This window comes from Thalassobius sp. Cn5-15, from assembly GCF_022347685.1.
Lineage (GTDB): Bacteria > Pseudomonadota > Alphaproteobacteria > Rhodobacterales > Rhodobacteraceae > Thalassobius.
In genome coordinates, this window is the sequence record NZ_JAKRGF010000004.1 from 227,107 (window position 1) to 341,026 (window position 113,920).

General features: G+C 57.9%; 104 protein-coding genes, 2 tRNA genes and 1 riboswitch (2 of these 107 running past the window's edge). Of the genes, 48 read left to right on the forward strand and 58 right to left on the reverse strand.

From position 1 onward, the window contains the following. A protein-coding gene (locus tag MHM86_RS11050; protein WP_239199255.1) for an alkane 1-monooxygenase crosses the window boundary here: on the forward strand, positions 1 to 177 show its 3' portion. 990 nt of this gene lie to the left of the window's left edge; only the last 177 of its 1,167 coding nucleotides appear in the window; its start codon lies beyond the left edge, outside the window; the stop codon is at positions 175 to 177. A 177-nt stretch (positions 178 to 354) separates the two neighbouring features. On the opposite strand, the gene MHM86_RS11055 is transcribed toward MHM86_RS11050, so the two are convergent. The 3 genes from MHM86_RS11055 to MHM86_RS11065 all read right to left on the reverse strand — a co-directional run bounded on the left by MHM86_RS11055 (position 355) and on the right by MHM86_RS11065 (position 2,681). Continuing rightward, the gene (locus tag MHM86_RS11055; RefSeq protein WP_239199258.1) at positions 355 to 1,461 is read right to left on the reverse strand and encodes a site-specific DNA-methyltransferase; all 1,107 of its coding nucleotides are present in this window, start codon (positions 1,459 to 1,461) and stop codon (positions 355 to 357) included. A gap of 104 nt (positions 1,462 to 1,565) precedes the next feature. Then, positions 1,566 to 2,195 (reverse strand): ribonuclease HII, encoded by a 630-nt coding sequence (locus MHM86_RS11060; protein ID WP_239199261.1) that lies wholly within the window; start codon positions 2,193 to 2,195, stop codon positions 1,566 to 1,568. 54 nt (positions 2,196 to 2,249) lie between these two features. After that, positions 2,250 to 2,681, reverse strand: coding sequence for a hypothetical protein (locus MHM86_RS11065; RefSeq protein WP_239199264.1), 432 nt, complete (start codon positions 2,679 to 2,681; stop codon positions 2,250 to 2,252). 193 nt (positions 2,682 to 2,874) lie between these two features. On the opposite strand from MHM86_RS11065, the gene MHM86_RS11070 reads away from it, so the two are divergent. Then, on the forward strand, positions 2,875 to 3,165 hold the full coding sequence (locus tag MHM86_RS11070; protein ID WP_239199267.1) for a hypothetical protein: 291 nt from the start codon (positions 2,875 to 2,877) through the stop codon (positions 3,163 to 3,165). Continuing rightward, a complete protein-coding gene (locus MHM86_RS11075) occupies positions 3,110 to 3,841 on the forward strand; it encodes a hypothetical protein (RefSeq protein ID WP_255723154.1) in 732 nt (243 codons plus the stop codon). Before MHM86_RS11070 ends, MHM86_RS11075 begins: the two co-directional genes overlap by 56 nt. Before the next feature lie 49 nt (positions 3,842 to 3,890). Here the strand turns inward: MHM86_RS11075 and MHM86_RS11080 are convergent, their stop codons facing one another. Then, on the reverse strand, positions 3,891 to 4,916 hold the full coding sequence (locus MHM86_RS11080; RefSeq protein WP_239199273.1) for a LacI family DNA-binding transcriptional regulator: 1,026 nt from the start codon (positions 4,914 to 4,916) through the stop codon (positions 3,891 to 3,893). 93 nt (positions 4,917 to 5,009) lie between these two features. Here MHM86_RS11080 and MHM86_RS11085 point away from each other — a divergent pair. Continuing rightward, a tRNA-Arg gene (locus tag MHM86_RS11085) sits at positions 5,010 to 5,086 on the forward strand. Positions 5,087 to 5,094: 8 nt separating this feature from the next. Here the strand turns inward: MHM86_RS11085 and MHM86_RS11090 are convergent. Next, positions 5,095 to 6,111 (reverse strand): tyrosine-type recombinase/integrase, encoded by a 1,017-nt coding sequence (locus MHM86_RS11090; protein WP_239199276.1) that lies wholly within the window; start codon positions 6,109 to 6,111, stop codon positions 5,095 to 5,097. Between the two features lie 340 nt (positions 6,112 to 6,451). Continuing rightward, positions 6,452 to 6,673: a hypothetical protein gene (locus MHM86_RS11095; protein ID WP_239199279.1), complete on the reverse strand. Its 222-nt coding sequence runs from the start codon at positions 6,671 to 6,673 to the stop codon at positions 6,452 to 6,454. 119 nt (positions 6,674 to 6,792) lie between these two features. Between MHM86_RS11095 and MHM86_RS11100 the strand changes: the two genes are divergently transcribed. Next, positions 6,793 to 7,449 (forward strand): helix-turn-helix transcriptional regulator, encoded by a 657-nt coding sequence (locus tag MHM86_RS11100; RefSeq protein WP_239199282.1) that lies wholly within the window; start codon positions 6,793 to 6,795, stop codon positions 7,447 to 7,449. Between the two features lie 256 nt (positions 7,450 to 7,705). On the opposite strand, the gene MHM86_RS11105 is transcribed toward MHM86_RS11100, so the two are convergent. Further along, on the reverse strand, positions 7,706 to 7,915 hold the full coding sequence (locus MHM86_RS11105; protein ID WP_370644128.1) for a helix-turn-helix domain-containing protein: 210 nt from the start codon (positions 7,913 to 7,915) through the stop codon (positions 7,706 to 7,708). Positions 7,916 to 7,990: 75 nt separating this feature from the next. Between MHM86_RS11105 and MHM86_RS11110 the strand changes: the two genes are divergently transcribed. The 5 genes from MHM86_RS11110 (at position 7,991) to MHM86_RS11130 (ending at position 12,210) form a co-directional block, all read left to right on the forward strand. Next, a complete protein-coding gene (locus MHM86_RS11110) occupies positions 7,991 to 8,758 on the forward strand; it encodes a ParA family protein (protein WP_239199285.1) in 768 nt (255 codons plus the stop codon). Continuing rightward, positions 8,755 to 9,600: a hypothetical protein gene (locus MHM86_RS11115; protein ID WP_239199288.1), complete on the forward strand. Its 846-nt coding sequence runs from the start codon at positions 8,755 to 8,757 to the stop codon at positions 9,598 to 9,600. Before MHM86_RS11110 ends, MHM86_RS11115 begins: the two co-directional genes overlap by 4 nt. Positions 9,601 to 9,786: 186 nt before the next feature. Further along, positions 9,787 to 10,353 (forward strand): metallophosphoesterase, encoded by a 567-nt coding sequence (locus MHM86_RS11120; RefSeq protein WP_239199291.1) that lies wholly within the window; start codon positions 9,787 to 9,789, stop codon positions 10,351 to 10,353. Positions 10,354 to 10,494: 141 nt separating this feature from the next. Then, on the forward strand, positions 10,495 to 11,553 hold the full coding sequence (locus MHM86_RS11125) for a hypothetical protein (RefSeq protein ID WP_239199294.1): 1,059 nt from the start codon (positions 10,495 to 10,497) through the stop codon (positions 11,551 to 11,553). 36 nt (positions 11,554 to 11,589) lie between these two features. After that, positions 11,590 to 12,210, forward strand: a complete 621-nt coding sequence (locus MHM86_RS11130) for a hypothetical protein (protein WP_239199297.1) — start codon at positions 11,590 to 11,592, stop codon at positions 12,208 to 12,210. 181 nt (positions 12,211 to 12,391) lie between these two features. Here the strand turns inward: MHM86_RS11130 and MHM86_RS11135 are convergent, their stop codons facing one another. Continuing rightward, positions 12,392 to 13,072: a hypothetical protein gene (locus tag MHM86_RS11135; RefSeq protein ID WP_239199300.1), complete on the reverse strand. Its 681-nt coding sequence runs from the start codon at positions 13,070 to 13,072 to the stop codon at positions 12,392 to 12,394. A gap of 75 nt (positions 13,073 to 13,147) precedes the next feature. On the opposite strand from MHM86_RS11135, the gene MHM86_RS11140 reads away from it, so the two are divergent. Together MHM86_RS11140 and MHM86_RS11145 are read left to right on the forward strand one after the other, a co-directional pair. Then, positions 13,148 to 15,565, forward strand: a complete 2,418-nt coding sequence (locus tag MHM86_RS11140) for a hypothetical protein (protein WP_239199303.1) — start codon at positions 13,148 to 13,150, stop codon at positions 15,563 to 15,565. A gap of 34 nt (positions 15,566 to 15,599) precedes the next feature. Beyond that, positions 15,600 to 16,259 (forward strand): hypothetical protein, encoded by a 660-nt coding sequence (locus MHM86_RS11145; RefSeq protein WP_239199306.1) that lies wholly within the window; start codon positions 15,600 to 15,602, stop codon positions 16,257 to 16,259. 65 nt (positions 16,260 to 16,324) lie between these two features. Here the strand turns inward: MHM86_RS11145 and MHM86_RS11150 are convergent, their stop codons facing one another. The 7 genes from MHM86_RS11150 to pncA form a co-directional block, all read right to left on the reverse strand. After that, complete coding sequence (locus MHM86_RS11150) at positions 16,325 to 19,336, reverse strand: hypothetical protein (protein ID WP_239199309.1); 3,012 nt, start codon at positions 19,334 to 19,336, stop codon at positions 16,325 to 16,327. A gap of 121 nt (positions 19,337 to 19,457) precedes the next feature. Continuing rightward, the gene (locus MHM86_RS11155; protein ID WP_239199312.1) at positions 19,458 to 20,123 is read right to left on the reverse strand and encodes a hypothetical protein; all 666 of its coding nucleotides are present in this window, start codon (positions 20,121 to 20,123) and stop codon (positions 19,458 to 19,460) included. Beyond that, the gene (locus tag MHM86_RS11160; protein ID WP_239199315.1) at positions 20,120 to 21,454 is read right to left on the reverse strand and encodes a plasmid recombination protein; all 1,335 of its coding nucleotides are present in this window, start codon (positions 21,452 to 21,454) and stop codon (positions 20,120 to 20,122) included. Before MHM86_RS11160 ends, MHM86_RS11155 begins: the two co-directional genes overlap by 4 nt. Before the next feature lie 270 nt (positions 21,455 to 21,724). Next, a complete protein-coding gene (locus MHM86_RS11165) occupies positions 21,725 to 22,810 on the reverse strand; it encodes a helix-turn-helix domain-containing protein (RefSeq protein WP_239199318.1) in 1,086 nt (361 codons plus the stop codon). A gap of 252 nt (positions 22,811 to 23,062) precedes the next feature. Next, on the reverse strand, positions 23,063 to 23,746 hold the full coding sequence (locus MHM86_RS11170; RefSeq protein ID WP_239199321.1) for an NnrU family protein: 684 nt from the start codon (positions 23,744 to 23,746) through the stop codon (positions 23,063 to 23,065). Positions 23,747 to 23,748: 2 nt separating this feature from the next. Continuing rightward, complete coding sequence (gene pncB, locus MHM86_RS11175; protein ID WP_239199324.1) at positions 23,749 to 25,041, reverse strand: nicotinate phosphoribosyltransferase; 1,293 nt, start codon at positions 25,039 to 25,041, stop codon at positions 23,749 to 23,751. A 179-nt stretch (positions 25,042 to 25,220) separates the two neighbouring features. After that, complete coding sequence (pncA, locus tag MHM86_RS11180) at positions 25,221 to 25,817, reverse strand: bifunctional nicotinamidase/pyrazinamidase (protein WP_239199327.1); 597 nt, start codon at positions 25,815 to 25,817, stop codon at positions 25,221 to 25,223. Between the two features lie 117 nt (positions 25,818 to 25,934). Here pncA and MHM86_RS11185 point away from each other — a divergent pair, with 117 nt between their 5' ends. Continuing rightward, a complete protein-coding gene (locus MHM86_RS11185; protein WP_239199330.1) occupies positions 25,935 to 27,158 on the forward strand; it encodes an Hsp70 family protein in 1,224 nt (407 codons plus the stop codon). Positions 27,159 to 27,212: 54 nt separating this feature from the next. After that, on the forward strand, positions 27,213 to 28,127 hold the full coding sequence (locus MHM86_RS11190) for a rhodanese-related sulfurtransferase (RefSeq protein WP_239199333.1): 915 nt from the start codon (positions 27,213 to 27,215) through the stop codon (positions 28,125 to 28,127). Between the two features lie 249 nt (positions 28,128 to 28,376). Here MHM86_RS11190 and MHM86_RS11195 read toward each other — a convergent pair whose 3' ends face one another. The 4 genes from MHM86_RS11195 to MHM86_RS11210 form a co-directional block, all read right to left on the reverse strand. Continuing rightward, positions 28,377 to 29,555, reverse strand: a complete 1,179-nt coding sequence (locus MHM86_RS11195; RefSeq protein ID WP_239199336.1) for an acetyl-CoA C-acyltransferase family protein — start codon at positions 29,553 to 29,555, stop codon at positions 28,377 to 28,379. Positions 29,556 to 29,659: 104 nt separating this feature from the next. Then, a complete protein-coding gene (locus MHM86_RS11200) occupies positions 29,660 to 30,406 on the reverse strand; it encodes a metallophosphoesterase family protein (RefSeq protein ID WP_239199339.1) in 747 nt (248 codons plus the stop codon). 154 nt (positions 30,407 to 30,560) lie between these two features. After that, on the reverse strand, positions 30,561 to 32,156 hold the full coding sequence (gene serA / locus MHM86_RS11205; RefSeq protein WP_239199342.1) for a phosphoglycerate dehydrogenase: 1,596 nt from the start codon (positions 32,154 to 32,156) through the stop codon (positions 30,561 to 30,563). Between the two features lie 86 nt (positions 32,157 to 32,242). After that, positions 32,243 to 33,391 (reverse strand): phosphoserine transaminase, encoded by a 1,149-nt coding sequence (locus MHM86_RS11210; protein WP_239199345.1) that lies wholly within the window; start codon positions 33,389 to 33,391, stop codon positions 32,243 to 32,245. Positions 33,392 to 33,631: 240 nt separating this feature from the next. Here MHM86_RS11210 and serB point away from each other — a divergent pair, with 240 nt between their 5' ends. After that, positions 33,632 to 34,507 carry a phosphoserine phosphatase SerB gene (serB, locus tag MHM86_RS11215; RefSeq protein ID WP_239199348.1) on the forward strand — a complete coding sequence of 292 codons (876 nt, stop codon included), beginning with the start codon at positions 33,632 to 33,634 and terminating at the stop codon, positions 34,505 to 34,507. 17 nt (positions 34,508 to 34,524) lie between these two features. Then, positions 34,525 to 35,286 carry a TSUP family transporter gene (locus tag MHM86_RS11220; RefSeq protein WP_239199351.1) on the forward strand — a complete coding sequence of 254 codons (762 nt, stop codon included), beginning with the start codon at positions 34,525 to 34,527 and terminating at the stop codon, positions 35,284 to 35,286. A 20-nt stretch (positions 35,287 to 35,306) separates the two neighbouring features. Here MHM86_RS11220 and MHM86_RS11225 read toward each other — a convergent pair whose 3' ends face one another. From MHM86_RS11225 to MHM86_RS11240, 4 genes are all read right to left on the reverse strand, one after another. Beyond that, positions 35,307 to 36,527, reverse strand: coding sequence for an MFS transporter (locus tag MHM86_RS11225; protein WP_239199354.1), 1,221 nt, complete (start codon positions 36,525 to 36,527; stop codon positions 35,307 to 35,309). An 86-nt stretch (positions 36,528 to 36,613) separates the two neighbouring features. Further along, positions 36,614 to 37,048: a 6,7-dimethyl-8-ribityllumazine synthase gene (locus tag MHM86_RS11230; RefSeq protein ID WP_239199357.1), complete on the reverse strand. Its 435-nt coding sequence runs from the start codon at positions 37,046 to 37,048 to the stop codon at positions 36,614 to 36,616. A gap of 88 nt (positions 37,049 to 37,136) precedes the next feature. Then, positions 37,137 to 37,290: riboswitch (FMN riboswitch) on the reverse strand. Between the two features lie 34 nt (positions 37,291 to 37,324). Further along, positions 37,325 to 38,605, reverse strand: coding sequence for a lytic murein transglycosylase (locus MHM86_RS11235; RefSeq protein ID WP_239199360.1), 1,281 nt, complete (start codon positions 38,603 to 38,605; stop codon positions 37,325 to 37,327). Between the two features lie 137 nt (positions 38,606 to 38,742). After that, entirely contained in the window at positions 38,743 to 39,732 is a 990-nt protein-coding gene (locus tag MHM86_RS11240) for an NADPH:quinone reductase (protein ID WP_239199363.1), read from the reverse strand. Positions 39,733 to 39,820: 88 nt separating this feature from the next. Between MHM86_RS11240 and MHM86_RS11245 the strand changes: the two genes are divergently transcribed. After that, positions 39,821 to 40,687 carry a LysR family transcriptional regulator gene (locus tag MHM86_RS11245; protein ID WP_239199366.1) on the forward strand — a complete coding sequence of 289 codons (867 nt, stop codon included), beginning with the start codon at positions 39,821 to 39,823 and terminating at the stop codon, positions 40,685 to 40,687. A gap of 14 nt (positions 40,688 to 40,701) precedes the next feature. On the opposite strand, the gene rnr is transcribed toward MHM86_RS11245, so the two are convergent. The 4 genes from rnr to dapE all read right to left on the reverse strand — a co-directional run bounded on the left by rnr (position 40,702) and on the right by dapE (position 45,349). Then, entirely contained in the window at positions 40,702 to 42,975 is a 2,274-nt protein-coding gene (rnr, locus tag MHM86_RS11250) for a ribonuclease R (RefSeq protein ID WP_239199369.1), read from the reverse strand. Between the two features lie 195 nt (positions 42,976 to 43,170). After that, positions 43,171 to 43,767, reverse strand: coding sequence for a TIGR04282 family arsenosugar biosynthesis glycosyltransferase (locus tag MHM86_RS11255; protein ID WP_239199372.1), 597 nt, complete (start codon positions 43,765 to 43,767; stop codon positions 43,171 to 43,173). Continuing rightward, complete coding sequence (locus MHM86_RS11260; protein WP_239199375.1) at positions 43,764 to 44,192, reverse strand: GNAT family N-acetyltransferase; 429 nt, start codon at positions 44,190 to 44,192, stop codon at positions 43,764 to 43,766. The genes MHM86_RS11255 and MHM86_RS11260 overlap by 4 nt, the downstream gene beginning before the upstream one ends. Then, the gene (gene dapE, locus MHM86_RS11265; RefSeq protein WP_239199378.1) at positions 44,189 to 45,349 is read right to left on the reverse strand and encodes a succinyl-diaminopimelate desuccinylase; all 1,161 of its coding nucleotides are present in this window, start codon (positions 45,347 to 45,349) and stop codon (positions 44,189 to 44,191) included. Before dapE ends, MHM86_RS11260 begins: the two co-directional genes overlap by 4 nt. Before the next feature lie 311 nt (positions 45,350 to 45,660). Between dapE and MHM86_RS11270 the strand changes: the two genes are divergently transcribed. Then, entirely contained in the window at positions 45,661 to 47,247 is a 1,587-nt protein-coding gene (locus tag MHM86_RS11270) for a Hint domain-containing protein (RefSeq protein ID WP_239199381.1), read from the forward strand. Positions 47,248 to 47,249: 2 nt separating this feature from the next. Further along, entirely contained in the window at positions 47,250 to 48,341 is a 1,092-nt protein-coding gene (locus tag MHM86_RS11275) for a Hint domain-containing protein (RefSeq protein WP_239199384.1), read from the forward strand. Between the two features lie 21 nt (positions 48,342 to 48,362). Here the strand turns inward: MHM86_RS11275 and MHM86_RS11280 are convergent, their stop codons facing one another. Both MHM86_RS11280 and MHM86_RS11285 read right to left on the reverse strand, forming a co-directional pair. Next, positions 48,363 to 48,740, reverse strand: a complete 378-nt coding sequence (locus tag MHM86_RS11280; protein WP_239199387.1) for a hypothetical protein — start codon at positions 48,738 to 48,740, stop codon at positions 48,363 to 48,365. 66 nt (positions 48,741 to 48,806) lie between these two features. Beyond that, positions 48,807 to 49,634, reverse strand: coding sequence for a YHYH protein (locus tag MHM86_RS11285; protein ID WP_239199391.1), 828 nt, complete (start codon positions 49,632 to 49,634; stop codon positions 48,807 to 48,809). 292 nt (positions 49,635 to 49,926) lie between these two features. Between MHM86_RS11285 and MHM86_RS11290 the strand changes: the two genes are divergently transcribed. Then, entirely contained in the window at positions 49,927 to 51,495 is a 1,569-nt protein-coding gene (locus MHM86_RS11290) for a choice-of-anchor L domain-containing protein (RefSeq protein WP_239199394.1), read from the forward strand. Between the two features lie 67 nt (positions 51,496 to 51,562). Here the strand turns inward: MHM86_RS11290 and dapD are convergent, their stop codons facing one another. The 4 genes from dapD to MHM86_RS11310 form a co-directional block, all read right to left on the reverse strand. After that, the gene (dapD, locus tag MHM86_RS11295) at positions 51,563 to 52,390 is read right to left on the reverse strand and encodes a 2,3,4,5-tetrahydropyridine-2,6-dicarboxylate N-succinyltransferase (RefSeq protein WP_239199397.1); all 828 of its coding nucleotides are present in this window, start codon (positions 52,388 to 52,390) and stop codon (positions 51,563 to 51,565) included. A gap of 89 nt (positions 52,391 to 52,479) precedes the next feature. Next, positions 52,480 to 53,469, reverse strand: a complete 990-nt coding sequence (gene bioB / locus MHM86_RS11300) for a biotin synthase BioB (protein ID WP_239199400.1) — start codon at positions 53,467 to 53,469, stop codon at positions 52,480 to 52,482. After that, complete coding sequence (locus MHM86_RS11305; protein ID WP_239199403.1) at positions 53,462 to 54,040, reverse strand: biotin transporter BioY; 579 nt, start codon at positions 54,038 to 54,040, stop codon at positions 53,462 to 53,464. The genes bioB and MHM86_RS11305 overlap by 8 nt, the downstream gene beginning before the upstream one ends. A gap of 128 nt (positions 54,041 to 54,168) precedes the next feature. Next, complete coding sequence (locus MHM86_RS11310; RefSeq protein WP_239199406.1) at positions 54,169 to 54,786, reverse strand: GntR family transcriptional regulator; 618 nt, start codon at positions 54,784 to 54,786, stop codon at positions 54,169 to 54,171. A 129-nt stretch (positions 54,787 to 54,915) separates the two neighbouring features. Between MHM86_RS11310 and MHM86_RS11315 the strand changes: the two genes are divergently transcribed. Beyond that, a complete protein-coding gene (locus MHM86_RS11315; protein WP_239199409.1) occupies positions 54,916 to 55,761 on the forward strand; it encodes an LOG family protein in 846 nt (281 codons plus the stop codon). 18 nt (positions 55,762 to 55,779) lie between these two features. Here the strand turns inward: MHM86_RS11315 and MHM86_RS11320 are convergent, their stop codons facing one another. From MHM86_RS11320 to MHM86_RS11335, 4 genes are all read right to left on the reverse strand, one after another. Further along, complete coding sequence (locus MHM86_RS11320; RefSeq protein ID WP_239199412.1) at positions 55,780 to 56,013, reverse strand: hypothetical protein; 234 nt, start codon at positions 56,011 to 56,013, stop codon at positions 55,780 to 55,782. A 216-nt stretch (positions 56,014 to 56,229) separates the two neighbouring features. Next, positions 56,230 to 57,423 (reverse strand): 23S rRNA (adenine(2503)-C(2))-methyltransferase RlmN, encoded by a 1,194-nt coding sequence (rlmN, locus tag MHM86_RS11325; protein WP_239199415.1) that lies wholly within the window; start codon positions 57,421 to 57,423, stop codon positions 56,230 to 56,232. Positions 57,424 to 57,551: 128 nt separating this feature from the next. Further along, positions 57,552 to 58,610: a fatty acid desaturase gene (locus tag MHM86_RS11330; RefSeq protein WP_239199418.1), complete on the reverse strand. Its 1,059-nt coding sequence runs from the start codon at positions 58,608 to 58,610 to the stop codon at positions 57,552 to 57,554. 139 nt (positions 58,611 to 58,749) lie between these two features. After that, complete coding sequence (locus MHM86_RS11335; RefSeq protein WP_239199421.1) at positions 58,750 to 59,283, reverse strand: invasion associated locus B family protein; 534 nt, start codon at positions 59,281 to 59,283, stop codon at positions 58,750 to 58,752. Between the two features lie 181 nt (positions 59,284 to 59,464). On the opposite strand from MHM86_RS11335, the gene MHM86_RS11340 reads away from it, so the two are divergent. Next, positions 59,465 to 60,466 carry an asparaginase gene (locus MHM86_RS11340; protein WP_239199424.1) on the forward strand — a complete coding sequence of 334 codons (1,002 nt, stop codon included), beginning with the start codon at positions 59,465 to 59,467 and terminating at the stop codon, positions 60,464 to 60,466. Positions 60,467 to 60,545: 79 nt separating this feature from the next. On the opposite strand, the gene MHM86_RS11345 is transcribed toward MHM86_RS11340, so the two are convergent. The 7 genes from MHM86_RS11345 to MHM86_RS11375 all read right to left on the reverse strand — a co-directional run bounded on the left by MHM86_RS11345 (position 60,546) and on the right by MHM86_RS11375 (position 67,795). Then, complete coding sequence (locus MHM86_RS11345; protein ID WP_239199427.1) at positions 60,546 to 61,028, reverse strand: RNA pyrophosphohydrolase; 483 nt, start codon at positions 61,026 to 61,028, stop codon at positions 60,546 to 60,548. Between the two features lie 107 nt (positions 61,029 to 61,135). After that, positions 61,136 to 62,470, reverse strand: a complete 1,335-nt coding sequence (locus MHM86_RS11350) for a S41 family peptidase (RefSeq protein ID WP_239199430.1) — start codon at positions 62,468 to 62,470, stop codon at positions 61,136 to 61,138. 3 nt (positions 62,471 to 62,473) lie between these two features. Continuing rightward, on the reverse strand, positions 62,474 to 63,613 hold the full coding sequence (locus MHM86_RS11355) for a murein hydrolase activator EnvC (RefSeq protein WP_239199433.1): 1,140 nt from the start codon (positions 63,611 to 63,613) through the stop codon (positions 62,474 to 62,476). Next, positions 63,610 to 65,142 carry a 2,3-bisphosphoglycerate-independent phosphoglycerate mutase gene (gene gpmI / locus MHM86_RS11360; protein ID WP_239199436.1) on the reverse strand — a complete coding sequence of 511 codons (1,533 nt, stop codon included), beginning with the start codon at positions 65,140 to 65,142 and terminating at the stop codon, positions 63,610 to 63,612. Before gpmI ends, MHM86_RS11355 begins: the two co-directional genes overlap by 4 nt. A 131-nt stretch (positions 65,143 to 65,273) precedes the next feature. After that, complete coding sequence (rlmH, locus tag MHM86_RS11365) at positions 65,274 to 65,744, reverse strand: 23S rRNA (pseudouridine(1915)-N(3))-methyltransferase RlmH (RefSeq protein WP_239199439.1); 471 nt, start codon at positions 65,742 to 65,744, stop codon at positions 65,274 to 65,276. A gap of 4 nt (positions 65,745 to 65,748) precedes the next feature. Then, positions 65,749 to 66,198 carry a ribosome silencing factor gene (rsfS, locus tag MHM86_RS11370; RefSeq protein ID WP_370644131.1) on the reverse strand — a complete coding sequence of 150 codons (450 nt, stop codon included), beginning with the start codon at positions 66,196 to 66,198 and terminating at the stop codon, positions 65,749 to 65,751. 232 nt (positions 66,199 to 66,430) lie between these two features. Further along, a complete protein-coding gene (locus tag MHM86_RS11375; protein WP_239199442.1) occupies positions 66,431 to 67,795 on the reverse strand; it encodes a mechanosensitive ion channel family protein in 1,365 nt (454 codons plus the stop codon). Between the two features lie 76 nt (positions 67,796 to 67,871). On the opposite strand from MHM86_RS11375, the gene MHM86_RS11380 reads away from it, so the two are divergent. The 6 genes from MHM86_RS11380 to leuB all read left to right on the forward strand — a co-directional run bounded on the left by MHM86_RS11380 (position 67,872) and on the right by leuB (position 74,456). Then, on the forward strand, positions 67,872 to 68,615 hold the full coding sequence (locus MHM86_RS11380; RefSeq protein WP_239199445.1) for a sulfite exporter TauE/SafE family protein: 744 nt from the start codon (positions 67,872 to 67,874) through the stop codon (positions 68,613 to 68,615). 207 nt (positions 68,616 to 68,822) lie between these two features. Further along, positions 68,823 to 70,232, forward strand: a complete 1,410-nt coding sequence (gene leuC, locus MHM86_RS11385; protein ID WP_239199448.1) for a 3-isopropylmalate dehydratase large subunit — start codon at positions 68,823 to 68,825, stop codon at positions 70,230 to 70,232. A gap of 12 nt (positions 70,233 to 70,244) precedes the next feature. Continuing rightward, positions 70,245 to 70,850 (forward strand): 3-isopropylmalate dehydratase small subunit, encoded by a 606-nt coding sequence (gene leuD / locus MHM86_RS11390; RefSeq protein ID WP_239199451.1) that lies wholly within the window; start codon positions 70,245 to 70,247, stop codon positions 70,848 to 70,850. A gap of 572 nt (positions 70,851 to 71,422) precedes the next feature. Then, on the forward strand, positions 71,423 to 72,253 hold the full coding sequence (locus tag MHM86_RS11395; RefSeq protein WP_239199454.1) for a hypothetical protein: 831 nt from the start codon (positions 71,423 to 71,425) through the stop codon (positions 72,251 to 72,253). Between the two features lie 20 nt (positions 72,254 to 72,273). Continuing rightward, positions 72,274 to 73,254, forward strand: a complete 981-nt coding sequence (locus tag MHM86_RS11400; protein ID WP_239199457.1) for an endonuclease/exonuclease/phosphatase family protein — start codon at positions 72,274 to 72,276, stop codon at positions 73,252 to 73,254. 98 nt (positions 73,255 to 73,352) lie between these two features. Next, entirely contained in the window at positions 73,353 to 74,456 is a 1,104-nt protein-coding gene (leuB, locus tag MHM86_RS11405) for a 3-isopropylmalate dehydrogenase (RefSeq protein ID WP_239199460.1), read from the forward strand. 82 nt (positions 74,457 to 74,538) lie between these two features. Here the strand turns inward: leuB and MHM86_RS11410 are convergent, their stop codons facing one another. Then, complete coding sequence (locus MHM86_RS11410) at positions 74,539 to 76,683, reverse strand: ATP-binding protein (RefSeq protein ID WP_239199463.1); 2,145 nt, start codon at positions 76,681 to 76,683, stop codon at positions 74,539 to 74,541. After that, positions 76,683 to 78,926, reverse strand: coding sequence for an ATP-binding protein (locus tag MHM86_RS11415; RefSeq protein WP_239199466.1), 2,244 nt, complete (start codon positions 78,924 to 78,926; stop codon positions 76,683 to 76,685). The genes MHM86_RS11410 and MHM86_RS11415 overlap by 1 nt, the downstream gene beginning before the upstream one ends. A gap of 428 nt (positions 78,927 to 79,354) precedes the next feature. Here MHM86_RS11415 and MHM86_RS11420 point away from each other — a divergent pair. Continuing rightward, positions 79,355 to 79,431 (forward strand) — tRNA-Pro (locus MHM86_RS11420). Positions 79,432 to 79,493: 62 nt separating this feature from the next. Here MHM86_RS11420 and MHM86_RS11425 read toward each other — a convergent pair. From MHM86_RS11425 to katG, 3 genes are all read right to left on the reverse strand, one after another. Further along, the gene (locus MHM86_RS11425) at positions 79,494 to 79,841 is read right to left on the reverse strand and encodes a hypothetical protein (protein WP_239199469.1); all 348 of its coding nucleotides are present in this window, start codon (positions 79,839 to 79,841) and stop codon (positions 79,494 to 79,496) included. Beyond that, positions 79,838 to 80,353 (reverse strand): hypothetical protein, encoded by a 516-nt coding sequence (locus tag MHM86_RS11430; RefSeq protein WP_239199472.1) that lies wholly within the window; start codon positions 80,351 to 80,353, stop codon positions 79,838 to 79,840. Before MHM86_RS11430 ends, MHM86_RS11425 begins: the two co-directional genes overlap by 4 nt. A 197-nt stretch (positions 80,354 to 80,550) precedes the next feature. Then, positions 80,551 to 82,734: a catalase/peroxidase HPI gene (katG, locus tag MHM86_RS11435; RefSeq protein ID WP_239199475.1), complete on the reverse strand. Its 2,184-nt coding sequence runs from the start codon at positions 82,732 to 82,734 to the stop codon at positions 80,551 to 80,553. 154 nt (positions 82,735 to 82,888) lie between these two features. Here katG and MHM86_RS11440 point away from each other — a divergent pair, with 154 nt between their 5' ends. Further along, the gene (locus MHM86_RS11440) at positions 82,889 to 83,800 is read left to right on the forward strand and encodes a hydrogen peroxide-inducible genes activator (protein ID WP_239199477.1); all 912 of its coding nucleotides are present in this window, start codon (positions 82,889 to 82,891) and stop codon (positions 83,798 to 83,800) included. Here the strand turns inward: MHM86_RS11440 and rocF are convergent. Then, a complete protein-coding gene (rocF, locus tag MHM86_RS11445) occupies positions 83,791 to 84,735 on the reverse strand; it encodes an arginase (protein ID WP_239199479.1) in 945 nt (314 codons plus the stop codon). The two genes, MHM86_RS11440 and rocF, sit on opposite strands and share 10 nt — an antisense overlap. 150 nt (positions 84,736 to 84,885) lie before the next feature. Here rocF and MHM86_RS11450 point away from each other — a divergent pair, with 150 nt between their 5' ends. From MHM86_RS11450 to MHM86_RS11475, 6 genes are all read left to right on the forward strand, one after another. After that, positions 84,886 to 85,314: an Lrp/AsnC family transcriptional regulator gene (locus tag MHM86_RS11450; protein WP_239199482.1), complete on the forward strand. Its 429-nt coding sequence runs from the start codon at positions 84,886 to 84,888 to the stop codon at positions 85,312 to 85,314. Between the two features lie 190 nt (positions 85,315 to 85,504). After that, positions 85,505 to 86,506 carry a lipid A-modifier LpxR family protein gene (locus MHM86_RS11455; RefSeq protein WP_239199485.1) on the forward strand — a complete coding sequence of 334 codons (1,002 nt, stop codon included), beginning with the start codon at positions 85,505 to 85,507 and terminating at the stop codon, positions 86,504 to 86,506. 176 nt (positions 86,507 to 86,682) lie between these two features. Beyond that, positions 86,683 to 87,747 (forward strand): Hint domain-containing protein, encoded by a 1,065-nt coding sequence (locus tag MHM86_RS11460; RefSeq protein WP_239199488.1) that lies wholly within the window; start codon positions 86,683 to 86,685, stop codon positions 87,745 to 87,747. A 217-nt stretch (positions 87,748 to 87,964) separates the two neighbouring features. Next, entirely contained in the window at positions 87,965 to 88,585 is a 621-nt protein-coding gene (gene rpsD / locus MHM86_RS11465; RefSeq protein ID WP_239199491.1) for a 30S ribosomal protein S4, read from the forward strand. Positions 88,586 to 88,756: 171 nt separating this feature from the next. Next, positions 88,757 to 89,530, forward strand: coding sequence for an OB-fold-containig protein (locus MHM86_RS11470; RefSeq protein WP_239199494.1), 774 nt, complete (start codon positions 88,757 to 88,759; stop codon positions 89,528 to 89,530). Between the two features lie 61 nt (positions 89,531 to 89,591). Further along, positions 89,592 to 91,226 (forward strand): flotillin family protein, encoded by a 1,635-nt coding sequence (locus tag MHM86_RS11475; protein WP_239199497.1) that lies wholly within the window; start codon positions 89,592 to 89,594, stop codon positions 91,224 to 91,226. 70 nt (positions 91,227 to 91,296) lie between these two features. On the opposite strand, the gene MHM86_RS11480 is transcribed toward MHM86_RS11475, so the two are convergent. Beyond that, entirely contained in the window at positions 91,297 to 91,746 is a 450-nt protein-coding gene (locus tag MHM86_RS11480) for an Lrp/AsnC family transcriptional regulator (RefSeq protein ID WP_239199500.1), read from the reverse strand. A gap of 118 nt (positions 91,747 to 91,864) precedes the next feature. On the opposite strand from MHM86_RS11480, the gene MHM86_RS11485 reads away from it, so the two are divergent. The 7 genes from MHM86_RS11485 (at position 91,865) to MHM86_RS11515 (ending at position 100,118) form a co-directional block, all read left to right on the forward strand. Beyond that, positions 91,865 to 93,295: an aminotransferase class V-fold PLP-dependent enzyme gene (locus tag MHM86_RS11485; protein ID WP_239199503.1), complete on the forward strand. Its 1,431-nt coding sequence runs from the start codon at positions 91,865 to 91,867 to the stop codon at positions 93,293 to 93,295. 62 nt (positions 93,296 to 93,357) lie between these two features. After that, complete coding sequence (gene hisC, locus MHM86_RS11490; RefSeq protein ID WP_239199506.1) at positions 93,358 to 94,443, forward strand: histidinol-phosphate transaminase; 1,086 nt, start codon at positions 93,358 to 93,360, stop codon at positions 94,441 to 94,443. Continuing rightward, on the forward strand, positions 94,440 to 95,372 hold the full coding sequence (locus tag MHM86_RS11495) for a prephenate/arogenate dehydrogenase family protein (RefSeq protein WP_239199509.1): 933 nt from the start codon (positions 94,440 to 94,442) through the stop codon (positions 95,370 to 95,372). Before hisC ends, MHM86_RS11495 begins: the two co-directional genes overlap by 4 nt. Continuing rightward, complete coding sequence (locus MHM86_RS11500) at positions 95,369 to 96,148, forward strand: extensin family protein (RefSeq protein ID WP_239199512.1); 780 nt, start codon at positions 95,369 to 95,371, stop codon at positions 96,146 to 96,148. Before MHM86_RS11495 ends, MHM86_RS11500 begins: the two co-directional genes overlap by 4 nt. A gap of 98 nt (positions 96,149 to 96,246) precedes the next feature. Further along, complete coding sequence (recQ, locus tag MHM86_RS11505; protein WP_239199515.1) at positions 96,247 to 98,286, forward strand: DNA helicase RecQ; 2,040 nt, start codon at positions 96,247 to 96,249, stop codon at positions 98,284 to 98,286. A 30-nt stretch (positions 98,287 to 98,316) separates the two neighbouring features. Continuing rightward, the gene (yaaA, locus tag MHM86_RS11510; protein ID WP_239199518.1) at positions 98,317 to 99,102 is read left to right on the forward strand and encodes a peroxide stress protein YaaA; all 786 of its coding nucleotides are present in this window, start codon (positions 98,317 to 98,319) and stop codon (positions 99,100 to 99,102) included. 17 nt (positions 99,103 to 99,119) lie between these two features. Continuing rightward, entirely contained in the window at positions 99,120 to 100,118 is a 999-nt protein-coding gene (locus MHM86_RS11515) for a M23 family metallopeptidase (protein WP_239199521.1), read from the forward strand. Positions 100,119 to 100,121: 3 nt separating this feature from the next. On the opposite strand, the gene MHM86_RS11520 is transcribed toward MHM86_RS11515, so the two are convergent. Continuing rightward, complete coding sequence (locus MHM86_RS11520; RefSeq protein WP_239199524.1) at positions 100,122 to 101,114, reverse strand: DUF2125 domain-containing protein; 993 nt, start codon at positions 101,112 to 101,114, stop codon at positions 100,122 to 100,124. Positions 101,115 to 101,192: 78 nt separating this feature from the next. Here MHM86_RS11520 and MHM86_RS11525 point away from each other — a divergent pair, with 78 nt between their 5' ends. The 3 genes from MHM86_RS11525 (at position 101,193) to MHM86_RS11535 (ending at position 104,722) form a co-directional block, all read left to right on the forward strand. Then, a complete protein-coding gene (locus tag MHM86_RS11525; protein ID WP_239199527.1) occupies positions 101,193 to 101,723 on the forward strand; it encodes a gamma-glutamylcyclotransferase in 531 nt (176 codons plus the stop codon). A 66-nt stretch (positions 101,724 to 101,789) separates the two neighbouring features. Then, positions 101,790 to 102,992 (forward strand): biopolymer transporter ExbB, encoded by a 1,203-nt coding sequence (locus tag MHM86_RS11530; RefSeq protein WP_239199530.1) that lies wholly within the window; start codon positions 101,790 to 101,792, stop codon positions 102,990 to 102,992. A gap of 2 nt (positions 102,993 to 102,994) precedes the next feature. After that, positions 102,995 to 104,722, forward strand: a complete 1,728-nt coding sequence (locus MHM86_RS11535; protein ID WP_239199533.1) for a peptidoglycan -binding protein — start codon at positions 102,995 to 102,997, stop codon at positions 104,720 to 104,722. A gap of 117 nt (positions 104,723 to 104,839) precedes the next feature. On the opposite strand, the gene MHM86_RS11540 is transcribed toward MHM86_RS11535, so the two are convergent. The 6 genes from MHM86_RS11540 to MHM86_RS11565 all read right to left on the reverse strand — a co-directional run bounded on the left by MHM86_RS11540 (position 104,840) and on the right by MHM86_RS11565 (position 110,843). Beyond that, positions 104,840 to 105,250, reverse strand: coding sequence for a F0F1 ATP synthase subunit epsilon (locus MHM86_RS11540; RefSeq protein WP_239199536.1), 411 nt, complete (start codon positions 105,248 to 105,250; stop codon positions 104,840 to 104,842). Positions 105,251 to 105,261: 11 nt separating this feature from the next. Further along, positions 105,262 to 106,686 (reverse strand): F0F1 ATP synthase subunit beta, encoded by a 1,425-nt coding sequence (atpD, locus tag MHM86_RS11545; protein ID WP_239199539.1) that lies wholly within the window; start codon positions 106,684 to 106,686, stop codon positions 105,262 to 105,264. A gap of 18 nt (positions 106,687 to 106,704) precedes the next feature. Further along, a complete protein-coding gene (locus MHM86_RS11550; protein WP_239199542.1) occupies positions 106,705 to 107,580 on the reverse strand; it encodes a F0F1 ATP synthase subunit gamma in 876 nt (291 codons plus the stop codon). A 14-nt stretch (positions 107,581 to 107,594) separates the two neighbouring features. Continuing rightward, positions 107,595 to 109,133 (reverse strand): F0F1 ATP synthase subunit alpha, encoded by a 1,539-nt coding sequence (atpA, locus tag MHM86_RS11555; RefSeq protein WP_239199545.1) that lies wholly within the window; start codon positions 109,131 to 109,133, stop codon positions 107,595 to 107,597. Continuing rightward, positions 109,134 to 109,694, reverse strand: a complete 561-nt coding sequence (locus tag MHM86_RS11560; RefSeq protein ID WP_239199673.1) for a F0F1 ATP synthase subunit delta — start codon at positions 109,692 to 109,694, stop codon at positions 109,134 to 109,136. Between the two features lie 402 nt (positions 109,695 to 110,096). After that, the gene (locus MHM86_RS11565) at positions 110,097 to 110,843 is read right to left on the reverse strand and encodes a class I SAM-dependent methyltransferase (RefSeq protein ID WP_239199548.1); all 747 of its coding nucleotides are present in this window, start codon (positions 110,841 to 110,843) and stop codon (positions 110,097 to 110,099) included. 62 nt (positions 110,844 to 110,905) lie between these two features. Between MHM86_RS11565 and gloB the strand changes: the two genes are divergently transcribed. Further along, a complete protein-coding gene (gloB, locus tag MHM86_RS11570) occupies positions 110,906 to 111,673 on the forward strand; it encodes a hydroxyacylglutathione hydrolase (protein ID WP_239199551.1) in 768 nt (255 codons plus the stop codon). 171 nt (positions 111,674 to 111,844) lie between these two features. After that, positions 111,845 to 113,920: the 5' portion of an ATP-dependent Clp protease ATP-binding subunit ClpA gene (gene clpA, locus MHM86_RS11575; protein WP_239199554.1), read on the forward strand. The gene runs 264 nt beyond the window's last position; only the first 2,076 of its 2,340 coding nucleotides appear in the window; the start codon lies at positions 111,845 to 111,847; the stop codon falls past the right edge of the window.

The window sequence follows — 113,920 nt, forward strand, 5'->3', positions numbered from 1 at the left end:
GAGGAGGCGCCACAGTTTCCCTATGGCTATCCGATCATGACCGTGCTGGCGATGATCCCGCCTCTGTGGCGCCGCCGGATGAACCCGCGTGTGCGTGATTGGCGGCGGAAGTTCTATCCCGAGGTAGAGGATTGGACGCCCTACAAGCTGGGTAGCTTGCCCAAACCACGGCTCTGATCGGCAGGACTGCGGCGCTTCTGGCTGTAATTCTGGAGGGGCATCGACAGAGCGCCCCTGCGTGTGCCGTATGGCCCCGTGAGACGAAAAAAGCCCCGCCGGATGGGCGGGGCAGTTTGTGCCGGCTGTCAGGCTACAGGCACCGGCGGTAACTAATGATTTTGAGTGTTGTCTGACTTAGTTGCCCATTTCCGAACGGATCTGCTGACGCAGGTCGTCGATGGGCACCTCTTTGCCGTCACGCTTCACACACCAGTAGGTCCAGCCATTGCAGCTGGGCGCACCTTCAAGGGCGGCGCCGACCTGATGGATCGATCCTTTGACCTCACCACCCACGATGGAGCCGTCAGCGCGCACCTTCGCCTTGTGGCGTTTGTTGAGCGAATGCAGTTCGTCACCGGGACGCAGAAAGCCACGTTCAACCAGCTGGCCGAAGGGCACGCGCGGTTGGGCGCGTTTGCTGGTAGAGACTTGCAGCGCCTCGTTGTCGTAGGGGCGCACGGCGGCCAGACGTTTGGTGGCAACCTTGCGGTAGCTTTCCTCACGTTCGATGCCGATGTAGTTGCGGCCCATCATCTTGGCCACAGCGCCGGTGGTGCCGGTGCCAAAGAACGGGTCCAGGATCACGTCACCGGGGTTGGTGGTGCCGAGGATCACGCGATGCAGCAGGCTTTCGGGTTTTTGCGTCGGATGCGCTTTCTCGCCGTTTTCATCCTTCAGCCGTTCACCGCCATTGCAGATTGGTAACACCCAGTCGGACCGCATCTGAATGCCTTCGTTCAGTGCTTTCAGCGCTTCGTAGTTGAAGGTGTATTTGGCCTTTTCGGATTTCGACGCCCAGATCAGCGTTTCATGCGCATTGGTCAGGCGTTTGCCGCGGAAGTTCGGCATTGGGTTCGATTTGCGCCAAACCACGTCGTTCAAAATCCAGAAGCCCTGGTTCTGCAGTTCCGCGCCCATGCGGAAGACGTTGTGGTAGGAACCGATCACCCAGATCGCGCCGTTCGGCTTCAGTATGCGACGTGCAGCCGCCAGCCATTCGCGGGTGAATTTGTCGTAGGCCGCAAAGGACGAAAACTGGTCCCAGTGATCATCAACCGCGTCTACTTTGGAGTTGTCGGGGCGATGCAGATCGCCCTTCAGCTGCAGGTTATACGGGGGGTCCGCAAAGATCAGGTCAACCGACTCTTCTGGCAGGCTGTTCATCATCTCGATGCAGTCGCCATCTAGAATCGCGTTTAGAGGGAGCGCAGGCGCGCCCTTCTGTTTTTGTTTGCTCGTCATTTTCTGCCTCAATACCCGGCGCATTTTTGCGCTCTTGGTTGGGTTTAAAAATGAGTCATTCGGGCGGGCGGGTCAATTTGTTTTTTGTATCAGCGCGTTAGATTTCACTCTTGATACAAGATATTGTGCACCGGTTTGAAGCTGTGTCTATGGTGCGGGGTGACCCCCAATTCAACCAATGCGGCCTTATGGGCAGGGGTCGGATAACCTGCGTTGGTTTCCCAGCCATAGCCCGGAAATTGGGCGGCCAACTGTTGCATGATCTCATCACGGGCGATTTTTGCCGCGATTGAGGCCGCAGCGATGGAAACAGAGCGCATATCGCCTTTGATTAGCGTTTTAGCGGGCATGTTCAGGCCGTCGGGAACCATGTTGCCGTCGATCAATGCCAGATCGGGCGGGGTTTGCAGGCCTTGTATCGCGCGGACCATCGCGATGTGACTGGCACGCAAGATGTTGTGTTGGTCAATTTCCTGAACGCTGGCATGAGCGACCGAAACGTCCGAATGTTGCAGCAGCTGTTCCAAAAGTGCCACGCGACGCTTCGGCGTCAACAGTTTTGAATCGTTCAACCCCTCAGGAATGTGCGCTGGATCCAGCACCACTGCAGCGGCCGTGACAGGGCCTGCTAGCGGGCCACGGCCCACCTCATCCACGCCAGCGACGCGCAGGAGGCCAGCTGCCTGCGCGTCGGTTTCAAAGCTATAATCGGGGAGTGTTTTGGGGTGTTGCATGCCCCCCTATTTTTCTGGATTCGGCGCCGTAATCAAGGGGAGATCAAGAGTGTATCAGTTCTTCTGCACGCGGTAGCCACGGTCACGCAGGCAGCGCATCAGGTAGCCCGGTTTGCGGCCTTTGTTGGTCCAGTAAGGTAGGCGGCAGGCCTGAGGCAGACGATCGGCGCGGGCGAAGTGGCGGTTCAGGCATTTGGCGCGCATCACACGTTTGTGGCCGACAGCGGTTTCTGCGCGGGTCAGGCAGCGGCGCGGCAGGACCTTGCGCTTGTGAGGTTTGGGATAGGCTGTGACTTCGCGTTCGTGTTTGCGGCGGCGGTCAGCGCGGTCATGATCATCGATCGCTTTGCCTATGATGGCCAGCGTTGCAATGCCAAAGAGGAACTTGGCAACATCATCATCACTGGCCGCTCGGGCCGGCGCAAAGGAGAAGGAAGTAATGGCGATAGAGGCGGCCAGTACGGTGGCGATAAATTTGCGGGACATGGCGTTTCCTGTCTGTATTAGGAGCGGTTTCGGTTTCAAGGCGCCTCATGCGGCGGGGGCCGCGTCAGGCTGTGATCCGAATTTGGGTCAGGGCCGTTCAGACAGGCAATAACGACGCCCTGTTATCTAATATCAGGCGCCTCCGGCCCCTTTGGTTATTGAATAACGCGTGCCGGATGCGCATTGTGAGATCATGAAACAGTTCCTTTCCATATCCCTCGCGCTTGGCCTATTGGCGGCGCTGCCGCAGGCTGCACAGGCCGGCTGTTATGCCGATTATAAAGCCAAACAGGACAACCCGCTGAAACTGCACTATGGCGTTGCCGAATTGGGCGGTGGCTGCTCCAAAGGGGCTGCACAGGGTGAGTTGGCACCGCGTCTGGCGCGGGATGGCTGGACGCTGCTGAATGTGGTGTCGGTCTTTGGTGATGAGGGTCTGCAGGAAAGGAAAGACAGTGCAGGACGCTACTTCCTCCGCTACTGATGCGCGCCGCTCTGGCACGCGAATTGTCACCCTTGGAATTTCCGCGATTGTGCTGCTGCTGGTTTTGGCGGCACTGTTTTTGTTCCTGACCCTGCCGGATGCCAATGCGTTCAACATGCGGGTGGAACGGATTTTCGTTGAAAACGATGATCTGACCAATGCCGCTGATATTAAACTGCTGGAAATCCTTGCCCAATCCGGCACCGCCTTTTCCGATACGCTGACCAGCTACCGGATGGTGATCTTTGTGCTGTTGGTCTTTGCCACCGCGATGCTGGTGGCGGCCTTGGTGTTTTTGGTGATGCTGGTGCTGATGAATCGTCGCATGGCGCAGATCGAACAAGCAGGCATTCAGGTGTCGTCCCTGCTGATCAGCCGCGATGAGAACACCGTTTACCTCAACAACATGGGGTTCAAGCTGACCGGTGCCGCGATGGAAACCCTGTCCGTTCTGGCAGAAGCCCGCATGGACGAAGACCTGCTGTCAGGGGCCGAGATTGAGGCGATGGTGTCGGGCAAGGATGCCTCTGACTGTGAGGAGGCCGCAGGCGCCACCCGCATCAAACGGTTGCGCGACACGTTGGGCAATCAGATGGTCAGTGAGCTGCTGGTCAAGAACATCGCCCGCAAAGGCTATATGCTGGCGGTCGATAAAGATGTGATCCGCATGATTTGAGGGAGGAACGGACTGAGGCGCGTTGCTGCGCCTCAGGTATATCCGTCGCTCAGGACTGGCGCAGCGTATCGCCGAAGCTGAGGGTTGGCGTCAGTTCCACATGACCGCTGGCCGCTGTGTCTGGGTTGGCGATCCGCTTCACAATGATCTCTGCTGCTTTCTGGCCAATCTCGGCGCGACAGGCATCCATCGTGGCGAGTTGCTTGGGCAGGCCCTGTAGCAGCTCGACCCCGTTGAAACCCGCCAGACCAATCTGACCCGGCACATCAATGCCTTGCTCCATCAGGTAGAGTAGGCCACCGGCGCCAATCATGTCGTTGGAATAGGCCAGGAAATCCAGATCCGGCGTGCGTTCCAGCATCGCGGCGGTCATCTCACGGCCCTTGGCCAGAGCGGAGCCGCCTGAATAGAATTCTTGATCTGCGACCTCAACGCCACCTTTGGCCAGTGCCTGAGTCATGCCCTCAAACCGTTTGCGGGCGCGGTGATCCAGCGGCATCTTGGTGCCCATGAAACCGATGCGCTTGTAGCCCGCAGCCAGTATCGCTTCGCCCAGCTGCTGACCGGCGCGGCGGTGTGAAATGCCGACGGCTGCGTCAATAGCATCACCGTCCACATCCATAATCTCGACCACTGGAATGCCCGCAGCGCGCAGCATGGCGCGGGAGGCGTCGGAATGCTCCAGTCCCGCGATGATCACGCCAGATGGCCGCCAAGAGAGCATTTCGAACAGAACCTTTTCTTCTTTCTCAGGCAGGTAATCGGTGATGCCTACGACAGGCTGCAGGTCGGTATCTTCGAGCACGCGGCTGATGCCGGTCATGACCTCGGGAAACACCATGTTTGACATAGAGGGGATGATTACTCCCACCAGATTGACCCGCTGACTGGCCAGCGCACCGGCAATTTTATTTGGCACGTAGCCCAGCTGTTTTGCGGCGGCTAGCACCTTTTCACGGGTGGCCTGACTGACATCACTGCGGTTGCGCAGTACGCGGCTGACGGTCATCTCCGACACACCCGAGGCCTCGGACACATCACGCAGGGTAAGGGGGCGGCTTTTGGTGTCGCTCAATCGTATAATCCTAAATCAAAGATATGACTTGATGTTAGCGCGATCCCACGGCCTTGTTCAAGGGATCCGCAACGGCTAAGACGAGTCGCACGCGGCCCCGTGGCTCAACTGGATAGAGCAGCCCCCTCCTAAGGGGCAGGTTGCAGGTTCGAATCCTGCCGGGGTCGCCAACACTTTTTCAAGCATTTGATTCTCCTGTCTTTTTTGGTTGATTTGGAACTTTGGCCGCGGAAGTTGGAACTTTTTGTTCGTTTTTCGTACTGCTCAGAACCCTCCTTTTGCTGAAATTTCGAATGTAGCGCTCAATCTCCGACAGGCTTTCGTGACCTGTCCAAGCACCGATTTGGGCGGATGTACCACCTGCCTCAGCAAGCGCACGCGCACGGCTTTTGCGAAGCCCGTGCGCGGATCGACCGTGTACGCCAGCGGCCCTTGCCTTTGCTGCCAGCCATTGTCCGGCGGCTTTCACGCTGCGTGACCTCGAATGTGCGGTGGTGATCCATGTCATGTGACGACTCTCGCGAGCCTCCAGCGCGGCATGTAAGAGCGCCAAATCATCGGACATAGTTTCCGCAAAATCCGGCAACGCGCGATCAAACGGAATCGCCACCTCACCGCCGGTCTTTTGCTGGCGGAACACAAGCCATCCGGCATGATCGACGTTACCCGGACCCAACCGTACTACGTCTGAAATGCGCGCGCCGGTCCAGAAGATCAACTCGAATGCCAGGCGTTCCGACGTGTTGATCGGCCAGTGCGCGCGGAAAGCCTCGATCTCGTCCTCTGACCACGGTGGATGACCCTCTGACTGCGCGACGTGCGCCTTCTTGGCGCCTGTGGTTGGATCAGCGATCTTGTATGTTTCAGCGAGCCATTTCCCAAAGCCCCGCCAAGCTTTCAGGTGGTTGTTTCGTGCGTGTCCCGTAAACCGGCTCAGGTCAGCCTCGATGTGCTTGGTCCGAAGGTCGAGCACCCGACCATGCCCGTATCGTTCGCGGATATCATCCAACATACGCCGTCTGACGGCTCGCGTGCCTTCAGCAAGACCTACGAGAAAAACGTCCGATTTCAGGTATCCCTCAACTGCCAAAGCTAGGCTGCCGGAGCCTGGTCTTACCCGCGCAGGTTTGATGCTACCCGCAGCCTCTGCATAGGCCGCAAGGAAGTCAGGATGCCCGGGGGGAAGGTCGGGCATACGAATGCCCTTTTGCCCCTTTGGGCGGTAATAATAGCGAACATTGCCGCTTGGGAACCTCCCGGATGGGTTGAGATGTTTCATCCTTGTCAGCAACCAAAGGCCTCGTCACAACTGTTTCCTTCGCTCCACATTTGTCCCCCAATGGTAGGCAAGTCGGCAAGCGCGGAATCCAACTCCCATCGTAGCCACACAGCGACACCATCTGCGTTCCGTCCAGGTGGGTAGATTCCGCTTTTCACAAGTTTGTCGAAATGCCCTGGCGAATGACCGCAATATCGAGCTGCATCAGCGCGGCGCAGGGCTGCGCCCCAATCGACTGGAATCCGCGTCCCCTTTATCATCTCAAAGTCCGTTCGGGTGTTTCTTCTACGTCGGAAGCGTTTTCGATCAGCCGTTCCATCTGTGCTGGCGTCAGTAGCATTAACCGCCCGAGTTGGTAAAACTGGCCCGTTGCACGAGCTTTGGTGCGGATCAAGCGCGGGGAGACATGGACGCCATGCGCGCGCAATTGCACGCTCCACGCTTCCGGTGTTTGTCCTTCTTTGAGCAACTCCGACATCAAACCCTCGTTCTTCTGCAAGTTCTTGCAAATATCCGACAGAAATGTGCATATGTCACCATATTCTTACAACAGGCAGAAAGTTCGGAACTTTCGTTCCGGTTTGAAAAGGAGAGGCGATGTCACGGCTTGGAAAACTGCTCCCAAACACGACAACTTCGGAAGATACGCTACAGGCTAAACTAGAAGAGAATGAGCGTATGGCCCGAGAGGAAATGCACAGACGATTCGCAGCTGAGGGTACAATACACGACAATCTTCGCAATTACCGAGTTCGGTTAGGCTTCACAAAACAGCAGATGGCTGAAATTTTGGAAGTGACCCCGCGAACTTACTATGCCTATGAAGAAGGGCACCGGGCCGTGCCCACACCGGCCATCGCTCACTTGGCAATCCTGACCGGTGGCGATCTGAACGAGATCATCTTAGGCCGTCCCGCGCCGCGCAGCGGTAAGGCTGCGCGAGTGGTGATTGACGAAGCCATAGTGGTTCTAAAATTCCTAGCCGTGAAATACCCCGATATGTCGTTGGAAGACCGTTACAAGGTTATCCGACTTCACGCTCTTGATGATCTCGATAGCTTTCCGCGAATGCATCCAGACATTATCCGAGACTTTGTAAAAATCGTGACCCGTTACAAATTTCATCCCGAAGATCTCCCTGCACCCCCGTTTCACGAAGACTACGGCGATGATCACGACGGCTGGAAGCGTGACATGGCTGAATGGCAACGAATGGTGGATGAGGATTTTCCAGATGACGAAAAGGATAAATAGCGCCGCTTGCCTGCTTCAGGCACGGGTAACCTTGTGCCTCGATGCAACGCGCAGAGCATCACGCAATGCGCGCCCCTAAAAGTGCGATGTGACCTTATTTCTGATCTCGGGGTCAGTGAGGATAATGTCGCGCATTTCGTCCTCATTTGCCGCGAAGCTGGTAACAGCCTTTCGGATAAGCCCCTCTAGGAACTGTACTTCTCATGTTGGCTTGGAAGCTTGTGACGATATTTTTGCCTAGTACGCTGGCTGCGAGTCAGTCTGGCTTAACCAATTCCACATGACTGACCCCAAGAGCCTGGGAAAGTTCGTAGAGTGTAATCACTGTGGGGTTGCGCTTTCCGCGCTCCAATCCACTTAAGTATTGCTGACTGAAGCCAGAACGCTCCTCAATCTGCTCCTGTGTAAGGCCTTTTTCTCTCCGTATCCGAGCGAAGTTTTGTCCGACTAATTTGCGCATATCCATGCGCAGGACGATTGTGGATTACATACTTTAATGTTATCAACTATAATATGTATTTGATTAACTAGGACATGCGTTATGCACACCATCACCATTCATGCAGCTAAAGGCGGGTCCGGGCGGACGACGGCAGTTATGGCGTTGGCGTCGGGATTTCTGGCTTTGGGCAAGCGTGTGATGGTGATGGATTGCACCAGTCAGACCTGCAGGGGCTCAAATTGTAAGGACCCCTCCACATTACAGACATGGCTGACTGCGATGGAGGCCTGTCGGTTACGGCCGCCTCAACTGGAATTGGTTGAATGCCCAACAGACGAGCGTGTGGAAGATGCTTTGGCTGCCGCCACCACGCGCGGCTTTGATATCGTCCTGATTGATACACAGGTCTATCCTGAAGACGCCTTGTCGATGGCACTTGCGAAGGCTGATCTGATTGTGGTGCCCGCTACAGGTCCGATAGAGGCGCGTTTCTCATCAAAGAGCATCAATGAACAATTTGACTGCCCCGAGCATATCATTGGCCTGATCACCGGCCATCGTCACAGTGTTGCCGAAGCTGCTGAGATACGCGCAGCTTTTGGCGCGCTTCCCGTATTCCATTCAGAGCTCCCTGGCTCAGAAGCGCTGGCTAAACAGATCCTGCATGGCGATGTCGCACATTTCACCTCCATGCTGGCCTGCAAGTCCGGCCAACCCGGATACGCCCGCTACCGCGAGGCGCAGGCTGCCTGGTCCGAAGTGCTGGCGCTGACCATTGAGGTTCAATGGTCCCTACAAGGCCTGCGCCTTGAAGCCTTCGAAGGTGACACCTCTCCTTTTTCCTACATCAGAAAGTCCGTTGCATGATCCGTTTTTCAATTGCGCTTGGATTTGTCCTGTCACTTGCCTCAGCTGGCTTGGCTGAAGACACCCTGACCGCTATGCCCACGCCTGCAGAGCGCCCGTACCCTTACGAGATCCTCGGCTTGCAACCCGGCGATCCTCTTGGTGATGTTTTGGCCGTCTACGCGGAACGCAGCGACGCTGCCCCTACAAGCGAGAGCGAAGTTCTGCGGGTTCAATCTCCGGATGGCGCGGTGTTTGAGTTCACCTATCAGCTCTATTCCCGGATCGGCGATGTCGGCATCAATGGGCGACTGGCCAAAGCGCCTCAGGATCAGATGACCGCCCGTTTGTCTTCGGGTGTGATGGAACAGCGCCCCATGGCGATCTACCGCAGCATTCGCCAGCCCAGTGACGCACTGCCCGAACCGCTAGAACTGAAAGCCCAGATTGAGGAGACCTATGGTCCGCCCTCTCGGGTCGAGATCAACGGGCGCGACATGGTGCTGACCTATGCCTGGAGTATGGACGGGTTCATTCCCGACCTTGATGCGCTCGGGCAAATCAGACGTGAGGAAACGACCAGCTCGGGCGGCAAGCTGATCACTGAATATGAGCTGTGCGGCTCAGCCCAGCATTACCGCAACACTGTTGAGTACCGGTTTGAACACCCGCGCGACAAGCTGATCAGACCCGGTTGCGTTGCCACCTTTAAAGTCAGCTATCGTGGTGAGCCGGGCATGACATCTATCAACTTCTCACTGGAGGATTACGAGCTCGGCCGGATGCACACCGAAGAATTGGATCGTCAGATTGTGGAAGCGCTGACCGGCGAGGAGGTTGAAGCCTCGGACATGGATCTGTGAATTCCCGGATAGCCAGGCGGGCACAGAGCCGCTATGAACGCCGCATGATCACAGTACGCGCACATATCACCCTATTTTAGCGCCCGCAAAAATGGCGGGCGGCTTCGAGCTGTTCGCCATGAGATGATCCCCCATCCCTGCACTGTCTCTGACGCCGCCGCCATCGGGCATGACGGAGTTAAAGACATGACCAATTGGTATACGGCAGACATCCATTTCGGGCACGAGAACATCATTAAGTTCTGTGACCGCCCTTTCCGCTCAGCGAACCATATGGATGCGGTTCTGATGCAGAACTTATGGGCTATGGTTGGCCCCAAGGATGCCCTGTGGATCGTTGGTGACTTTGCTTTCGGGCAGAAGGCAAAGGATCAGGACTGGCTGACCAAACTGTTTGCCAAGCTACCCGGCGCAGAGAAACACCTGATTGTCGGCAATCATGACCTGGAGCCTACACTGGCGCTGCCTTGGGACAGTATCTCTCACATGGCAGAAGTGAAGGATGGCACCGACAAGCAGATGCATACCCTCTGCCATTATCCCATGATCACCTGGAACCGCGCCCGACGTGGTGCGCTGCAGATCTTTGGGCACGTCCACAAGAACTGGAAAGGCTCCAGCAACAGCGTCAATGCAGGCGTTGATGTCTGGGATTACATGCCCGTGCGGTTCGAAGATCTCGCACGACGCGCCAAGTCACTGCCCCAAAACAAGCACTGGGCCGATGTCGAGCACAATGCGAGGGAGTTTTGAAATAATTAGGTGAACTGGTTAGGCCTGATGCTCAATCGGGCCAAGTAGTATGAGAGAAACCACGACAGATGGACTACTCATCAATAGTGCATTAACAATGAAACCGAAGCGAACAAGTCTTTAAGATTATAAAGGTTTTTCATGCGTAAGATTTTAGCAGCTATGGCATTTTTCTCTTCCCCGGTTATGGCCGAAGATATGGTTAAACCCGGTACATGTGAACTCATCGTTGCTTCGCGCCCAAGTTTGGATGCCGCCCGTGACTATGTTCGCACCCTGAGCGATAGGCGGTTTGCGAAGGTGTTTGAAGCAGACAATGGCTGGTATGCTGTCTCGATCGGGGCCTTGAAGCCTGCAGAGGAAAAACCGGTTCTGACCAAATGGAAGGCTTCAGGAAAAATCCCAAAAGACAGCTACTGTTCGACGGGCAAGACCTATGTAGCGCTGTATGACTGGAAGAGCGGCGAACAACTGTTACCCGCGCATAGCAAACCTGTTTCCGAGACGAAAGTGGCGCTAAGTGGCACAGCCTACCAGGGCTACTTTTGCACGACGAGCCACACCCACTCTCCTGTGTTTTCTGCACCAAAAGGCGGGCGGGCCATGGGGGAATTCCTGAACGGGACACCCGCTATGGTATTGGGGGAGGTCGTCGGTGCAGGTGCCGTGTCACGAGTGCGGCTGGTTGACCCCGCCACCCGCAAGGAAATTGACGGATATGCATCCAGTGCCGTTCTGCGCGAGAAATGCCCAGCACCTATGACTCAGAAACTTGCGTTGAATCCTGATTTGATGGCTCCGCCCGGCATGTGCCACCTTGAATTGGCACAAGGCAGCTTAGACGAAATCAATACTGCAGCCCGAAAGTATGCGCCCTGGTTTGGCGCGGTGATGCAAGTCGTGAAATCCACGAATGGCGTATACAGTCTGTACGGGGGTATGCTTCAGATTTCGCGCGTGGAAAGCAAGTTAATGCGTATGCGCAGTGATGGATACAAACTGCCCAAGGATCCATACTGTGATCCGGGTGATTTCGCGGCGGTTTCTCTTGTGCCGATATGGAAAGACGGTGCGCCGAGTTTTTCCGATGACCACGAGCTAAAAAGCCCGAAAGAACATCGTGGGCCGACGCCGGATATTGTCCAAGTGCAAGGTGGCTGTGCGTTCGAATTTGCTGATTGGGGGGTCTACGACGCCTAGCAGGATATTTATCTGCGCGGCTTAAATGGAAAACCGATGCGAATTCTCAACAACGACATCTGCCGCACGCATCCGAATACAAACGTGCGCTTTGATGCTTATCTAGGCGCGAATGCAGAAGGCAATGAGCGCGAGTTCAAGATCACCGCCAAAGGGGCCACGCGCACCTACCGCGTTACGTTCTTGCCTAACAACAACTATTCTTTTGCCGCGCTGATGCCGCCGCGTCCGGCCAACTCTTCTCGGCCCCAAGGCAATTTCGGTTTTGGAGATCTGTTTGGGTTTGCGGCGGGCATGTTCATGGATGGCATGGCTGGCATCTCCGGCACCACTCGGGAAGAAATGCTGTCTTCCATGGGAGATCTGGATAGTCGATGTTTCCAAATATCTGGCAATGATGACGCTGTTAATGCCTGCCTGAACGAGCCGTATCTGGTGAAGAACAAGAATGCTCAGAACATCCTACTCGGTTTCTGTCACCAATTGGATGATTGGGCTGAAGGAAATGGGCTGGATTATGTCTGTGATCGCGGAGGGAAGGACAGCTGCCATCAGGTGCCTGACAGCGATCATTCCTATTCCTGCTACAGCTGCAATGGCACGCGCCGTTGGGCTGCTATTTACGCGACGGGAACAGTTCTGACCTGTTTCCAATAATATCTGTTCACGTGGGCCTTCCGCAAAGGCCTTTGATAGACTTTGGGAAAACCATAGGCAGGTTTGGGGAGATTCACAAATCAATTTCCTGGTCATTTAGTTGAACGGTTCAACTGTCTCTCAGTCCGCGCTGAGAGGCAGTTTCCGTTTCGCAATAACAAAAAATCTCAGCTAGAATCGGTTATTGCGAAACCGCTTGCAAGGCATGACGAAGGGCCGTCAGTCGTTGAATTGCCCGTTCACCTGCCGCGCGCTCGGCTCGCAACTTTGCAAGGCGTTCCTTACCTTCGGCACGGCGTTCCTTAGCTGCGGCAAGGTCTTGTTTAGCACGCGCTAAGCGTTCTTCATAGTCCGCATAGGCCTCAGCCTGAATATGCCGAACCTCGTCGCCAAAGCCTGCATCAAGCATTGCCTCCATCTGTGGAACAGCACGGAACGTACGTTCCATCTGCGATACTGCATCAGGTAGCTGCCCGTTCTCGGGGAAAGCCCCCGTCGCTGTAAAGATCAGCAGATCTTGCACATCTTGGAACAAGCCGCGCGAGCTAACGATCAATCGGCCATCCAATCGTTCGTCCCCGGTACGAAATCGTGCGTAAAGATCAAGCAGGATGATTTGAGCTTCTGGCTCTAAATCAGGAAATACAGAAAGAGCCTCCGTCCGGTGGCGCACAGGGAGGCTGCGCGTGAGCGCATTATAGTCAGCAATGCTCTCTTCGGATGCCTGCAACTTTTCCCGGTCCAACGCTGACAACGCATCATCAAATTCGTCAGCATTGGATGTTGAGGCGCTGGTCAAGAAGAAAACCAGAAATAAGTATCGAAAGATCATGATACGCTTTCCAAACAATTTGCTCTGCATCCTCAATAGCTTTAATCCAAAAGGGCTTTCTGCGAAAAGGTAGTTGTCCAAATTTTGCCGTGAATATCAAGGTTTATGAAATTGCTTACTGAACAAATTCATCGAATCCAACAGGTGCTAAGCGTGCCGTGGAAAGAGAGAACGGCGACCTTTGAGCGGACCTTCACCGATCCCATGACCCTGATTGAAGCGCGGCGGGGAGATCGGATCACTGGCAGCTTGGTTGCGTTGTGTGACGAAGAAATTGCCCCGCTCAAGACGACATTCTTGAAGCCGCCGGGTTTGTATAAATCGCCGGTTTCAATGCCGGACACTCAGATCACGACGCGGCCCGTCACAATCGCGGAACTTTGCCATGCGTCTGACGCACGTGACCCGCGAAACGGAAATGCGCAGGAGGCGCTGAATGAGGAAATACTGCGCGATCTTCTAAAGCGTTTCGCACATCTGCAGGGCCATGATGTCAGTCAAGCTGAAAGCTGGGTCTGGCATAGTACAGAGCCTTATCCGATCATCGACGGAAAACTGCATTTCCGCCCCCGCAAATATCAGCACGCGGTTCGTGATGAGGATCTGTGGTTTGAAATGCCAATGCGGCACCGCAGAGAACTTTTGAACTATGCGATGGGAGAGCTTGATTTCCAGCCTCCGGATCGACTGGCCCTGACGCTACCCACAGGGAAAATGCAGGCATTTGTTGTTGCCGATGGCTTTGTCGGTCCAGAGGATTTTGTTTGGCTCCAGGTACTACCGACAAAATTTTCAGCACGTGCCACATACGAAGGCATTCGCGACAGCGACCTGCAATATATGCCGCGCAATCTGGAAGAGGCCAATGCGCGCTGGGAGCTGGGCATCAAGCCCTATGGTACGGCCGCCTTTGACCGTGGGGATGAGCCTCCCCGTATTACTGGCACGCATGCCTACGGGCCGGGATGGGAAACTGGCTCGCTTATTCGCGTAACCAGACAGGGGTATTCTCTGATCCCCAATATTGTCAGGGCCGAGAAAGGTGCTGAACATATGATCAGTCTGATCGTACGTGATGGGGATACTCTGAATGGTCCGTGGCATATTGCCAAAGATGGCGCCGTCCCTACCGGCCCCACTCTGGGCAAGGTGGGGGCACCATGGTGGGGATATGAGGTTCGTCTTGGGCATGATGATCGGGAACATGCGGTCGAGCATTGGCGGGTTGTTTTGGGATCAACCTGTGACTTTGCGGGCCCCAATTTTGTAGCCCCTCCCAAACTAGGCCCTCTCTCAAAGTCCTTGATCGGACGCGCAAAAGGTAAAGAGGGAACGGACGGAAAATGGGGTGCAATCTGTCCGCATACCGGACAAGAACTGGTGCCGTTCGAATTCGCGGCCTATGAAGATGCCCCATACGACAGTGAGTGCATGATATTCACGGATGATCAGGACAGGCATCATGTGTTCGACCCAACGGGTAAGCTGGTTCTTGGACCGCTAAAAACCTTTGATATCCCTAAAGTGTTTGGCCCACCTCAGCCCACGGCATATGAGACCCGAGAAAGCGAAAAGCAGCGGCGCTGGAGCTACATCCGACTTGATCTTCCAAGGTGGTACAAAAGGGCAACAGCACAGGAACGCTTTGGCGACCTTGACCGACACGCCACCACTCTTGCCGCATTCGCCGGTCGTCTGACAGATGGTCGCAAAGATGCAGAGATGGCGGGGCTTTGGTACGCAAGTGTTGAAATTGTGAAGGATGGCACCGCGCACGGTGTGGCGCTGAGCCAGGGAATGATAGGCCGCGTCGAATTCGGAGAGGCGGCTGCCTATGGCGGGTCATCCATGTTCAATTGGTTGAAAGAGCTACCAGTCGTAGGCTTGGTTCCGGGTAGTCCCGGGCGGGTTGTTGGGGTGCCGTTTGACTATTTGCACATCCCGCCGAGAGAGCGAAACACCCCTCCTGCGCCTAAGAAAACCCGTTGGACCGCAAAAGAATGGGCCGACCGCTTATGTGTCTTTCGCTGGGTCGCCTGGATCTTGGCAAGCCTGTCACTGGTTGCAAATTTGTTCTGGGAAGAATTGCCCGTCGGCAAGATCTGGATCGCTGCGATCCTGATTTTCATTGTTTGCTGGCTGATTGAAACCCAACTGAACCGCAGGGGTCGGGCAAATAGCCGTAATCAGGAAGCGCCCGAAGTCACGTCTACCGAAGTGATCTTTAAACAGGTGGATGAGGTTGAAGGCGGCAAGGAAACTGAAGAACTCACTCTGCGCCAGTATTCTGACGGCAAGGCCATCATCCAGCGCTATAGTGGAGGCCCCGCCACGAGACATGCGAGCGGCTATTACGACAACGAGGCGTTTTTGGAAATTCCAGCGCATAGTCTCAGCACTATTGGGGAAGACGCACTGAAAGAGATGTTTGCCAATGGCTGGACTGCCGGAAAAGAAGCTTTGCAGGTTATGGAGCAGCGTGGTGAGATAGATTTCAAGATCACCATCTTGAACGGGTCATGATCCTGACAGAGAGACAAGTAGGAAGGTATGTTTGATGCGTCTGATTTGGAGCGTCGTCTTGGTGTTCATCACAACTGGTGCCTTTGCCGAAGATGCCGATTTGCGTGCAGAAACTCCTCGCCTAGATTCGCATCTGGCAGAATGGGGGGCAAACTCTTTGGGAGACGCAGAAAGGGCTTTCGCCCACCACATGCGCTTTACTCCTGCTCCGCATCGCGGGGCGCTAATAGATGCATTTCTGGCGATGCCTTCAAAGAAACAGAAAATTGTGGTATCTGCTTTTTACGATATGCGCGGCGCTAAAGATGTCGCGGGGTTAGAATTTGCCAAGCGCATGCAAATGCCGGATCCTGCGCTGATTGACAGAATTCTTAACGAGGCTCGGGCAAATGGCGCCGATCTGGATTGGGATATTCCAGCATTTGAGCAGGCTTTGACAGAGGTCTGGACCGAGGGTGACACTGGCAGCCAAACCCTACGCGATCTTGCAGATTTTGCACCCGTTTCTATCAATGAATTGCCGCTTTGGCGGAAGTATACGCAATCTCTCATACAGAAGAAAATATCGCAGCAGCGGCTAGCAGAAAGCGAGGCGCAGCTGGCGGAAAGTGAAAACCGGTTAAAATCTATCCGCCAAGCGATCCGAGCTGGTGATCAGCTCATCCAGTCCTTGCAGTCCTTGGAAGGGCAATGACCGGTCAGCGCGGATGTTAAGAGCTATCTCGTTCGATTTGCCCAGTTTTTACCCTACTACATTGGTCATTCCGGTTGCGGCTCGTACAAGTCTTCGCAGGCTGGGCTTGGCCAGTCGAAACTGTAATACTGCGCAATCTCATGGCGGAGAGGATGTTGCACAGTCTTTTGGACAAACCCCTTTGCCGCCAAAAGCAGATATGCCGATGGCGGCTGATTGCGCCATTTTCGGCCAATAGTCTCAAAGTCCAAATAAATTTGACCATCTAGCACTTGTGCGTCAATCGAACCAAGATCAAATGCTTGACGCAGGAATTTACGCGCTTGCGCCGAATGGAAGCTATAGAAATCACCAAAATTGTACTTCTCTTTTAGTTCCGCAGTTTGCTTGGCGTCATCCCACTCGGCGGACAGAATTTGCTCATACGATAAATCACTGGTGCCACTGTAATAATCTAAGTTGCGTTTTTGCCATGCGCTTCTTTTCGTATCCAGAACGCATGAATATTCGAAAGAATCATTCATGTACGCAGCTTCGAACAAATATTCTAAACGACTTTGCGATCCCTCCATCTGTCGTCGATGGTGCTGGAATTGGGACGTCGCATTTTTTGTGAACACCTTGATCACTTCTTTTGCTGCTCTTGCCCCTTCTTTTGCTAGGGCAATCAATCCACCTTTGAAAGATTCACTCAATTCACCTTGTTCATTCACGGCCTCGGGCACGGAATTTCGCATTGGCGTGCCATTGCTTGTTTCCGGCCTATATATCGGATGCAGGGCATTGGCCGTGTCATGTGCCAGTGTCATCGCGTCAACGGGATCCAAATTCAGCTGTTCTGCGACATCCTCATCGGTTCCGTTATATAAAAACGGAAGGTTTTCCCGCAGCAATTCGGCGCGGCGTATTACGCTTTTTGAAATCCGGTCCGCGAAAACTGGTGCAGCCATCGCGTCAATTGCGGGGTCAGTTAAGGTCGTCAAGGGCACGATCGTCCGCCAGTTTTCCGTAACTGGCTTGTAGGACCGCAACACATTCAAATGATGTATCGTTGTAAAATAAGAAGCAAACAAAGCATCTACCGCCCCCCCGGGTGTCTTCATACTTGATAGTATAGTCCGTTTCTGCAATTGGGCGGCCTGTTCTTGGATCGCTGATTGAAAGAAAGAAGGATCGGCGCCGGTAATGAGAGGATCGAACAACGCGACAAGAACAATCGAGCTTATGTGAGTGGGGCGGCTCAACGTTGCAACCTTTGTAGGTTCTACAAGGTCCGAAAATTCTTTGTTGATGACATTGCCGAGATCATAAGCCGCACGGGATTTGCCGATCTTTGCCAAATAGGCGAAAACAGTTTTGAGCTTTTGCAATTCAATATGACGTGTTGATAATCCCCAGCCATCAGTAGGGTTAAGCGTGTTGTCTCGACTGCGCTTGATTTGGGCAAAGCTGTGCGCCGCATCCCGGGCCGCATCCATATCAGTGGAAAAGTCGGCACATTGGGCTGCGCCAGGTTCATGTAATCCGGCAAGGCATTGCATCGCGATCTCATGAGCTTCCAGAAAATCAGTGTTTTCGTAATACCATGCGATGTTGCGAGAGACTGCATCCCCCCTTGAGAGGTCGAGTTTCACTTTGTATACAACGCGATCTTGGGCGGCGAAATTTCCATTCTCTGCCAACTCCGCGAGTTCGGCGTCGCTTGCGCCTATCAGCTCGATCTGATGGCGTAATGCGATCGAAACTGACGGGCTTTCCTGTAGAAAACGCCTTTGCTCGGTTTGGAATGAGTTCGGAAGAATCAGGTCTTCAAGATGGGCGCGGTCCTTGTAAATTCTGGATTTGGTGAACCGAAGGTCCGAAGCTGTCGCACCTCGCCATTTGGCCTGCCGTTGCCAGAACTTGACCCAGCTTGTCTCCGGAACCTGCGGAAGAAGTCGCCCGGCATTATCTTCTTCGGGCGTGGATCGTTCGATACTTCGGCGTTCAAAAAGAGCCAGCATCAGCATGGCATCGGTATTTCCTAGCATCGCAAGCCCGAACAGAGCTTGTAAAGGAGTTGTCGTTTCTAACTCGGAGAAAATATATGTTTCGATGGAGGTGTTCTTGCCATACCCCAATTGATCAAAAACCCACGGCGGCGCAGGCGACGGAGTGTATGAACAGAGTTTGGTCAATGCGCCCTCAAAGGCGCATTTCACAGGCTGTCTCAGCCCGGCTTCATACGCGGCCCACCCGTCTTTCCGCGCCGTTTGTGCTGCGTTTTCGTGTCCCAGTGCGGTTGCTAATGCGACGCGCGCAAACTTCAGCCTGGCAACGGCAAGCGGGTTGTGACCACCGTCTAGCGTGGCAATCCAATTCAGAACACTGTCTGCGCTATCGTATTGCTGATGACGCACATAACAATCCGAGGCACGCGCAGCGGTATTGGCCGGTGTGCCATACTTCCACAAGACCTCATCTCGCGTGAGCATTTCAAGAGCACGACAAACATATGCACCCGCATCGTCTTCCAGTCGATAGAAGTTCGTCGCGGAAATGAGGCCCTCTAACTGTTTGAAGCGACGATGCTGTTTGCGATTTTGGTACTGATTTCGCGCTATGACTTCTGTTTCGGCGTCTTCATCTGTAAGAACGATTTTCTCATTTGACGTGCCGATATTCAGGTTTTGGATGCGGCGTGTCAGCTGTATGCCATCTTTTGCAGCAAAAATGGCCTCGCGTCCCGATTGGCTTTGGATAAAAATACCACCTTCGGGTCGTCCGTTCTGAAAAGTACCGTGGAGTTTTGCGACAACCTCCGAGCCCGATGCATCGCGGGAAAGGGTTGAAACGCCCGAGCCTTCGGCAAATCCATTCTCGCAATCCCCCAACCAGAAAAGATGGAGGTTGCGATCTCGTGAAACGAATGGATCTGGTAGCCAGATACTGCAGTCCACGGCCTGTTGGTGCGTGTCTTCAAAAACGTTATCCATGCCAACCCGAGTCGCGGTGGCAATACCCAATGTGTCAGCATTGTCGGCAATCGCGGACAGTGGACAAATCGCAAGGAGTGCTAAAAAACGTAGAAACATCATAGTGAATTGCTATCCTTCGCTCCAATCATGGGCAAGCCGGTTTGCGAGAAACTGGCAAACTTACTCGAAACGACCCCGGCACCTTGTTGTAGCTAAACTGGTGAAATGGGGCATTCACCTCTCAGTCTGAAAGTCGATACATACGCCCATTCAGGTGCGCAATTTCCGACAAACCTGCCGCACGCCAGCGGCGCAGTCTGGCACCCTCCGGCACCACAACAACGGTTCGCCCGCGAAACTCGACGAGCTTGATGCCAACGCGCTCGCGCAGGGTTACAAAGTGCTCGAGCTCCTGACGCACCGCCTCTCTTTCCTCCAACATATTTTGGAGTTCGGCCCCGACGTCTAGAATCTTGGCTTCCGTTGCGCCAACTTTCTGTGCCAGGTCAGCGTGTACCCTCGTGAGTTCCGCCTCACCTTCCTCTCGCACCGCTTCGATTTCTGCCGCGTATGTTGCACGCAGGAGATCAGCTTCGTTTTCGGCTGCTGCTTTCTCCTTCGCCCCAAACCAAATGGCGAAAGAGGCAATGATCAGCGAAATAAACAAAGCGGCAGCGACTCCAACGCAGTTGAAGAGCCAAATTCGACGAAGGCGTTTTTCCAAGGCGTAAGTGCGCTCTTCGATTAGATCTGTTCGCGCATTCAATCCGCCAACAGACAATGACGCCTGACGCACAGCACCTTTCAGATCTTCAACGGTCTGCCCGGCATCATTTACTGCTGCCTTACCGGTGGATCGCCGTCTCCCCTCAAGGTCCGCGATTCTGTCGTCGAGATTCTTTGTCACGGCTCAATACCTTTCGATACCGGTCTCACTACTGAACTCAAAGTCCTCGATTGGCGGTCCCGTTCGGATATGATTTCTTCAGACGGCAAAAACTGCGTGAGTCTCGACCAAACCCTACTGACCACGACAACTGCGTTCTGAATGATTGGAGCTATCTCAAGCTTTTGAACTTCGCGTCCGAGCTCAGGGTCCTCGAAACAGAGTTTTGATTTCCGCCCATCGAACCGCACGCTTCCGGTCAAAACGCCCACCAGGACACGAGCTGTAATCGCAGCAACGTGCAAGACGGTATTTCTCAGCACCTCGCGCCTTTCCCGTTCAAGAGCACTGCGCTCGGATTGGATTTCCGCCGCCCGACGTTCTAGACGTTTGGCTTCTGTATCCAGCTTCGCTTGAACTTCTTGCTTCATCGCGGCAACGGTCTCATTTGTCCGTGCGCGAACTTCTTGAGCTTCTTCTTCGGCCTGGCTTTGCGCTGACAAAGCTTCTGCAAACAACGCCTCCGCAGCATCGAGTTTTCTGACTATCTCCTTCGCCCTCCGATCAGCATCAGCGTCGAGCTGTGCTTCAATGTCGGCGATTTGTTCGATACGCTCGGTCATCTGCCGGATCTGCGCTGCATCTCGCCGCGCCTGCTCTTTGCGCTGCTTCCATTGCTCGCGCGATAGCCGTTCCCGTTTTGGACCGACGCGCGTCAGCCCTGCCGGGAGACCTACTTCGGCAAAGTACTGATCCTGCAATTCGCGGCCACGCGCGCGGTAGGCAAGGTTCCCGAGTTTGACCGCTTCCTTAGCGGGTTTGCCATTTTCTCTGGCAGATGCTTCGGCGTCTTGCTTGGCATTCCACGCGGGGTTCAGGTGGCGCGCAGAACAACTGGGGTCATCGAATGGCAAGATGAACGCATGGATATGCGGATGTTCTTCATCCACATGCTCGACCACTGAAATCAGGCGATCACCAAAGGTTTCCTTAAGCCAACAGACGTTCAACTCGATCCAGTGCGCGTAGGCTTCCCGGTAAGCGGATTCAGCGGCGACCTGCTTTGTTAAAAGTGGGTACGATGCTACGGCCGTCAGCAATGTATGGCGGTCTTTTCGGATACCGCGACGCGCAGATGTGCCGTCTTTCAGCGCAACTTCGACATAGCCTGATTCAACAATCGCATCATGCTTTTCTCGCACTTGCTGAGGGGATAATCCATAGATCAGATTTGGCGGCTCTGGGTTCTCCACATGCTGGCAAAACTCGGGCGCTCGACCCGCTTCATCGAGGATCTGCTGCACACTTTGACCAATCTTGTTGGCTTTGCGCGAATAGCTTTGAATATGCAAAAACTGAGGGCCTGACATTATTGGCGACCCCAGTGAGATGAAACACAATATTGACCGACTATTGAGTTGATAAACAACTCGTCGGGCAAGACGCTGCGCCCCTGCACCCAGCCAGCGGCTTTGCCGCCGATCCGTTCCGGATCGAAGCCACCGTTGGTGGCTGCAACCCCAGCCCGCGCCAGCCTTTTAGTGGGCGCGCGGTCTGATATTGCAAAGGGGGCTTTGAGTGAACAAAAAACCTGTGGAAGCCTTGCATCACGCATCATTTCTCTACCCGCCCACATGGCTGATCAGTTCCCCGAATAGGCTGTTGATGACAGCGCCCTGACGCGCTTCTGATCGCGCCATACCGATGAACGCTCCGGCGGCGTCCCGAACGCGATAGCCGTCAGCGCGTTCAGAGTTGCGATCAGCGATCATGAGGCAGAGTGCTGTTCGCTCCGGCCCTAAAGCGTCACAATGACGCTGCCATACGCCCGTCTTGATCCCGAGCTGACCAGCCCTTTCCCGCACCGCCATCTGGATCGTTTGCCAACTGAGCTGGCCACGGTTGTCTAGCGCGTTCCAGTACAGCTCGATAATCTCTCGCAGTGGCGCGCTCGCTAGCAGCGCCACTTGGGCAGGCGTTGTGCGGACCGGCTGCGTGGTAGGCCGTTTTTCAGCGGTACAAGTTTTATTGATATTTTCTTTACTTGTATTGAGTGCGGGTGAAATGTCGCACTGGTGGGACTTTTCACCCCTACTGATCTCCGCAGAAAAATCCTCCCAGACCGCTTCGAGCGCTTCCGCCACCTGCCTGAGACGCTCGAAATTGTGGATCGTAGACGGCCGTCGATTGGGCAAGATGCCTTCGGCAGCTTCCATCGCCTCCTCGCTGCCGAGCCTTCGAATGTCTCCGAACAGTTTCTTGATTTGGATGCGCAACCGATCAAATTCAGTCTCTTCGAATATGGCCGTTTTTGCTGCTACTTGGATTTCGACCGCTTTGGTGATCAATGGGCCGAGATTGATCCCGAACTCATGACGGATTTCCCCATCTCTGCGGGTTCCTCCACGTCGGCTGTGGTCGGCGGCGGTCTTCGCCAAGAAGCCGCGCTCACAAAGTGACGCTTCGATACGGGCAATCTGACGAGGGTCCAGTTTCGCACGCGTTGCAATCTTGGTGACAGAAGTCCAAAAGCTGCAAATCCGGCCAGCGCTGAAATCCTCTTCCATTGTGTTTGTGAAGGCGACCTTCAGATAGGCGATTGCGCCCTTACTCAGGCCGAGCTGGGATCGAGCGGTTTCGATCAGCCCAAAGAATTGCCAACGCGTCATTCCATCCGGCAAACCGCCATGTGTGAGGTACTGTGTCATGACCACACCTCCGGTCCGGAGCTTGCGGGATTCTGGGGTTTCTGGTAGTCAGGGAGGGCAATGAACTTTTGTTTGTCGTCGGACAGGGCTGCAACCCTTCCGGCGACTTTCTTTTTGGCTGTCCAGTTCTCAAAAAAGTTGGAACTGCACCTTGTAAGCCATTGATTCCCTATGACGGTGCTATTTGGACCTTTTAGCGGTAAGCTGTTGAAACTTCTTGGTTCACCCCGTTCTGCCGGGGTCGCCAGCAGTTCAGCCAATAGGATAAGCGCCCAGCACTGGACCGTGGCTGTGCAGCAATCCCATGTAAAGCCCCAATGTCAGCATCAGGCGCTGGGTCAGGTCTGCCCATGAGGATGGTATATGCAGCAGCGGGGCGTTTTGCATTGCGGTCAGCTGCGCTTGCCAATTCGGATCCTCGCGCTTGTTGCGGCGGTCGATCAGGCGCATGCCGAGGAGGGCGAAGAGGGTGAAGATCCCAAACAGTAGCGCATGTGCCAGCTGACCATTCGGTACCGTATGGGCCGCAGACCACAGGGCCAGCGCGGCCAGAACCGGATGGCGGGTCAGGCGGATGATACCGGCGCGGGTGGGGTCGAAACGGTCATTGTGCCGCCCGCCGAAGGAAAACGGATTGGGGCGTGCAATGCCGAAACACAAGATCATGCAGACCGGCGCCATTACGATGAGCGGCACCAGATTTTGCCATGGCGCCCAGTGCCATAACTCCACCACCGGTGCACGGCCTGCCGCCATCAGCAGCCAGTAGAGGGCAATAAGCGATAGCAGTCCGTAGCCGATGCCAAAATTGCGTTTGCCAAATCGGCCCAGTAGCGCAGTTTTTACAGCCGGGCGTGTGGGAAGGTTATGGGCGACAAAGAAGAGGATGAAGGCTGCAATATATTCTGCCCAGCCAATCATCATGTCGCTGACCATCTTCAGACCACCACATCCATCGCATGTTGTTGGCCGATGTCGAAGACGCGCTTGTAGCGTTCGATCTCTGCCTCTGGTCCCATTGCTTTGTTGGGGTTATCCGACAGTTTAACCGTCGGATGACCGTCTGCCGCAACGGCCTTGCAGACCAATGAGAAAGGTGAGAGCGCATCGCCGGGCGTCAACCCGCGGAAATCGTTGGTCAACAGTGTGCCCCAGCCAAACGAAGGCCGAACGCGACCGGCGAACTGGCGATGCAGCGTCTCGATTTTGTCCACGTCCAGCCCGTCAGAGAAGATGACCATCTTCTGCGTCGGCTCCTCACCGCGCGATTTCCACCAGTTGATTGCTGTTTCTGCACCCGCAGCGGGATCACCGCTGTCGATGCGGATGCCGGTCCAGCCCGCCAGCCAATCGGGAGCGTGTTGCAGGAACCCTTCGGTGCCGTATGTATCGGGCAGGATGATGCGCAGGTTTCCATCGTGCTCTTCCTGCCAGTCGGCCAGTACCTTGTAGGGCGACTGTCTCAGGGCGCTGTCATCCTCGGCCAATGCGGCATAGACCATTGGCAATTCATGGGCGTTTGTACCGATCGCTTCCAGATCGCGGTTTTTGGCGATCAGGCAGTTGGAGGTGCCGACGAAGTCATCGCCCAAGCCCTCGGTCATGGCCTGCACGCACCAATCCTGCCACAAGAAGGAATGGCGACGACGAGTACCGAAGTCCGCGATACGCAGCCCGTCCACCTGACGCAGGCGTTCGATCTTTTCCCACAGTTTGGTCATGCCGCGCGCATAAAGCACCTGGAGTTCAAACCGGCCCATATCCTTCAGCACAGCGCGCGACCGCAGTTCCATCAGGACGGACAGCGCGGGGATTTCCCACAGCATCACCTCTGGCCACCTGCCTTCAAAGGTGAGCTCATACTGGCCATCACGCTTTTCCAGTTGATAGTCAGGCAGGCGCAGCTGTTCAAACCACTCCATAAAATCGGGGCGGAACATTTGGCGCTTGCCGTAAAACGTGTTGCCGCGCAGCCAGGTGCTTTCGCCGCGGGTCAGTGACAGGGATCTGATGTGATCCAATTGTTCGCGCAGCTCGCCTTCATCAATCAACTCGGCCAGGCGGATATCGCTGGAGCGGTTGATAAGGCTGAACTGCACCCGCGTGTTGCGCTGGTTGCGAAACACTGATTGGCACATCAGCAGCTTGTAGAAATCCGTATCAATGAGGGAGCGCACAATGGGGTCAATCTTCCATTTGTGGTTCCAGACGCGGGCGGCGATATCGACCATGGTCTTATCCTTCGGTCTTGTCCTCGGGTGGCGATCTGATGTCGATCTGCCGTTTCAACACTCTGGCGCAAGGCGGGCGGTGGTCGCGGTCAACCTCTGCTTGAGGGGGTAGGTTTAGTGTGTCCTACGGTGCATTACCAGTGGTCGGGGGCAGAAATTGCCCCGACCTCAGCTGCGCTTCAGGTCAATGTTACGCCCGCGGCCTGCATGCCTGCCTGCGCAGCGGCCAATGAGCCGTCGAAATCAATCGCGCGGCAGAGCTGCTGCTGCACGGTCACATTGAACCCCAGCTTGGCCGCATCTGTGGCTGAGAAGTTGACGCAGAAATCCGTCGCCAGACCGACCATCACCAGATCGGTGATGCCACGGGTGCGCAGGTATCCCTCCAGTCCCGTTGGCGTGGTCTGGTCGTTTTCAAAGAACGCCGAATAGCTGTCGATCGCAGGATTATAGCCCTTGCGGATGATCAGGTCGGCGCGCGTGGTGTTCAGGCCCGCGTGAAACGCTGCACCCTCGCTGCCCTGAACGCAGTGGTCGGGCCACAGAACCTGCGGGCCGTAGGGCATGTCGATCATTTCCATCGGGGTTTTGCCAGCGTGGCTGGACGCGAAGGAGGAGTGGCCCGCCGGATGCCAGTCTTGCGTCAGGATCACCGTTTGAAACTGATCCATCAGTGCATTAATGCCGGGGACGATCAGGTTGCCCTCTGGTACCGCTAGGGCGCCACCGGGGCAGAAATCGTTTTGCACGTCGATCACGATCAGGGCTTGGGTCATCGGAAACTCCTTTGTTGAGGATGTTTTGCCCTTTTTTTTAGCAATCCTCAATTGCAACGCGCGTCGCTGCGGCGTATTTCTGCGCCCTTTCGTAAGAGGGATGGAAAGGGCAGCGCGATGACGGTTCTGGGCATTGATTTTGGCACCTCCAATACTGCGGCGGCTGTGGCGGTGAACGGGCGGCCTTTCGTGATCCCGCTGGAGGCGGGTGAGCAGACTTTGCCAACAGCCGTGTTCCTAGATTTTGCCAACCGCCGCACGCTTTACGGTCGTCCCGCCGCCCGCGCGATGATGGAGGGCGAGGAGGGCCGGTTCCTACGTGCCCTGAAATCCGTGCTGGGCACCCCGCTGGCGCAGGAGAAACGCCAGTTCATGAACGAAAAACTTTCGTTGATCGAGGTGGTCGCGCGGTTTCTGGAAGAGCTTCGCAAACGGGCTGAGGCGGCGATTTATCAGGATGTGACCGGCGTACTGTCTGGCCGTCCGGTGCGGTTCCATTCCGCAGATGAGACACGCAACGCGCAGGCGGCGGCTGATCTGGAACAAGCCTACCGCATGGCGGGGTTCAAAACCGTTGATTTCCTGCCCGAACCTGAAGCGGCAGCGCTGGCTTCAGGCGGGCAGGGTCGTAGCCTGATTGTGGATATTGGCGGTGGTACATCTGATTTCACCCTGTGTGATCGAGATGGTGATGGCTTTCGTGTGCTGGCATCTCAAGGTATCCGGCTGGGCGGCACCGATTTTGATAAGGCGTTGAGCCTTGGCCACGTGATGCCTCTGCTGGGGTATGGGGCTGAGATAGGCAATGAAATGGGCCCCGGCAGCCACCGCGCGCCGCGGGCGCTTTTTCAGGATCTGGCCAGTTGGGAAAAGATCTCCTTTGTCTACGGCCCCGCGCTATTGCGCGACGTGCGCCGCTGGGAACGGCTAGCCCATGATCCGCAGTTGTTTTCCCGTTTGGGCGAGGTGTTGGAAATGCACCTAGGCCATGACGTCGCCTACGCGGTGGAGGCAGGCAAGATCCGCGCAAATGGCGAGGGTGAGGGTCTCATCCGCCTTGATCCGGTGGAAAAAGGTCTCAGCGTGAACCTGATGCGCGACCTGATGCAGGCGGAGCTATCGGGCTACGCCGGTCAGATCGCGGCCTGTGCATCTGACACGCTGGCGCAGGCGGGAGTTGCGCCTCACAGCGTGGACCGGATTGTTTACGTGGGCGGATCCTCCCTTCTTGGGGTTGTGCAGCATCGGATGGAGGCGTTGTTGCCCGATGCGCGGCCCGAAACATCAGAGGTGTTTACCGCCGTTGTGGATGGTCTGGCACTGGCGGCGGCGGGACGCTGAACGACATCCGTCAGGGGTCTTGTTTCATTAGGATGAAAGGCGTATCCCCGCCGCATGTATATCGTTTGCGCCCTCTACCACTTCACCCGATTCTCTGACCCAGCAGCACTGAAGCCTGCGCTGCTGGAACTGGCTCTTGAGAAAGGTGTCACTGGCTCTTTGCTGCTGGCACGCGAAGGCATCAATGGTACCATTGCCGGATCGCGTGATGGCATCGATGCGGTGCTGGCGCATGTGCGCGCGCTGCCGGGCTGTGCGGATCTGGAGTGGAAGGAAAGCACCGCGAAGGACGCGCCGTTCCCCCGTATGAAGGTCAAGCTGAAGAAAGAGATCGTCACTATGGGCCAGCCGGATGTCGATCCGTTGGCCAAGGTCGGCCATTATGTGGATCCGCAGGATTGGAACGATCTGATCCGCGCAGACGATGTGGCGGTGATCGACACCCGCAATGATTATGAGGTTGCGATTGGCACCTTTGAGGGGGCGGTGGATCCTGAAACTGATACTTTTCGCGATTTCCCTGCGTGGTGGGAAGCGAACAAAGAGCGGTTTCACAACAAGCGTATCGCGATGTTCTGTACTGGTGGCATTCGCTGCGAGAAATCGACCAACTATCTGATGTCGCAGGGGGTCGAGGACGTTTATCACCTGAAGGGTGGCATTCTGAAGTACCTCGAAGAAGTGCCGCAGCAAGACAGCAGCTGGGAAGGCGAGTGTTTCGTCTTTGACGCCCGCGTGTCGGTTGGTCATGGGCTGGCCGAAGGGCCGCATGTGTTGTGCCACGCCTGCCGTCGCCCGATCCTGCCAGAGGATCTGGAGCGGCCAGAGTATGAAGACGGCGTCACCTGCCATCTGTGCATTGATGAGAAGTCAGAGACGGACAAAGCCCGTTTCCGCGAGCGTCAGAAACAGATTGAGCTGGCGAAGAAACGTGGCGAAACCCACATGGGCGGATCGCGCGGGGTTTAACCCGTTCTCAATGAAATGATCTGCGCGGGACAAGGCCTTTAGGCCGCCGCGCATCGACGACGCGCGCCCACGCGGCGGCGATTTCGCTGATCTTGGCGGGATGCAAATAGGGCGGACGGAATTTGCAGGGATAAAGTGGCCAATACAGCGGTGGGATCGCCACCGCGCGCGCCGTCGATACGTTCCGCTCTCGGCAAAGAAAAGGGCCGCCGCAGCAGCCCTATCCTAATTCTGTGATGCAATCAGACCTTACAGGCGCTCGATCGCGATGGCGATGCCCTGACCGCCGCCGATGCACATGGTGATCAGCGCTTTGGAACCGCCAACACGCTCCAGCTCGTGCAGGGCTTTCACGGTGATGATAGCACCGGTTGCGCCCACTGGGTGACCCAGCGCGATGGCGCCGCCGTTCGGGTTTACTTTGGCCGTGTCCAGACCCAGACCGTTGTTCACGGCGATGGCCTGTGATGCGAAGGCTTCGTTGCTTTCGATCACGTCGAAGTCGCTGACTGACAGGCCGGTTTTCGCCAGCAGGTTTTCAACCGCAGGCACTGGACCGATGCCCATAACTTCGGGACGAACGCCAGCGTGGGCGTAACCCAGAATGCGGGCTTTCGGTTTCAGGCCGGCTTGTTCTGCGGCTTCGGCGCGGGCCAGAACCAGTGCGGCGGCACCGTCGTTCAGACCTGAAGCGTTACCTGCAGTGACGCGGCCGTCTTTTTTGAACGCGGGGCGCAGACCGGCCAGTACTTCGGCGGTTGTGTCCCCTTTGACGTGCTCGTCGGTGGCGAAGGAGGCCATCTTGCGGCGTTGCTTGACCTCAACGGGTACGATCTGGCCGCTGAAGTGACCTGCTTCGATCGCGGCTGCAGCACGCTTTTGGCTTTCCAGAGCAAAGGTGTCCATTTGATCACGGGTTACGGTGTGCTCATCCGCAACGTTTTCAGCAGTCACACCCATGTGGCCTGTGCCAAACGGGCAGTTCAGGGCACCTAGCATCATATCGATGGTGCGTGCGTCGCCCATTTTCGACCCCCAGCGGTGGTCAGGCAGGATGTAGGGCGCGCGGCTCATGCTTTCGGCGCCACCGGCAACGGCGAAGTCTGCATCGCCCAGCAGCAGGGTTTGGGTTGCCGAAACGATGGCCTGCGCGCCGGAACCACACAGACGGTTCACGTTGTAGGCCGGGGTGGTTTCGGGAATGCCCGCGTCCATGCCGGCCACTCGGGCCAGATACATGTCGCGCGGTTCGGTGTTCAGCACGTGGCCGAAGACAACGTGGCCGATTTGGCCACCTTCGACGCCCGCACGCTTCATCGCTTCTCGGGTCACGGTTGCCCCCAGATCAATGGGTGCGGTGCCAGCGAGCGAGCCGCCAAAGGTGCCGATTGCAGTGCGAACACCGTCAAGGATTACGATATCAGACATGAGAAGCCTCCCAAATAAAACTGGCCGCAACCTAGCCCATTTGCGCAACATTGATACGGCGACGTTCCGTCATAAAGCTAAGGGGGCGGCAGGCCCTGCCCCTACTACCAAACGTCTTCGGGCAGCGGCTCCAGTCGCTGACGACCGAAGGGGCCAAGTTCAAAGACTTTACCACCCTCAAATGCCGCAGCGGTGATCGGGCGCTCAAAGCCTGCGCCGGAATCCAGATTGACCCGATTGCCGCAATGTTCGGCCCGCATGATCGCGGTGTGTCCATGTACCACCAGCCACGGATGCGCTGCGGTGTGGTCCAGAAATTCGTGACGAATCCAGCAGAAGTCTTCTGGATCTTGTAGTTCCAGCGCAATGCCGGGGCGTAGGCCCGCGTGCACAAACAGCATGTCATCAGACAAGTGATAGAGCGGTAGGTTGCGCAGGAATGTCAGGTGGCGATAGGGCACGTGTTCCAATGCCGCGGCCTGCAGATCCTGTGGGTCCTCAAGGGTTACATCGACACCGTAGGAGTGCAGCGTCGCCCGCCCGCCGATGTGGTTGTCGACAAAGGATCTGCCCAGACGTGTGCGCGGGTGAAACACCTCGCCGTTTTCCAGAAAGGCCTGAAACATCGCATCGTGATTGCCTTTCAGCACCACCCAGTTGCGTCCCTCATGGATGCCGGTTTCCAGACGTTCGATCACGCCACGACTGTTTGGCCCGCGATCTACCAGATCACCAAGAAAGACCACCTTAGCCTCTGTGCCACCGTCACGTTCGATCAGGGATAGCGCATGCTCCAGCTGATCCAAATGGCCGTGAATATCGCCGATTGCATAAACCGGTGCGGTGTTCATCTGTCCCCCTTGCGCGGAAATCCGCGCGTTGTCTGAAGGACCTAACGGCATTTTTTCAGAAGGGTAAAGGCGAACTCCGCGCAGAACACCTGTTTTTTAACGCAAAAGCGCGGCCCCGAGGGGCCGCGCTAATATCGTTTGCCAAATCGTCAGATCAGTGGACGTCAAATTCCATCGGTTTGATCTGTTTGAACAGTCCGGTGTTGGACAGTTGCGCCAGCACCTGCGCATTGACCGGACCGTCGACGTACAGCAGCGCGATCGCTTCACCACCTGCAGCCGCACGGCCAAGGGTAAAGTTCGCGATGTTCACGCCAGCTTCACCCAGCACACCGCCGAGGGTACCGATGATGCCCGGCACGTCTTCGTTGGTGGTGTAGAGCATATGTTCGCCCACTTCGGCGTCGATGTTGATGCCTTTGATCTGGATAAAGCGTGGCTTGCCATCGCTGAATACGGTGCCGCCTATGGAACGTTCGCGTTCGTCGGTGACGATGGTCACTTTGATATAGCCATCAAAGGCGCCCGATTTGTCCTGATTGGTGGTCGATATTTTGATGCCACGATCTTTGGCCACAACGGGGGCCGACACCATGTTTACGTCGGGATTCACCTTTTTCATGATACCCGCCACTACAGCGCAGTTCAGCGCCGGCAGGTTCATGTCAGAGACAACGCCGTCATAAAGAATGTTTATCGCTTTGATCGGCTCGTCGGTCAGCTGGCCGATGAAACCACCCAAGTGACCGGCCAGTTTGACCCACGGCCCCATGACCTTGGCCTCTTCGGCGGTCATCGACGGCATGTTCAGCGCGTTTTCAACGGCACCGTCCAGCAGGTAGTTCGACATCTGATCGGCCACTTGCAGCGCCACGTTTTCCTGTGCCTCTGTGGTCGATGCGCCAAGGTGCGGGGTGCAGACTACGTTGGGCAGGTTGAACAGAACGTTCTCTTTCGCAGGCTCAACGGCAAACACGTCAAAGGCCGCGCCAGCCACATGGCCGGATTTTAGAAGATCGGCCAGCGCTTCTTCATCCACCAGGCCGCCGCGGGCACAGTTGATGATGCGCACGCCCTTTTTGGTCTTTGCCAGGTTTTCGCGGCTGAGGATGTTTTTGGTCTGCTCGGTGAAGGGCACGTGTAGGGTGATGAAATCGGCGCGGCTCAGCAGTTCGTCCAGTTCCACCTTTTCAACTTGCATTGCCTTTGCCTTTTCCTCGCTGAGGAAAGGATCGTAGGCGACCACTTTCATCTTCAGCCCGCGGGCACGGTCGCAGACGATGCCACCGATATTGCCTGCGCCAATGACGCCAAGGGTTTTGTTGGTCAGTTCAACACCCATAAACTTTGACTTTTCCCACTTGCCTGCATGGGTGGAGGCGCTGGCCTCCGGCAGTTGGCGGGCGACGGCGAACATCATCGCGATGGCGTGTTCAGCGGTAGTGATCATGTTGCCGAAAGGCGTGTTCATCACGATCACCCCTTTTTTTGACGCGGCATCCTTGTCGACGTTGTCGGTGCCGATACCAGCGCGGCCAACAACCTTGAGGTTGGTCGCGGCTTCCAGAATTGTCGGTGTCACCTTGGTGGCCGACCGGATGGCAAGGCCGTCATATTGGCCGATGATTTCGGCCAGTTTTTCTTTGTCCTTGCCCACGTCGGGCAGGAAATCCACGTCGATGCCGCGATCACGGAAGATCTGCACAGCGGTTTCGCTCAGTTTGTCGGATACGAGTACTTTGGGAGCCATTTTGAAGCGTCCTTTATGTCGGGTGGCCAAGTAGGGCCATGAATTGAGAAGAGGCGCGGCTCGGCCTGTGGCCGAGCTTAAATATGTTAGCCTTGTGCGGCGATCTCGGCCTCAAAGGCCCATTCCAGCCACGGCAGCATGGCTGCCACATCGGCGGTTTCCACCGTGCCACCACACCAGATCCGCAGACCGGCAGGCGCGTCACGATAGGCACCGATGTCCAGCGCGATGTTTTCTGCCTCCAGCCGTTTGGCAACGGCTTTGGCGAATATTGCACCGTCCTGAATGCGCTCATCGGTAAACTTCAGGCAGACAGAGGTGTTGGAACGGGTCGCCGCATCTTCGGCCAGATTGGCCAGCCACGGTTTCGCGTCGCAGAAATCAAACACCGCCTGCGCGTTGGCATCCGCACGGGCGATCAATCCTTGCAGGCCACCAACAGTACGGGCCCAGTCCAGTGCCAGCAGGTAATCCTCAACCGCCAGCATCGACGGCGTGTTGATGGTGGCACCGGTGAAAATACCGTCGATCAGCTTGCCACCCTTGGTCAGGCGGAAGATTTTCGGCAGCGGCCACGGCGGCGTGTAGCTTTCCAGACGTTCGACAGCGCGCGGGCTAAGGATCAGCATGCCATGCGCCGCCTCGCCGCCCAGCACCTTCTGCCAGCTGAAGGTGGTCACATCCAGCTTGTCCCACGGCAGGTCCATCGCAAAGGCGGCGCTGGTCGCGTCACAGATCGTCAGACCGTCGCGGTCATCGGCAATCCAGTCAGCATCGGGCACCCGCACACCGGCGGTGGTGCCGTTCCATGTGAAAACGACATCGTTGTTCTTGGTGTCCACGGTGGCCAGATCAACGATTTCGCCATAGTCGGCGGTCTTGACCTCGGCCTCAATCTTCAACTGCTTGACCACATCGGTGACCCAGCCAGCGCCAAAGGATTCCCATGCCAGCATTTCGACCTTGCGGGCGCCTAGCATTGACCACAGGGCCATTTCAACCGCACCGGTGTCGGATGCGGGAACAATGCCGATCTTGTAATCAGCGGGGATGACCAGAACCTCGCGGGTGCCTTCGATCGCGGCCTTCAGCTTGTCCTTGCCAATAGCGGCACGGTGGCTGCGGCCTAGAGCGGCATCCGCCAGTTTGGTCACATCAAATGTAGGGGGTTTGGCACAGGGGCCCGAAGAAAAACGCGGATTGGCCGGCCGCGTGGCCGGAGCGTGAGTAGCCATAAATGCTATCCTTCCAGATATATGCCTCTCGTTGGGGAGAGGTGTCCCACAGACTGGGATAGAGGGCGATTTTCGCCAGTGCAAGCGGAAAAATATCCTAAATGCGGCGCTTTGGCGCTTCCGTGCGACGCATGTGTTGCCTATTGGAAACTTCGGTTTCATCTGTGGAACCACGTGACCTGAGACTGGAAATCGCGCCACACATCCGCTAAGCGGCCTTAACAGACAGGAGTTTTGACCATGTTCATCGCCACCCTTTTGACCAACCCCGCGCGGGTGAAACTGGACCGCGCACTGGTGGAAAACCTGCGCAATGCTTGGGGTGGTGGCGATGCTGTATGGCTGTCGGCGGATGAAGCGGCAGAGTTCACATTGGAAACAAAACCGGGGAATCAGTGGGACGTTTGGGCCGATCTGCAAACCCTTGGCATTGATCTGATCGTGCAGCCGCTGGAGGGGCGCCGAAAGAAGATGCTGCTGGCCGATATGGACAGTACGATGATCCAGCAGGAGTGCATTGACGAACTGGCGGCAGAGGCCGGGATTGGCGAACGCGTCGCCGAAATCACCGCCCGCGCGATGAATGGCGAATTGGATTTTGAAGGCGCGCTGTTGGAGCGCGTTGGTCTGCTGAAAGGGCTGCCAGAAGCGATTATCGACAAGGTGCTGGCGGAACGCATCACCTATATGCCGGGCGGCAAGGCTTTGCTGGCAACGATGAAGGCCAACGAGGGTTATGCCGCGCTGGTGTCGGGGGGCTTCACCGCCTTTACCGCCAAGGTCGCGGCAGAGTTGGGGTTCGATGAAAACCACGCCAATACGCTGATTGTCGAGGATGGCGCGCTGAACGGCGACGTGGGCCGCCCGATCCTCGGTAAACAGGCCAAGGTGGATCAGCTGGAATGCATCAGTGCCAAGCTGGGCATTGATGAGGATGAGGTGATCGCCGTGGGGGATGGGGCCAATGATCTGGGAATGCTGACCCGCGCAGGCAGTGGTGTGGCACTGCACGCCAAACCCTCTGTCGCGGCGGAGTGTGACATTCGCATCAATCATGGTGATTTGACCGCGCTGTTGTTCATTCAGGGCTATGCCCGCGCCGATTTTGCACTCTGAGCCTCTGACGCATCATGATGATTGATCTCAGTACAGAGTTGCTGGCGCTGCTGCTGGCAGCGGCTTTTGCCGCGGGTTTTATTGACGCGATTGCCGGAGGTGGCGGGTTAATCACCGTGCCGGTTCTGATGCTGTCCGGCGTGCCGCCGGTGCAGGCGCTGGCCACAAACAAGGTGCAGGGCATCTTTGGCGCAGGCACCGCCGCCTTTGCCTATGCGCGCAACGGTCAAGTGGATCTGCGGGTACAGGCGCCAGTGGCGGTGATCGCCTTTGGCGCGGCGGTTTGCGGGGCGCTGTTGGTGACCATCCTGCCGACCGATTGGATACGCGCGGTGTTGCCGGTGCTGCTGATCGGCATCGCACTGTTTTTTGCGCTGCGCCCGGGGTTAAGCGACACGGATCGTCCTCGCCGTCTGTCACCGCTGCTGTTTCACGCCACCGCTGTGCCGCTGGTGGCGGGCTACGATGGCTTGCTGGGGCCTGGCGCGGGCAGTTTTTACATGCTGGCCTTTGTGATGCTGGGCGGTTTTGGCATTCTGAAGGCCACGGCGCACACGAAACTGCTGAACTTTGCATCGAACGCGGGCGGGCTGGCGGCCTTTGCCGTGGTGGCGCAGCCGCTCTGGGCGTTGGGTCTTGCGATGGGGGCGATGCAGATCATCGGCGCACGTCTAGGTGCGGGCATGGCGATGAAACAGGGCGCACGTGTGATCAAGCCGCTATTGGTCCTCACCTCCCTCAGCCTTGCGCTGAAATTGCTGTGGGATTTGAGTATGTAAGGAAGGTTGCAGAGGGCTGCTTACTCTTCCAGTCGCAGGCGTAACAGGGCGTAAACCAGCAGTAGGGCGCAGCAGGCAGCGGCCAACAGGAAGGGCGCGCGCAGGGCCATCTCGCGCCCCAAATCAGGTTCCAGTAGACGCACGGTTGCCCCACCCGCCAAGGCACCCAGCGGCATCGAACCCCAGCCAAAGAAGCGATAGATGCTATTCACCCGCCCCAACAGTTGTGGCGGGATGCGGCGTTGCCGCCAGCTGACGGTAATCACATTCCACAACATTGCCGCGGCCAGCACAATAAACAGCGCGGTGGCCATCACCACTGGATGGGTGCTGAGGCCCACAGTTGCATAGCCCACCGCCCAGGCTGCGATGGCGAGGTAGAGGCAGGGATGCAGCCCCAATCGGCGGATTGCCAGTGGGGCAAGTAGGCTGCCAGTGACGGCGCCCAAGGCCTCAACCGACAATACGGTGCCGTATCCGGCAGGGCTGAGGCCCAGCACATCCTGCGCAAAGAGGATCTGCACGGTGATCACTGCGGTGGCGAGGAAATTAGAAATGCCCAAGACAATCGCCAGCCGCAGTAACATTCGGTCATTGCGCATAAAGGCGACGCCTTCTTTCAGCGCCTGCCAGAACGGTTGGATCACCGGCGTATCCGGGGTGTAGCGGATCAGCCAGATACAGCCCGCCGCCAGCACCAGCGCCGCCAGATCGACGCCGAAGGGCAGGGCAATCCCTGCCGCGATCAACAGACCCGCAAGGGGTGGCCCGATGAATTGACCGGCGAGTTGCTCAGCACTCCACATTTGGCCATTGGCCTGTTCCAGATCCTCCTTTGGTACGAGGGCAGGCAGGATGGTTTGGGCCGCGTTGTCGCGCAGCACCTCTGCCGCGCCGAGGAGGAAGGCAAGACCAGTCAGCAGCCAGATCGCCCCGCTAGACGGCGCGCTGAGCGCTAGTATCAGGATTGCGCCAACGATGGCGGCCCGCAGCATATCTGCCTGTGCAATCAACCGGCGTTGGTCGCTGCGGTCCACAATCACACCTGCGGGTACCGATATCAGTAACCATGGCAGACGCCCAGCGGCTGCAACCGCTGCAATCGCAACCGGATCGCGGGTCATCAGCGATGCCAGCCACGGCAGCGCCAGCGCGACCATACCGTCGCCAAGGTTGGTCAGCGCCCCTGCGGTAAACAGCAGACGATAATTGCGATTGCGGAGGATTAGTGTGCGAGTCATGCCCGCGAGTGTGTTGAAACTATCTAGGGGTTTCAAGGCTGTGATCCGGCACCACGTCGGTTTGTGGTGCCGGAAGCACAGGGCGTTTAACCCGCCAGTTTGGCGCGGGTTTCACCGATCATCAGCGCGGCACGGGCTGCTTCGCGGCCCTTTTCGACGAAGTGTTGGCGATAGATAGCGATGTGGTGGGCGCTTTCCTGAAAATGGTGCGGGGTGAGGGAGACGGACAGGACCGGCACGCCGGTATCCATCCCTGCGCGCATCAGCCCGTCAACCACAGCCTGTGCTACGAAGTCATGCCGGTAGATGCCGCCATCCACCACCAGTGCAGCGGCTGCCACGGCAGCGTAACGGCCGGTTGCGGCCAGATCGCGTGCCAGCAGCGGCATTTCAAAGGCGCCGGGAACATCATAGACGTCAATCTGTTCGGCGGGGATCAGCTCACAGAAGCCGGTCAGCGCCTGATCGACGATATCGGCGTGCCAGTTGGCCTTGATAAAAGCGTAGCGGGTGGATGTCATGTCATAGTCCTTTCCTGTTTCGACACATCCCCCCAAGGCGTTTGTCACGAACAGAAAAGGCACCGCGCCTGTGGGCGAGGTTCCTGACTGTCGCTCTCTTCCATCCGGACTATGACCGTCGGCTCTGGAGTTGCACCAGATCTGCTGACCCACCTGCATGTTGAAGATGGCGCTCGCGGGCTTCGGGGCGCGTGCGCTCCGTTACCGCCGGTGGGGAATTTCACCCCGCCCTGAGAACGCAGGCAACCTGTCAGAGAGATAAAGGAAAGAAAAGCATTATTTGCGCAGGGTCTGCAACAAACGCAGCGAGGCAAATCCGTCCGGTACTATCCCGCGAGAGGACTGATAGGCGCGGATAGCACGCTGTGTCATCGGGCCAACGCGACCGTCGACACCACCAGTTGAAAACCCTTTGCGAGTCAGCAGAGACTGCATCTCTTTGCGCTCGGCAAATTTCAATGTGCGGTCATTGCGCGGCCAGTCGGCCGCAATCGGACCACTGCCTTTCAGCCGGTCAGACAGGTGGCCGACCCCGATGACGTAAGAGGTGGAGAGGTTGTAGCGCGAGATGACTTTGAAATTCTTGAAGATCATGAAGGCCGCGCCCCGATGTCCTGCAGGCAGCAGAATGGAGGCTGAGCCATAGTCGCGAACCTTTCGCCCCTGCATGTCGCGCACGCCAAGGCGGGCCCAGTCGCTGGGCGATTTGGTGATCTTGCGGCTTGCCAGCGCATAGTTGAACCCACGCGGCAGTTGCACTTCAACCCCCCAGGGCTGTCCGCTGACCCAGCCGTGTTTCTTCAGATAGGCGGCGGTAGAGGCCAGCGCATCGGCCGGATTGTCAGACCAGATATCGCGTCGCCCATCGCCGGTGAAATCCACTGCAAAGGCCTGATAAGATGTGGGAATAAACTGTGTATGCCCCATCGCACCGGCCCAACTTCCCCGCAGATTCGCAGGCGTTGTATCGCCGGTTTGCAGGATCTTAAGCGCGGCGATCAGCTGTTGTTCAAAGAACCGTCCGCGTCGCCCGTCATAGGCCAACGTCGCCAGCGCACGGATGATGTTGTGATTGCCGCGATATTCGCCATAGGCGCTTTCAAGCCCCCAGACGGCGGTGACCACCTCTTTGTCGACGCCATAGCGTTGTTCGATCTGATCCAGCACGCGGCGATGATCGCGTAGCGCAGCGCGGCCGTTTTTCACCCGTTTGTCCGATGCTGCACTGTCGAGGTAGTCCCAGATGGACTTGGTAAATTCGCTTTGATTGCGGTCACGTTTGATTACGTCGGGGTCAAATGTGACACTACGGAAGGCGCGATTGAAGGTGCGGTCCGAAATACCCGCTGCCCTTGCACGTGGCTGAAAGCCACGGATCCAACGTTGGAAATCCGCTTCTTTGGCAGAGCTGGCGACAGCGAGCGCCACCGGCGCGACCGGGGGGCGCGCGCTGGGGCGCAACGACACCTCGACCGGCATGGCTGACACTGTCGCAGGCACCAATAGCGCTACGGTTGTGATTATGGATCTGTGGAGCTTCGCGCCAAACTGCATCATCACCTTTGCCTCATGTGTTGTTCTTGTGATCCGAACTTGATCATGAGGGTAGCGCAGGCCAGCCGCCGCGCAAGAGAAATGCAGACAGTGTGGTTGGAAATGGCAGGAATGCGCCGGAACGTTCCCGCCATTTTGAGTCAGATCGTCAGGATCACCGATCCGGCGCGCTGACCGTTGGCAATGCGGTCATGGGCCTCGGCGCAGGCCTCCAGCGGTAGGGTGTGGGCGATGCGAATGTCCAATGCGCCTTGTTCCAATAGGGTCGTTAGTTGCGCCTCTGTCGTGCGGCGGGCGCTCTCTGACAGGATGTAGACCAGCGCCATTTCCAGCGTTACACCTTTGAACATCAACGGATAAAACGGCAGCATCGGCGTGCGGTCTTTTGCCGATCCATATGCGACAATGCGGCCGCGTTCCGCGATGACGGCTGTGCTCACTTCTGCGTTGCGGCCAAATTCGACCTCGACGATCTGATCGACGGGCTGGCCATCGTTAGCCGCCAGAATGCCAGCTGCTAGATCGGGATCATTGTAGCCCAGAACAGCATCAGCACCGGCCTGACGCGCTGCTTCTTGTTGCGCGGCATTGCCCGCGGTTGAAATCACCCGCGCGCCCGAGGTTTTGGCGATCTGCACTGCCAGACGGCCGACGGTGCCACCGCCGCCGCTGACCAGCAGGGTTTTGCCCGCGACATCGCCGCCGCCTAGCACGCAGTATGTGGCTGTCATTGCCGGAATGCCCAATACGGCGCCTTCGCTAAAGGTGATGTTGTCAGGCAAGGCCACTGCCTGCAGTGATGGCAGTGCGATATAGTCCGCCGCGGTGCCAAAGGCGCGCTGCCACTGGCCGTTCCAGATCCATACACGCTGCCCGATACGGGCGGGATCAACGCCTTCGCCTACTGCTTCGATCACACCGGCGCCATCGCTGTGGGGGATGATCTGGGGGTAGGCGGGCGTGGTCACGCCGGGCCGCATGCCAGATCGGCCAGAAATGTCAGAGGGGTTCACTCCGGATGCTTTCAAGCGCACCAACACTTCCCCATAGGCGGGGTGCGGCGTTGGGAGATCGACGAGTTTCAAAACCTCGGCCGCAGGACCAAATTCGGAATATGTAATTGCACGCATTATCAAAACTCCTGTTGCCCAACCTACTTACGTCGAGGCAACCTATAAATAAAGAGAATTGATTGCATTACATGGATATGTAATTTGCATGGATATGCAAGATATTGATATAGATTTACTTCGTTGTTTCGCCACTGTGGCTGAGGTGCAAGGTTTCACTGAGGCGGGCGCGCGGCTGAACCGGTCGCAATCGGCTGTGTCTGTGCGCATTCGCAAGCTTGAGGAGGCGCTAGACCAGTCCCTCTTGATCCGCAGCAGTCGCGATGTGCAATTGACAGAGGCGGGCCGTCGCCTGTTGCCCAAAGCGCGGGAGATGTTGCAGGCCAGCGAACGCCTGTTGGCAGAAATGCGCGGGCCGGATGTGTCAGGGGCGCTGCGTATCGGTGTGGTCGAGTACTTTGCCCCGCACCGTATGCCCGAATTGTTGCGATCAATGGAGCGTCATCTGCCGGGGGCAGAAATGTCGTTTCGGGTTGGCCTCAGCTCCTCCCTGCGGGAAGCATTGGCTGCGGGGCAGATTGATCTGGCGCTGGCTGTACACGAACCGGGTGAAGGCGGATCGCTGCATCTGGCCGCCGACCCTATGGTCTGGATCGAAGCGGCGGATGCCCCAGCCCTTGAGGTTGGCGAAACTGTGCCGCTGTGCATGATGCGTGCGCCTTGCCTTTTTCGCACCGCCGCCGAAGAGGCGATGGGCCGTGATGTGTCCCTGTTGACCGATGTACTCATCGCTGACAGCGTTGGCTATGTGCGCAGTGCAGTAGTTGCGGGTCTTGGGGTGACGGTTTTGGGGGCGTCTTCACTGGGGCCGGATGTGCGGATCAACCGCGCGATGATGCAGGCCTACCCATTGCCGCAGATTACGCTGGGACTGCATGGCAGTGACCCGCGCCGCGATCAGGTGGCACAGGTCCTGCGGGAGGTGCTGGCGCAACAGATGCCGCACCAGATATAAATCGTTTTCCCGGGTTATTTACGGCGGGTGCGGCTGACCTTGCGTTCGACCTTGGCGGTCTTCTTTTTGGCGCGGTTCAGTTTGCGTTTGCCACCCCCTTTGCCACGGCTCTTGCGATAACCGCCACGCCCGCTACGCGGAACTTCATCACCTTCAACCGAAATCAGTTCCAGCGCGACAGAGCCAGAGATCGGCGCAGCCTCTGTCAGCTTCACCGTGACTTTCTGGCCAAGCGCGAGAGTAAAGCCGCTGTCAGCCCCCATCAGCGTGCCGCTGTCGCGGTCGAAGTGGAAGAACTCATTTCCAAGCGATCGCACAGGAACCAGCCCGTCCGCGCCGGTATCATCCAACCGTACAAAGGCGCCATATTTCGCCACGCCGCTGATGCGACCGGCAAATTCATTGCCCACTCGTTCCGACAGGAAGGCCGCCAGATAGCGGTCGGTGGTATCGCGTTCCGCCATCATCGAGCGACGTTCAGTGTCGCTGATATGGGTCGCGGTATTGTCCAGATCCTCTGCATCCTGCGGGCCCAGACCGTCATCGCCCCATTGGTGTGACGACACCAGTGCGCGGTGTACGATCAGGTCCGAATAGCGCCGGATCGGCGAGGTGAAATGCGCATAGCTGCGCAGCGCCAGACCAAAGTGGCCGAAGTTCGCGGGGCTGTAATAGGCCTGCGTCATCGACCGTAGGGTGGCCATATTGATCAGCTCAGCAAAATCGCCATCCTTCGCCGCTGCCAGCAGACGGTTCAGATGCGCAGTTTGCAGCACCTGCCCCTTGGCCAGCGTCAGGCCCGAAGTCTGCGCGGTTTCCCGCAGCGCATCCAGCTTTTCTGGGCTGGGTTCTTCATGCACACGGAAGAGGAGCGGGGACTTTTTCGCGCTCAACGTTTCCGCCGCTGCGACATTGGCGAGGATCATGAACTCTTCGATAAGCTTATGGGCATCCAGACGGTCGCGGAAGTTGACGCTGATCACCTCACCGGCGTCAGACAGTTCCACCTTGCGCTCTGGTAGATCCAGATCCAGCGGCTGACGACGTGCACGCGCTTTGACCAGTAGGTCGTAGGCCTCGTACAGGGGATCAATGACCTCTGCCATCAGAGGCGCGCATTTTTCGTTCACCTCGCCGTCGCGGGCGCGCTGTACCTCTTGGTAATTCAGCGACGCGGCAGAGCGCATCAGGCCGCGCACAAACCGGTGGCCGATCTTGTCGCCTGTGGCGTCAATCTGCATCCGCACGGCGATACAGGCGCGCGGCACGCCTTCGTGCAGGGAACACAGATCGCCGGACAGCCGGTCGGGCAGCATCGGCACCACGCGGTCGGGAAAATAGCTGGAGTTGCCACGCTTGCGCGCCTCGCGGTCCAGTGCAGATCCGGGCGCAACATAATGTGCGACGTCCGCGATGGCGACCCAGATGACGTAGCCACCTTTGTTTTTGGGATCATCATCCGCGTGGGCCCAGCAGGCGTCGTCGTGGTCGCGGGCATCTGCGGGGTCGATGGTGACCAATGGCATATCGCGCATATCTTCGCGGCCGGTCAGCACAGCGGGTTTCTTGCCGTCAGCTTCGGCGATCACCGCGTCGGGGAACTGGTCGGGGATGCCGTGTTGATGGATGGCAATCAGCGACACCGCCTTGGGTGCGCTGGGATCCCCTAGGCGCGAGACGACGCGCGCACGCGGCAGACCCATGCGGCCTTTGGGGCCGGACTGTTCGGCTTCGACCAGTTCGCCTTCTTTGGCGCCATTCGTGGCACCGGCAGGGACCAGCCATTCTTTGTGGTCGCCCTTGTCGATGGGCAGGATGCGCCCACCTTCAGCAGATTTGCGAAAGACCCCCAGCACCCGCTGCGGGTTGGTGCCGATACGGCGGATCAGCTTGGCGTTATATTGATGCGCTTCGTCCTTCACCTCTGTCAGGCGGCCCAGAATGCGATCTCCTGGACCAAGCGCTGGGTCCGAGGCGCGCAGGGTCATAAGAATGCGCGGCTCTGCGCCTTCACCCTGCCATTCCATCGGGCGTGCGTAGAGATCGCCGTCGCTGTCGGCTTCGGTGATCTGGATCACCGAAACAGGCGGCAGCTTGTCAGGATCGCGGAAGGTCTTCTGGCGCTTTTGCAGATGGCCCTCGGCCTCCAGCTCTTTGAGGATACGCTTCAGGTCGATACGCGCAGCCCCTTTGATGCCAAAGGCTTTGGCGATGTCACGTTTCGAGGTGAGGGTCGGGTTATCCGAAATCCATTCGAGGATTTCGGCCTTGGTTGGCAGCTTGCTCATGCAGCGCAGGTAGCACGGGATGGCGGGGGCGTCACGCGATTATGCGTTTTGGGGGAGAGTGGGAAGAAAGCGGTATCGAGCAATTGAGGTCTAGCGCCGGCCCGAGGGGGGGGCGCAATCGCGCCAGAGGCACGCCTGCGGCGCGACGCGGCCCAACAGGGCCTGTTGGGCGGGACTTCGACTATGGACCTGTTTTCAAGGCTTACCCATTGCTTTCAGATCCGCCAGCGTGTCCACGTCGTCCAGTTCATCAATCAAGGCGATGCGTTTGCCGGGCAGACCGGCCATTGTGTCCGCCAGCGCGTGTTCGGTGGACCAGCGCACGTTCTGAAACAGTGTGCGCGGCGGGCGGGTGGCCTGTTTCATGCCGACCAGCCAGTAGCCCCCATCGGGTGCGGGACCAAAGCAGGCGTCATGGTCGCCAAGCGCGGCGAAGGCGCGGGCGATATGGGCGCGGGTGACACCGGGAATGTCGGCGCCAATGATACAAACAGGGCCAACCGGCGCGGTCAGAAACACGCGGCTCATCCGGTCACCCAAATCACCGCGGCCTTGTGGGATACGCGGCAGGTGGGCAGGCCAGACACGACTCATCATCCCCTCCACGTCGGGTGCAACTGCCAGCACCGTGTCCCAGCGCGGATCTTCGATCCGGCGCAGCAGCGACTGCACCTGATGGCGGAACCACCACGCGGCGGTGGTCATGCCCAGATCGCGACCCAGACGGGTTTTCACCCGACCGGGGTGGGGTTCTTTGACCATGATGATCAGATGTGGGCGGCGTTGGGTCATTGCGGTAGCTCCATCTTCATATCGCGGTGGTCGATACCTGCGTCGTTATAGACAGGACCAAAGCCGGTGAAGCCCAGTTTTTCGTAAAACCCTATCGCATTTACCTGCGCCCCCAGCTTGACTGTGCGGATGTCTGGCGTCGCTGCGGCGATGCCGATACAGGCGCGGATGATCGCCGCGCCCAGACCGGTGCCGCGTGCGGATTGCACCACGCAGACGCGGCCCACCTTGGCCGTATCGCCATTGAACAGGATCCGCGCTGCGCCTATCGGTGCCCCGTCCTTGCTGGCGAGGATATGCGTCGCGGTTGCATCAAGCGTGTCCTGTTCTTCGGTCAAAGGCACGCCCTGTTCCAGCACAAACACCTCATGGCGCAGAGCGAAACAGGCGGTCAGGTCATTTGTGGGCGCGATTTGCCAGCTCATGCAAAGTAATCCGCCAGAATGCGGCTGTAGATCGCCTTCAGCTGGTGGATCTGTTCAACCTCGATGCGTTCATCCACCTGATGCATGGTCTTCCCGACCAGACCAAATTCGACCACCGGACAATGGGCCTGCACAAATCGCGCGTCCGAGGTGCCGCCAGTTGTGGACAGCTCTGGCACAACGCCTGTTTCAGCCTCCACTGATTTGGCAACCAGATCGGACAGTGGACCTGGGAGTGTGATGAAGCTTTCGCCGGAGATTTTCACTACCATATCCACCTCGACACCGGTTTCAGCGGTGATCTTGTTCACCTGCTGCTGCAACCAATCGGTCAGATCTGCCCCGGTGTGGGCATCGTTGAACCGGATGTTCACCGTGGCGGCGCATTTGGCGGGGATCACGTTGGTGGCAGGGTTGCCTGTGTCCATAGTGACCACGGCCAGCGTGGAGGGGTCAAAATGATCAGTGCCCTGATCCAACTCATGGCTGGCCAGCCGGTCCATCAGTCGCGCCATTGCGGGCAGCGGGTTGTTGGCGCGGTGGGGATATGCGGCATGGCCTTGTTTCCCAGTGAAAGTGAACCATGCGTTCATTGAGCCGCGGCGGCCTATTTTCATCATCTCGCCCATGTGATTGGGGCAGGTGGGTTCGCCGACCAGACAGACTGACATCGCCTCACCGTTCTGGTCCATCCAGTCCAGCAGTGCGGTTGTGCCGAAATCAGCATCGCCTTCTTCATCGCCGGTGATCGCCAGAATAACCGACCCATCGGGCGCCTTGTCACGCACGAAATCCACGGCTGCTGCGGCAAAGGCGGCAACGCCGGTTTTCATGTCGGTCGCACCACGGCCCCAGAGGACGCCATCCTGCACCGCGCCGCAGAACGGTGGTTTGGTCCAAGCGGCCTCATCCCCTACGGGCACCACATCCGTGTGACCGTTAAAACCAAAGCTGCGCGTATGGCCCTTGTCCCCCCATCGGGCGTAAAGATTCGCGATGCCTTCGCGATCCACCCGTGTGCAGGCAAAGCCTGCGTCGCTCAACAGTGCCTCCAGCAGGACCAACGCGCCGCCTTCGACCGGCGTGACCGAAGGGCACTGAATCAGCTTGGCCGACAGATCAACCGGACAGATGGGCGAGGGATGAGATTGCGACATTGAGGCCTCCTTGCGTTGCGTCAAGGGCTAGCCTGTCTTGGCACGGAGGGCAACAAACCGTTCGCGAACAGGATCGATGCAGCAGGGTCACAGCCACACCTACGTCTTCCCGAGAGTAAACAGAGTCTTAACGCGCCTCTCCAAAGTATGTATAGTTGCAAAAAATGACCCGAGGCAGGGCGCAAGAATCACAGAGGCCAAAAATGGCCCGGATGAGCAGATATTTGGTTTGATTATGCCCCAGACGACATGTGCGTAAGGTCTGGGATGCTCTGACTGCGTGCTGCCCGCGAACGTGGGTGGGTGAGCACATGCCGATTGCACAGGAACTACCGATTAACAACAACGCCAGTGCCATTCAAATGGCGCAGGAGATTTTTGGCGCCGGTGTCACAGTGGTGAATGCCGACTATTCCGGCGACCGGCGGTCTTCGGGCACCTATTCCAACGGCGATGCGATCGCCGATGGGGTGACGCCGGGCGACACAGGTGTGATTCTGTCCACTGGCCGGACCAGTAATTTCACCCGCAGCAGCGGGTCGACCAACACCAACATCTCCAACAGCACTTCCAGCAACACACGGGGCATCAACGATAACGCGGATTTCAACGCGGCGGCGGGTACGCGCACGTACGATGCAGCGTTTCTGGATGTAGATTTCATTCCCAATGGCGACACGATGACGATCCAGTTCGTCTTTGCCTCGGAGGAATATCCCGAGTTCGTTAACAGCCTCTATCAGGATTTCATCGGTGTCTGGGTCAACGGGCAGCAGGTGGATCTGGCGGTTGGGGATGGTGACATTGATCCGTTGAACATCAATGGCAACAGCAACGAGTCGCTGTTCATCTCGAACCTGAATGATGATTTCAACACCGAGATGGATGGTTTCACCGCCACCATGACGTTGAACATGAACGTCATCCCCGGCCAGGTGAACAGTCTGCGTATCGGCATCGCGGATGTGAGCGATTCCAGCTACGATTCGACGCTGCTGATTGCCGGTGACAGTATCCAGACTGCCTTTATTGCTGGTGATGACGATGTGGATATCGCCCCCGGGTTCAGCCGCACTGTGGATGTTCTGGCCAATGACGGGGATGGCGCCAGCACGCTGACGCTGACCCATATCAACGGGCAGGCCGTGTCTACTGGGTCGGTGGTCACTCTTTCCACGGGCCAGCAGTTGCAGGTGAATGCTGATGGTACGCTGACCATTCTGGCCGACGGCGATCTGGAAAGCGTGACCTTCTCTTACACCGCTGAAACGAATGCTGGCATCAGCGACACTGCCTTTGTGACCGTCAATCAGGTGCCGTGTTTCGTCGAAGGCACGCGGGTGAAAACGCCCGCCGGTGAAGTGGCGGTAGAGCATCTGGAGGTGGGCCATTTGGTCCTGACTAAGGATGATGGCGCCCAGCCGGTGCGTTGGATCGGGTCGCGCACGGTTGCGGCAGAAGGCGACTTTGCCCCGATCCATATTCGTCGTGGCACCTTTGGCGAACATGGTGACCTATGGGTGTCGCCGCTGCACCGGGTGATGCTTAGCGATCCGCGTAGCGAGTTGCTGTTTGGCGAGGCAGAGGTGTTGGTGGCCGCCAAAGAATTGGTGGATGGCCGCAATGTCCGTCAGGTGGCGGGCGGCGATGTGACCTATGTCCATCTGATGTTTGATCGCCATCAGATCCTCTGGTCCGAAGGGCTTGAAACCGAAAGTTTCCTGCCGGGGCCGCAAATGGCCAGTGCGATGGAACAGGATATCATGCAAGAGATCTGCGCGCTGTTTCCTGAACTCGACCCCGCAACAGGGGAGGGGTACGGCCCCACCGCGCGCAAAACCCTGCGCCGGTTCGAGGCGACGCTGCTTCACCCCGATGCAGAGGATCAGGTGGCCTGAGGATGAGCTGGATCGCGCTATCAGATCAGATACGGCAGGTGTTTGACCCTGCGGGCATCGGTGCAACAGCGCCGGACGTGACGTTGGATCTGTCTCCCAACAGTCTGTTGTCGCGCGGCACTTTGACGTTTGAAATGCGCCTGCCGGGTGACGGTCGGCCACGGCGTTTGCTGGGGTATCACCGGGATCATCCATGGATCAGCTCGCTGTCCCTGCAGATCCTGCCCACGGGGGGCATCGCGCTGGTGATCACGCAAGGCCGCGATGTGTTCCACACGGTGCTGGAACATGAGGCCGTGACGCAGGCCGAAGAGTTGCGGGTCAGCTACAGCTGGGACGGGCCCGCCCGATGGGGGCGTCTGGCGATCGAGCGGATCCGTTCGGGCCATGTGTTTCTGAAAGAGTTGAGTGATCCGAAGCCGCTCTTGCTGTCAGACCTGCGAGTGATGACGTTGGACCCGTTGCAGCGGCAGATGGATCGCTGTGTCCGCTTCTTTGCGGTGTCGACCGCGATTGAGCCTTTGGGGCCGATGCCAAGCCTCAGCGCGCAGGTGCCAGTGCTAACCGATCAGGGCTATCGCCCCGCGGCGCGGATCCGTCGTGGTGATCTGTTGCAAAGCGCCAGTGGCGATCTAGTGCCGGTGCTGCATGTGATCAGCCGTGAGGTACCGAGCCTTGGCAGTTTCGCCCCTGTTTTGTTGCGCGCACCTTACTTTGGTTTACAGCGTGATCTGGTTGTTGGGGCAGAGCAGTGTCTGCGCACTGCTGGATCGGCGGTTGAATACCTTTTTGGCCGGTCGCATGTGCGCATTCCGGCGACCCATCTGGTCAACGGTGTTTCAGCCATCCGTGCGCGGGTTGGGGATACCCTGCGCTACTATCAATTTGTATTGCCGGGGAACGAACCCTGCATCATTGCAGGCGCGCCGTTTGAAACCCTGTTTTTGGGGCGGCAGCGCCGCGACGCGGGGTTGATGCAGGCGTCGCTTTTAGCGGGGGCGGAACGGGCACGCCTGCCAGAGCATCAGGCGCCCGATTGTCCTATGGTCGATCAGTTTGAGGCAATAACGCTGGCCGAACTGCGTGCTGCCTGAGGCCGTGCGCAGGTTGTAGGTTTACTGGACCGGCGCGCGTTCGAGGTCGTTCAGATCCTCACCATCAAAGAACGGCGTCATCTGCGCCACAATGACCGAGTTCTCTTCGAGTGCGCGTGCCATCAGGGTGCGCTCATCCTCGTTGATGTCATGGCCCTGTTCCAGACGTTCATCCAACGTACCATAGCCGGTTACATCCAACGGGGCCAGATCAGCCTGTTTCAGGATCGCCACGGTTTCGCGCACGGCCTCTGCTTCATCCACGCCGCTTGCATAGATCATCAGGGCGCCGCCTGTGGCCCCTTCGGGCAGGCCATCGCCATCCTTGCGGCCAACCTGTACCAGCAGCGTGTAGACCTGCTGACGCGACGGTTTCTTCTGTTTCTTTTTCTCGCTCATGAGGCAGGCAATACGCCGATGATGCCAATGGATCAAGCGCGAAGCGGCTTTTGGGGGGGCGACGGGCTAGCGACGGCGCAGGAAATCATCACTCACCGTGCCTTTGAAGCAGCGGGGGAAGAACGGGTAGCTATGGGTCGCAAAATAGATATAACGCCCCGCCACAGTGGCACCGTTGCATTCATCCAATGTGCCGCTGCCGGCGCGATAGGTGTAATCCTGCTCATAGGTGCCATCATAGCGACCACCGGGACTGTCCTCATCCGAGGGACGGGTGCCGGATTTTAACTGCCAGCTGCTGCGGGCCTGGTCGCCGACATAGTGGATTTCAAACCCGTCTGCCGCATAACCGATCAGGCTATCGCCCTCGTTGCCGATGAGATCGCCAGTCCAAATGTCCGCAGGGGCGTGGTAGTGGTAGAGGCCACGGTGATCCACATGGGCGTTGGCGTGATCCATACCCAACTGGCTGGCTGCGCCCATGCCCTCGACCCTCCAACCGCTGGAACGATCACGCGAAAAGCCGCGTCGGCCGGTCGGGTCATAATATTCTGCCGTGCCCGGGCGCAGCAGAATGCCTGAAAGTGTGATGCCAGAGGCGCTGGTGTTGCGGGTCACCCGCCCCGTCTGCGCGGGCGTGGCATCGACACAGACTGTCAGATCCTGACCGCGGAAGGAGTGTGGATTGCCGCGCGTGGGGAATTGGCCAATGGAATGGGGCGGCGTGGCCTCTGACGTGATGCAGCGCTGATCACCGCTGACCTTCACGTGAGCATGGCTGACACTGTGATCATGCGTCTGGCTGTGACTGTGGTCGTGATCATCGCCTGCGTTGGTGGATTGCACACAGCCGCCGATCAAAATGGCGATGCTTAATAGGCTGATACGATACATATGACGCTCCCGCTTGGGTGTTGGATTTAGGGTGATACGCAGCAACGCAGCAATTCCGTCGCTGTTTTGGATGATTCTTTCCCTTAGGTCACCTTTGGTTGAAATATGTCCTAATTGCTTAGTTTTGCCTCTCTCACCCCTCCATAAGGAGTGGTTTTACACGCGCTATTTGAGGGTGTGTCGCACTCTTAATTGGCGGGCGGCCTGCTTTTGGGCGCTGTGCGGTCGCAGCATAAAACCTGTAAATTTATAAAAATAATATTATGCATCCAAAGTCAGCGCGAGTTTTCAAATGGCAACTGCAAGTAAATTGAGTGTGAATGTCAGGGCCACTGCCGATCAGATGGCAGACGCGATCTTTGGCGAAGGTGTGACCGTTCAGGGAGCGTCTTACTACGGTGATATGCGGTCCTCTGGGATCTATTCGGGCGCAGACAGTACGATTCCTGGTGTTGCGCCATCGGACAGCGGGGTGATCCTATCGACCGGCAAGGCGCGTGACATTACCAATGCGCAGGGGCAGGTCAATAACTCTGCCAAGACGACGACTGACACCAACGGGGTTAACAACCACGCTGGCTTAAATGAGATTGCTGGGGTGAGAACCTTCGATGGGGCTATCTTTGAGGCAGACTTCATCCCTCAGGGCAACACGTTGTCGATGCAGCTGACTTTTTCATCCGAAGAGTATCTGGAATGGGTGGACAAAGGTTTCAATGACGCCGTGGGGGTATGGGTCAACGGCGAACAGGCCGAATTGACGCTGGGCAACAGCGAAATCTCTATTGATGAGATCAATCCAGATAACAATCCTGACTGGTACATTGATAATGCCAAAGGTGATTTCAACACAGAGATGGACGGCATGACCATCACGTTGATTCTGCGGGCGCCCGTCAATCCGGGTGAGGTCAATAATATCGAAATTGGTATCGCCGATGCAGGCGACGCCAAATACGACAGCAACCTGATGATCAAAGCGGACAGTATTCAAAGTTCGATTACTGTGGTCGATGATGAGATTGAGTTGCCGATCGGGGCCGAAGGTACGCTGGATGTTCTGGCCAATGACAGCACCTACGCTGGTGGTCAGTTGACGATAACGCACATCAACGATCAGCCACTTGTGGCAGGCAATGTGATAACGCTGACCTGTGGCGCAGAGATCCGTTTGAACGGTGACGGAACGCTGGGTATCACCGCTGCCCATATCGAGGATGATAGTACCTTCACCTACACCGTGACCGATGCTTCGGGCGCTGAAGCGGCAGGTTACGTCACCGTGTCCTCAGTTCCCTGTTTCGTTGTCGGTACGCTTGTTGATACCGCGCGCGGGCCGATGCCGGTGGAGCGGTTGGTGCCGGGCGATCTGGTTCTGACACGTGATCATGGCTATCAACCAGTGCGCTGGGCGGGCAGCTGCCATACCGCCGTGACTCGCGACAATGCCCCGATTGAGGTGGCAGCCAACGCGTTAGGTGAACATGGGAGATTGCTGATTTCGCCACAACACCGCCTGCTGATCCGCGAAGAGCGGGTGTCGATGTTGTTCGATGCGAATGAGGTGCTGGTGGCTGCGAAACATCTGGTGAATGGCGATACCGTTTGCCGCTGTATGCAAAATCCGGATGTGACCTACGTGCACCTGCTGTTTGACCGCCATGAGATCCTGCACACCAATGGCATCTGGAGCGAAAGCTACTTGCCCGGACCTGAGGCATCGACAGGGTTTGACCGCGATGCGCAGGCTGAAATCCTTGCGTTGTTTCCGCAGTTGGATCTGGCAACAGGTCACGGTTACGGGCCTGCGGCGCGCCTCTCTTTGCGGGGCTATGAGGCGCGGGCTTTGCAGGCGGGCTAACTGTCAGAGTAATAAAAATGGCGCCCCGAAGGGCACCATTTTAAAATGTAAGCGGTCTCGGCCGGAATCAATCGCGCAGAAGCTCGTTGATGCCGGTTTTCGAACGTGTCTTTTCATCCACGCGCTTCACGATCACCGCGCAGTAGAGGTTGATGCCGTTTTTCGACGGCATGGAGCCGGACACAACAACCGAGTAGGGCGGCACTTCGCCGTACATCACTTCGCCGGTTTCGCGGTCAACGATCTTGGTCGACTGGCCGATGTAAACGCCCATGCCCAGAACAGACCCTTCGCGCACGATGCAGCCTTCGACCACCTCGGAACGCGCACCGATGAAACAGTTGTCCTCAATGATGGTCGGGCCAGCCTGCATTGGTTCCAGAACGCCGCCGATGCCAACGCCACCCGACAGGTGGACGTTTTTACCGATCTGCGCACAGGAACCAACGGTGGCCCAGGTGTCTACCATAGTGCCTTCATCCACATAGGCGCCGAGGTTCACAAACGAGGGCATCAGCACCACGCCGGGCGCAACAAAGGCCGATTTGCGCACGATGGCGTTGGGCACAGAACGGAAGCCTGCGGCCTTGTATTCCGCTTCGCCCCAACCGGCGAATTTGCTGTCGACCTTGTCCCACCAGCTGGCCCCCTGCGGGCCGCCGGATTGCAGTTCCATGTCCTTGATGCGGAAACCCAGCAGGACGGCCTTTTTGGCCCACTGGTTCACATGCCAGTCACCGCTTTCCAGTTTCTCTGCTACACGCAGCTTGCCCGAATCCAGCGCGTTCAGCGTGTCCTCGATAGCGTCGCGGGTTTCGCCGGTGGTGGCCGGGGTGATGGTGTCGCGGGCGTCCCAGGCGGCTTCGATTGCCTGTTCCAGTTGAGCGTTCGACATGGGCTGTCCTCTGTTCCTGTGGGTATTTTATGCTGCGGTTTGCCCTTGCTATAGGTGAGCAAGGGCCTTTGCGCAATCTTGGGCGTCACTTACGTGGCGCTTAGCGACCCAAGGGCGGCAAACATATCGCGGTCATCACCGGTGCCTGCGTTGGGCGCGGTCAGCAGCACATCGCCATAAAAGACAGAGTTTGCACCGGCAAGGAAGCACAACGCCTGCTCCGCCGCCGAGAAATCAGAGCGTCCCGCCGACAGGCGCACGCGGGTTTTCGGCATCAGAATTCGCGCGGTGGCGACCATGCGCAACAGGTCAAAGGCCTGCACCTTTTCGCGGTGTTCCAGCGGCGTGCCCTTGGTGGCGATCAGTGCGTTGATCGGCACGCTTTCGGGGTGGGGATCGAAACCCGCCAGCACCTGCAGCATAGATGCGCGATCACGCCAGCTTTCGCCCATGCCGATGATGCCGCCACAGCAAAGATCCAGACCCGCATCGCGGCAATGGGCCAGTGTTTCCAGCCGGTCCTGATAGGTTCGGGTGCCGATAATCTCGCCATAGAATTCTGGGCTGGTATCAAGGTTGTGGTTATAGGCCTTCAGCCCCGCTTCAGCCAAGGCTTGCGCCTGATGGGGTTCCAGCATGCCAAGGGTCACGCAGGCCTCCATTCCCAGATCGTTCACACCACGCACCATTTCCAGTACGTTGTCAAATTCCTGCCCGTCGCGCACGCGGCGCCACGCGGCACCCATGCAGAACCGTTCGGCGCCTGCCTGCTGCGCGCGTTTTGCCAGCGACACAACATGTTTGGGATTCATCAGTTTTTCTTTGTCCAGGTCCACCTCTTTGTGGTGGGCCGATTGCGGGCAGTAGGCGCAATCTTCGGGACAGCCGCCGGTTTTGATCGACAGAAGGCTGGCCTTCTGGATGTCCTCGGCGTCGTGGTGGTGGCGGTGAATCTCACTTGCGCGCCCAACCAGTTCTAGCAAGGGGAGGCGCATAAGCGCCTCCACCTCATCCACAGTCCAGTCAGAGCGGAACTCTGAAGGGGTCGAGGATGCTTGTTGGGGATCTTGATCAAGCATCCGTTGCAGTCCCGCGGATTTTCGCGATCAATGCGGCAGGGGCGCCCAGCACCACAACAGCGGCGAGGGTGATTTTCACCAGATCGCCAGCGATGAACGGGGTGAAGCCCCACGCCAGCAGTTTGCCCTCAGGCGCGAATTGCGCCAGCCACGCCAGACCGAAGGCGTAGATTGCGGCCAGACCGGCAAACATTGCAGGCCACAGCGCCAGTTTCGGCAACTTGTCCGCGGCGTAGCCGACAATGGCCGTCGCCACGAGGAAGCCCACCAGATAGCCGCCCGAGGTGCCCAGCATATAGGCAAGACCGATGCCCTTTTCTGGCGTGCCGGCGAAAACAGGCAGACCAGCGGCGCCCGCCATCAGATAGCCAATCATTGTCGCCGTGCCGAGGCGAAATCCGTAGGTCGCGGCGATCATCATCAGGGCGGCAACCTGCAGGGTCATCGGCACCGGCCAGAATGGCACCTGCACCTTGGCGCTGACGGTCAGCAGCGCGACGCCGGTGGCGACACGCAGGATCTGTGCGGGCAGGCTCAGGCTGCCTGCGGTGGTGTTTGCGGTGGTGGTCATCGCGGACTTCCTTTTTATAGATAAAAAATTTCATATGCCGAGATGAATAATTTACATAATAGATAATTTTTCAAGATGAATTTTTGTTAAGATGATTTTGTCTATAAAATCACAGAATTAGTGCAAGGTCAGCGCAGCGCGATGCGGTCAGTTTTGCGCAGATGGCGGCGCAGTAATTCGCAAGCGGCGCCAACATCACGTCGGCGCAGCAGGACGAGAATCGCCGCGTGGTCTTTATCCTCACGCTGTATCCAGCCGCTTTGCCAGTTGGCCAGCAGGTGACGGGCTGATGCGATATGCAGGTCGTCGATGGTCGCCAGCAGACGTGGCATACGACAGGGCGCTAGGATTATGCGGTGAAAGGCACGGTTTTTCGCCTCCCAAGTAGGCAGATCCTCAGCCGCATCGCAGGCTTTGCGCGCTTCTTCGGCCTTGTGCAGATCAGCGCTGGTCATTGCCATGCCCGCATGTTGCAGCGCCAGAACTTCAAGTGCTGCGCGCATATCGGTGATTTCGCGCAGCTCTGCTGGATCCAATTCGCTGACCCGTGTGCCGCGACGTGGCTGGCTAATCGCCAGCCCGTGCGCCTCTAGTTTCAGTAATGCCTCACGCACTGGGACGTGGCTGGTGTCAAAGGCCCGCGCGATGTGATCCTGGCGTAGTTTTTCCCCCGGTGGCAGCGTGCCCCGGATGATTTTTTCGGATAGGTCGGCATAAATGCGATTGGCGACGGTGGCGTTTGACATGGATTATCTATAATTTTTCCGATGCCATCCGGCAAGCACACAGATGATACTTATATGGGCGATTTTCCCCCTTTGCCCCACCGTCAACCTGTGGGAGGCTAAGCACATAAAACACAAGGATTTCCGAGCATGACAGACGACCGCCGCAACCCGCTGCGTGATGCGCATACAGATATCGAAACCAGCCACGAGGTGCCCGATACTCCGCAAACGCGGGCGCCGTCATATAAGCTGGCGTTCAATGACAATGATTTCCTCTGCCGCGAAGATCTGCGCCCTGTGCGCTTGCAATTGGAATTGCTGAAGCCGGAACTGTTGATGGATGAATATGGTGTCGATGGCACTGTTGTGTTGTTCGGCGGAGCGCGTATCCCGCGCCCTGAGGCAAAGGATCAGGCGCGCACCCAGACCTTGGCGGATCTGTCGAAATACTATGATGAGGCGCGTGAATTCGCCCGGCTGATGACGCTGAAGGATCGCGAAACGGACCGTCATGACTATGTGGTCTGTACTGGCGGAGGCCCTGGCGTGATGGAGGCGGGAAACTTGGGCGCGCGTGATGCGGGGGGCGAATCTATCGGGCTCAACATTGTGCTGCCACATGAGCAGGCGCCCAATGAATATGTCTCACCAGACCTGTGCTTTAACTTCCACTATTTCGCCATTCGCAAAATGCATTTTCTTATGCGCGCCAAGGCGGTCACCGTTTTCCCCGGAGGTTTCGGCACGCTGGATGAACTGTTCGAGGCGCTGACGCTGATCCAGACGGGCCGCATGGCGCGGGTGCCGTTTCTGTTGTTCGGCGAAAGCTTCTGGCGGTCGATCATCAACTGGGAAGCGCTGTCCGAGGCGGGCACTATTTCTGCCGAGGATCTGGATCTGTTCCGGTTCGTCGAAACAGCGGCCGAGGCGGTCGAGGCGATCGAGACATGGGAAGGTGCGGGCACCACGCGGGATGCCATTCCGGGGCGGTAAGCCCCAGATGTATCTGGCTTACTGCATCAACTCATGCGGCAGCTTGCAGATCTCTTTCTGTGAGCTGACGCTTTCCACCACCGCGCCGCGGGCGGTTTGGCGAATCTTGTATCCGTAGCCCATCAGGCGGTGTTTAAATTCGCGCAAGGACAGGGATTTGCGGCGCTCTTCGCGCAGCAATTCGATGACTGCGAGGGAGTGAAGCGGGTTCTTTTCAAAGGCACTGGTCAACATAACAACGATCTCCAACATGGGTTCACATGTTGAGTAGAGCGGATGTTTGGGCGTCTGCGCAGCCCTTCAAAACGGCGATTGATCAGGGCAAAGGGTGATAGCTACCGCCAAAAGGCGGTAGCGGATGACGAATTCCCGGCTGGTTTCTAGGTGGGGAAATCAGGACTCTAGGCCCCAGAAAGGCCGCCGGTTTCGGTCGTTGCTTTGCGGCGCCCGAAACCAGCTTTCCCCCGATTACCCGTTCAGACCGGCCTCTGCCTCGATCTGCTTGCGCGATTTGCGGGCGCGTTCGGTGGCCGATTTCAGCTGACCACAGGCGGCCATGATGTCATCACCGCGGGTTTTGCGGATCGGGCTGGCGTAGCCTGCTTTGTAAATGATGTCTGCAAAGGCGCGAATGCGGTTGTTCGAGGAGCATTTGTAGGGCGACCCGGGCCATTCGTTGAACGGGATCAGGTTGATCTTGGCTGGAATGTTATAGTCTTTCAGATATTTGATCAGACGATGTGCATCTGCATCGCTGTCGTTCACGCCATCCAGCATCACATATTCAAAGGTGATCCGCTCAGAATTCGACGCTTTGGGATATTCGGCCAGTGCTGTCAGCAATTCGTGGATGTTCCACTTCTTGTTGATCGGGACCAGCACGTCGCGGGTTTCATCCGTTGTTGCGTGGAAGCTGATCGCCAACAGGCAACCGATGTCCTGCGCGGTTTTCGCAATCTCGGACACCACTCCGGAGGTCGACAGGGTGATGCGACGACGGCTGAGGCTGATCCCCTCGCCGTCCATCGCGATCTTCATCGCGTCACGCACATTGTCGAAGTTATAAAGCGGCTCGCCCATGCCCATGAGCACGATGTTTGACAAAAGGCGCGGGCCAGCGTCGCCAGTGCCAACACCGGGTTCGGGCCATTCGTCCAAATCGTCGCGCGCCATCATGATTTGGCCGACAATTTCGCCCGCAGTCAGGTTGCGCACCAGTTTCTGTGTGCCGGTGTGGCAGAAGGAACAGGTCAGCGTACAACCCACCTGCGACGACACACATAGCGTGCCGCGGCCTTCTTCGGGGATATAGACCACCTCGACCTCATGGCCGCCGGCGATGCGCACCAGATATTTGCGGGTGCCATCGGTCGACACCAGCTTGCTGACCACCTCAGGCACCTCGATGACGAAGTTTTCGGCCAATTTCGCACGATAGGCTTTGGCCAGGTTGGTCATCTCGGCGAAATCACGCACGCCCCATTGGTAGACCCACTGCCAGATCTGATTGACCCGCATTTTGGCCTGTTTCTCAGGCGTTCCAATCTCGATCAACGCTTCGCGCAGACCGTTACGGGTCAGGCCGACGATGTTTTTCGGCCCCTCCGGCAATTTGCGGGGGAAGGTTTTCACATCCTGAGTAATCGGTGCAGTGGCCGTCATATCGCGCTTCCTAAATGGGATGAACGCGTCTCATACAGGATTCGGGACAAATTGCCAAAGCCTATGTGCGATAGGCTTTGGCCTTGCATGGCAGCTATGCGCCCGCTTGGGTGAGCATGGGGCAGCGATCAGCCGTAGAGCTGACGCGCCTGCGCGAAGCTCAGCAAACGTTGGGTTTTGTCGTCCCACAGGTGCAGGCGAGCGTTTACCAGACTTTCGCGGATGTTCATCCGGTTGATCTTGGCCAGTTCTGCGTGATCCTTCAGCACCTCCGGCAAGCGGTAGAAGGGAATGCGGCTATAGACGTGATGCACATGATGAATGCCTATGTTCGCACTGAACCATTGCAGCACTTTGGGCAGTACATAGTAGGACGACCCGTACAGTGCTGCATGTTGCATGTGCCAGTCGCTGTCTGGCGCCCATTGGGTGCATTCAAACTGGTGCTGCACATAGAAGAGCCACATGCCTGCGGTGGCAGCAATCAGGATGGAGGGTAGCGCGATCAGCAACAGAGGCGCCAAACCGCCAAAATACCAGATCGCTCCGAACAGCACGACGATAGACAGGTTGGTGGTCATCGCTGACATCCAATAGCGGCGCTGGTTCATCAGCCCAAGAGGCAGACGGTTTTGTAGGAAGAACAGGTAGCCGGGGCCAAAGCCGAACAGCACAATAGGATTGCGATAGAGGCGGTAGCGCAGTTGCCCCCATTTAGACAGTGCCTGATATTCCTCGACGGTCTTGGTGTGGATATCGCCCATGCCGCGACGGTCCAGATTGCCTGCGGTGCCGTGATGGGCGGCGTGGGTGCGGCGCCAGACATCATAAGGCGTCAGGGTGAGAACACCGAGGACACGGCCGGTCCAGTCGCTGAGATGACGGTTGGCAAACAGCGCGCCGTGGCCGCAATCATGCTGAATCGCAAAGAGGCGCAGTAGGAACAGTGCGTTCACAGCCCCCAAAGCAAAGGCCGCAAGGTAACTATAGCCGCTGACCCACCATGCCAGCGCCCAGATTGCCAGAAACGGTAACAGGGTGATCGCCACCTCTGTCAAGCTGCGGCGGGTACTGGGATCGCGGTAGCGGGCCATGATGCGGACCCATTTCTGGGCGTCGCTTTTGGCAGCTTGGGTTGTTGTAGGTGCGATGTGCGCGGGGGATGCGAGTGTTCCGTCTGGTGCCATTGGCCTTCGTTCTTCTGTCGTTCAATCCGGCATAGACCAGTGTCGGTGATCTGCAAGGAAATAGTGACGTAAGGGCAAAAATAAACCCCGCTTTCTCTTGGGAAGGCGGGGTTGAAATATTTCTGCAACGCTGTGCTGTTTATTTGCAGCGCGTTTGTGCTTCTTCGATCGCGGCGGTGAAGCCGGACAGCGAAAACGTGTCTTTGGTGGTGGTGCGGCTGCGTTGGGACAGGCCGGTCACCGTGGCGCTACGACCACGTTTCAGCGCAGCGATGATTTTGGCATCATCTGCGGCGCTTTCGGCCCAGGCCCATTCGCCTTGGCTGAATAGCTTGAATTCGTTGCCATCGATATTGACGGTCACGGGCACACCGGAAGCAAAGCCATAGCCGCCGGTAAAGGCCAGCTGGCCGGTCACGCCAGATCCGGGACGGTAGAAGGCCATCAACAGGATGTCGCCGCGTTTTACCGAAACAATGCGGCCTTCGCGGGTGTTGACTGTCTCTTTCGGTGCGGCAACAGCCCAGCATTCTTTGGGATTGCTGTCCTCAAACACGCTCCAGTCTGTTTTAGTCGCCACCTCATTGGTGCTGCTTGCCTGCGCCACTGCGGTGCCAGCGGTCGCCAGCGTCATAGCCACCGCAATCAATCCATGCGCAATACGGGATACCATCTAATCCAGCCTCCAGCTGTTCTTGCCTCAAATTGGGTTCTGCCTGTCCCACCCCAGCTTGGGCTGGCGTTTTCTCGTGGAAACGGGCACATCTGTCTCGACAGTGCTACATTAGCGCAAAAGTCGCCAGCAACGAAAGGCCGATTGGCGGATTTTCGCGAAACATCGAGGAGAGCAAGAGATGACAGCAGCAGTGCCCTTGGTTGAGGTCTGGCGCGGCACCTTTCTGGAGAGCCTGCACAGCGGTCACGCGGTGATTTGCGGTGCGGATGGTCAGATTGTTGAGGCTTGGGGCGATCCTCATGCGGTGGTGTTGCCGCGTTCGTCGTCAAAGATGCTGCAGGCGCTGCCCCTGGTGGAAAGTGGTGCAGCGGACGCGCGTGGGCTGACAGCCGCTCATCTGGCGTTGGCCTGTGCATCCCACAACGGTGCTCCGATCCATGTGGAGCGGGTGAATAGCTGGCTGGCAGGCATTGGCTGCGGTGATGATGATTTCCGCTGCGGCCCGCAGGAAAGCCGTGATGAAGCACTGCGTATTCAGATGATCCGCGACGGGGAAACGGCCTGTCGGGTGCACAATAACTGCTCCGGCAAACATGCGGGCTTCTTGACGCTGAGCCAGCATTTGGGTGGCGGCGCGGAATATTGTCAGATTGACCATCCGGTACAGCAAGCCTGTTTGGCCGCCTTTGAAGAGGTGACCGGTGAAACCAGTCCCGGTTTCGGCATTGATGGCTGTTCAGCACCGAACCACACTGCGACCCTACATGGCATTGCCCGTGCGATGGCGTTTTTCGCTGCGGCCGAGGAGGGGGGCGATCGCCGTCAGAATGCAGCTGCCCGCTTGCGGGATGCAATGGTGACCTATCCTGAGCTGGTTGCGGGTGAGGGGCGCGCCTGCACTGAGCTGATGCGCGCCTGTGACGGTCGAGTGGCGCTGAAAACCGGTGCGGAGGCATTTTTCATCGCCATCATTCCAGAAATGAAGCTGGGTGTCGCCCTGAAGATTATCGACGGTTCGACCCGTGGGGCAGAGGCAGCGATTGCGGCAATACTTGTTCGGCTTGGGCTGTTGGATGCGCATCATCCGGCGGCGCAGAAGTTCATGACGCCAGCGATTCGCAATTGGGATGGATTGGTGACCGGCGCGATCCGCCCAACACGTGCATTGCAATTCGCCTGAGCTGGCCCGCCTGCCGCGGCGAGAGTATTTTCAGCCTCATTGAAGGGGCGCGTCCTGTTTGGGGCGCGCCCGTTTCGTGTCACAGATGATCTGCGAAGGCGTCGAGGACGCGACTATAGACGTCGCGCTTGAACGGCACGATGCTGTCGACCAGTTGATCGACCGGCAGCCAGCGCCATTGGGCAAATTCTGGATGATCGGTTTCGATGTTCACGTCACTGTCCTGACCGGTGAAACGCATCAGGAACCATTTTTGTTCTTGGCCGCGGTAGCGGCCTTTCCAGACGCGCGGCACCAGATCGTGCGGCAGATCATAGGGCAGCCAGTCGGCGCTCTCGGCGATGACTTCGGCTTTGTCGGCTGTGACACCGGTTTCTTCCCACAGCTCGCGTAGGGCGGCGTCACGGGGATTTTCGCCCTCATCCACGCCGCCTTGGGGCATCTGCCAGGCAGGGCCGGGGTTGTCGAGGCGCTGACCGACAAAGACATGGCCGTCCGAGTTGACCAGCATGACGCCGACGCAAGGGCGGTAGGGAAGCTTGGCGATTTCTTCGGGTGTCATCTGTGGATCCTTTGCGGCTGATCGGAGGGCGGCGCGTTTCGCCCTGATCTAAATGAAAAAGCCCCCGGGGGAAACCGGGGGCTTTGGATCGCAGGCATGGGGGTGGCTTACTCTTTCGGACCCAGAGCCGACAGGCCGCGCAGCAGGTCGATGGCATAGGCCAGCTGGTAGTCGTCTTCGCGCAGTTTGGCGGCCTCTTCGGCCTTGGCGCGTTCGTCTTCGATCTGCTGGATCTCATCCTCGGACAGCGAGTCGTTGGAAAGCGAGCCGCGCAGGTCCGCCTCGGACCGGTTGTTGCGTGCGTTCTCCTCCTCTTCCTCGGCGTTGGGGCGACGGCGGGGTTGTTCGACCACAATGTCGGGCGACACACCTAGGTTCTGGATCGAACGGCCCGACGGTGTGTAGTAGCGCGCGGTTGTCAGGCGCATGGCCCCGTTGGAGCGCAGCGGCATCACGGTTTGAACCGATCCTTTGCCGAAGCTCTTGGTGCCCACCACGATAGCACGGCGGTGATCCTGCAGTGCACCGGCCACAATTTCCGAGGCAGAGGCAGAGCCGCCGTTGATCAGCACCACAATCGGTTTGCCTTCGGCCAGATCGCCAGACTTGGCGTTGTAGCGTTCGCCCTCACCGGGGTTGCGGCCACGGGTTGAAACAATCTCGCCACTTTCAAGGAAGGCGTCGGAGACGCGGATCGCTTGTGTCAGCAGGCCACCTGGGTTGTTGCGCAGATCCAGCACGATGCCGCTCACCGCGTCCAGGCCGCCGATTTCCTCTGCCGCGTCCTCAAGACCTGATTTCAGGTTGGGGAAGGTCTGATCGTTAAAGGTGGTGACGCGCAGCACAACGGTGTTTCCTTCCGTACGGGTGCGTACGGCGGTCAGTTTGATAGTGTCGCGGATGATCGAGATGTCGAAGGGTTCCGGTTCGCCCTCACGCACCACGGTGATGATGGTTTCGCTGCCCACCGGGCCGCGCATCAGTTCGACCGCTTCGTCCAGTTGCAGGCCCAGAAGGGTTTCGCCATCCACATGGGTGATGAAGTCGCCGGCCTCAACACCTGCTTCACTGGCAGGTGTGCCATCGATGGGGGAGACGACTTTGACGAAGCCCTCTTCCTGCGTGACTTCGATGCCCAGACCGCCGAACTCGCCACGGGTTTGGACCCGCATATCCGCCGCATCGTCTGGCGACAGGTAGGAGGAGTGCGGATCAAGCGAGGTCAGCATGCCGTTGATGGCTGCTTCGATCAGGTCCTTCTCATCCACTTCTTCGACGTATTGGGCGCGGATACGCTCAAAAATATCGCCAAACAGGTCCAGCTGTTCATAGACATTTGTCTGTGCGGTGTTTTCCTGTGCCAGCAGCGGGCCGGTCACCTGCGTGGTGGCAATCACCCCAGCCAGAGTGCCGCCCAACGCGGCCATCACGAATCTCTTCATCGGTTAGTTGTCCTTCCCGGTTGCGAACCACGCGACCGGGTCGACCGGGGCGTTGTTTTCTCTGACCTCTATATAGAGCGTTTCTGAGGCGGCAGTTCCACCCCCCTCACTAGCCTGTGACACAATCGTGCCGATTTGTGCGGCCTCACCGCCCATCAGGCCGACCGGGCTGCCCGATGGCAGCACCTGTCCGGCGCTGCCATAGACCTGATCAAGGCCTGCCAGCACCAACAGCAGATCCGCCTGCGGTTCCAGAATCACCACATTGCCGTAATCCAGAAGTGGGCCAAGGTAGCGAATGGTGGCTGCCGTCGGCGTGGTCACCAATGCACGCGGACGGGTGGCCATGATCAGACCGGGGCGTTTGATGCCGGCGGCGTCCGCTTCACCGGCACGGCGCAGGATGGTGCCCTGAACGGGCATTGGCAGATTGCCCTTACGGTGGGAAATATCGGGCAGTGATCCGGGCGCTTCACCTTCGGCAATTTCGCTGAGGCCAGAGGCAAATCCTTCCAGCGTTTCGGTCGATGCGATGAGGATCGCTGTTTTCACCGGATCCTCGGTAAAGCGGCGGGGCAGGTTGGTGCGATCCGAAATGGCTTGGCTCAGGTCTGTGCGTGCTTGTTGCACGCCGTCCAGACCGCGCGACAGGGTATCGACCGCGTTTTCCTGCAGGCCGCGCAGCATGGCGACCTCTTCCAATTTTTCACGCAATGCCGTGGCGCGGTCTGTTAGTGCGGGCGTCACATCGGCCAACAACATGCCGGATCGCGCGGTGCCAGTAGGCCCGTCGGGGTGTAGCGCCAGCACCGGATCAGGGGTCGCGGCGATGGATTGCAAAACGCCAAGGAGCTGCGCCACTTCTGCTTCGCGCGATTGCAGTTCCGTCGACAGCTGTGCCTCGCGCAGGGAAACACGACGCAGACCTTCGCGCATCGCTTCCAGCCCGTCCTCATAGGCGCGCAGGGTTTCAGACAGCGCTTTTACCCGATCACGGGCTTTGTCGGCGCGCGCCAATGCCTGCCCCGCCTGGTCCAGACGGGCCGCAGCAGCCTCTGCCAAGGTAGCGGGATCGGTGGTCTGGGCCACTGCCAAGGGCGCGAGGCCCATCAGGCAGAGGGAGAGGAGCGCGGTGCGGATCATTTGGACAGCAAGCTCTGGCCAGTCATCTCTGACGGTTGTTCCAACCCCATCAATTGCAACAGTGTTGGCGCCAGATCAGCCAGGCGACCGTTGCGCAGCGCGGCGCCTTTGGGGCCGCCGATTAGCGCGACAGGCACGGGGTTGATGGTGTGTGCCGTGTGCGGGCCGCCGGTTTCGGGGTCCACCATGGTTTCGCAGTTGCCGTGATCTGCGGTCACGATCATCGCGCCACCCGCATTTTCCAGCGCCTCAACCACTGCGCCCAAACCTTGATCCACGGCCTCACAGGCCTTGATCGCTGCATCCAGATCCCCGGTGTGCCCGACCATATCGGGGTTCGCGTAGTTGGTGACGATCAGGTCATAGCCTTCCTCAATCGCGCGGACGAAGTTTTCGGTTACTTCCGGTGCGCTCATTTCTGGCTGCAGATCATAGGTCGCCACTTTGGGAGAGGGTGCCATATAGCGATCTTCGCCGATCTCGGGGTCTTCCTGACCGCCGTTGAGGAAGAAGGTCACATGCGGGTATTTCTCTGTCTCGGCCAGACGGAATTGACGTTTGCCCTGTTTTGCCACCCATGCGCCCAGTGTGTTGACGATGTCACGCGGCGGGAACACGGTTTTTAGGTAGGTGCTATGGCTTTCGGAATATTCGACCATGCCCAGCAACGCGGCCCATTCAGGACGGATGCCGATGTCAAAAGCGTCAAAGCCCGGCTCACCAATCGCGCGCAGAATCTCGCGCGCACGGTCGGCGCGGAAGTTAAGGCAGAAGAAGCCATCGCCATCTTTCGCGCCTGTGTAGCCCTGTAACACGGTTGCGGTGATAAACTCGTCGCTTTCCTCGCGCTGATAGGCGGCATCCACCGCGCGGCGAGCGTTGATCGCGCTGCCGCCTTTGGCGTGTATCATTGCATCATAGGCCTCTGACACCCGTTCCCAGCGGTTGTCGCGGTCCATCGCGAAATAGCGGCCGGTCACGGTGCCCACACTGGTGCCTTCGGGCAGCGCTTCGTTCAGTTGCTCAATGTAGGTAAAGGCCGATTTGGGCGCTACGTCGCGCCCGTCGGTAACAGCGTGCAGGACAACCGGTACACCCTGATCGGTGAGCGCCTTAATGGCCGCAATGATATGGGTCAGGTGGCCGTGCACGCCACCATCAGAAATCAGTCCCATCAGATGCGCGGTGCCGCCCGATTCCTTCAGCTTTTCGGCAAATTCCACGATCGCTTTGGCGTTGTAGAAGCTGCCATCCTCAATCGACAGGTCGATCTGCCCCAGATCCATCGCCACCACACGACCGGCGCCGATGTTGGTGTGCCCCACCTCGGAATTGCCCATCTGGCCGCTGGGCAAGCCCACGTCTGGGCCATGGGTGATCAGTTCTGCCGAGGGGCAGGTTGACATGATCCGGTCAAAGGCGGGAGTGCTGGCCAAAGCAGGCGCATTTGCGCCGTTTTCAGCGCGTTTGCCCCAACCATCGAGAATGCACAAAACAACGGGTTTCGGATGTGTCGTTTGTTGTGTCATGGCCTGCCCCTCTAAAACCTACCCGCTATCTAAGGGCGTCTGGGAGGGGGGGCAAGCACTCTGCCGGAATTGGAGCAAATCAGGCGAAAAGCGCTGCGTTTGTGCCGAAATCTATGCCGTTCAGGCGTGGGTCAGACGCGGTGATAGGGGCTGCCTGCCTGAATGGACGCCGCACGGTAAAGCTGTTCCGCCAGCATCACCCGCACCATCATGTGCGGCCAGACCATCTTGCCCAGTGAAATGGCGAAATCCGCCCGCGCCCGCAGGCTGGGATCAATACCATCCGCCCCGCCAATGATGATCGCCAGATCCTGACGGCCGTTGTCACGCCATTCGCCCAGTTTGTCGGAGAACTGCGGCGAGGACAGCAACTTGCCACGTTCATCCATCACACACAGCAACGCTTCCTTGGGGATCACGCGGTCCAAGAGCGCCGCCTCCGCCGCCATGCCGCCACCCTTTTTGTCCTCAACCTCATGAAAGGTGAGGGGGCCAAGCGCATGGGCCCGACCGGTGCGATCAAAACGTTGGGTATAGTCGTCAACAAGCGCCTTTTCCGGGCCGGCACGCAACCGGCCCACGGCGCAGATGTGAACCCGCATGGGATCAGCCCTGCGGTTTGTCCGGCGAAATGCCGTCCTGCCACATCTTTTCCATCTGGTAGAACTCGCGCACTTCGGGGCGGAAGACATGCACGATGATATCGCCAGTGTCGATCAGCACCCAGTCGCCGGTGGCTTTGCCTTCGATCCGGCTCAAGCGGCCCAGATCCTGCTTCAGCTTGTCGACCAGTTTTTCCGAGATGGCAGAGACCTGACGCGACGAGCGGCCAGAGCAGACGACCATATAGTCGCCGATCGAGGTTTTGCCGCGCAGATCAATCTGCTCGATATCCTCGGCCTTATCATCTTCAAGAGAGGAAAGGATAACAGCCAGCAGTTCTTCGCTGGTGACATCTTTGGGGGCGGCGCCGGACTGGCCGCCCGCAGTTTCGTTGAGAGACAGGACAATGTCCTCCTTCTTGCAAGCGCCGCAATATGCCCCGGCGCTGGACAGTTTTCAGATTAGCACCGGATATGTGAAATCTCAATCTTGGCTTCAAGCGGGAAAACGCAGCATTCATGCCAATTCTGCGCCTTGGCTGTGCTTTTTCGGCTGTTTCACCTGCGCTTGGCGGAGAAGGGGAGTATTTGAGTAACGTCGAAAAGAGCTTTTCAATGTTCCCACAATACTTCGGAGGCCGAGGCAGCGCCCTAGTGGGTGCTTTTTGGGAATCACCTCTCAGGAATTATTCCGCATCAGCCGGCAACATCCGTAGTTCGCGTTGAGGGAAGGGAATAGAGATGCCATGCGTCTGAAACGCGTCCCAGAGCGCAAGGAAGACATTGCCACGGATATTGGTCAGTCCGCCGGTTGGATCTTCAATCCAGAAGCGCAGGACATAGTCCACCGAACTGTCGCCAAAGCTGATGATGTGGCAGACGGGTGGCTTCTTGCTGAGGACGCGGTCAACGCTTTGTGCGGCCTCAATGGCGATGCGGCGCACCAGATGCGGGTCGTCGTGATAGGCGGTGCCAAAGTTGATGTCGAGGCGGACAAAATCATTTGAGTGAGACCAGTTCACAACCTGACCGGTGATCAGGTCCTCGTTTGGGATGAGGTATTCCTTGCCGTCCCGTGTGACCACGCTGACATAGCGCGCGCCCAAGGCCTCAATCCAGCCGAAGGTCGCACCGAGCGAGATGACGTCGCCCGGTTTGATTGACTTATCCAGTAGGATGATGACCCCGCTGACGAGGTTGGAGACGACTTTCTGTAGACCAAAGCCAAGACCTACACCGATGGCACCAGATAGAAACGCCAGACCGGTCAGATCGACACCCACTGCCTTTAATCCAAGAAACAGCGCCGCGCAGTAAAGCAGTAGCTGCAAAAGCTTGATCAGCAGCACCTGCATCGAGGGCGAGATTTCGTCGTTGCGTTTGATCCGGTCCGAACTGGTACGGCTGAGGAAGCGCGCCACGGTGATTAGCGCGCCCAGCACCACAACCGCCTGTACAATTGTCCAAAGCGACAGGTGCAGATCGCCGAAATCAATCGCCGCACTTTCTAGAATCGCGCGGGCAGTGTCGGTCAGATTCAGGATCGACAGGGTGACCCAGATCCAGCCGACATAGCGCACACCAGAGCGTAGGAGTTTGTTGGTGATCAAGCGGGTGGCGACTGCGATGATCAGCCAAGCCAGCGACAACTGCGCGATGATGCCCAGCATGTAACTGCGGCTGGGCCATGTGGCTTCGCGCATGATCCAGACTGTGGGCCAGATCAGCGCGGCAAAGAGGATCAGGTTCAACCGTTTGTGGAGGATCACCAGAACCCGCATCCGCCACGTGGGCATGCCTGTCAGTGTGCGCATCCAGTTGTGCAATCTAGGCGCCAGCAGGCGGGTCAGCAGATAGGCGGCCGCTATCAGACCCAGCGCGATCAGGATCTGATAGGCATTCCAAGGACGTAAAAGCCCGGTCAGAAACCGTTCCAGATCTGATGCCAGACCCAGCGCCAGTTCTTCGGTGCTAGGTTCTGGCAGGTCGCCATTTGCGGCCCCTTGCGCGGCCTCGGCGGCTGCGTTGGCTTCTGCTTCGATCTCCTCCATAGGGACCACTGTTGCACGGGCAGGAACGCTCGACAATCTATTTGCGCCAACGCCCCTGCACCGCTAGGCATTGGGGATGTTTGATATTCTGCTGATCCTTGCCGCTGGCTTCGGTGCTGGCATCATCAATGCGCTGGCTGGTGGTGGCACCTTCCTGACCTTTCCGGCGCTGGTGTTTATCGGCATTCCGCCGGTGGTGGCTAATGCCACCAGCGCGGTGGCGGTGTTTCCAGGCTATCTGTCGGCAGCGCTGGGCTTTCGCAGTGAAATCGCCGCGCTTCCACGCCTCAGCTTGTGGCGGGCCTGTGTGGTTACGCTGGTGGGGGGATTGATTGGCGGGCTGTTGCTGCTGGTGTCTTCGAATGAGGTCTTTGCTGTCATAGTGCCCTTTCTGTTGTTGGTCGCGACTTTGGCCTTTGCCTTTCAGGCGCAGATACAGGGCTGGATGCATCGATCCGCGCTCAGTGCTACGCCCTACGGCACCGTAGGGTTGCTGTTGGTGTCGATCTACGGCGGATATTTCAATGGCGGTTTGGGGATTGTTCTGCTGGCGCTCTTTGCGCTTTGGGGGATGGAGAACCTCAATCAGATGAATGGGCTGAAAAACGCGCTGTCTTTTGTGATTTCAGCAATATCCGTGGCGACCTTTGCGGTTGCGGGCCTCGTGGAGTGGCCTCAGGCAGTGATGATGGCGCTGGCGGCGATTGCAGGGGGATTCGCGGGTGCCCGACTGGCCAAGATGCTGCCCCGATCGGTGGTGCGTGGCGCGATCATCGTGATTGGTTTTGGCATGTCGGCGGTGTTTTTCGCCCGCATCTGAACCTCACGATGCGCTGCACAGCCTTGCGAATAGTCGCTGTCGGGTGTAGGGAAGGGACGCAATGAAACGTATTTTCGACATCGACGACCGCAGCTTTTTGCCTTGGCGGTTTTTTGGCGCAAAGCGCGCGGTGCTATCCTGCCTATAAGGCGGGCCTTTGTCGTTTCACATCCATAAACACCCACAGACAATCCACGGGAGAGGACCATGACCGCCCCGAAGACACTCTATGATAAAATCTGGGACGCCCACGTCGCGCATGAAGCCGAAGACGGGACCTGCCTGCTTTATATCGACCGCCATCTGGTACACGAAGTGACCAGCCCGCAGGCATTTGAAGGTCTGCGTATGGCTGGCCGCAAGGTGCACGCGCCGGATAAAACCATCGCTGTGCCGGACCACAACGTCCCAACCACCGCGGGCCGCGAAGACCCTGCACAGATGACTGAAGAAAGCCGCATTCAGGTTGAAGCACTGGACAAGAACGCCAAAGAATTTGGCGTGCATTACTATCCGGTGTCTGACGTGCGTCAGGGCATCGTACACATCGTTGGTCCCGAAAACGGCTGGACCCTGCCGGGCATGACCGTTGTGTGCGGCGACAGCCACACTGCGACCCATGGCGCGTTTGGCTCGCTGGCCCACGGTATTGGTACCTCTGAGGTTGAGCATGTTCTGGCCACCCAGACCCTGATCCAGAAGAAGTCGATGAACATGAAGGTGGAAATCACCGGCAAGCTGAAGCCGGGCGTGACCGCCAAGGACATCACGCTGGCAGTGATTGGTGAAACGGGCACCGGCGGCGGTACTGGCTATGTTATCGAATATTGCGGTGAAGCGATCCGTGATCTGTCGATGGAAGGCCGGATGACTGTCTGCAACATGGCCATCGAAGGCGGCGCACGCGCTGGCCTGATTGCACCGGATGAAACCACTTATGAGTATTGCAAAGGCCGTGCTCATGCGCCGAAAGGTGCAGCGTGGGAGCAGGCGGTTGAATACTGGAAAACCCTGTTCACCGATGAAGGCGCGCATTTCGACAAGGTTGTCACCCTGCGCGGCGAAGACATTGAACCGGTTGTGACCTGGGGCACATCGCCTGAGGACGTATTGCCGATCACCGGTGTTGTGCCGTCGCCTGACGATTTCGAAGGTGGCAAGATCGAAGCGGCCCGTCGTTCGATCGAATACATGGGTCTGACCCCGGGTCAGAAACTGTCGGACATTGAAATCGATACGGTCTTTATCGGTTCCTGCACCAATGGCCGCATTGAAGACATGCGCGCTGTGGCCGAAGTGGTTAAAGGCAAGAAGATCAAAGAAGGCATTCGTGCGATGATCGTACCTGGCTCAGGTCTGGTTCGCGCCCAAGCCGAAGAAGAAGGTCTGGCCGAAATCTTTGAGGCCGCCGGTTTCGAATGGCGTCTGGCAGGCTGTTCCATGTGTCTGGCGATGAACCCTGACCAGCTGTCCGAGGACGAGCGCTGTGCCTCCACCTCGAACCGCAACTTCGAGGGGCGTCAGGGCTATAAGGGCCGCACCCACCTGGTCAGTCCCGCGATGGCAGCTGCTGCTGCACTGACCGGTAAATTGACCGACGTTCGCGAGCTGATGTAAGGAGCCAGCACAATGGAAAAGTTCCAGAAACTCCAAGGTATTGCGGCGCCTATGCCGCTGGTGAACATCGACACCGACATGATCATCCCAAAGATCTTCCTGAAATCCATTCAGCGTAGTGGCTTTGGTGTGAACTTGTTTGACGAAATGCGTTACAACCGCGACGGCAGCGAAATCCCTGATTTCGTACTGAACAAACCGCAGTACCGTGAGGCAGAGATCCTGATCGCTGGTGACAACTTCGGCTGTGGTTCGTCGCGTGAGCACGCGCCTTGGGCGATTGCGGATTTCGGTATCAAATGTGTCGTGTCGACGTCGTTTGCGGACATCTTCTTCAACAACTGCTTCAAGAACGGCATCCTGCCGATCGTACTGCCACAGGAACAGGTTGATGTGCTGATGGCCGACGCGGAAAAGGGCGCTAACGCGCGCATGACCGTCGATCTGGAAGCGCAGGAAATCACCACCTCTGACGGCGTCAGCATTGCTTTTGAGGTGGATGCGTTCAAAAAGCACTGCCTGCTGAACGGTTTGGATGACATTGGCCTGACCATGGAGAAAGCCGATTCTATTAAGTCCTATGAGGACAAGCTGACCGCCCAACGCCCCTGGGTGTAAGGCGTTTTTGCTGCGTTTGACCTCTGTGGTCAGGCCGCAGCACAGGCTTTGAACCCAGACCCCGCCGGAAACGGCGGGGTGTTTATATTGGGTGCCGGCGGCGAAGCCCTGTCAATATAGCGATTTCCACATATTCCTAGGAATACTCGATAGGGCTAAGACATATATGTGTCGCCAGCCCCCTTGAGGTTCGCCCAAGCCCTTTGAGCGAAAAACTATTCAAATGATTTTGGGGCAAGCTGTGGACAGGATGTGTTTCTGAGATCCCTGAAATTATTGCAGTCTCTTGAGGTCCGACCGATTGGATGGCGCATTCATTGGCGCGCTATACGGCAGAGGGTTTGGCATAAACGGGTGAAATCGTGGTTTTTTTGATGCAATCGGGCACCAGTTTGGAAGGCAAGCCCATGAAATAGCCCCTGATTTCCGACAGGCGGGTTGTGGCTTTGCGCTAAACAAGGCAGAATTGGGGCAAGAATGAGGCAGGCCGCCTAAGTCAAACCAGGGCGGCAATCAGTTGGACAACGGATGGGGCATCGTATCGCATCTGGCCAACATGAAGGGATCGGGTTGTGGTCGAACGTCTAGTGGGCGCGGGAGTGCGGGCTATCTGGGTGGCATTGCTGGTGGCAATCCCCTTTTTGCTGCTGCCTGTTGGTCTGGGTGACGCGACAGCGCTCGTGGTGCTATTGGCGGCGCTGGCAGGGCTGATGACCTTCCTTGAATATGCCACGCATTATCCGTCAGTTCTGGAATTTCGTGATGCGCCGCCGCTGAACCGTTTGCGGTTCGCGGCGGCGTTTCTGGTGGTTCTGGTGCTGTCGCTGATTCTGCGGGTGGACTATGTGCCGACACAACTGGGTCTGTTGTTGCAGGCGCTGGGGCAGCGGTTAGGTGATCTGGCAGATTTCCCTTATTCGCCGGTTCGGCTGGCACTGCTAGCGATGCCGGCGGATTCACCGCAGGCGTTGATCGACATCGTGCGCATGGCAACGGCGGTGGCCTATACGCTGGCGGGTGCAGTGTTGTTGCTGTTTCTGCTGATCCTGCATTTCACGGCATGGCCGGTGCGCGGCGGGGGGTTCAATGTCTGGGTCAACCTGCCGATGTTTGACCCGACCAAGGGCGACGTTCTGGTGCGCCTGCAACGCGATGCACGCATTAACGTAATGTTAGGCTTTATTCTGCCATTCTTGTTACCAGCGGTTCTGAAGGGGCTGGCAGGATGGGTGGACCTCAAGGTGTTGATGAACCCGCATGTGCTGATCTGGTGCATGATGATTTGGGCCTGTCTGCCTGCCAATATGATCCTGCGCGGCGTCGCCATTGGCCGCGTTGCCGATATGATCGACGAAAAACGCCGCCGCACCTATGCGGAGGCGAAGGTTATAGATACCGTCTGACCGCGCTTTTTGGGGTATTGTTGATCTGGGCGTATCTGATTTCGCCTGTTGCGGCGGATACGTTGCGTATTGCCACCTATAACACAGAACTACAGCGCAAGGGTCCGGGCCTGTTGCTGCGCGATATGGTGCGTGGGGACAAACAGGTGCAGGCGGTTGCTGAAGTGATCGTGGCGAGCGCGCCGGATATCTTGCTGTTGCAGGGGATCGACTATGATCATGGTGCTTTGGCGCTGCAGGCCTTGCAGGTGCGGCTGGCAGAGGGTGGACTGTCACTGCCCCATCATTTTGCGCTGCGACCTAATAGCGGTTGGCAGACGGGGCTGGATCTGGATGGCGACGGCCATGTGGGTGGTGCGCGCGATGCACAGGGCTTTGGTCGGTTTTCGGGGCAGGGCGGTATGGCGCTGTTGTCGCGATATCCGGTTGCATCGGAAGAGGTGCGCGATTTCTCAACGCTTTTTTGGACTGATCTGCCGATGGCGGTGGGGCCAACCTTAGCGGATGTTTTGCGAAAGGATCATCATGCGGTTCAGCGCCTCAGCTCTGTTGCGCATTGGCTGGTACCAGTGGATGCGCCGCAAGGACGGTTGACGTTGCTGGCTTTCCACGCCGGGCCGCCGGTTTTTGACGGGCCTGAGGACCGCAATGGGTATCGCAACGCGGATGAGTTGCGATTGTGGTTGGCGCTGCTGAACGGCGAACTGGGGCCGCTGCCAGAGGGCCCGGTTGTTTTGCTCGGCGATGCCAACAATGATCCCAAGCGCGGTGAGGGGCACAAAGAACCGATCAAGGCGTTGCTCACGCACCCCCGTTTGCAGGATCCGCTGCAGGGGTACGGGCCGACGGTGAATTGGCAACAGACGGGACCAATGCGCGTCGATTACATCCTGCCGGATGTGGAGCTGTGGGTGCAGGGCGCAGGCGTCAGCGCGGCCAAGCCAGAGGCCAGCCGCCATCGGCTGGTCTGGGTCGACCTTCAATGGCGTGAACGCCGCTAGCCTCAAGGGTACGAAATCGGCAATCAGCCCTTCATTTCTTGACCAATTCCGGCCCAGAGGGTAGGCGTGTGCCGACAGATTAAACCGAGGAAAACACTATGACCAACCCTTCGCTTCTTATCCTGCCCGGTGATGGCATTGGCCCCGAAGTTATGGCCGAAGTGCGCAAGATTATCGACTGGTTCGGTGCCAAGCGTGATCTGGCGTTTGACGTTAGCGAAGGTCTGGTTGGTGGCGCGGCCTATGATGCCCACGGCACCCCGCTGACTGATGAAACCATGGAGCAGGCTCAGCAGGCTGATGCGGTTTTGTTGGGCGCGGTTGGCGGCCCGAAGTACGACGATTTGGACTTCTCAGTGAAGCCCGAGCGTGGCCTGTTGCGTTTGCGCAAGGAAATGGACCTCTATTCTAACCTGCGCCCTGCACAGTGCTTTGACGCGCTGGCCGACTTTTCGTCCCTGAAAAAGGACGTTGTGGCTGGTCTGGACATCATGATCGTACGCGAACTGACCTCGGGCATCTATTTCGGTGAGCCGCGCGGTATCATCGAAGAGGGCAACGAACGTGTGGGTATCAATACCCAACGCTACACCGAGTCCGAGATTGAGCGTGTGGCGCGTTCGGCGTTCGAGTTGGCGATGCGTCGCGACAAAAAACTGTGCTCGATGGAAAAAGCCAACGTGATGGAGTCGGGCATCCTCTGGCGCGATGTTGTGACCGAGGTGGCCAAAGACTACCCTGAGGTTGAGCTGTCGCATATGTATGCTGACAACGGCGCGATGCAGCTGGTTCGCGCGCCGAAACAGTTTGACGTGATCGTAACCGACAACCTGTTTGGTGACATCCTGTCCGATGCGGCGGCGATGCTGACGGGTTCGCTGGGCATGCTGCCTTCGGCCAGCCTCGGCGCGCCGATGGCCAACGGCCGCCCGAAGGCACTCTACGAACCGGTACACGGTTCCGCGCCAGACATCGCAGGTCAGGGAAAGGCAAATCCGATCGCCTGTATCCTCAGCTTTTCCATGGCGCTGCGCTATTCCTTTGATCAGGGTGCAGAGGCTGATCGTCTGGAAGCTGCCGTTGAAAAAGTACTGGCCGACGGTTGCCGTACTGCGGACCTGCTGGGCGAAGAGGGTGTGACCCCGCTGTCCACCTCGGGCATGGGTGACGCGGTTATCGCCGCGCTGGACGCCAGCCTGTAAGATCAGGCACACCGTGACATGACAGACGCCCGCGCAGTGATCTGCGCGGGCGTTTTCGTTTCTGGTGTTTTGTGTTGCGGGGTCAGTTCACCCACAGCCCGTCCAGTTTCTGGCGCAGGGTTTCCAACTCCAGCGGTTTGGGCAGGTAATCATCCATGCCCGCGTTCAGGCAGCGTTCTGCCTCGCCGTCCAGCGCATTGGCGGTCACAGCTATGATCGGGGTGCGGTGGCTGCTGCCTGCCTCTGCTTTGCGGATCTCATTGGTCAATTCAAACCCATCCATCACCGGCATATGACAATCGGTCAGCACCACATCGAAACGACCTGTGCGCCATAGCGCCAGCCCCTCGGCACCGTCGATGGCCATTTCATGGGGGTAATTCAGGATGTCCAGCTGCTTGCCCAGAACGACGCGGTTGATCTCATTGTCTTCGATCACCAGAACGCGATGAAGGGCAGGCGCGCGTTCGCATTGCTGAGTACTTGTGTTGCTTTTGGGCATTTCAACCGGCGTAGAGAGACCCGCCAGATCGGCAATTGCCTGCATCATATCGCTTAGCAACATCGGCTTGATCTGCACGAGGACGCTGCGGTTGCTGAGGTGCCCAAATTGTGCCGTGCGGTCGGATGAGAACCGGACCACTCCGCAGGCGGGGGCAATGGCGCGCACCTTTTCCTCTAGCGCACTGGCCGCCTCCTGATTGTCGGTGGGCAATAGCACGACAGTGCGCGCGCCCGGTTGGAGGGCTGCCAGTTCGTCTAATGAATTTACAAAGTGCGTTTCGGCGCCACTGCGGGTGAGCATGCCCTGTAGGCCACAGTTGATATTGATGTCTTCATAAGAGAAGCAGACCAATTGCGCGCTGTTGATTTTGGGCAGGGTGCTGTCCCCTGCGGCGATATGCAGTGGCAGGTGGACGGTGATGTCGGTGCCTTGGCCAAGGGTGCTGGACACCTCAATTTTGCCGCCCATCAAGTCAGTCAGATTGCGGGTAATGGTCAGCCCCAGTCCAGTGCCAGAGACACGGCGGTTGGTGGCGCTGTCGGCCTGTGAGAAGGGCTGGAACAGTTTCGACAGCATGTTGTCATCCATGCCGATGCCATTGTCTGTTACGCGAAACTTGACCATGCCAGTGTCGCATTTTTCGACCCACAGCAACACATCGCCCTGACGGTTTGTGATCCGGCGAGAGGAAAACTTGATCGCGTTGCTACTGAGGTTCAGCAGGATCTGGCGTATGCGTCCGGCGTCAGTGGTGATGAAAGCTGGCAGTTCGGGGTCCAGATAGAGGCGCAGGGTCACGCCCGCTTCATCCGCCAGCGGGCGCAGCATCTGCACAACACTTTCGACCAGTGGAAGAAATTCGGTGCGGTGCAAATCGATGTCCAGCTTGCCTGCCTCGATCTTGGAGGCGTCTAGAATATCGTTGATGATCCGCAACAGCGACATTGCAGAATTGCGCATGGTGCCGACGGTGGCGGTTTGGCGTTGATCCAGCCCCTGATTTTCCAGCACATCCAGCATGCCGACCAGACCGTTCATCGGCGTGCGGATTTCATGACTCATATTGGCCAGAAACTCTCCCTTGGCGCGTGCGGATTGTTTGGCGTCTTGCAAGGCCTTGGATGCCTTGGCGTTGGCGGCTTCGGTGAGGCAGCCGAAATAGATCATTTCGATCAGTATGATCACGGCAACTGACAACTGGTTAAACAGGATGCGCAATTCCGGATACATCGGGTCCGGTTTGTTCGGCATCAGGCCCAGGGCCTTGCCGAGGTGCAATACTTCGGCTGTGGTGCCAACGATGGAGGCCAGTGCGATCAGGCACAGGCTGATGGTCAATGTGCGACGTTCATAGCGCCAGGAGAAGATCAGCAGCGGGAAGGCAAGCGCGGAATAGAAATGCAACGCGGCACTGGCGCCCAGAACTGGAACGAAGGTCAGCACCAGCATGAATAAGGTCAGCCAGGACAGCCATAAAATCCGTCCTAGCAACAGCCAGCCGCGCCATAACAGCGCAAAGAATAGCGGATAGGGCCCCAGCGCCAGCAGTGCCAGTTTCATCTCAAACCATTGCTGGGTCAGACCGAAATAGATGAACCAGAACACGCAGACACCAACGAAGATGCATAGGGCTACGTAGCTGGCTTTGATACGGCGATTCATGTCGCGCTGTCGCGCGTCGATGTCAGGTCTTAGTGTCATGTGGGGGGATTGTTTGGTCATCAAGCATCTGATGCCACGACCGGGGGTTGGGGAGCCTGGCCGTTCTGAGGGGCGGCAAGGTGATGTTGCAGGAGAAGCCTAAGTTTGTTCATTTCGACGGGTTTGGCTAGATAGTCATCCATACCCTGGGCCCGACAACGATCGCCTTCGCCCTCTAGGGCATTGGCGGTGATTGCGATGATAGGGGTGTGGGTAAGGGCGTGTTGCTGTTCCATCTCGCGAATTTTGTGAGTCATTTCAAATCCGTCCATAATGGGCATATGGCAGTCAGAGAGGATCAGATCATAATTGCCTGCCTGCCAGGCTTCAAACCCTTCTTCGCCATGTGCGGCCACATCATGGGGATACCCCATCAGATCCAGTTGTTTGCTCAACACCATGCGGTTGATCTGATTGTCCTCGACCAGCAGGATTTTGCAATTCTGCATCGGTTTGTCAGCGTCTGCTCGGCCACTGGTGATCGAATCCTGTGTGATCTCCGTGCGTGTGTCTTGGGGGCGCGGATCCGCATGGGAATGTAGCGGACCTGCCTCTGTCGCTGGTAGGCGCCCACCCAGTACCGCCATGGCGCGCATAAATTCGCTGCCCATCATCGGAAAGATCTGGATCTGGTAGGTCTGGTCGTCCAACAAGCCATACCGTGCCTCGCGCGATGCACTGAAGCGGATCACCCGCGCATCGGGCAACAGGGTGCGTAGGTCTTGCGCCAGTGGGCCCGCGATAGCGTCGTCGGGATTGGGCAAAAGGAACACCGGCTCTGGTCCTGCCAGTGGCAGCAGCATGCCCAGATCCGCAAGGGTGCGGACCACATGCAGTGTCGCGCCAGCCCCCTCAATAATTCTGGACAGACCCGCGCGGGCATCGTCATCCAATATGTCGAAACAAATGATGTTCACCCCGGTCAGATCGGGCGTGCGTTTAGGGCCATCTGCCGCCTCCAGTGGTAAGTCGACCCGAACGCGCGTCCCTTGCGTCATGTGGGTGTCAAACCGGATGTGTCCGCCCAGAAGTCCGATCAGCGATCTGGTGATCGACAGGCCTAATCCTGTCCCTCCAACCAGACTGCGCGATTTCAGGTCCCCGTTAGAGAACGGTTGAAAGAGAGTCGCGCGCACCTCATCGCTGATGCCGGTGCCATTGTCTGTGATGGTGATAGCGATGGTGTCGCCATCGCCTTTGGACACATCCATATAGACAGAGCCCTGCCGACCGGTCAGACGCTTGGCCGAGTATTTTACGGCATTGCTGAGAAGGTTCAGCAGGATTTGTCGCAACCGGCCCGAATCCGACCAGATCCATTCTGGCAATTCGGGATTGACCAACACCCGCAGTGTGACCTGATGGGTGTCAGCCATGCTTTGCAGGGTTTGCGTGGCACCTTCTATGAGGGGGTGTAGTTCAACCTTGGTGCGTTCTACCTGCAACTTGCCGGAATCGATCTGGCTGGCATCCAGAATGTCATTGAGGATGCGCAGCAGCGAAAAGGCCGAATTACGTATCATTCCGATGGATCGGGCATGACGCTTGTCTTCGTCGGTTGCCTCCATCACTTCGATCAGGCCGATCATGCCGTTCATTGGGGTGCGGATCTCATGGCTCATGTTGGCCAGAAAGGCGCCGCGCGATTTGGCGGCGGCGTCCGCTTCGGCGAGGGCCTTTTGGGTTTCTGCCACGCTGCTTTGAGCCAGATAGGCGAAATAGAACAACTCCAGCATCAATGCGAAGGCAACGGTCATCCGAATGCCCCAGTCGATGGTCGCGGGGGACAGCAGCGAGGGTGACGTCTTGCCTTGCAATAATGGCACAGCGGCAAACCTGTCGACGCTAAGAGCAATGGCGGTCAAGGCGGCGAGATAGAACAGGGCCAGCCATTGTTCACGCCGTTCTGTGACGGAGGAATAGAAGAGGAACGGCAGTCCGAACAGGCTGAGGAAGATCAGTTCGATATCAACATTTGTGCTGTAGGTCAGCGTCGTTGTCAGCAGTATTGCAGGAAAGGTCACCAGCCAGAAACTACGGGCAAAGCGCGCGCAGCCCAGAAAGAACATCAGCGTCGCCAGCCATGTTGGGCAAGAGGTAACCAATGCAGCGATCATCGACGGAATATCACCCGAAATCAGAAAGATCAGACACCACCCGGCACTGGTCATGCTGGTCAGAACGGCGACCCACTTTGCCAGTCGAGTCCGGCGGAGGCTGTCATGAGCGGCGAGTTCGGGGCGAATATCTGCCGATGTGGTCACGAAGGTGGTCTCTTTAGTTGGTGTATTTTGGCTGGATGTAGGGTGTTGGGGGGGGGCTTGGTGCCTGCTCTATTGATGCCTCATGTTGTGCAGCTTTGTGCTGCTTAAAACTTCATAACGGCTAAAGTTGCACAGTTTCTTAGAGAAAGTGCAAACAACATTCCGCCGGGTTTTGTTTTTCGTTGGTGTTTCATGCGTGGGTCGGACGCAGGGGCGGGTTGCGGTTGTCTGTCTGATTGGCTGAGTGCCGCTGAGAAGATGCCGGCCAGCGGGCGGGCCAGTGCGTGTGTTTTGCCTCTTCAGATGCGGCTGCATTTTCGAGCTGCGGCGCTTGACAACCCATGGCAAATCCCCGATAGAGCCTGCACTTTACGAAGCGCCGCTTGGCAGGATCCCGAAACCTGTCGTTCACAAGCCCGTTTTGGCGTCGGAGTGTAGCTCAGCCTGGTAGAGCACTGTCTTCGGGAGGCAGGGGCCGGAGGTTCGAATCCTCTCACTCCGACCATTCAAAAAGGCGCCTCGCGAGGCGCCTTTTTTGGTTTTGAACACTCGCATTTATATCTGTCTCTAGGGCCGGGAACTCTGTGCTGATCCGTTCCAGTCCAGCGATGCGCCAGAGGTCAGGTCGGCGCAGGCGGCCTCGACCTGTTTGCGCATATGATCCAGGCGGGATTGATGTGGGCTGCGCAGCAGGATCTTCAGCTGCTGGCGTGCGCGCCATGCTTCGATGGTGCCAAATTCGGTTTCGGCAAAGAAATGTGATGGGTCATGAGACAGCACCTGTGTCTGCGTCGAAAGCGCTTGGGTCACGTGCTGGAAACTGCCCGCCTGTCCTGCGCCGTTCAATTCGCCATGAAGTTGCAGGACCGCAGGGCGGATGCGGCGGTGAGGGTGAAAAGCGACAGTCGGGTTCATGCGGCCCCCTGCACCAGCGTCAGGCGTGGTTTTTCGATACGTGGCGCAGTCTGAACACCCGCAGCGGGGAAACGGGCGGCGAATTTCAAACCTTCGCGCACCAGATGGGGATCCATCCGTCCGTGGGTCAGGCGGTCGACTGCATCGCGGGCCTTGGGGGTATTGTCGCGGCGCATGTAATGCAGCATCCACAGGCAGGTTTCTTCATCCACCGTGACGCGACCACGTTGGTCAATGTCCAGTGGATCTATAACGGACAGGTCGTCGCGACAGTCGTGAAGGCAGCGCAGCAGGGCCTGCATCCGGTGGCAACTGGCCAGTCCCACCGTTTCACCCCAGCGTTCCACGGCGATCGTTTGTGCGCGGATCCATGCCTGACTTTCAGGTTGGGTGAAGGTGGTCAGCAGGTGTCGCATCACTGGCAATAGGCCAAGTTCGAATGCGTCAAAACCACATAGATCAACGCGGCGTGTGGCAGGTGTGCCTACATGAGTGGACGTAGGTACGGTCATCGGCAAAGGGTCCTTATCGAAATGCGTTTCAGGAACCTGGCTGGTGGTCTTGTCGGCCACGATGACTCGGCTGCGCATATATCTGATAAAAACACTCGGAAAAATCAAGTCTGATTTCACGGACCTCTGCCGATGGGTGCAAAAAAGGGCGCGCCGGGTTGGTGGCGCGCCCTTCTGTGATGTGCAGAGCGGTCTGATTAAGACACGTCGAACCGGTCTGCCATCATCACCTTGGTCCAGGCCTTGCCAAAGTCGGCGACAAAGCGGTCAGCGGCATCGTCCTGCGCATAAGCTTCGGCAATGGCGCGCAGCTGCGAGTTGGAGCCGAACACCAGATCAACCGTGGTGGCTGTGTATTTGATCCGGCCGGTGTTGCGGTCACGACCTTCCAGATGTCCTGCCTCGGTTTTGTTCCACGCGGTGGTCATATCCAACACGTTGCGGAAGAAGTCGTTGCTGAGGACACCCTTCTGATCGGTGAAGACACCATGCTGTTGATCGCCGTGGTTGGCACCCAGAACCCGCAGGCCTGCGACCAGCACTGACATTTCCGGCGCGCTGAGGCCAAGCAGCTGCGCTTTGTCGACCAGCATCGCTGCCGGATTGGCATAGATCCCACGGGTGTAGTTACGGAAGCCGTCAGCCTCTGGTTCCAATACGTCGAAGCTGTCGACGTCGGTTTGATCCTGCGTGGCGTCTCCACGACCGGCGGTGAAGGGTAGGGTCAGGTCGTGGCCGGCGGCTTTCGCTGCGGCCTCCACACCGGCGTTACCGGCCAGAACGATGAGGTCAGCGGTGCTGATCGGCTTGGCAAAACCAGTGCGGATTCCTTCCAGCACGTCCAGCACACGGGACAGAGTGTCAGGCTCATTCACCTCCCAGTCTTTTTGCGGTGACAGACGCACACGGGCGCCATTGGCCCCACCGCGTTTGTCTGATCCACGGAAGGTGGAGGCAGAGGCCCATGCGGTTTTCACCAGATCTTCAACACTCAAGCCCGACGCCAACACCTGCGCCTTCAACGCGGCAACATCTGCGTCAGATACATCGGTGTCCGACGCGGGTACCGGATCCTGCCAGATGAGTTCTTCTGCTGGGACCTCGTTGCCCAGATAGCGGACGCGCGGGCCCATGTCGCGGTGGGTCAGTTTGAACCACGCACGGGCGAAGGCATCAGCGAATTCTTCCGGGTTTTCGTGGAAACGGCGCGAAATCGGTTCATAGATCGGGTCGAATTTCAACGACATATCGGCGGTGGTCATCATCGGCGCGTGCATGATGGACGGATCATGGGCATCGACAACCATGTGTTCCGGGGCCACATCCTTGGCGATCCATTGCTGGGCGCCTGCGGGACTGGTGGTCAACTCCCAGTCATAGCCGAACAGCACGTCGAAGTAGCCATTGTCCCATTGCGTCGGATTTGGTTTCCACGCGCCTTCGATGCCGGAGGTGGTGGTGTGGATGCCGTGGCCATCGCCAAACTCGTTGATCCAGCCGAGACCCATCGCCTCCACCGGTGCGGCCTCGGGTTCGGGACCGACGAGGGCGGGATCGCCTGCACCATGCGATTTGCCGAAAGTGTGGCCACCTGCAACCAGCGCAACGGTTTCTTCGTCGTTCATCGCCATGCGGGCAAAGGTTTCGCGGACATCAAGGCCAGAGGCGACGGGGTCAGGGTTGCCGTCAGGGCCTTCGGGGTTCACGTAGATCAGGCCCATCTGTACAGCCGCCAGCGGGTTGTCGAGGTCGCGTTCACCGGAATAACGACTATTTTCTTTATCAGAGGTCGCCAGCCATTCGGTTTCTGCACCCCAGTAGATGTCTTCTTCGGGTGCCCAGATGTCTTCGCGACCGCCAGCAAAGCCGAAGGTTTTGAACCCCATGGATTCCAAGGCCACGTTGCCGGTCAGGATGAACAGATCCGCCCAGCTGAGGGCATTGCCGTATTTTTGTTTGATCGGCCACAGCAAGCGACGCGCCTTATCAAGGTTGCCGTTATCGGGCCACGAATTCAGCGGAGCGAAACGCTGGTTGCCGGTCGCAGCACCACCGCGGCCATCGGCGGTGCGATAGGTGCCTGCCGCGTGCCATGCCATGCGGATGAACAGCCCGCCGTAGTGGCCGTAATCTGCAGGCCACCAGTCCTGGCTGTCGGTCATCAGCGCGGTCAGGTCATCTTTTACCGCCTGCAGGTCCAACGCTTTGAAGGCCTCGGCGTAGTCAAAGCCATCGGTCATCGGGCTGCTGTCAGCGCCGTGCTGATGCAGGATGGACAGGTTCAGTTGGTTCGGCCACCAATCGGCGTTCGAGCGGGTGGAGTGGCTGGCTGCGCCGTGCATGACGGGGCAGCCGGTGGGTTTTGTGTTGTCGCCGTCCATTTTGGAAACTCCCTTGCTGGAAATGCATTTGCGGTCTGGCAGGTTGGTCCTGCGGCAGGGCCCTTGTGGGCCCACGCCTGTCTTGCGATTACGTTAGCGCTGAATGTTGATTTAAAAAAATTGCATTTTCCGATTGAGGTGATAGGAAATTCTTATGAGTAATATCACCCTCCGCCAACTCCGTTATTTTGAGGCCGTGGCCCGTCTGTCCCACTTCGGTCAGGCGGCAGAGGCCTGCGCCGTGTCGCAGCCCGCTTTGTCTGTGCAGATCAAAGAGTTGGAGGAAACGATTGGCGCCAAGTTGTTTGAGCGCGGTGCCCGTCAGGTGCGCCTGACCGGCATGGGGGAGGAGTTTGCAGGCAGGGTGCAACAGATCTTGCGATCGGTGGATGAATTGGGGGATCTGGCGCGCGCGGGGCGGGACCGTCTGGTGGGGCGTCTGCGAATCGGGGTGATCCCGACCATCGCGCCCTACTTGTTGCCCGGCGTGGTCGAAGGGTTGGCGCGGGAACATCCAGACATTGATCTGCGTCTGCGCGAAACGATTACGCCGCGCCTGATTGAGGAGTTGAAAGAAGGCGCGTTGGACATCGCCATTGTAGCGCTGCCAATCTCAGAACCTGCGTTTACTGAGGTGCCGCTGTTTGACGAGGAGTTCGTGCTGGTCCGGCCGACCCGTGACGCTGATCAACCTGTGCCTGGGCCGGATCGTTTGCGTCAGATGCGGTTGTTGCTGCTGGAGGAGGGGCATTGTTTCCGCGATCAGGCACTGTCTTTCTGCGCCATCAACCGCGCTGCACCGCGGGAATTGCTGGATGGCAGTTCCTTGTCGACGCTGGTGCAGATGGTGGGGGCGGGGATTGGTGTGACCTTAATCCCCGAAATGGCGGTTGGGGTGGAAACACGATCCGCGCAGGTTGCGGTGGCGCATTTCCCCGACCCTGCGCCCAGACGCCAGATCGGGATGATCTGGCGACGGTCGAACCCGATGACCAAACAGCTGGAACAGGTCGCCAGCGCGGTGCAACAGGCGGCGGCGGGTCTTGGGTTGATGGATCAGGCGTAGCTGCGGGTCATCCGGTCCAGCACACTGCGCCCGAACAGGCTGGCGGTGAGATCGGTCATCAGTTTCGCGGTGCGACCGCGTTCATCCAGAAACGGGTTCAGCTCCACCAGATCCAGCGAAGTGACAAGGTCACTGTCGTGCAACATCTCCATGATCAGGTGCGCTTCGCGGAAGGTTGCGCCACCGGGGACGGTTGTCCCCACCGCTGGCGCAATGGACGGGTCAAGGAAGTCCACATCCAGACTGACATGTAGCAAACCGCCTGCCGCACGCACCTTGTTCAGAAAAGCCGTCAGGGGCCGCACGATGCCATGTTCATCAATCGCGCGCATGTCATGTACCGTCAGACCCAGATCCGCGATTCGCTGCCGCTCTGCCGGGTCGACGGACCTGATTCCCATCATACAGATATTGTTCGGATCAACGGCTGCTTTGAGTGCCGGAAACTGTTCGAACCCCGGCTGACCGGTGAAATAGGCCACTGGTGTGCCGTGCAGGTTGCCGGACGTTGTGCTGTTCAGCGTGTGTAGGTCAGGGTGCGCGTCCAACCATAGAATAAACAGCGGTCGGTCCACCTCTGCCGCGTGTCTGGCGATGCCGCTGACGGTGCCCGCTGCCATAGAATGATCGCCGCCGATAAAAATCGGGCGATCACAGTTTTTTGCGGCTTCATGTGCGGCTTTGGAGAGAGCCTCTGTCCAGGCGATCATTTGGGCAAGATTCTTTAGCGCCGGATTGGCATGTGTGACTGGCGGCAATGCAGGCAGGGCCAGGTCTTCCTGATCGGTGACCTCCCATCCCAGTTCGCGCAGGGCGTCCGGCAGACCGGCGGTGCGAAAGGCGGCCGGGCCCATCAGGCAGCCCGGCTGTGCTGCGCCGGATTGAACAGGGGCACCGATAATGTGGCAGCGGCGAGGGGATTGGGCAGCGGTCATGGCAGGGTCCTGAGTTATGTGGTCTCTTAGGGTGCGCATAATGGTGAAGCAGATCACCTATAAAATTGCGCAAACTGCGCAGTGTGATTTTCTAAATGACACATTATGTGTCGATTTGATAAATGTAGGTCGCGCAACAGAGGAATCTCCATGACTGTACTTTCACAGACCGACCGCAAACTGATCGCCGCCCTGCGTGATAACGCCCGCGCCTCTGTTACGGAACTGGCCCATATCACTGGCGTGTCGCGTACGACGGTTAAAACCCGTCTGGATGCGTTGGTGGCAGAGGGACGGATCACCCGTTTCACCATTGAAACCGACAGTGATCATCATGAACAGGTCCGTGCCATCACAATGGTTGAATTGCAGGGGTCTATGTCCCGTACGGTAGTGCGCACCCTGCGGGCGATTCCTGAGGTGACGATGATTTATTCCACCAATGGCGCGTGGGATCTGGTGGTTGAAATCCGCGCCGAAACCCTGCCGCAGTTTGATCGGGTGTTGCGTGAAATCCGCGAAGTGAAGGGCGTGACCAATTCGGAATCCAGCTTGCTCTTGTCTAACGTCACCGTATAGCTCGGGCCGTTTTCAGCGCCATAATCTGAGGCCTGTTTGGGTCATGATCCGGCCGTATTGACAGGGCAACCTGTGCAGAAGGGCAACGCCTTTGCCTTCTTACGTATAGGTGTCGCAAATTCTCTGGTCGGCAGTGTATGGTTGCGCTAGGCAAGCGCCGTGCTGTGGGGGCGCTATGAAAGGTAGTCGGATGATCCGCGTAATTGGTATTGCTGCCCTCGGGCTGTCGTTTGTTGCAACGCAACCCTTCGCCAAAGGGGCAGATACGGCTGAGCAGCTCGATGCTGGTATGGCGGTGAAAACCTCTGATACCAAGGCTGATGCGGACGCCTCTGACAATAAGAAACGCAAGCGTATCGGCTACGGCCGTATGATCCAGAACGATTTTATCGGTGACGGCAATGATCGTTGGCGCACTGGTTCTGTCGCCTCCAGCCGCGTTTGGGGCTACGAGTGGGACAATGCCTTGCCCGAAACATTTGGTGAGACGCTGGAATTTCGCATCAACGCTGAAATTATAGCGCCTGACAATCTGGTAACGCCCGCGGCGGGGGATCGTCCTTACGCGGGTAGCCTTTCCTTCGGTCTGCATACCCACTTTCAAAAGCGCAAGATCGAATACTCCGTGGGTGTTGATATGGTCCTGACGGGTGAGGAAACCCGACTATCCGATTTCCAAGCCGCCCTGCATGATCTGTTGAGCGTGGATGAAGCATCGGATGCTGTACTGGATTCCCAGATCGACGGTGGCGTGCATCCGACGGCTGTTGTTGAACTGGGCCATAACCTCGCATTGGTTGACGGTGTCGCGCTGCGCCCCTTCGTTGAGGCGCGCGCGGGCGTTGAAACCATGGTGCGTGCTGGTGCCGATCTGAGAATCGGTTCTGTCGGTGCTGGCGAATTGCTGGTGCGTGATCCCGTCAGCGGTCAGCGCTACCGTGCGGTGCGCAATTCGGAGCCGGGCTACAGTGTCGTGCTGGGTGGCGATATCGCCCACGTCCGCGACTCAGAATACCTGCCCGAGTCCTCGGGCGTGGTGTTGACCGAAACCCGCCGCCGTCTGCGGGCCGGTTTGCACTGGCAGGGTGAAAAGAGCAGTGTTTTTTATGGCGTTGCTTGGCTGGGTGAGGAATTCGAAGGCCAGGAAGAGGGGCAGGTTGTGGGTTCCCTCCGGTTGAACCTCGACTTTTAAGATTGCACTTTTGGTAGGCGCCTGTGCTGCATGGGGTTGCTTTGTGTGGCGCGCTGACGCGGATACATCCGAAATGATGTGTCGAGATTTTGACAGGGCTATGCAGTTTGGCGACTTTCTGCTATGTCTTCCCTACAAAACAAAAAAACTAAACACGAAGTAGGCAGGACACGAGCATGGGGACGGGCTTTCACGGCACGTTCGTCATTTCCTGGTCACAGACGCAAGTAGACGGCATTCCAGCCGCACCCTTGTATGCATTGGACGTCGGGGCCTCTTGGTCCTGGGGGGGCAATGCGGTGCGGGTCGATGGCCCGTCAGAACTGTTGCGCCTTGGGCAGGCGGATGGCGAAGCGAATCTTAGACGTAGTGCGGCGCGCATGGTGCGCCGCCTTGTCGGTGCGGCGCGGGCGAACCGGACAGACTTCGATAATGTGGCGGTTGACGATCCGCTGACAGACAGCAGCATCGTGGTGACAGATGGCACCGCGACGTACACGCTGACGGTGATCGAGGTGGGGCAGGGCGCACAGCCGCTGTTGATGTTCCTTGGCAACTTGCCGCCCAAAGGGCGCGAATTGTGGGTGGTGCATCACACACTGGATGCGATGCAGGACAACCACATCACTGACAGCAGCGGCGGGGTGATCTGTTTCACTCCGGGTACCCGGATTGAAACGCCGCAAGGCGCCCGCATGGTGCAGGAGCTTCGCGAAGGCGACATGGTGCAGACCAAGGACAACGGGTCGCAGGAAATTCTGTGGATCGGATCCCGCCGGATGACCGGTGCGCGTCTGTTTGCGATGCCGAAACTGCGCCCGATCCGTATCAATGCCGGTGCTTTGGGCGTTCACCGTCCCGATCAGGAATTGCTGGTGTCGCCCAGCCACCGGATGCTGGTGCGCGGCCCTGTAGCGCGGGCCCTGTTCAACACGCCAGAGGTGTTGGTGTCGGCCGCTGATCTGGTTGATAATAAGATGATCCGCATCGACACGCAGGCGCGGCAGGTAACGTATATTCATCTGCTGTTGTCAGATCACCAGATCCTCTGGGCTAATGGCGTGGAAACCGAAAGCTTCCATCCCTCCAGTGCCGCACTGTCGACTTTGGATGATACCGACCGGATGCGTCTTTTGGCGCAATACCCTGAAATTGAAGCCGATCCTCAGAGCTATGGTGGCTATGCCCGCCGTAATCTGTCGAAATCCGAGGCCGCGATTTTGATGCACGAAGCGGCCTGATCGGGCCGCTTCGAGAAAACCAAGCACGGCTGGCGAAAAACGTCCCTTTTAAAGGTGTTTTCCGTCTCTCTGCGTTGACTCTGCCAAACATCACAGTATAAGCGCCACTTCATTGGTGTTGGTGGCCCCCGCAAGGGGATTCCTGTCATGTCGCAAGACAAGAGGACAACGCCCTTCATAGCTGCTCTCGGGCAGCGCCCTTAGAAGGAGATCAGCCGTGACTAAACGTACGTCTGCCAAGTATAAAATTGACCGCCGCATGGGCGAAAACATCTGGGGCCGCCCCAAGTCGCCGGTAAACCGCCGTGAATACGGCCCCGGTCAGCACGGCCAGCGCCGTAAGGGTAAACTGTCCGATTTCGGTATCCAGCTGCGCGCCAAGCAGAAGCTGAAAGGTTACTACGGCGACCTGACCGAGAAACAGTTCCGTCGCATCTACGGCGAAGCCGAGCGTGTAAAAGGCGATACTGGTGAAAACCTGATCGGTCTGCTGGAGCGTCGTCTGGACGCTGTTGTATACCGCGCCAAATTCGTACCCACCGTGTTTGCTGCACGTCAGTTCGTAAACCACGGTCACGTTCTGGTGAACGGCAAGCGCGTGAACATCCCGTCCTACCGCGTTAAAGAAGGCGACGTGATCGAAGTACGTGAGCGTTCCAAGCAAATGGTTGCCCTGCTGGAAGCTGTTGCCCTGCCCGAGCGTGATGTTCCTGACTACATCGAAGCAGACCACTCGAAAATGACCGCAACCTTCGTACGCGCCCCCGGCCTGTCTGACGTGCCGTACCCGGTTGTAATGGAACCCAACCTGGTGGTTGAATTCTACGCGAAGAACTAATCTTCGCCGATCCATTTTGGAAGTTCTGGAAAACCCGCCCATCGTGGCGGGTTTTTCTTTTGCGCTTACCTTTAGATTGAAATTCGATAAAGGGTTGTTTGGTGAGCCTATTGAATTACCCTGGATTGCTTTCTATGTGTATTGTATACAATGGCATTCATAGAGGTATTTGTGGTCGCATTATTCCTGACACCTGAAATGGCGCCCTTTGCTGTTTCTCTTGGCCTTTTGTTGGGGCTGTTTGCGCTGGAATTGGCGTTTCTGGTGCTGGGTGGGTCCTTATTGACGTCTGACGCCACAGATGGCGATGCAACTCTGCCCGATGCGCCAGACGTAGGTTTGTCCGGCATGGATCTACCTGGCCTTGATCTGTCTGATCTGCCAGAGGTGGAAGCGGCAGTGCTTAATCTCACGACGGTTGATCTGGGCGACTATGATCTCAGCGACGTGGCGCCGTCGCAGGGCGGGCAAGCTGCGGCTGCTGCGCCGGTTGGTCTATTGGCATGGCTGGGCATCGGGCAGGCACCTTTCATCATCTGGCTGGCCACGTTTCTAGCCGCCTATGGGGTGTTTGGAACTGGCGCGCAATTGGGTGCGCTGGGTTTGTTTGAGGTAATGATGCCAGCGTGGATTGCTGGGCTGGGTGCTACACCTTTGGCGCTGGCCTTTGCACAACGCTTTGCCATTAGCTTTGCTCGGTTGCTGCCGCAATCAGAAACTTCAGCGCTGTCGCAGCGCAGCTTGGGGCGGCGGCGTGGGGTCGTGGCGCAGGGCACCGCGCGTAGCGGTAAGCCCGCACAGGTTCGCGTGTTGGATGGATATGGTAATTTCCACTATCTGCGCGCCGAACCTTTGGAGCAAGACGCAGAGATCGCACAGGGAACCGAGGTGTTGGTGTTGCGCAATTTACGTGACGGCGGCTACCGCATTTTGCCGCTCAGCTAATCAGCGGGGCAAACCTGCTCGGGCATAAATTATAAACCAGTTTTAATGAGGGAGTAAGGATATGGAATTCCTAATCTTTGTTGTGGGTATAGCGCTAGTTGCGCTGATTTTTATCGGCATGGCTTTGAGCCGCCTTTATAAACGCGCTACGCGTGAAATCAGTCTGGTCAAAACCGGTGCTGGTGGCAAAAAGGTCATTATGGATGGGGGAATTTTTGTAATTCCGTTGGTGCATGAGGTGCGCCCAGTCAACATGAAAACCCTTCGCCTTGAGGTGCAGCGTAGCGAAGATGGGGCTTTGATCACCAAGGATCGGATGCGTGTTGATGTGGGGGTCGAGTTTTATGTATCGGTCAACGCCACTGACGAAGGTATCAGCCGCGCGGCGCAGACGCTGGGTGATCGCACCTTTGATGTTGAGCAACTGCGCGAAATGATTGAGGGCAAGCTGGTTGACGGTCTGCGATCGGTTGCGGCGCGGATGAGCATGGATGAATTGCACGAAAACCGCGCTGAGTTTGTGCAAGAAGTGCAAAATGCCGTCTCCGAAGATCTATTGAAAAACGGGCTGGAGCTGGAGGCCGTGTCACTGACCGCGCTTGACCAGACCCCCTTTGAAGCGCTGGACGAAAACAATGCCTTCAATGCCGTTGGTATGCGAAAACTGGCGGAGGTGATCGCCAATTCCAAGAAAGAGCGTGCCGAGATTGATGCAGAGGCAAACGTCGCCGTGCGTCGCGCGGCAATGGAGGCAGAGCGTCAACGCCTGTTGATTGAAAAAGACGAAAAAGCCGCGCAGATCAAGCAAGAGCAGGAGGTTGCCACGCTCCAAGCCGCGCAGGAGGCCGAAGTTGCCGCCCGCCGTGAGGATGCACAGCGTGAAACCGAAGGTGCACGGATCAAACGTGAAGAGGTGATCCGTGCGGCAGAGATCGCAAAAGAGAAAGAACTGGAGGTCGCCGAACAAGACCGTCGCATCATCATCGCGCGCAAGTCTGAAGAAGAAAGTCAGGCCCGAGCGTCGGCTGATCTGGCCCGCGCGGAGGCAACCCGTGCGGCCGAACAGGTAGAAACCACCCGCACTGTGGCGCAGGCGGAGCGTGAAAAACAGATCGCTCTGATTGAGGCGCGGCAGGAGGCAGAGCGTGAAGCAACCCGTGTGCGCTTGTCCGCTGAGGCCGAAAAAGAGGCTGCGCAGGACCGCGCAGAAGCCCGCCGTGAAGAAGCCAAGGCAGAAGCCGATGCGCTGGCTATCAAAGCTGAGGCGAAGAAAGCCGACATGCTGGCTGAGGCAGAGGGTCGCCGCGCGATAGTGGATGCGGAGAACGCGATCTCGGCGAACATTGTGGCAATGAAGGTGGATATGGCCCGCCTTGAGGCGTTGCCGGGTATTGTTGCAGAAATGGTCAAGCCAGCCGAAAAGATTGATTCAATCAAGATCCATCAGGTGGGTGGTGTCTTTGCTGGCGGCCTTGGTGGTGTGGCTCAGGGAGCTGAAGGTGACAAGCCGGTCGTCAATCAGGCGCTGGATTCCATCATGGGTATGGCGGTGCAGATGCCAGCACTTAAGGCGCTGGGCGAAGAACTCGGTGTTTCGATGGAAAACGGCGTAGTCGGTCTGGTTGAGGGGGCGGTGGCGCCGGCGAAGCCGCAACCGGCTGCAGGCCCGGAGTTGCAGGAGGCCGCCGCAGAGTAAGTGGCGACGGTTCCTTGAGGAGTAATTAGGGAAAGACCCGTCCGCAGTGGCGGGTCTTTTTATGTCGATATCAGAGGGGCAAGGGGCGGCCTTCGGCGATCGCTTCCATCGCGAAGTAGGAAGTGACGGAATCAAGGTCGACGCCTTCGATCAGGCGGCGATAGACGGCGTCGTAGCTTGCCATATCCTCTGTCACCACTTTTAGCTGATAATCGTAGTCGCCGCTGATGCGGTGGAAATCCACGACTTCGGGAATGGTCAGGACATGGCGCCTGAATTCTGCCAGCCACTTGGCCGAGTGGTGCCGCGTGCGAAGCAGGACAAAGACCACCAGATCCAACCCCAGTTTCTGCCGATCAATCCGCGCGGTGGTGCCTTGCAGCACGCCGGTGTCGCTTAATGTCTTTAGTCGTCTCCAGCAGGCGTTTTGCGATAGCCCCACGCGGTCAGCCAGTTCGCGTTGCGACAGAGAGCCGTCCAGTTGCATGGCGGCGAGGAGGCGTTTGTCAATGTGATCCATGTTCTCGCTCTTTGGTGGTCATATGATAGATTATTGGGGTAAATTTCGAAAATAAAGGGGGTAATTAGCCAGTCTTATTCGTTCATGGTAGGTGTGCGAACAACAAAGGTTTCCTCCCATGTCCCTATCCTGCTTCCGTCAGATGATCGCCGCCGCCAAAGAGAATGGCAGCCTGTTTCAAAGTGTGATTGGCGAAGGGGTGAAGATCCCCGGCCTATATGGCGACGTGGCGTTGACCTATGCGGACTACGTCGCCTCTGGCCGCGCGTTGCGGCAGGTGGAGGGCTACGTGCAGGAGCATGTGCTGCCGTTTTACGCCAACAGCCACACCGAAAGCTCCTTCACCGGCGCACATATGACAGCGTTGCGGGGGCAGGCGCGGGCAGAGATTGCGCGGCTGTGCGGCGCTGGCGCGGATCACGCGGTGGTCTTTGCAGGATCAGGGGCGACGGCGGGGATCAACCGTTTGGTCAGCCTGTTCGGGGTGGAGGAGGCGCAGGATCCGGTGGTGCTGATCGGACCCTATGAGCATCATTCCAACATCCTGCCGTGGCGCGAAACCAAAGCGCGGGTGATTGAAATCCCCGAGGCACCGGAGGGTGGGCCGTGTTTACAGCGGTTGGCGGAGGTTCTGATGGCCCATCGCGGCAGCGACCTGATCATCGGTAGTTTCTCCGCCGCATCTAACGTGACGGGAATTGTGACGGACACGGATGCGGTGACGCGGCTGTTGAAATCACACGGCGCGTTGGCGGTCTGGGACTATGCTGGGGGTGGGCCGTATTTGCCGATTGATATGGCGGCAGGGACGGACGCGCAGAAGGATGCGATTGTGGTCAGCCCGCACAAATTCCCCGGCGGCCCCGGCGCATCCGGTGTTATGATCGTCAATCGCGGCGCTGTCGTGGCAGAGCGGCCCAGCTGGCCCGGTGGCGGCACCGTGACCTACGTCTCTAGTCAGGCGCATGATTACGCCGACAGTCTGGAGGCGCGAGAAGAGGCGGGCACGCCCAATATCATCGGCGATATCCGCGCGGCTCTCGCTTTTATCGTGAAGGATGTGATCGGCACAGATGAGATTGCGGCGCGGGAGACGCGGTATGCCGCGATGGGCGTCGCGGGCTGGGAGGGCAATGCACAGATCCAACTTCTGGGGCCGCAAGGCGGGTCTCGCTTGCCGATTTTTTCCTTCCTCATGCGTGACGGGCGTGGGCAGGTGGTCAGCCCCCTGCTGATCACCATGATGCTCAGCGACGTTTATGGCGTGCAGGTGCGCGGCGGCTGTTCTTGTGCGGGTCCGTATGGTCATCGCCTTTTGGGCATTGATGAGACACTGTCGCGCCAGATGCGCGACAGCATTCGCGCGGGTATCACGGTGGAAAAACCGGGTTGGGTACGGCTCAACTTCTCTTACATGATGGATGAGGCGACGGTGGCACGGATCATTGCGGCAGTGAATGATCTGACGCAGACGCTGGATCAGCATAGTTGCCACTACGTTATTGATGCACAAACGGGACAGCCTACGCGGGTTCGGCCCGCCGCGTGATCTTGCCGCTTTTCCTCGGCCTAGCGGGGAGGTATGAGGGGGGCAGTCAAGGAGCCCTGATAATGTCCCAGATCACGCCTCAACCCGGCATCATGGAAATCGCCCTTTACCAAAGTGGTGCGGCGCATGTCGATGGTGCAACCGACGTGGTAAAACTCAGCTCGAACGAGAACCCGTTTGGACCCAGTCCCAAGGTGGCCGATGCGCTGCGGATTGCGGGGGTGGATTTGCATCGCTATCCGGGCACGGATCACGCGGGCCTGCGTCGTGCCATTGCCGATGTGCACGGCTTGGAGGCGGAAAACATCATCTGTGGTGTTGGATCCGATGAGGTGTTGCAGTTCATCGCTCAATCCTTTGCCGGACCCGGAGATGAGGTGATTTATACCGAACACGGGTTTTCGATGTATCCGATTCTGGCCCACGCCGTTGGCGCCACCCCGGTGAAGGTGGAGGAAACCGATCGCACCGTGGATGTGGACAAGATTCTGGCAGCCTGCACCGACAAGACGCGGATCGTGTTTATCGCGAACCCTGCAAACCCCACCGGCACCATGCTCCCGATGGAGGACTGTAAACGTCTGGCCGAAGGTCTGCCCGACAAGGCGCTGTTGGTGCTGGATGGCGCCTATGCGGAGTTTGTTGATGGCTATGATGGTGGCGCGGGCATGGTCGAAAGCCGTGACAACGTGATCATGACGCGCACCTTTTCCAAGATCTATGGCCTAGGGGGCTTGCGCGTGGGCTGGGGCTATGCGCCCAAGGAAATCATCGACGTGCTGAACCGTGTGCGTCAGCCATTCAACCTCAACAACCTGCAACTGCTGGCGGCAGAGGCGGCGCTGCGTGATCGGGCCTATCTGGACAAGTGTCGCAGTGAAAACGCCCGCCTGCGCAGTTGGCTGATTGAAGCGCTGGCCGGTCACGGGGTAGAGTGTGATGTGTCCTACACGAACTTTATCCTCGCGCGCTTTAACGACACGCAAGAGGCAAATGCCGCGGATGCCTACCTGAAATCCCAGGGGTTGATCGTGCGTAAGGTGACTGGTTATGGCCTGCCGAACGCGCTGCGTATTACCATTGGGGATGAGCCATCCTGCCGCCGTGTCGCCCATGCGATCGGCCAGTTTAAGGAGGGCGCAGTGTGAGTGTCGTCTACAACCGCGTTGCGCTGATCGGTTTGGGGCTGATTGCCTCGTCCATGTATTGGGCGATGAAACGGGCCGGCGTCGCGGATGTGGTGACAGGTTATGCCCGTTCTGAACAAACCCGCGAAACAGCCCGTCGTATTGGGTTGTGTGATGTGGTCTGTGACAGCGCGGTTGAGGCCGTTCGGGACGCTGATCTGGTTGTCCTTTGTGTGCCAGTTGGCGTGATGGGCGCGGTTGCGGCAGAGATTGCACCGCATCTGAAACAGGGCGCGACCGTCAGCGACGTCGGTTCGGTGAAAAAGTCGGTGATTGAGGCGATTGCCCCGCATCTGCCCGACGGCGTGCATTTTGTCCCCGCCCACCCTATGGCAGGTACCGAACATTCCGGCCCCGAGTCCGGTTTTGACACGCTGTTTGACAATCGCTGGTGTCTGATCGTGCCAAATGGTGCGGATGAAGTGGCGACCACGCGGCTGGAGATGTTCTGGCAAGCGCTGGGTGCCAATTGCGAACGTATGGACGTTGAACACCACGATCAGGTCTGCGCCGTGGTCAGCCACATCCCACACCTTATTGCCTATACGATGGTTGGTGTCGCCGATGATCTGCGTCGCGTGTCCGAACGTGAGGTGATTAAATTTTCTGCCGCTGGTTTCCGCGATTTCACGCGAATTGCCGCATCTGACCCGACCATGTGGCGTGATGTGTTCCTGACCAATAAAGAGGCGACCTTGGAAATCCTCGGACGCTTCACGGAGGAGTTGTTTGCGCTGCAGCGTTCCATTCGTACCGGTGATGGCGATCAACTGTTTGACTATTTTACCCGCACCCGTGCCATTCGCCGTGGTATTATTGAGGCTGGTCAAGACACCGATGCGGCCGATTTCGGTCGCGGCACGCCCGCTGCCATAGGCGATCAGAAATGATCCGCTTGATGGCTGCATGCCTTGGCCTGTTGGTTTGGGTGGAACTTGCTACAGCGGCACCATTGCAGTCGAGCCTCAGGCCGGTGGCCCGCCCTGTTCAGCAACAGGCTGCGACGCTGGATCTGGCCGCGGCGATCCTCAGCGATGTATCCTATACGGTTGTTACGCGCCGCTTGGGCCGCAGTTTGCGGCCGGTGGTACGGCCGAAAGCGTTAAATGTTGTGCCTGCAGCCTCCAAACGGTTGCCCAAACGCGGATCTGTTTGCGGCGACCGATCGCTGCGCGGCGAAGAGGTGGGGCGCGTGCCCGGTAAACTGCAAGGCTGCGGTGTGAAGAATGCGATCCGCCTGCGTGAGGTTGCAGGTGTTGCCCTCAGTCAGCCCTCGGTAATGGATTGTGGGACTGCTAAAGCGCTGAAGACATGGGTGGAAAAGGGCCTGAAACCGGCTGTCGGGCGCACCGGCGGCGGTGTTTCCTCTCTGGCCATTTACGGCCACTACGTCTGCCGTACCCGCAACCACAAAAAAGGCGCCAAAATCTCTGAACATGGCAAGGGCAAGGCGATCGATATTGGCGCGATCAAGCTGCAAAACGGCCAGAGCCTCAGCGTGCTGAAAGACTGGAATAAACGCAAAGAGGGACGCATTCTGAAAAAGGCGCATCGTGCTGCCTGTGGTCCTTTTGGCACTGTTTTGGGGCCTGATGCAGACAGGTTTCACAAAGATCACTTCCACTTTGACACCGCGCGTCACCGTGGCGGCAGCTATTGTCGTTAAGGGCAATTTGTCCGGCGGTGCCTTCCGCCCTTGTCCCCTCTGGCGCACTATGGGACAACATGTGCCAAGAGCAGATATAGACACTGTTGCAGGATCCCATGCCAAGCGCTGCCACGCTTCTGAGCGAATATTTCGGCTTTGACGCCTTCCGCCCCGGGCAGGAAGAGGTTGTTGACGCCGTGGCCAATGGCCAGAACACTCTGGCGATCATGCCCACGGGTGGCGGTAAATCCCTGTGCTTCCAATTGCCTGCGCTGATGCGTGAGGGCGTCACGGTGGTCATCTCTCCGCTCATCGCGCTGATGCGCGATCAGGTGCGTGGTCTGCGCGAAGCGGGGATTGAGGCGGGCGCACTGACATCTGGCAACACGCAGGATGAAACTGATGCGGTGTGGGACGCGCTAGAAGAGGGGCGGCTGAAGCTCCTTTATATTGCGCCCGAACGGCTGAGTGCGGGATCGGCACTGGGGATGCTGCGCCGCATCAACGTGAATCTGATCGCGGTGGATGAGGCCCATTGTGTTAGCCAGTGGGGCCATGATTTTCGCCCTGATTACCTGCGCATTGGTGAATTGCGCCGCACGTTGGGTGTGCCGCTGGCGGCCTTTACCGCGACAGCGGATGCCGAAACGCAGGCGGAAATTGTCACGCGACTGTTTGACGATGAGCAGCCCGCCACTTTCCTGCGTGGCTTTGACCGGCCGAACATTCACCTTGCCTTCGCCGCCAAGAACAACCCGCGTACGCAGATCCTGAACTTTGCTGCCGCGCGCAAGGGGCAGTCGGGCATCGTCTACTGCGGCACCCGCTCAAAGACCGAGAAGCTGGCGGCCGCGCTGCGCGAAAACGGCCATGCTGCTGCGCATTACCACGGTGGTATGGACGCCGAGGATCGCCGGATCACTGAGGTCCGGTTCCAGAAAGAGGATGGGTTGATCGTAGTGGCGACCGTGGCTTTTGGCATGGGTGTCGATAAACCCGACATCCGCTGGGTCGCCCATGCGGACCTGCCCAAATCGATTGAGGCCTATTATCAGGAAATAGGTCGTGCAGGCCGTGATGGTGGCCCTGCTGAAACCCTGACGTTATTTGGCCCCGACGACATCCGCCTGCGCCGTAACCAGATCGACGAAGGCCTGGCGCCGCCTGAACGTCGGATGGCGGATCACGCGCGTCTGAACTCCCTTCTTGGATTGGCAGAAGCGCTGGAATGTCGGCGCAAAACGCTGCTGGGTTATTTCGGCGAGGATGAGGTGACATGCGGCAAATGTGATCTCTGCGATACCCCGCCGGAGGTGTTTGATGGCACCCAACCGGTGCGCATGGCCCTGTCGGCCATCCTGCGGACAGAGGAATGGTATGGGTCTGCTCATCTGATTGAGATCCTCTTGGGCAACACCAATGACCGGATTTCAGCACGGGGTCATGACCAACTACCGACCTTTGGCGTAGGCAAAGCCTATACGCGGCCGCAATGGCAAGCGATTTTCCGGCAGATGATGGGGCATGATCTGATCCGCCCGGATCCCGAACGCCACGGCGCTTTGCGGATGACCGATACCGCCCTGCCGATTCTGCGCGATCAGGAAAAGATCATGCTGCGCAAGGACAGCATCACATCGGCGAAACGCCGTCCGGCGGTGAAGGCGCTGGTCAGCGACGAAGACGCGCCGCTTTTGTCCGCGTTGAAAGCCAAGCGCCGCGCGCTGGCAGAGGCGGGCAATGTACCGCCTTATGTGATCTTCAATGACCGCACGCTGATTGAGATGGCGGAAACGCGCCCCACCAATCTGGACGCTATGGCCCGCATTAACGGTGTGGGCGCTAAGAAGCTGGAACGATACGGTGCTGATTTTCTGGCGATCATAACCGGCGCGACAGAGGATGTGCATCCCCAGCGGCGCAAGTTGGCTGGTCGCGCGGCTGGATCGCTCTATGATCGACTATTAGAGGTGCAGGCAAATTTGGCACGGGGGGCGGATGGTCTCGACAAACCGATGAGTTGCTCTGCCGCTATGCTTGCGAAAGTGGCGCAGATGCGCCCACAGGATGCCAGCGCAATGGAACGCCTGCTGGGTGACAAACGCGCAGAAAGATTTGGCGCGGCCTTTCTGGACGTGCTGCACGAGGTAAGTTAGAACGTTTCTAAATAAATTTCAGGAGTCGCCATGCTGATCACTGTTTCTCCCGCCAAGAAAATGGACATGACCCCGGTTGAGGGCCCGGTTGAGGGGATGGAAACCACCACTATGCGCTTCCCTGATCGTGCGGCAGAACTGGTGGGCGTGGCACGCGACCTGTCGGTGGCGGATCTGATGAAGCTGATGAAAATCTCGGAAGCTTTGGGCAAATTGAACGCTGATCGCTTTGCCAATTACGGCGCACAAGAGAAAAAGGCTGCTGCGCTGGCCTTTGCCGGTGATACCTATCAGGGGTTAGAGGCATCCTCGCTCGATACCGAGGAAATGATTTGGGCGCAGGATCACTTCCGCATTCTGTCGGGCCTCTATGGTCTGTTGCGCCCGCTGGATGAGATTGAGCCGTATCGCCTGGAAATGGGCAGCCGTTTGAAAAATCCGCGTGGCAAGAATCTGTATGAATACTGGGGCAGCGACATCGCCGAAGCGTTGAATGAAGAGGCGGCTGCATTGGGCACCGACACGCTGATCAACTGCGCCAGCCAGGAGTATTTCGGCGCGGTTAACCTGAAAGCGCTTACGCCGCAGGTGATCACGCCTGTCTTTATGGAGGAGAAAGCAGGCGTTCCCAAAATCGTCAGCTTCTACGCCAAACGGGCGCGTGGCGCGATGGCGCGGTTTATCATCCAGAACCGTCTGGTTGATCCCGAAGCCATCAAGGATTTCGACGCTGGTGGTTATAAGTTCCAGCCAGAGATGACCGAAGGCAATACTTGGGTCTTCCTGCGGTCAGAGGCCGCGCAGGCTGCGGCCTGATCAGCCGGTTATAACCCATGTCCGTACGGTTCCGTATTGTCCTGAGCCTTTCCTTATTGATGCCTGCCCTGTCAGCGATTCCTGTGGTGGCGGATCCGGTGATGGTGCAACCGATTGACTGCACCCTTGGTCAGGATTGCTACATCCAGCACTACGTTGACCGCGATGCTGGCGCTGGCGTGCGTGACTTCGGATGCGGGGCGCTCAGCTATGATGGGCACAAGGGTACGGATTATGCGTTGATCTCGCTTGACCAGATGGCGGCGGGGGTGAATGTGCTTGCTGCCGCGCCGGGGGTTGTGCGCGGCATACGCGACGGTATGGCGGATGAGTATTACGACGCCGAAACCTCTACAGAGGTGCAGGGCCGCGAATGCGGCAACGGGGTTGCGATTGATCACGGTGGTGGCTGGGTCAGCCAGTACTGTCACCTGAAGCTGGGAAGTATCGCCGTTCAGGAAGGTCAGCGCGTTGCTGCCAACGCGGTGCTGGGACAGGTGGGCTTGTCGGGCAAAACGCAGTTCCCGCATTTGCATCTGTCCATCCGCCATCAGGGGCAGGTCACTGATCCGTTTCAGCCTCACGCGGATAAGTGTAACGCGGATGAGGTGGACACCCTGTGGCGGGATGCGCCTGACTATCAGCCGGGCGGTTTTATCGATCTTGGCTTTGCCAACGCGGTGCCCAGTTACGACGCGATCAAGGCTGGTCAGGCACATCAGGCACTGACAATCACATCGCCCGCGCTGGTCACGTGGGCCTATGCCTATGGCAGTCGTCAGGGGGACGTGCTGCTGATGCGCCTCACCGGGCCTCAACTCATCGAAGGTAACGCCGGTCCCAAGATCGCAGAACAACGCATTCTGCTGAAAAAATCACAGGCCATTTTTTTCCGTGCGATTGGCCGCAAACGACCCGCTGCTGGCTGGGCCAAAGGGCTCTACCGTGCAGAGGTTGAGCTTATCCGCGACGGTGTGCTCTTGGATCGCCGCGAGACGGTGATTGAGTTGCGTTAAGCGTTAGCGCAGGCGGAAATTCGGTGCTGGTCCCAGTGGAAGCGGGCCAAAGAACAGTGTCTCACCAGCGAACGTCAGCGGCAGGTCCAGCGTATTGGGATTGCCTGACAGGCCTGCAACAACCTCTAACCCACCGCTGAGCGTTTGAGCCCAATCCGGCGTCAATGCACCCGCGGCCACCGCCATTTGCACGATCTCGCGCCAATTGCGTGCCTTGACCACCAGCTTGCCAGTTGCCCAGCCGAGTTCATCAATCGCCAGATCCCCAGCCAGTGCCAGCTCCAGCTCACCCCATTTGGCCTCTGCCAAAGTGACGGTCAAAGCTGTGGGCTGCGGACGGGACTGTTCCAGTGCGTGCCGGTCCCAGAGCGCGTCAAACGACATGCGCAGATCGGCGCTGAAGGACGATAATGCGCCGGGCAGATGATCATCGATATCGACCAGCGTTTTGAATGTGCGTGCCGGTGCCAGATCATCGGCGCTGAGTGCGAATCGGTAGCTTTTGTCATCCTCTGCCATCAAGGCAGCACGCAGGGCGGTCATCGCGGTGCCATCACCGGATGGGCCAGTGATCTGTAACATGTCTGCGGCCAGATTGACGCGGTCCAGTGCCACTGCGGTGCCAGCTGTCACCACAGAGGCCTGCATCCGATCACTGCTGATCTGATAGGTGGCAAAGGGCGTCGCCAGTTCCTGCTCGTTCGGCCAGATCGCAATGATGTGGTTCGGTTTGTAAGACAGCGCCAGAAGCTGGAAAAATGACGTCTGCCACGCCCAACCGGTGTCGGGATCCGCCAGAATCAGATCGCTGAGCGTTACGTCAAAGCGGTTCGGAAATCCCGCAACGCGAATGTCAGATGTTTCGGCCACCCAACCTTCTGAACGGCGTGCATCAAACCATGTGCTGGCGCCGGATTTCACCCCTTGCGCCCCGACTCCCCAATAGGCAGCCCACAGCATGGCTGCGGCGACAATAACGATCAATAGACGTTTCACGGGATCTAACCCTTTCCTCTGCGCGGCGCGTGGTGTTTAGAGGAGAGATAGCTGCGCCAGAGCGAAAGGACCAGTGGCATGACGATGTGGGTGTTTGGTTATGGATCACTCTTGTGGAATCCGGGCTTCGCGCCGGCGGAACAGGCGCTGGCGACGTTGCCGGATTATCATCGCAGCTTCTGTATGAGCTCTATTCACCACCGCGGCACAGTGGAAAAACCGGGACTGGTTTTGGCGTTGGATGAACTGGCCGGGGCCTCTTGCCACGGGCTGGCCCTGTCGGTGCGTGCGGGTGAGGAGGAAGAGGTGCTGGCCTACCTGCGCGAACGGGAGTTGGTCAGCTCTGCCTATTTGGAAAAAGTTCTGGAGGTTGACCTGCGCGATGGCCGTCGGGTGCAGGCGGTGACCTATGTCATTGATCCGCATCATGAACAATATTGCGGTGGTATGGCGCTGGAAAGACAAGCCGACATCATCGCTCACGCTGTTGGGGGACGCGGGCCGAACCCTGAATATCTGTATAACACTGCCAGTCATCTGCACGCGTTGGGCATTCAGGATGCAGAGCTGGATTGGTTGACCGAACGAGTGCGTGATCTGACCGCATAAACGCTTGGCATAACAGCGGCTTCCCCATAGAGTTTTGTTAACAACAACAAGTCGGGATCTGTCCGAATGGTACAGACTGACCAAGAGGTCGCGCCGCAGTTCTCCCCTCCGTTTCGCCAGATCCTGTCGATGGTTCTGGTGTTGGGTCTAGCGGCATTTGTGGTATTTCTGGCTCTGCCGCGCATTCTGCCGGTGTTTGAGGCCAACCCTTACCTGAACGGGTTCATCCTGTTTGTCTTTGCCATCGGCGTGCTGGCCTGTTTCTGGCAGGTTGCGCAGTTGTTCAATTCGGTCCGCTGGATTGAGGCATTCGTCACTGGTCGTGACGAGATGGAGCATCTCCGTGCGCCCCGCCTGCTGGCGCCGTTGGCGTCTTTGCTGCGGCGGCACTCAGCGCGGATGGAAATCCCGACATCCTCGACCAGTTCAATTCTTGATTCCGTGGCCACGCGGATTGATGAGGCGCGGGAAATCACGCGCTATATCGTCAACTTGCTGATCTTTCTCGGCCTGCTTGGCACGTTCTACGGCCTTGCCACCACGGTGCCTGCACTGGTCGATACCATCCGCAGCCTCGCGCCGTCTGAGAGTGAGAGTGGGGTAGAGGTTTTTGGTCGCTTGATGAGTGGCCTGGATCAGCAGCTGTCTGGTATGGGCGTTGCCTTTGGCTCGTCCCTTTTGGGGCTTGCCGGATCGCTGGTTGTTGGCCTGCTGGAACTGTTTGCCGGTCATGGTCAGAACCGTTTTTACCGCGAGTTGGAAGAGTGGCTGTCCACCATCACCCGCGTCAGCTTCTCCAGCAGTGAAGGGGAGGCATCAGGTGAGTACGGTGCTGCGGTGCAGATCCTTGATCATATGCAGGATCAAATGGGCCAGATGCGCGGCATTTTTGAACAGTCAGAGGCAGGGCGCGCTCAGGTCGAACAGCAATTGGGCGCTTTGGCTGGGTCATTAGAACGGCTGACCGATCGGCTGGCAGAGGATCGGTCGATCAACGGTGCACTGGAACGGCTGGCGGACAGTCAGGCAGAACTGGTGGCAGCGCTGACAGAAGGTGGCGGTGAGGGTATCGACGCCGAAAGTCGGATGCGCCTGCGGTCGATCGACGTGCAACTGTTGCGCATTCTGGAAGAGATCAGCGCAGGCCGTCAGGAAACCATGGCAGAGTTGAGGATGGATATCGCATCCCTCACCCGTCTGATCGCCCAAGGTCGTATTGCCGAACATAGCCAACCGATGATGCGCACGCCTCGCGATTCAGAGGCCTGATCATGGCTTTGTCACGGCGCACTGGACAACGTTTTCAAAACTCCATTTGGCCGGGATTCGTTGATGCGATGACCGGCCTGCTGCTGGTTTTGATGTTTGTCCTGACCATCTTCATGGTGGTGCAGTTTGTGCTGCGCGAAACCATCACCGGACAGCGCGCCGAATTGGACACGCTGTCGCTGGAGATTTCGGCGTTGGCCGAGGCGCTGGGGTTGGAACAGCGCAAAACGGCAGAGCTGACTGCGCAGGTTGGTGCATTGGATGCGACACTGGCGGTGGCGCGGTCTACCGCTGCCGCGCAGGAAGCGCTGATTATCTCGCTGAACAATGATCTGGCCAATGCACAGGGGCAGATCAGCGATTTTGAGGCGCAGGTGGCCACACTCTTGGCGGCGCAGGCGAACAATGAAGCGGCGATTGCCACGCTAGAAAGTGAACGTGCTGATTTGTTGTCAGAACAGGAGGCGCTGAACCTAGCGCTTGCCAGTACCCGCGATGAGGTGGACGCACAGGCAGAGGCAGCACGTCTGGCCGCAGCGCAGGCGGAGGCGTTGGAGGCGTTGGTGGCGGATCTGAACGCCGACAAGGCTGCTCTGGTGACTGAGCAGGCAGAACTGTCAGAAGCCCTATCAGAAGCGGAGCGGGCACGCATCGCCGAAGCGGCCGCTGCGGACGCCCTGCGCGCTCGTATGGAAAACGCTGATGCAGAATTGACCGCTATGTCGCTGGCGCTGGAACGCCGGCGTAAGGAGGCGGAGGAGACGCTGGCGCTTCTGGCGGCTGCAGATGCCGCGCGGAGTGAGTTGTCGGAAAAGCTGGCGGCGGTTTTGGCTGAGCAGGCCGCGCAGGACACCATAGATAGCGAGACACAAGAGGCGCTTGCCGCGGCCCTTGCTGCCCGTTTGGCGGCGGAGGCTGAAGCGGCTGAGCAGTTGAGTGAAGCAGAGCGCCGCCAAGCCCTGCTGGCCACCGCACAGGCGCAGCTGCAAGAGCAAGAGGCGCTGGCCTCTGAGGCTCAGAAACAGCAGGCGCTCTTGAACCAGCAACTTGCGGCGCTGCGCACGCAGCTGTCCAGCCTGCAGGCGATTATCGACGATTATCAGGCCCGCGATGCGGCGGCGCAGGTTCAGTTGCAGACGCTGGGCTCAAACCTAAACGCCGCGCTTGCACGTGCCGCTTCTGAAGAACGCAAGCGTCGTCAGCTGGAAGAGGCAGAGCGCTTGCGTCTGGAGGACGAGAAGAGGCGGCTGGAAGCGGAAAATCTGGATTTGGAAAATTACCGTTCTGATTTCTTTGGCCGCCTGCGCACGCTGCTCGGCACGCAAGAAGGGGTGCGGATTGTTGGCGACCGGTTCGTGTTTTCCTCTGAAGTTCTTTTTGCTTCGGGGCGTGCGGATTTGTCGGATCTGGGCACGCAAGAAATCGCCAAGGTCGCGGCAATTTTGCGCAGCGTGATTGATGACATCCCGGCAGAGATCGATTGGATCATTCGCGTCGATGGCCATACCGATGATCAGCCGCTAGGGACAGGGGCGCCCTTTGCTGATAACTGGGAGCTTAGTCAAGCGCGCGCGCTATCGGTGGTGCGGTTCATGGTTGAACGTTTGGGAATCCCGCCCACGCGTGTCAGTGCCAATGGGTTTGGGGAATACCAACCGGTGAACCCAGCGGACACCGCGCAGGCCCGTGCGCAGAATCGGCGGATCGAACTGAAACTGACCGAACGCTAAGCGCGGGGCGCGAGAGAGCTGCAGGGGCGACCTGACTATCAGATCCTCCTGCAACAAACACAAGAAAAAGGCCCCGGAAAATTCCGAGGCCTTTTTGAGTTTGGTACTGGAGTTAGCTTAGACCGACAGGCCGATCTGTGCGCCAATGGCTTCCAGGTCAGACACCAGCTTTGCTGCGACGTCTACTTGGCCACCATTTGCTTTGGCCGCTTCCAGCGCGTCGTTGGCTGCTGCGATCATGCCTTTGAGGTCGTCAGCGCTGACGTCCTCGCGGGCGATAGCGCGCTCTGCCAGAACGGAGATGCCATTGGTGCCGATTTCGGCGAAACCGCCGGTCACGACATAATCTGCAGAACCGTTCGGGCCGCTGACGCTCAGCAAACCGGGGCGCAGGGTGGTGATGGTGGACGCATGGCCCGCCATGGCAGTCATGTCGCCATCAGCACCCGGGATTTGGACCTGTTCAACCGCGAACGAAGCAAGGCTCCGTTCGGGGCTTACGAGGTCGAATTGCACTGTTTCAGCCATTCAGAGCCTCCTTAGGCTGCTTCTGCAGCCATTTTTTCAGCTTTTGCGATCACTTCATCGATGCCGCCAACCATGTAGAAGGCTGCTTCGGGCAGGTGATCGTATTCGCCAGCCACAACAGCTTTGAACGAAGAAATGGTGTCTTCCAGCTGAACCTGAACACCGTCAGAGCCGGTGAACACTTTCGCAACGTCGAAGGGCTGCGACAGGAAGCGCTGGATCTTACGAGCACGGGCAACAGTCAGTTTGTCTTCTTCCGACAGTTCGTCCATGCCGAGGATCGCGATGATGTCCTGCAGCGACTTGTAGCGCTGGAGGATACCCTGAACCTCGAAGGCCACCTTGTAGTGCTCTTCGCCAACAACCGACGGGTCCATCAGACGCGACGATGAGTCCAGCGGGTCAACGGCGGGGTAGATGCCCAGCTCGGAGATCGCACGGTTCAGAACGGTGGTTGCGTCCAAGTGGGCGAAGGTGGTTGCAGGTGCCGGGTCGGTAAGGTCGTCCGCCGGTACGTATACAGCCTGGATCGAGGTGATCGAGCCGTTCTTGGTCGAGGTAATACGCTCCTGCATGGCGCCCATGTCGGTTGCCAGGGTCGGCTGGTAGCCCACCGCCGAAGGAATACGGCCCAGAAGCGCCGATACCTCGGAACCCGCCTGAGTGAAGCGGAAGATGTTGTCGACAAAGAACAGAACGTCGGTACCGGACTGGTCACGGAACTGTTCGGCCAGCGTCAGACCGGTCAGAGCAACACGTGCACGTGCACCCGGAGGTTCGTTCATCTGACCATAAACCAGCGCAACCTGCGACTCTTCGAGGTTGTCAGGCTTAATAACGTTAGATTCGATCATCTCGTGGTAGAGGTCGTTACCTTCACGGGTACGCTCACCAACACCAGCAAACACCGAGAAGCCCGAGTGCACTTTTGCGATGTTGTTGATCAGTTCCATGATCAGAACGGTTTTGCCAACACCGGCGCCGCCGAACAGACCAATTTTACCACCCTTAGCGTAAGGCGCCAGCAGGTCGATAACCTTGATGCCGGTGACCAGAACTTCGGACTCGGTCGACTGTTCGTCGAACTCGGGTGCGGGCTGGTGGATGGCGCGGGTTTCGTCTGCGTTTACCGGACCCTGCTCGTCAACGGGCTCGCCGACAACGTTCAGGATACGGCCCAGGGTCGCGTTACCAACCGGAACCGAGATCGGGCCGGCGGTGTCTACAACTTCTTGACCACGAACCAGACCTTCGGTCGCGTCCATCGCGATGGTGCGGACGGTGTTTTCGCCAAGGTGCTGAGCAACTTCCAGCACCAGGTTCTTACCGTTGTTGTCGGTGTTCAGTGCGTTGAGGATCGGCGGCAGTTCATCTTCAAACTGCACGTCCACAACGGCGCCGATCACCTGAGTGATTTTGCCTTTTGCGTTTGCCATTATTTCGTCTCCGTTCTCTTAGAGCGCCTCAGCGCCCGAGATAATTTCGATAAGTTCGCTGGTGATCACGGCCTGACGCGAGCGGTTGTACTCGATCGTCAGTTTGTCAATCATCTCACCCGCGTTACGGGTTGCGTTGTCCATTGCAGACATACGCGCGCCCTGTTCGGATGCACCATTTTCCAGCAGTGCCGAGAAGATCTGCGTGGCCACGCCGCGCGGCAGAAGGTCGGCCAGAATGGCCTCTTCGTCCGGCTCGTAGTCGTACAGCGCACTCTCGCCTGCATCTTCCGCAGCCTCGAAAGAGGCAGGGATGACCTGCTGTTCCGTTGGGACCTGTGAGATCACCGACTGGAAACGGTTGTAGAAGATCGTGGCGACGTCAAATTCACCAGCATCGAAACGCGACAGCAGGTCGCGCGCCAGATCCTGAGCATTGACGTAACCGACGTTTTTCACCTCGGACAGATCGACATGGCCGATGAAATAGTCGCCCAGGTCACGTTTCATTTGCTCACGGCCCTTTTTACCAACGGTCAAGATTTTGACCGTCTTGCCTTGAGCGATCAGCTCTTCGGCTTTGGAACGTGCAAGTTTGGCGATCGAGCTGTTGAAGCCACCGCAGAGACCACGCTCTGCCGTCATCACCACCAAGAGCTGCACCTGGTCGGAACCGGTGCCCGCCAGCAGCTTGGGTGCGCTGCCGGAGGTGCCAACCGAAGCGGCCAACCCACCCAGAACGGCGTTAAACCGTTCTGCGTAGGGACGCGCCGCCTCAGCAGAGTCTTGCGCCCGACGAAGTTTCGCCGCCGCAACCATCTGCATGGCCTTGGTGATCTTCCGAGTGTTTTTCACACTCTCGATCCGAATTTTTAGGTCCTTGAGACTCGGCATTGCCTTATCTCCCCTTAAGCGAAGTCAGCTGCGAATTCGTCCAGCGCGGCTTTTACTTTGTCAGCCAGCTCACCTTTAACCTTACGGTCGTTGTCGGTGATGTCAGCCAGCAGGTCCGCGTGCTTGCCGCGCAGGTGCGCCAGCAGGCCAGCCTCATAGCGGGCAACGTCGCTTACTTCGATTTTGTCCAGATAGCCGTTGGTACCTGCAAAGATCATGCAGACGATTTCGGCGTTGGTCAGCGGCGAGTACTGAGGCTGTTTCATCAGCTCGGTCAGACGGGCGCCACGGGCCAGCAGCTGCTGGGTGGAGGCGTCCAGATCGGAACCAAACTGCGCAAACGCAGCCATTTCGCGGTACTGCGCCAGCGACAGTTTAACCGGACCGGCAACCGACGACATCGCTTTGGTCTGAGCCGAGGAGCCCACGCGCGATACCGACAGACCGGTGTTCACTGCAGGGCGGATACCCTGGTAGAACAGTTCGGTTTCCAGGAAGATCTGACCGTCGGTGATCGAGATCACGTTGGTCGGAATAAATGCGGAAACGTCGCCGCCCTGGGTTTCAATGATCGGCAGTGCGGTCAGCGAACCTGCGCCGTGATCTTCGTTCAGCTTTGCCGAACGTTCCAGCAGACGCGAGTGGAGGTAGAAAACGTCACCCGGGTACGCTTCACGGCCCGGCGGACGACGCAGCAACAGCGACATCTGACGGTAAGACACAGCTTGTTTGGACAGGTCATCATAGATGATCAGCGCGTGCTTGCCGTTGTCACGGAAGTATTCGGCCATTGCGGTCGCGGCGTAAGGCGCCAGGAACTGCATCGGAGCCGGGTCGGACGCGGTTGCGGCCACAACGATCGAGTATTCGATCGCACCGGTTTCTTCCAGCTTCTTCACCAGCTGTGCAACGGTCGAACGTTTCTGACCAACTGCAACGTAAACGCAGTACAGTTTCTTGCTCTCATCGTCGCCGGCGGCGTCGTTGTAGGATTTCTGGTTCAGGATCGCGTCCAGAGCAACGGCAGTTTTACCGGTCTGACGGTCGCCAATGATCAGCTCACGCTGGCCACGGCCGATCGGGATCATTGCGTCAACCGATTTCAGGCCGGTTGCCATCGGTTCGTGAACCGATTTACGCGGGATGATGCCCGGCGCTTTCTGGTCAGCAATGCGACGCTCAACCGCTTCGATCGGGCCTTTGCCGTCCAGCGGGTTGCCCAGACCGTCAACAACGCGGCCCAGCAGACCTTCACCGGCAGGCACGTCAACGATGGAGTTGGTGCGCTTTACGGTGTCGCCTTCTTTAATGTCACGGTCGGTACCGAAGATAACGACACCGACGTTGTCGCTTTCCAGGTTCAGGGCCATCCCGCGGATACCACCGGGGAATTCGACCATTTCACCAGCCTGGATGTTGTCAAGGCCGTGTACGCGAGCAATACCGTCACCGACGGAGAGCACGCGACCAACCTCAGCAACTTCGGCTTCCTGACCGAAGTTCTTGATCTGGTCCTTCAGGATCGCAGAAATCTCTGCAGCTTGGATACCCATTTATCCGACCTCTTTCATTGCATTCTGGAGGGAGTTGAGCTTGGAGCTGATCGAGGTATCGATCATCTTCGAGCCCACTTTAACGACAAGACCGCCGATGAGAGATTCATCAACGGTCGCATTGATATTCACGGTTTTACCCACACGCGCAGCCAGAGTCTTTGACAGTTTCTCTGACTGGGTCTTGGTCAGGGCTTTCGCGCTGGTCACGTCTGCAGTGACTTCACCCTTCTCTTCCGAGATGAGGGCGGACAGCTGCTCTAGCAGCTGCGGCAGCACGAACAGGCGGCGCTTTTGCGCCATCAGCGCCAGACCGTCACGCAGGACAGTCTCCAGACCCATTTTCTGGGCCACGGCGATGATTGCCTTTTCTTGTTCGTCACGCGACACCAGCGGAGAGCTGATCAGCCCGCGCAGCTCTTCGCTGGCCTCCAGGGCTGCAGAGAGATCGGTGACATTGGATTCAAGATTGCCGAGAGCATTGCTCTCATTGGCAATCTCAAAGATTGCGGTGGCATAGCGCGCGGCAATGCCTGAGGAGATCGAAGCTGGTTCGGACACGTCCACCCTTCCGACTTTTCTGGCCCCGGCCCGGCGCATACGGAACCGTCCCGGGGGCGTTTAGATCCCAAGCCAGAGTGGTACTCGGACTTTTGTATCGAAATCGCTGGGGGTGTAGCAGAGCAACCGCATCCTATCAACCTGTTGTGACTTCGCGGCATGCAAAAGAATACCACGCCTTTTCATTGCGTTAGTCACAGTGCGACGCTTTGTTGCGTAAATCGGTCACAAAAAGCGACCAGTTAGGCACATCTTTTTCGATTCCCTGTGCGACAATCGTTGCGCCAAAAACGGAACGCCGCGTCACAAGGTCGATGCAAACGTGCAACAGGTGATCGCTAACAGCGAATTTTGGGAAGGTCCAGACGCCCAAATTGCGCCAAATTGGCGCGGTCGCGTGGATCAGATCGGCGCCACTTCCTTCGATGGATTAGGCGTCAAAATCTGCAATGGGCGGCTTACCGTTTCGCGCAAACCTGGCCCGCTGGGGGCCTGAATGCGTTTCGATACCTCAACCATGATCACCCCGCCTGCGGCGATCTTGGGCAACGAATGACCCAACTGTTCGATCACCTGGCCGGTCTTGCGCCAGAATCGCTGCTGCGAGGGCGGCTGAAACAGCGCGTATTCGTGCCGTTCGATGCTAAACTCGTGCTGGCGCAGCTGCGTCTCCAGCTGGCCCAGCGTATAGGGACGGCCATAGCCGAACGGTGTGCGGTCACTGCGCGACCAAAGGCCTGCACGATTTGGCACGATAAAGACTGCCCGCCCACCGGGGCCTAGCACGCGATAGCATTCGTCCAGCAGGGCAGAGGGCTGTTCGCTGGTTTCCAGCCCGTGCATAACCACGAGCCTGTCCACATGGCCTGTATCTACGGGCCAGCTGACCTCTTCGCACAGGACCGCCATATTTGGCATGCCAGTTGGCCACGGCATCACCCCCTGCGGTGCAGGCATCAGGCCGGTGATCCGACGTGCGTCGTTCATGTAGGGGCGCAGCAATGGGACGGCGAAACCAAAGCCAACAATCGTTTCACCGGTTGCATTGGGCCACATGGTCACCAGATGATCGCGCACCGCCTTTTGGGCCGCACGTCCCAGCGTGCTGCGATAATAGAAATTGCGCAGGTCTTTCACATCAAGGTGCATTGCAGCCGGTCCTTTGATCCGCCACTCTGGGTCCCACCATAGCGATCACATAAGGAAACGCCATGCCCCTTGAGCTTGTGACCATTCCCTGTCTGGCAGACAATTACGCGTATCTGATCCATAATACGACCACCGGCCAGACTGCGGCTGTGGATGTGCCAGAGGCGGCACCGATCAGAGCGGCCTTAAAACAGCGAGCTTGGGTTTTGTCGGATGTGCTGCTGACCCATCACCATTGGGACCATGTGGATGGCCTGGCGGATCTTTTGGCGGATCATCCCGCAAATGTGATCGGGGCAGAGGCGGATGCGCACCGTCTGCCGCCACTTGATATTGCCGTGGCCGAAGGGGACCGCCTGATCCTCTGTGGCGAAGAGATGCAGGTGATGGATGTATCCGGTCACACGCAGGGCCATGTCGCCTTTCATTTCGCGGCCTCGAAACTGGTGTTCACCGCAGACAGCCTGATGGCGTTGGGATGCGGACGCCTGTTTGAAGGCGCGCCGGATCAGATGTTTGAAAGCCTTGCGAAACTGGCGGCGCTGCCGGCGGACACTCTTGTCTGTTCGGGCCACGAATACACACTTTCCAATGCCAAATTCGCGATCACCATTGACCCAGAGAATGCAGCGCTTATCTCTCGTATACAGCAAATCGAACAGGCCCGCGCCGCAGGTCAGGCAACGGTCCCCAGCCAATTGTCACTAGAACTGTCAACGAACCCATTCCTGCGCTGCACTGATCCGGCAGTACAGGCGACGGTTGGCATGATCGATGCAGAACCCGCAGCAGTATTTGCAGAGATCAGATCGCGTAAAGATAACTTCTGAGTATTTGCCCTGCGGATCGGCAAACAGACGAATATAAAGGTTGACTGGTAGAAAAGACTTGAAGACCCCGCAATATCGACCAAACTTTAACCTAATACGGGTTATGGTCGTTAGAATGTAGGAGCCCGCACTTCACGGACTTTCGACCCAAAGCAGGAAGGAGCGCTAACTGTGCCTTCATTCTCGAATACGCTGGAACAGGCGATTCACGCGGCCTTGGCCCTGGCCAATGCCCGCAAACACGAATTCGCAACGCTGGAGCATCTGCTCTTGGCGTTGATCGACGAACCTGACGCCATGCGTGTTCTGAAAGCATGTTCTGTGGACACAGAGGACTTGCGCGGAACGCTGGTGGAATTTATCGACGATGACCTCAGCAATCTGATCACCGAAGTGGAAGGATCGGAGGCTGTTCCAACAGCCGCCTTCCAGCGGGTGATCCAACGCGCCGCGATCCATGTCCAAAGCTCCGGCCGCACAGAGGTGACTGGCGCCAATGTGCTTGTCGCGATCTTTGCTGAACGCGAATCCAATGCTGCCTACTTTCTGCAGGAGCAGGACATGACCCGCTACGATGCGGTGAATTTCATCGCGCATGGCGTGGCGAAGGATCCATCCTATGGTGAGGCACGTCCTGTTTCCGGCGCTGAAGACGAAGCTGAGGAAAGCCTGCACGGCGAGATGAGCGGTGGGTCCGAGGCTGTGGATCCCAAGGAATCCGCGCTGGGCAAATACTGCGTCAATCTGAATGAGAAATCCCAGCAGGGCGACATCGACCCGCTGATCGGCCGCAACCATGAGGTGGAACGCTGCATTCAGGTTCTGTGCCGCCGCCGCAAGAACAATCCGCTTTTGGTGGGCGATCCTGGCGTGGGCAAAACTGCCATCGCTGAAGGTCTGGCCCGCAAAGTTGTGGCAGGTGAAACCCCTGAGGTTCTGTCGGAAACGATCATCTATTCACTGGATATGGGCGCACTGCTGGCGGGCACCCGCTATCGCGGTGATTTTGAAGAACGGCTGAAGGCCGTGATGACCGAGCTGGAGGAACATCCAGACGCGGTGCTGTTCATCGACGAAATTCACACCGTGATCGGCGCTGGCGCCACTTCGGGCGGTGCGATGGATGCGTCGAACCTGCTGAAACCTGCACTGCAGGGTGGCAAGCTGCGCTGCATGGGATCGACCACCTACAAGGAATTCCGTCAACACTTCGAAAAAGACCGCGCGCTGAGCCGTCGTTTCCAGAAAATTGACGTCAGTGAACCCTCGGTCGAGGATTCGGTGAAAATCCTTAAGGGTCTGAAGCCCTATTTCGAGGACCACCATGGTATCAAATTCACCAATGATGCGATCAAGACCGCGGTAGAACTGTCGGCCCGTTATATCAACGACCGTAAGCTACCGGACAAAGCGATTGATGTTATTGACGAAGCTGGCGCTGCCCAGCATCTGGTGCCGGAAAGCAAGCGTCGCAAAACCATCGGTGTGAAAGAGATCGAAGGCGTGGTGGCCAAAATCGCCCGTATTCCGCCAAAGAACGTGTCTAAAGATGACGCTGAGGTGCTGAAAGATCTGGAGAAATCGCTGAAACGCGTGGTCTTCGGTCAGGATCCCGCGATTGAGGCGTTGTCCAGCGCGATCAAACTGGCCCGTGCGGGCCTGCGCGAACCGGAAAAACCCATCGGCAACTATCTGTTCGCGGGTCCGACTGGCGTGGGTAAAACCGAGGTGGCGAAACAGTTGGCGGACCAGTTGGGTGTGGAACTGCTGCGCTTTGATATGTCCGAATATATGGAGAAACACGCTGTGTCCCGTCTGATCGGCGCGCCTCCGGGCTATGTCGGTTTTGATCAGGGTGGCATGCTGACCGACGGTGTGGATCAGCATCCGCATTGTGTGCTGCTGCTTGATGAGATGGAGAAAGCGCATCCGGATGTTTACAACATTTTGTTGCAGGTGATGGACCACGGCAAACTGACGGATCACAACGGTCGTACTGTTGATTTCCGCAATGTGATTTTGATCATGACTTCGAACGCCGGGGCTGCGGAAATGTCCAAGGCGGCTATTGGTTTCGGTCGTGATCGCCGTGAGGGTGAGGATACCGCCGCGATCGAACGCACCTTTACACCTGAATTCCGCAACCGTCTGGATGCGGTGGTCAGCTTCGGCGCGCTGCCGAAAGAGGTGATTCTGCAGATTGTAGAGAAGTTCGTACTGCAGCTTGAAGCGCAGTTGATGGACCGC

What these genes read in the sequence shown, in the direction of transcription:
- MHM86_RS11200 (WP_239199339.1), bottom strand. Translation starts at nt 30,406, where the DNA reads ATGAACACCGCACCGGTTTATGCAATCGGCGATATTCACGGCCATTTG.
- MHM86_RS11140 (WP_239199303.1), top strand. Translation starts at nt 13,148, where the DNA reads ATGAAATTGCTTACTGAACAAATTCATCGAATCCAACAGGTGCTAAGC.
- MHM86_RS11105 (WP_370644128.1), bottom strand. Translation starts at nt 7,915, where the DNA reads ATGGATATGCGCAAATTAGTCGGACAAAACTTCGCTCGGATACGGAGA.
- MHM86_RS11565 (WP_239199548.1), bottom strand. Translation starts at nt 110,843, where the DNA reads ATGCACCTTGATGTGAAAGACCTGCGCAATTTCTATTATCGCAGCACG.
- MHM86_RS11210 (WP_239199345.1), bottom strand. Translation starts at nt 33,391, where the DNA reads ATGGCTACTCACGCTCCGGCCACGCGGCCGGCCAATCCGCGTTTTTCT.
- dapD (WP_239199397.1), bottom strand. Translation starts at nt 52,390, where the DNA reads ATGTCGAACGCTCAACTGGAACAGGCAATCGAAGCCGCCTGGGACGCC.
- MHM86_RS11075 (WP_255723154.1), top strand. Translation starts at nt 3,110, where the DNA reads ATGAGGGTCTGCAGGAAAGGAAAGACAGTGCAGGACGCTACTTCCTCC.
- MHM86_RS11055 (WP_239199258.1), bottom strand. Translation starts at nt 1,461, where the DNA reads ATGACGAGCAAACAAAAACAGAAGGGCGCGCCTGCGCTCCCTCTAAAC.
- MHM86_RS11280 (WP_239199387.1), bottom strand. Translation starts at nt 48,740, where the DNA reads ATGAGCGAGAAAAAGAAACAGAAGAAACCGTCGCGTCAGCAGGTCTAC.
- MHM86_RS11320 (WP_239199412.1), bottom strand. Translation starts at nt 56,013, where the DNA reads ATGTTGGAGATCGTTGTTATGTTGACCAGTGCCTTTGAAAAGAACCCG.
- MHM86_RS11430 (WP_239199472.1), bottom strand. Translation starts at nt 80,353, where the DNA reads ATGACCGTACCTACGTCCACTCATGTAGGCACACCTGCCACACGCCGC.
- MHM86_RS11285 (WP_239199391.1), bottom strand. Translation starts at nt 49,634, where the DNA reads ATGTATCGTATCAGCCTATTAAGCATCGCCATTTTGATCGGCGGCTGT.
- MHM86_RS11460 (WP_239199488.1), top strand. Translation starts at nt 86,683, where the DNA reads ATGGGGACGGGCTTTCACGGCACGTTCGTCATTTCCTGGTCACAGACG.
- MHM86_RS11540 (WP_239199536.1), bottom strand. Translation starts at nt 105,250, where the DNA reads ATGGCTGAAACAGTGCAATTCGACCTCGTAAGCCCCGAACGGAGCCTT.
- rlmN (WP_239199415.1), bottom strand. Translation starts at nt 57,423, where the DNA reads ATGACGGCCACTGCACCGATTACTCAGGATGTGAAAACCTTCCCCCGC.
- MHM86_RS11255 (WP_239199372.1), bottom strand. Translation starts at nt 43,767, where the DNA reads ATGACCCAACGCCGCCCACATCTGATCATCATGGTCAAAGAACCCCAC.
- MHM86_RS11095 (WP_239199279.1), bottom strand. Translation starts at nt 6,673, where the DNA reads ATGTCGGAGTTGCTCAAAGAAGGACAAACACCGGAAGCGTGGAGCGTG.
- serA (WP_239199342.1), bottom strand. Translation starts at nt 32,156, where the DNA reads ATGGCTCCCAAAGTACTCGTATCCGACAAACTGAGCGAAACCGCTGTG.
- MHM86_RS11480 (WP_239199500.1), bottom strand. Translation starts at nt 91,746, where the DNA reads ATGGATCACATTGACAAACGCCTCCTCGCCGCCATGCAACTGGACGGC.
- MHM86_RS11120 (WP_239199291.1), top strand. Translation starts at nt 9,787, where the DNA reads ATGACCAATTGGTATACGGCAGACATCCATTTCGGGCACGAGAACATC.
- MHM86_RS11345 (WP_239199427.1), bottom strand. Translation starts at nt 61,028, where the DNA reads ATGACACCCGAAGAAATCGCCAAGCTTCCCTACCGCCCTTGCGTCGGC.
- MHM86_RS11170 (WP_239199321.1), bottom strand. Translation starts at nt 23,746, where the DNA reads ATGGTCAGCGACATGATGATTGGCTGGGCAGAATATATTGCAGCCTTC.
- MHM86_RS11145 (WP_239199306.1), top strand. Translation starts at nt 15,600, where the DNA reads ATGCGTCTGATTTGGAGCGTCGTCTTGGTGTTCATCACAACTGGTGCC.
- MHM86_RS11100 (WP_239199282.1), top strand. Translation starts at nt 6,793, where the DNA reads ATGTCACGGCTTGGAAAACTGCTCCCAAACACGACAACTTCGGAAGAT.
- pncA (WP_239199327.1), bottom strand. Translation starts at nt 25,817, where the DNA reads ATGACCCAAGCCCTGATCGTGATCGACGTGCAAAACGATTTCTGCCCC.
- MHM86_RS11530 (WP_239199530.1), top strand. Translation starts at nt 101,790, where the DNA reads ATGGTACAGACTGACCAAGAGGTCGCGCCGCAGTTCTCCCCTCCGTTT.
- MHM86_RS11350 (WP_239199430.1), bottom strand. Translation starts at nt 62,470, where the DNA reads ATGAAGAGATTCGTGATGGCCGCGTTGGGCGGCACTCTGGCTGGGGTG.
- MHM86_RS11500 (WP_239199512.1), top strand. Translation starts at nt 95,369, where the DNA reads ATGATCCGCTTGATGGCTGCATGCCTTGGCCTGTTGGTTTGGGTGGAA.
- MHM86_RS11115 (WP_239199288.1), top strand. Translation starts at nt 8,755, where the DNA reads ATGATCCGTTTTTCAATTGCGCTTGGATTTGTCCTGTCACTTGCCTCA.
- MHM86_RS11485 (WP_239199503.1), top strand. Translation starts at nt 91,865, where the DNA reads ATGTCCCTATCCTGCTTCCGTCAGATGATCGCCGCCGCCAAAGAGAAT.
- hisC (WP_239199506.1), top strand. Translation starts at nt 93,358, where the DNA reads ATGTCCCAGATCACGCCTCAACCCGGCATCATGGAAATCGCCCTTTAC.
- dapE (WP_239199378.1), bottom strand. Translation starts at nt 45,349, where the DNA reads ATGTCGCAATCTCATCCCTCGCCCATCTGTCCGGTTGATCTGTCGGCC.
- leuC (WP_239199448.1), top strand. Translation starts at nt 68,823, where the DNA reads ATGACCGCCCCGAAGACACTCTATGATAAAATCTGGGACGCCCACGTC.
- MHM86_RS11185 (WP_239199330.1), top strand. Translation starts at nt 25,935, where the DNA reads ATGACGGTTCTGGGCATTGATTTTGGCACCTCCAATACTGCGGCGGCT.
- MHM86_RS11525 (WP_239199527.1), top strand. Translation starts at nt 101,193, where the DNA reads ATGACGATGTGGGTGTTTGGTTATGGATCACTCTTGTGGAATCCGGGC.
- MHM86_RS11425 (WP_239199469.1), bottom strand. Translation starts at nt 79,841, where the DNA reads ATGAACCCGACTGTCGCTTTTCACCCTCACCGCCGCATCCGCCCTGCG.
- MHM86_RS11190 (WP_239199333.1), top strand. Translation starts at nt 27,213, where the DNA reads ATGTATATCGTTTGCGCCCTCTACCACTTCACCCGATTCTCTGACCCA.
- MHM86_RS11475 (WP_239199497.1), top strand. Translation starts at nt 89,592, where the DNA reads ATGGAATTCCTAATCTTTGTTGTGGGTATAGCGCTAGTTGCGCTGATT.
- atpD (WP_239199539.1), bottom strand. Translation starts at nt 106,686, where the DNA reads ATGGCAAACGCAAAAGGCAAAATCACTCAGGTGATCGGCGCCGTTGTG.
- MHM86_RS11340 (WP_239199424.1), top strand. Translation starts at nt 59,465, where the DNA reads ATGACAGCAGCAGTGCCCTTGGTTGAGGTCTGGCGCGGCACCTTTCTG.
- bioB (WP_239199400.1), bottom strand. Translation starts at nt 53,469, where the DNA reads ATGCTTGATCAAGATCCCCAACAAGCATCCTCGACCCCTTCAGAGTTC.
- MHM86_RS11150 (WP_239199309.1), bottom strand. Translation starts at nt 19,336, where the DNA reads ATGATGTTTCTACGTTTTTTAGCACTCCTTGCGATTTGTCCACTGTCC.
- MHM86_RS11330 (WP_239199418.1), bottom strand. Translation starts at nt 58,610, where the DNA reads ATGGCACCAGACGGAACACTCGCATCCCCCGCGCACATCGCACCTACA.
- leuB (WP_239199460.1), top strand. Translation starts at nt 73,353, where the DNA reads ATGACCAACCCTTCGCTTCTTATCCTGCCCGGTGATGGCATTGGCCCC.
- MHM86_RS11380 (WP_239199445.1), top strand. Translation starts at nt 67,872, where the DNA reads ATGTTTGATATTCTGCTGATCCTTGCCGCTGGCTTCGGTGCTGGCATC.
- MHM86_RS11245 (WP_239199366.1), top strand. Translation starts at nt 39,821, where the DNA reads ATGGATATGCAAGATATTGATATAGATTTACTTCGTTGTTTCGCCACT.
- MHM86_RS11310 (WP_239199406.1), bottom strand. Translation starts at nt 54,786, where the DNA reads ATGTCAAACGCCACCGTCGCCAATCGCATTTATGCCGACCTATCCGAA.
- MHM86_RS11235 (WP_239199360.1), bottom strand. Translation starts at nt 38,605, where the DNA reads ATGATGCAGTTTGGCGCGAAGCTCCACAGATCCATAATCACAACCGTA.
- MHM86_RS11455 (WP_239199485.1), top strand. Translation starts at nt 85,505, where the DNA reads ATGATCCGCGTAATTGGTATTGCTGCCCTCGGGCTGTCGTTTGTTGCA.
- MHM86_RS11260 (WP_239199375.1), bottom strand. Translation starts at nt 44,192, where the DNA reads ATGAGCTGGCAAATCGCGCCCACAAATGACCTGACCGCCTGTTTCGCT.
- gpmI (WP_239199436.1), bottom strand. Translation starts at nt 65,142, where the DNA reads ATGACACAACAAACGACACATCCGAAACCCGTTGTTTTGTGCATTCTC.
- gloB (WP_239199551.1), top strand. Translation starts at nt 110,906, where the DNA reads ATGCCCCTTGAGCTTGTGACCATTCCCTGTCTGGCAGACAATTACGCG.
- MHM86_RS11240 (WP_239199363.1), bottom strand. Translation starts at nt 39,732, where the DNA reads ATGCGTGCAATTACATATTCCGAATTTGGTCCTGCGGCCGAGGTTTTG.
- MHM86_RS11515 (WP_239199521.1), top strand. Translation starts at nt 99,120, where the DNA reads ATGTCCGTACGGTTCCGTATTGTCCTGAGCCTTTCCTTATTGATGCCT.
- MHM86_RS11355 (WP_239199433.1), bottom strand. Translation starts at nt 63,613, where the DNA reads ATGATCCGCACCGCGCTCCTCTCCCTCTGCCTGATGGGCCTCGCGCCC.
- MHM86_RS11270 (WP_239199381.1), top strand. Translation starts at nt 45,661, where the DNA reads ATGCCGATTGCACAGGAACTACCGATTAACAACAACGCCAGTGCCATT.
- katG (WP_239199475.1), bottom strand. Translation starts at nt 82,734, where the DNA reads ATGGACGGCGACAACACAAAACCCACCGGCTGCCCCGTCATGCACGGC.
- rnr (WP_239199369.1), bottom strand. Translation starts at nt 42,975, where the DNA reads ATGAGCAAGCTGCCAACCAAGGCCGAAATCCTCGAATGGATTTCGGAT.
- MHM86_RS11195 (WP_239199336.1), bottom strand. Translation starts at nt 29,555, where the DNA reads ATGTCTGATATCGTAATCCTTGACGGTGTTCGCACTGCAATCGGCACC.
- pncB (WP_239199324.1), bottom strand. Translation starts at nt 25,041, where the DNA reads ATGGTCGATATCGCCGCCCGCGTCTGGAACCACAAATGGAAGATTGAC.
- MHM86_RS11440 (WP_239199477.1), top strand. Translation starts at nt 82,889, where the DNA reads ATGAGTAATATCACCCTCCGCCAACTCCGTTATTTTGAGGCCGTGGCC.
- rocF (WP_239199479.1), bottom strand. Translation starts at nt 84,735, where the DNA reads ATGACCGCTGCCCAATCCCCTCGCCGCTGCCACATTATCGGTGCCCCT.
- MHM86_RS11450 (WP_239199482.1), top strand. Translation starts at nt 84,886, where the DNA reads ATGACTGTACTTTCACAGACCGACCGCAAACTGATCGCCGCCCTGCGT.
- rlmH (WP_239199439.1), bottom strand. Translation starts at nt 65,744, where the DNA reads ATGCGGGTTCACATCTGCGCCGTGGGCCGGTTGCGTGCCGGCCCGGAA.
- recQ (WP_239199515.1), top strand. Translation starts at nt 96,247, where the DNA reads ATGCCAAGCGCTGCCACGCTTCTGAGCGAATATTTCGGCTTTGACGCC.
- MHM86_RS11375 (WP_239199442.1), bottom strand. Translation starts at nt 67,795, where the DNA reads ATGGAGGAGATCGAAGCAGAAGCCAACGCAGCCGCCGAGGCCGCGCAA.
- MHM86_RS11135 (WP_239199300.1), bottom strand. Translation starts at nt 13,072, where the DNA reads ATGCAGAGCAAATTGTTTGGAAAGCGTATCATGATCTTTCGATACTTA.
- MHM86_RS11335 (WP_239199421.1), bottom strand. Translation starts at nt 59,283, where the DNA reads ATGGTATCCCGTATTGCGCATGGATTGATTGCGGTGGCTATGACGCTG.
- MHM86_RS11060 (WP_239199261.1), bottom strand. Translation starts at nt 2,195, where the DNA reads ATGCAACACCCCAAAACACTCCCCGATTATAGCTTTGAAACCGACGCG.
- MHM86_RS11125 (WP_239199294.1), top strand. Translation starts at nt 10,495, where the DNA reads ATGCGTAAGATTTTAGCAGCTATGGCATTTTTCTCTTCCCCGGTTATG.
- MHM86_RS11130 (WP_239199297.1), top strand. Translation starts at nt 11,590, where the DNA reads ATGCGAATTCTCAACAACGACATCTGCCGCACGCATCCGAATACAAAC.
- MHM86_RS11065 (WP_239199264.1), bottom strand. Translation starts at nt 2,681, where the DNA reads ATGTCCCGCAAATTTATCGCCACCGTACTGGCCGCCTCTATCGCCATT.
- MHM86_RS11410 (WP_239199463.1), bottom strand. Translation starts at nt 76,683, where the DNA reads ATGACCAAACAATCCCCCCACATGACACTAAGACCTGACATCGACGCG.
- MHM86_RS11290 (WP_239199394.1), top strand. Translation starts at nt 49,927, where the DNA reads ATGGCAACTGCAAGTAAATTGAGTGTGAATGTCAGGGCCACTGCCGAT.
- MHM86_RS11220 (WP_239199351.1), top strand. Translation starts at nt 34,525, where the DNA reads ATGATTGATCTCAGTACAGAGTTGCTGGCGCTGCTGCTGGCAGCGGCT.
- MHM86_RS11275 (WP_239199384.1), top strand. Translation starts at nt 47,250, where the DNA reads ATGAGCTGGATCGCGCTATCAGATCAGATACGGCAGGTGTTTGACCCT.
- yaaA (WP_239199518.1), top strand. Translation starts at nt 98,317, where the DNA reads ATGCTGATCACTGTTTCTCCCGCCAAGAAAATGGACATGACCCCGGTT.
- serB (WP_239199348.1), top strand. Translation starts at nt 33,632, where the DNA reads ATGTTCATCGCCACCCTTTTGACCAACCCCGCGCGGGTGAAACTGGAC.
- MHM86_RS11230 (WP_239199357.1), bottom strand. Translation starts at nt 37,048, where the DNA reads ATGACATCCACCCGCTACGCTTTTATCAAGGCCAACTGGCACGCCGAT.
- MHM86_RS11070 (WP_239199267.1), top strand. Translation starts at nt 2,875, where the DNA reads ATGAAACAGTTCCTTTCCATATCCCTCGCGCTTGGCCTATTGGCGGCG.
- MHM86_RS11315 (WP_239199409.1), top strand. Translation starts at nt 54,916, where the DNA reads ATGACAGACGACCGCCGCAACCCGCTGCGTGATGCGCATACAGATATC.
- MHM86_RS11090 (WP_239199276.1), bottom strand. Translation starts at nt 6,111, where the DNA reads ATGCCCGACCTTCCCCCCGGGCATCCTGACTTCCTTGCGGCCTATGCA.
- MHM86_RS11535 (WP_239199533.1), top strand. Translation starts at nt 102,995, where the DNA reads ATGGCTTTGTCACGGCGCACTGGACAACGTTTTCAAAACTCCATTTGG.
- MHM86_RS11165 (WP_239199318.1), bottom strand. Translation starts at nt 22,810, where the DNA reads ATGACACAGTACCTCACACATGGCGGTTTGCCGGATGGAATGACGCGT.
- MHM86_RS11110 (WP_239199285.1), top strand. Translation starts at nt 7,991, where the DNA reads ATGCACACCATCACCATTCATGCAGCTAAAGGCGGGTCCGGGCGGACG.
- leuD (WP_239199451.1), top strand. Translation starts at nt 70,245, where the DNA reads ATGGAAAAGTTCCAGAAACTCCAAGGTATTGCGGCGCCTATGCCGCTG.
- MHM86_RS11225 (WP_239199354.1), bottom strand. Translation starts at nt 36,527, where the DNA reads ATGACTCGCACACTAATCCTCCGCAATCGCAATTATCGTCTGCTGTTT.
- atpA (WP_239199545.1), bottom strand. Translation starts at nt 109,133, where the DNA reads ATGGGTATCCAAGCTGCAGAGATTTCTGCGATCCTGAAGGACCAGATC.
- MHM86_RS11550 (WP_239199542.1), bottom strand. Translation starts at nt 107,580, where the DNA reads ATGCCGAGTCTCAAGGACCTAAAAATTCGGATCGAGAGTGTGAAAAAC.
- MHM86_RS11305 (WP_239199403.1), bottom strand. Translation starts at nt 54,040, where the DNA reads ATGACCACCACCGCAAACACCACCGCAGGCAGCCTGAGCCTGCCCGCA.